Annotated in this window: 99 protein-coding genes (2 of these 99 running past the window's edge); 53 read left to right on the top strand and 46 right to left on the bottom strand. The window is 43.3% G+C overall.

Annotated features, from left to right (window positions below; genetic code table 11):
* Both L4C54_RS09990 and L4C54_RS09995 read right to left on the bottom strand, forming a co-directional pair.
* On the bottom strand, positions 1-183 hold the start of the coding sequence (locus tag L4C54_RS09990; RefSeq protein WP_428808057.1) for a universal stress protein. Its footprint begins 753 nt before the window's first position; 183 of the gene's 936 nt are visible here — the first part of the coding sequence; it begins with the start codon at positions 181-183; its stop codon lies off the left edge, out of view.
* Positions 184-701: 518 nt separating this feature from the next.
* On the bottom strand, positions 702-1,610 hold the full coding sequence (locus L4C54_RS09995) for a LysR substrate-binding domain-containing protein (protein ID WP_428802472.1): 909 nt from the start codon (positions 1,608-1,610) through the stop codon (positions 702-704).
* Positions 1,611-1,998: 388 nt separating this feature from the next.
* On the opposite strand from L4C54_RS09995, the gene L4C54_RS10000 reads away from it, so the two are divergent.
* The 3 genes from L4C54_RS10000 to L4C54_RS10010 all read left to right on the top strand — a co-directional run bounded on the left by L4C54_RS10000 (position 1,999) and on the right by L4C54_RS10010 (position 4,960).
* Positions 1,999-2,538, top strand: a complete 540-nt coding sequence (locus tag L4C54_RS10000; protein WP_428808058.1) for a CBS domain-containing protein — start codon at positions 1,999-2,001, stop codon at positions 2,536-2,538.
* A 108-nt stretch (positions 2,539-2,646) separates the two neighbouring features.
* Entirely contained in the window at positions 2,647-4,176 is a 1,530-nt protein-coding gene (locus tag L4C54_RS10005) for a hypothetical protein (RefSeq protein ID WP_428802470.1), read from the top strand.
* 229 nt (positions 4,177-4,405) lie between these two features.
* Positions 4,406-4,960 carry a putative adhesin gene (locus L4C54_RS10010; RefSeq protein ID WP_428808059.1) on the top strand — a complete coding sequence of 185 codons (555 nt, stop codon included), beginning with the start codon at positions 4,406-4,408 and terminating at the stop codon, positions 4,958-4,960.
* Positions 4,961-5,046: 86 nt separating this feature from the next.
* Here the strand turns inward: L4C54_RS10010 and L4C54_RS10015 are convergent, their stop codons facing one another.
* A complete protein-coding gene (locus L4C54_RS10015) occupies positions 5,047-6,441 on the bottom strand; it encodes an MATE family efflux transporter (protein ID WP_428808060.1) in 1,395 nt (464 codons plus the stop codon).
* Between the two features lie 52 nt (positions 6,442-6,493).
* Here L4C54_RS10015 and L4C54_RS10020 point away from each other — a divergent pair, with 52 nt between their 5' ends.
* Positions 6,494-7,384: an AraC family transcriptional regulator gene (locus tag L4C54_RS10020; RefSeq protein ID WP_428808061.1), complete on the top strand. Its 891-nt coding sequence runs from the start codon at positions 6,494-6,496 to the stop codon at positions 7,382-7,384.
* Between the two features lie 16 nt (positions 7,385-7,400).
* Here the strand turns inward: L4C54_RS10020 and L4C54_RS10025 are convergent, their stop codons facing one another.
* Positions 7,401-8,306 (bottom strand): LysR family transcriptional regulator, encoded by a 906-nt coding sequence (locus L4C54_RS10025; RefSeq protein ID WP_428808062.1) that lies wholly within the window; start codon positions 8,304-8,306, stop codon positions 7,401-7,403.
* A 152-nt stretch (positions 8,307-8,458) separates the two neighbouring features.
* On the opposite strand from L4C54_RS10025, the gene L4C54_RS10030 reads away from it, so the two are divergent.
* Together L4C54_RS10030 and L4C54_RS10035 are read left to right on the top strand one after the other, a co-directional pair.
* Positions 8,459-9,787: a multidrug effflux MFS transporter gene (locus tag L4C54_RS10030; RefSeq protein ID WP_428808063.1), complete on the top strand. Its 1,329-nt coding sequence runs from the start codon at positions 8,459-8,461 to the stop codon at positions 9,785-9,787.
* A gap of 100 nt (positions 9,788-9,887) precedes the next feature.
* On the top strand, positions 9,888-10,286 hold the full coding sequence (locus tag L4C54_RS10035; RefSeq protein WP_428808064.1) for a VOC family protein: 399 nt from the start codon (positions 9,888-9,890) through the stop codon (positions 10,284-10,286).
* 20 nt (positions 10,287-10,306) lie between these two features.
* On the opposite strand, the gene L4C54_RS10040 is transcribed toward L4C54_RS10035, so the two are convergent.
* Genes L4C54_RS10040 through L4C54_RS10065 form a run of 6 tightly spaced genes read right to left on the bottom strand, consistent with a single transcriptional unit; the run spans position 10,307 to position 15,637 of the window.
* Positions 10,307-10,975: an HAD family hydrolase gene (locus tag L4C54_RS10040; RefSeq protein ID WP_428808065.1), complete on the bottom strand. Its 669-nt coding sequence runs from the start codon at positions 10,973-10,975 to the stop codon at positions 10,307-10,309.
* Between the two features lie 52 nt (positions 10,976-11,027).
* Complete coding sequence (locus L4C54_RS10045; protein ID WP_428808066.1) at positions 11,028-12,047, bottom strand: ABC transporter ATP-binding protein; 1,020 nt, start codon at positions 12,045-12,047, stop codon at positions 11,028-11,030.
* Complete coding sequence (locus L4C54_RS10050; RefSeq protein WP_428808067.1) at positions 12,044-12,865, bottom strand: ABC transporter permease; 822 nt, start codon at positions 12,863-12,865, stop codon at positions 12,044-12,046. The genes L4C54_RS10045 and L4C54_RS10050 overlap by 4 nt, the downstream gene beginning before the upstream one ends.
* A complete protein-coding gene (locus L4C54_RS10055; RefSeq protein WP_428808068.1) occupies positions 12,852-13,760 on the bottom strand; it encodes an ABC transporter permease in 909 nt (302 codons plus the stop codon). Before L4C54_RS10055 ends, L4C54_RS10050 begins: the two co-directional genes overlap by 14 nt.
* On the bottom strand, positions 13,757-14,563 hold the full coding sequence (locus L4C54_RS10060; RefSeq protein WP_428808069.1) for an alkaline phosphatase family protein: 807 nt from the start codon (positions 14,561-14,563) through the stop codon (positions 13,757-13,759). Before L4C54_RS10060 ends, L4C54_RS10055 begins: the two co-directional genes overlap by 4 nt.
* Before the next feature lie 9 nt (positions 14,564-14,572).
* Positions 14,573-15,637, bottom strand: a complete 1,065-nt coding sequence (locus L4C54_RS10065) for an ABC transporter substrate-binding protein (RefSeq protein ID WP_428808070.1) — start codon at positions 15,635-15,637, stop codon at positions 14,573-14,575.
* A gap of 200 nt (positions 15,638-15,837) precedes the next feature.
* On the opposite strand from L4C54_RS10065, the gene L4C54_RS10070 reads away from it, so the two are divergent.
* The gene (locus L4C54_RS10070) at positions 15,838-16,581 is read left to right on the top strand and encodes a UTRA domain-containing protein (RefSeq protein ID WP_428808071.1); all 744 of its coding nucleotides are present in this window, start codon (positions 15,838-15,840) and stop codon (positions 16,579-16,581) included.
* Between the two features lie 73 nt (positions 16,582-16,654).
* Here the strand turns inward: L4C54_RS10070 and L4C54_RS10075 are convergent, their stop codons facing one another.
* Genes L4C54_RS10075 through L4C54_RS10095 form a run of 5 tightly spaced genes read right to left on the bottom strand, consistent with a single transcriptional unit; the run spans position 16,655 to position 22,383 of the window.
* Complete coding sequence (locus L4C54_RS10075; RefSeq protein WP_428802459.1) at positions 16,655-17,626, bottom strand: substrate-binding domain-containing protein; 972 nt, start codon at positions 17,624-17,626, stop codon at positions 16,655-16,657.
* 26 nt (positions 17,627-17,652) lie between these two features.
* Positions 17,653-18,663, bottom strand: coding sequence for an ABC transporter permease (locus tag L4C54_RS10080; protein ID WP_428808072.1), 1,011 nt, complete (start codon positions 18,661-18,663; stop codon positions 17,653-17,655).
* Complete coding sequence (locus L4C54_RS10085; protein ID WP_428808073.1) at positions 18,660-20,195, bottom strand: sugar ABC transporter ATP-binding protein; 1,536 nt, start codon at positions 20,193-20,195, stop codon at positions 18,660-18,662. Before L4C54_RS10085 ends, L4C54_RS10080 begins: the two co-directional genes overlap by 4 nt.
* A complete protein-coding gene (locus L4C54_RS10090) occupies positions 20,192-21,328 on the bottom strand; it encodes a Gfo/Idh/MocA family protein (protein ID WP_428808074.1) in 1,137 nt (378 codons plus the stop codon). Before L4C54_RS10090 ends, L4C54_RS10085 begins: the two co-directional genes overlap by 4 nt.
* A complete protein-coding gene (locus tag L4C54_RS10095) occupies positions 21,325-22,383 on the bottom strand; it encodes a sugar phosphate isomerase/epimerase family protein (RefSeq protein WP_428808075.1) in 1,059 nt (352 codons plus the stop codon). The genes L4C54_RS10090 and L4C54_RS10095 overlap by 4 nt, the downstream gene beginning before the upstream one ends.
* 382 nt (positions 22,384-22,765) lie before the next feature.
* Here L4C54_RS10095 and L4C54_RS10100 point away from each other — a divergent pair, with 382 nt between their 5' ends.
* Positions 22,766-23,821: a LacI family DNA-binding transcriptional regulator gene (locus L4C54_RS10100; protein ID WP_428808076.1), complete on the top strand. Its 1,056-nt coding sequence runs from the start codon at positions 22,766-22,768 to the stop codon at positions 23,819-23,821.
* Positions 23,822-24,077: 256 nt separating this feature from the next.
* Positions 24,078-26,288 (top strand): bifunctional 2',3'-cyclic-nucleotide 2'-phosphodiesterase/3'-nucleotidase, encoded by a 2,211-nt coding sequence (locus L4C54_RS10105; RefSeq protein ID WP_428808077.1) that lies wholly within the window; start codon positions 24,078-24,080, stop codon positions 26,286-26,288.
* A gap of 93 nt (positions 26,289-26,381) precedes the next feature.
* Here L4C54_RS10105 and L4C54_RS10110 read toward each other — a convergent pair whose 3' ends face one another.
* Positions 26,382-27,578 carry an Acg family FMN-binding oxidoreductase gene (locus L4C54_RS10110; protein ID WP_428808078.1) on the bottom strand — a complete coding sequence of 399 codons (1,197 nt, stop codon included), beginning with the start codon at positions 27,576-27,578 and terminating at the stop codon, positions 26,382-26,384.
* Between the two features lie 91 nt (positions 27,579-27,669).
* On the opposite strand from L4C54_RS10110, the gene L4C54_RS10115 reads away from it, so the two are divergent.
* The gene (locus L4C54_RS10115) at positions 27,670-28,131 is read left to right on the top strand and encodes a MarR family winged helix-turn-helix transcriptional regulator (RefSeq protein WP_428808079.1); all 462 of its coding nucleotides are present in this window, start codon (positions 27,670-27,672) and stop codon (positions 28,129-28,131) included.
* Positions 28,132-28,303: 172 nt separating this feature from the next.
* Entirely contained in the window at positions 28,304-29,410 is a 1,107-nt protein-coding gene (locus L4C54_RS10120; protein WP_428808080.1) for a hypothetical protein, read from the top strand.
* Between the two features lie 84 nt (positions 29,411-29,494).
* On the opposite strand, the gene L4C54_RS10125 is transcribed toward L4C54_RS10120, so the two are convergent.
* From L4C54_RS10125 to L4C54_RS10135, 3 genes are all read right to left on the bottom strand, one after another.
* Positions 29,495-30,100, bottom strand: coding sequence for an NAD(P)H-dependent oxidoreductase (locus L4C54_RS10125; RefSeq protein ID WP_428808081.1), 606 nt, complete (start codon positions 30,098-30,100; stop codon positions 29,495-29,497).
* Between the two features lie 145 nt (positions 30,101-30,245).
* On the bottom strand, positions 30,246-30,545 hold the full coding sequence (locus L4C54_RS10130) for a hypothetical protein (RefSeq protein ID WP_428808082.1): 300 nt from the start codon (positions 30,543-30,545) through the stop codon (positions 30,246-30,248).
* Positions 30,546-30,650: 105 nt separating this feature from the next.
* The gene (locus tag L4C54_RS10135) at positions 30,651-32,189 is read right to left on the bottom strand and encodes an alanine/glycine:cation symporter family protein (protein ID WP_428808083.1); all 1,539 of its coding nucleotides are present in this window, start codon (positions 32,187-32,189) and stop codon (positions 30,651-30,653) included.
* 493 nt (positions 32,190-32,682) lie between these two features.
* Between L4C54_RS10135 and L4C54_RS10140 the strand changes: the two genes are divergently transcribed.
* From L4C54_RS10140 to L4C54_RS10150, 3 genes are all read left to right on the top strand, one after another.
* Positions 32,683-33,897, top strand: coding sequence for an iron-containing alcohol dehydrogenase (locus tag L4C54_RS10140; protein ID WP_428808084.1), 1,215 nt, complete (start codon positions 32,683-32,685; stop codon positions 33,895-33,897).
* Between the two features lie 201 nt (positions 33,898-34,098).
* On the top strand, positions 34,099-34,605 hold the full coding sequence (locus L4C54_RS10145; RefSeq protein WP_428808286.1) for a DUF3087 domain-containing protein: 507 nt from the start codon (positions 34,099-34,101) through the stop codon (positions 34,603-34,605).
* A gap of 189 nt (positions 34,606-34,794) precedes the next feature.
* Positions 34,795-35,184: a VOC family protein gene (locus L4C54_RS10150; RefSeq protein WP_428808085.1), complete on the top strand. Its 390-nt coding sequence runs from the start codon at positions 34,795-34,797 to the stop codon at positions 35,182-35,184.
* 151 nt (positions 35,185-35,335) lie between these two features.
* On the opposite strand, the gene mpaA is transcribed toward L4C54_RS10150, so the two are convergent.
* Positions 35,336-36,046 (bottom strand): murein tripeptide amidase MpaA, encoded by a 711-nt coding sequence (mpaA, locus tag L4C54_RS10155; RefSeq protein ID WP_428808086.1) that lies wholly within the window; start codon positions 36,044-36,046, stop codon positions 35,336-35,338.
* A 144-nt stretch (positions 36,047-36,190) separates the two neighbouring features.
* Between mpaA and L4C54_RS10160 the strand changes: the two genes are divergently transcribed.
* Entirely contained in the window at positions 36,191-37,813 is a 1,623-nt protein-coding gene (locus tag L4C54_RS10160) for a peptide ABC transporter substrate-binding protein (protein ID WP_428808087.1), read from the top strand.
* Between the two features lie 140 nt (positions 37,814-37,953).
* Here the strand turns inward: L4C54_RS10160 and L4C54_RS10165 are convergent, their stop codons facing one another.
* A complete protein-coding gene (locus tag L4C54_RS10165) occupies positions 37,954-39,078 on the bottom strand; it encodes a M14 family metallopeptidase (RefSeq protein ID WP_428808088.1) in 1,125 nt (374 codons plus the stop codon).
* A gap of 206 nt (positions 39,079-39,284) precedes the next feature.
* Between L4C54_RS10165 and L4C54_RS10170 the strand changes: the two genes are divergently transcribed.
* Positions 39,285-39,704: a VOC family protein gene (locus L4C54_RS10170; RefSeq protein ID WP_428802441.1), complete on the top strand. Its 420-nt coding sequence runs from the start codon at positions 39,285-39,287 to the stop codon at positions 39,702-39,704.
* A gap of 80 nt (positions 39,705-39,784) precedes the next feature.
* On the opposite strand, the gene L4C54_RS10175 is transcribed toward L4C54_RS10170, so the two are convergent.
* The 4 genes from L4C54_RS10175 to L4C54_RS10190 all read right to left on the bottom strand — a co-directional run bounded on the left by L4C54_RS10175 (position 39,785) and on the right by L4C54_RS10190 (position 44,958).
* Positions 39,785-40,534 carry a VP0952 family biofilm-associated protein gene (locus L4C54_RS10175; protein ID WP_428808089.1) on the bottom strand — a complete coding sequence of 250 codons (750 nt, stop codon included), beginning with the start codon at positions 40,532-40,534 and terminating at the stop codon, positions 39,785-39,787.
* A gap of 241 nt (positions 40,535-40,775) precedes the next feature.
* A complete protein-coding gene (locus L4C54_RS10180) occupies positions 40,776-42,305 on the bottom strand; it encodes a hypothetical protein (RefSeq protein ID WP_428808090.1) in 1,530 nt (509 codons plus the stop codon).
* A gap of 260 nt (positions 42,306-42,565) precedes the next feature.
* On the bottom strand, positions 42,566-43,504 hold the full coding sequence (locus L4C54_RS10185) for a patatin-like phospholipase family protein (RefSeq protein ID WP_428802438.1): 939 nt from the start codon (positions 43,502-43,504) through the stop codon (positions 42,566-42,568).
* Positions 43,505-43,680: 176 nt separating this feature from the next.
* The gene (locus L4C54_RS10190; RefSeq protein WP_428808091.1) at positions 43,681-44,958 is read right to left on the bottom strand and encodes a hypothetical protein; all 1,278 of its coding nucleotides are present in this window, start codon (positions 44,956-44,958) and stop codon (positions 43,681-43,683) included.
* A gap of 132 nt (positions 44,959-45,090) precedes the next feature.
* On the opposite strand from L4C54_RS10190, the gene L4C54_RS10195 reads away from it, so the two are divergent.
* On the top strand, positions 45,091-45,267 hold the full coding sequence (locus L4C54_RS10195; protein WP_428802436.1) for a hypothetical protein: 177 nt from the start codon (positions 45,091-45,093) through the stop codon (positions 45,265-45,267).
* A gap of 127 nt (positions 45,268-45,394) precedes the next feature.
* On the opposite strand, the gene L4C54_RS10200 is transcribed toward L4C54_RS10195, so the two are convergent.
* From L4C54_RS10200 to L4C54_RS10215, 4 genes are read right to left on the bottom strand one after another with little or no spacing between them, the layout of a single operon-like run.
* Positions 45,395-46,528, bottom strand: coding sequence for an ABC transporter permease (locus tag L4C54_RS10200; protein WP_428802435.1), 1,134 nt, complete (start codon positions 46,526-46,528; stop codon positions 45,395-45,397).
* The gene (locus L4C54_RS10205; RefSeq protein WP_428802434.1) at positions 46,525-47,667 is read right to left on the bottom strand and encodes an ABC transporter permease; all 1,143 of its coding nucleotides are present in this window, start codon (positions 47,665-47,667) and stop codon (positions 46,525-46,527) included. The genes L4C54_RS10200 and L4C54_RS10205 overlap by 4 nt, the downstream gene beginning before the upstream one ends.
* Before the next feature lie 11 nt (positions 47,668-47,678).
* A complete protein-coding gene (locus L4C54_RS10210; RefSeq protein WP_428802433.1) occupies positions 47,679-48,674 on the bottom strand; it encodes an HlyD family secretion protein in 996 nt (331 codons plus the stop codon).
* Complete coding sequence (locus L4C54_RS10215; protein ID WP_428808092.1) at positions 48,671-50,101, bottom strand: TolC family protein; 1,431 nt, start codon at positions 50,099-50,101, stop codon at positions 48,671-48,673. Before L4C54_RS10215 ends, L4C54_RS10210 begins: the two co-directional genes overlap by 4 nt.
* A 227-nt stretch (positions 50,102-50,328) precedes the next feature.
* On the opposite strand from L4C54_RS10215, the gene L4C54_RS10220 reads away from it, so the two are divergent.
* Positions 50,329-50,655, top strand: a complete 327-nt coding sequence (locus L4C54_RS10220) for a hypothetical protein (protein ID WP_428808093.1) — start codon at positions 50,329-50,331, stop codon at positions 50,653-50,655.
* Positions 50,656-50,891: 236 nt separating this feature from the next.
* Here the strand turns inward: L4C54_RS10220 and L4C54_RS10225 are convergent, their stop codons facing one another.
* A complete protein-coding gene (locus tag L4C54_RS10225) occupies positions 50,892-51,317 on the bottom strand; it encodes a septal ring lytic transglycosylase RlpA family protein (protein ID WP_428808094.1) in 426 nt (141 codons plus the stop codon).
* A gap of 361 nt (positions 51,318-51,678) precedes the next feature.
* On the opposite strand from L4C54_RS10225, the gene L4C54_RS10230 reads away from it, so the two are divergent.
* The gene (locus L4C54_RS10230) at positions 51,679-52,023 is read left to right on the top strand and encodes a hypothetical protein (RefSeq protein WP_428808095.1); all 345 of its coding nucleotides are present in this window, start codon (positions 51,679-51,681) and stop codon (positions 52,021-52,023) included.
* Between the two features lie 258 nt (positions 52,024-52,281).
* On the opposite strand, the gene L4C54_RS10235 is transcribed toward L4C54_RS10230, so the two are convergent.
* Positions 52,282-54,093, bottom strand: a complete 1,812-nt coding sequence (locus tag L4C54_RS10235) for a GGDEF domain-containing protein (protein ID WP_428808096.1) — start codon at positions 54,091-54,093, stop codon at positions 52,282-52,284.
* A gap of 371 nt (positions 54,094-54,464) precedes the next feature.
* Positions 54,465-56,030 carry an arylsulfatase gene (locus tag L4C54_RS10240; RefSeq protein WP_428808097.1) on the bottom strand — a complete coding sequence of 522 codons (1,566 nt, stop codon included), beginning with the start codon at positions 56,028-56,030 and terminating at the stop codon, positions 54,465-54,467.
* A gap of 322 nt (positions 56,031-56,352) precedes the next feature.
* Between L4C54_RS10240 and L4C54_RS10245 the strand changes: the two genes are divergently transcribed.
* The 7 genes from L4C54_RS10245 (at position 56,353) to L4C54_RS10275 (ending at position 64,087) form a co-directional block, all read left to right on the top strand.
* Positions 56,353-57,357 carry an AAA family ATPase gene (locus L4C54_RS10245; protein WP_428808098.1) on the top strand — a complete coding sequence of 335 codons (1,005 nt, stop codon included), beginning with the start codon at positions 56,353-56,355 and terminating at the stop codon, positions 57,355-57,357.
* Positions 57,358-57,387: 30 nt separating this feature from the next.
* Positions 57,388-58,353: a DUF58 domain-containing protein gene (locus L4C54_RS10250; protein ID WP_428808099.1), complete on the top strand. Its 966-nt coding sequence runs from the start codon at positions 57,388-57,390 to the stop codon at positions 58,351-58,353.
* Complete coding sequence (locus L4C54_RS10255; protein ID WP_428808100.1) at positions 58,353-58,871, top strand: DUF4381 domain-containing protein; 519 nt, start codon at positions 58,353-58,355, stop codon at positions 58,869-58,871. Before L4C54_RS10250 ends, L4C54_RS10255 begins: the two co-directional genes overlap by 1 nt.
* Positions 58,868-59,911: a vWA domain-containing protein gene (locus L4C54_RS10260; protein WP_428808101.1), complete on the top strand. Its 1,044-nt coding sequence runs from the start codon at positions 58,868-58,870 to the stop codon at positions 59,909-59,911. The genes L4C54_RS10255 and L4C54_RS10260 overlap by 4 nt, the downstream gene beginning before the upstream one ends.
* Complete coding sequence (locus tag L4C54_RS10265; protein WP_428808102.1) at positions 59,904-61,619, top strand: vWA domain-containing protein; 1,716 nt, start codon at positions 59,904-59,906, stop codon at positions 61,617-61,619. The genes L4C54_RS10260 and L4C54_RS10265 overlap by 8 nt, the downstream gene beginning before the upstream one ends.
* Before the next feature lie 19 nt (positions 61,620-61,638).
* Positions 61,639-63,024 carry a BatD family protein gene (locus L4C54_RS10270; protein ID WP_428808103.1) on the top strand — a complete coding sequence of 462 codons (1,386 nt, stop codon included), beginning with the start codon at positions 61,639-61,641 and terminating at the stop codon, positions 63,022-63,024.
* 151 nt (positions 63,025-63,175) lie between these two features.
* Positions 63,176-64,087 (top strand): LysR family transcriptional regulator, encoded by a 912-nt coding sequence (locus L4C54_RS10275; RefSeq protein ID WP_428808104.1) that lies wholly within the window; start codon positions 63,176-63,178, stop codon positions 64,085-64,087.
* Between the two features lie 83 nt (positions 64,088-64,170).
* Here L4C54_RS10275 and L4C54_RS10280 read toward each other — a convergent pair whose 3' ends face one another.
* A complete protein-coding gene (locus L4C54_RS10280) occupies positions 64,171-64,953 on the bottom strand; it encodes a formylglycine-generating enzyme family protein (RefSeq protein ID WP_428808105.1) in 783 nt (260 codons plus the stop codon).
* Between the two features lie 142 nt (positions 64,954-65,095).
* Here L4C54_RS10280 and L4C54_RS10285 point away from each other — a divergent pair, with 142 nt between their 5' ends.
* The 7 genes from L4C54_RS10285 to oppF all read left to right on the top strand — a co-directional run bounded on the left by L4C54_RS10285 (position 65,096) and on the right by oppF (position 73,644).
* Positions 65,096-66,433, top strand: coding sequence for an anaerobic sulfatase maturase (locus L4C54_RS10285; RefSeq protein ID WP_428808106.1), 1,338 nt, complete (start codon positions 65,096-65,098; stop codon positions 66,431-66,433).
* A 23-nt stretch (positions 66,434-66,456) separates the two neighbouring features.
* Positions 66,457-67,497 (top strand): tetratricopeptide repeat protein, encoded by a 1,041-nt coding sequence (locus L4C54_RS10290; RefSeq protein WP_428808107.1) that lies wholly within the window; start codon positions 66,457-66,459, stop codon positions 67,495-67,497.
* Between the two features lie 592 nt (positions 67,498-68,089).
* On the top strand, positions 68,090-69,721 hold the full coding sequence (locus L4C54_RS10295) for an ABC transporter substrate-binding protein (protein ID WP_428808108.1): 1,632 nt from the start codon (positions 68,090-68,092) through the stop codon (positions 69,719-69,721).
* A 100-nt stretch (positions 69,722-69,821) separates the two neighbouring features.
* On the top strand, positions 69,822-70,742 hold the full coding sequence (oppB, locus tag L4C54_RS10300) for an oligopeptide ABC transporter permease OppB (RefSeq protein ID WP_428808109.1): 921 nt from the start codon (positions 69,822-69,824) through the stop codon (positions 70,740-70,742).
* A 15-nt stretch (positions 70,743-70,757) separates the two neighbouring features.
* Entirely contained in the window at positions 70,758-71,660 is a 903-nt protein-coding gene (gene oppC / locus L4C54_RS10305) for an oligopeptide ABC transporter permease OppC (RefSeq protein ID WP_428808110.1), read from the top strand.
* A gap of 23 nt (positions 71,661-71,683) precedes the next feature.
* On the top strand, positions 71,684-72,655 hold the full coding sequence (locus L4C54_RS10310) for an ABC transporter ATP-binding protein (RefSeq protein ID WP_428808111.1): 972 nt from the start codon (positions 71,684-71,686) through the stop codon (positions 72,653-72,655).
* On the top strand, positions 72,652-73,644 hold the full coding sequence (gene oppF / locus L4C54_RS10315; RefSeq protein WP_428802412.1) for a murein tripeptide/oligopeptide ABC transporter ATP binding protein OppF: 993 nt from the start codon (positions 72,652-72,654) through the stop codon (positions 73,642-73,644). Before L4C54_RS10310 ends, oppF begins: the two co-directional genes overlap by 4 nt.
* 94 nt (positions 73,645-73,738) lie before the next feature.
* Here oppF and fkpA read toward each other — a convergent pair whose 3' ends face one another.
* From fkpA to L4C54_RS10330, 3 genes are all read right to left on the bottom strand, one after another.
* Positions 73,739-74,515 carry an FKBP-type peptidyl-prolyl cis-trans isomerase gene (fkpA, locus tag L4C54_RS10320; RefSeq protein ID WP_428808112.1) on the bottom strand — a complete coding sequence of 259 codons (777 nt, stop codon included), beginning with the start codon at positions 74,513-74,515 and terminating at the stop codon, positions 73,739-73,741.
* 15 nt (positions 74,516-74,530) lie between these two features.
* Entirely contained in the window at positions 74,531-75,736 is a 1,206-nt protein-coding gene (locus L4C54_RS10325) for an anaerobic sulfatase maturase (protein ID WP_428808113.1), read from the bottom strand.
* 130 nt (positions 75,737-75,866) lie between these two features.
* Positions 75,867-76,796: a LysR family transcriptional regulator gene (locus L4C54_RS10330; RefSeq protein ID WP_428802409.1), complete on the bottom strand. Its 930-nt coding sequence runs from the start codon at positions 76,794-76,796 to the stop codon at positions 75,867-75,869.
* A gap of 189 nt (positions 76,797-76,985) precedes the next feature.
* Between L4C54_RS10330 and L4C54_RS10335 the strand changes: the two genes are divergently transcribed.
* From L4C54_RS10335 to L4C54_RS10370, 8 genes are all read left to right on the top strand, one after another.
* Entirely contained in the window at positions 76,986-78,506 is a 1,521-nt protein-coding gene (locus L4C54_RS10335; RefSeq protein ID WP_428808114.1) for an arylsulfatase, read from the top strand.
* A gap of 129 nt (positions 78,507-78,635) precedes the next feature.
* On the top strand, positions 78,636-79,601 hold the full coding sequence (locus tag L4C54_RS10340; protein WP_428808115.1) for an AAA family ATPase: 966 nt from the start codon (positions 78,636-78,638) through the stop codon (positions 79,599-79,601).
* 9 nt (positions 79,602-79,610) lie between these two features.
* On the top strand, positions 79,611-80,555 hold the full coding sequence (locus L4C54_RS10345; RefSeq protein ID WP_428808116.1) for a DUF58 domain-containing protein: 945 nt from the start codon (positions 79,611-79,613) through the stop codon (positions 80,553-80,555).
* A gap of 8 nt (positions 80,556-80,563) precedes the next feature.
* A complete protein-coding gene (locus L4C54_RS10350) occupies positions 80,564-81,046 on the top strand; it encodes a DUF4381 domain-containing protein (protein WP_428808117.1) in 483 nt (160 codons plus the stop codon).
* Positions 81,039-82,028, top strand: coding sequence for a vWA domain-containing protein (locus L4C54_RS10355; protein WP_428808118.1), 990 nt, complete (start codon positions 81,039-81,041; stop codon positions 82,026-82,028). Before L4C54_RS10350 ends, L4C54_RS10355 begins: the two co-directional genes overlap by 8 nt.
* A 2-nt stretch (positions 82,029-82,030) precedes the next feature.
* The gene (locus L4C54_RS10360; protein WP_428808119.1) at positions 82,031-83,641 is read left to right on the top strand and encodes a VWA domain-containing protein; all 1,611 of its coding nucleotides are present in this window, start codon (positions 82,031-82,033) and stop codon (positions 83,639-83,641) included.
* Positions 83,634-84,914, top strand: coding sequence for a hypothetical protein (locus L4C54_RS10365; RefSeq protein WP_428808120.1), 1,281 nt, complete (start codon positions 83,634-83,636; stop codon positions 84,912-84,914). Before L4C54_RS10360 ends, L4C54_RS10365 begins: the two co-directional genes overlap by 8 nt.
* Before the next feature lie 17 nt (positions 84,915-84,931).
* On the top strand, positions 84,932-85,384 hold the full coding sequence (locus L4C54_RS10370) for a hypothetical protein (RefSeq protein ID WP_428808121.1): 453 nt from the start codon (positions 84,932-84,934) through the stop codon (positions 85,382-85,384).
* Between the two features lie 145 nt (positions 85,385-85,529).
* On the opposite strand, the gene pta is transcribed toward L4C54_RS10370, so the two are convergent.
* Together pta and L4C54_RS10380 are read right to left on the bottom strand one after the other, a co-directional pair.
* Entirely contained in the window at positions 85,530-87,668 is a 2,139-nt protein-coding gene (gene pta / locus L4C54_RS10375; RefSeq protein WP_428802400.1) for a phosphate acetyltransferase, read from the bottom strand.
* A 208-nt stretch (positions 87,669-87,876) separates the two neighbouring features.
* A complete protein-coding gene (locus tag L4C54_RS10380) occupies positions 87,877-89,073 on the bottom strand; it encodes an acetate kinase (protein ID WP_428802399.1) in 1,197 nt (398 codons plus the stop codon).
* Positions 89,074-89,430: 357 nt separating this feature from the next.
* Between L4C54_RS10380 and yfbV the strand changes: the two genes are divergently transcribed.
* Both yfbV and L4C54_RS10390 read left to right on the top strand, forming a co-directional pair.
* On the top strand, positions 89,431-89,883 hold the full coding sequence (yfbV, locus tag L4C54_RS10385; protein ID WP_428802398.1) for a terminus macrodomain insulation protein YfbV: 453 nt from the start codon (positions 89,431-89,433) through the stop codon (positions 89,881-89,883).
* Positions 89,884-90,425: 542 nt separating this feature from the next.
* A complete protein-coding gene (locus L4C54_RS10390) occupies positions 90,426-92,021 on the top strand; it encodes a BCCT family transporter (RefSeq protein ID WP_428808122.1) in 1,596 nt (531 codons plus the stop codon).
* A 75-nt stretch (positions 92,022-92,096) separates the two neighbouring features.
* On the opposite strand, the gene ald is transcribed toward L4C54_RS10390, so the two are convergent.
* Entirely contained in the window at positions 92,097-93,221 is a 1,125-nt protein-coding gene (ald, locus tag L4C54_RS10395) for an alanine dehydrogenase (RefSeq protein ID WP_428802396.1), read from the bottom strand.
* Between the two features lie 156 nt (positions 93,222-93,377).
* On the opposite strand from ald, the gene lrp reads away from it, so the two are divergent.
* Positions 93,378-93,872, top strand: a complete 495-nt coding sequence (gene lrp / locus L4C54_RS10400) for a leucine-responsive transcriptional regulator Lrp (RefSeq protein ID WP_017033863.1) — start codon at positions 93,378-93,380, stop codon at positions 93,870-93,872.
* Between the two features lie 246 nt (positions 93,873-94,118).
* Complete coding sequence (locus tag L4C54_RS10405) at positions 94,119-97,073, top strand: DNA translocase FtsK (RefSeq protein WP_428808123.1); 2,955 nt, start codon at positions 94,119-94,121, stop codon at positions 97,071-97,073.
* A gap of 138 nt (positions 97,074-97,211) precedes the next feature.
* Here the strand turns inward: L4C54_RS10405 and dsbB are convergent, their stop codons facing one another.
* Positions 97,212-97,751, bottom strand: coding sequence for a disulfide bond formation protein DsbB (dsbB, locus tag L4C54_RS10410; protein ID WP_428808124.1), 540 nt, complete (start codon positions 97,749-97,751; stop codon positions 97,212-97,214).
* A gap of 83 nt (positions 97,752-97,834) precedes the next feature.
* Entirely contained in the window at positions 97,835-99,427 is a 1,593-nt protein-coding gene (gene nhaB / locus L4C54_RS10415; protein ID WP_428808125.1) for a Na(+)/H(+) antiporter NhaB, read from the bottom strand.
* Between the two features lie 624 nt (positions 99,428-100,051).
* On the opposite strand from nhaB, the gene fadR reads away from it, so the two are divergent.
* On the top strand, positions 100,052-100,891 hold the full coding sequence (gene fadR, locus L4C54_RS10420; protein ID WP_428808126.1) for a fatty acid metabolism transcriptional regulator FadR: 840 nt from the start codon (positions 100,052-100,054) through the stop codon (positions 100,889-100,891).
* A gap of 119 nt (positions 100,892-101,010) precedes the next feature.
* Here fadR and L4C54_RS10425 read toward each other — a convergent pair whose 3' ends face one another.
* On the bottom strand, positions 101,011-102,171 hold the full coding sequence (locus L4C54_RS10425) for a DUF1887 family protein (RefSeq protein ID WP_428802391.1): 1,161 nt from the start codon (positions 102,169-102,171) through the stop codon (positions 101,011-101,013).
* A 181-nt stretch (positions 102,172-102,352) separates the two neighbouring features.
* Complete coding sequence (locus L4C54_RS10430; protein WP_428802390.1) at positions 102,353-104,344, bottom strand: methyl-accepting chemotaxis protein; 1,992 nt, start codon at positions 104,342-104,344, stop codon at positions 102,353-102,355.
* 280 nt (positions 104,345-104,624) lie between these two features.
* On the opposite strand from L4C54_RS10430, the gene L4C54_RS10435 reads away from it, so the two are divergent.
* From L4C54_RS10435 to L4C54_RS10465, 7 genes are all read left to right on the top strand, one after another.
* A complete protein-coding gene (locus L4C54_RS10435) occupies positions 104,625-104,975 on the top strand; it encodes an HIT domain-containing protein (protein ID WP_428802389.1) in 351 nt (116 codons plus the stop codon).
* A 43-nt stretch (positions 104,976-105,018) separates the two neighbouring features.
* Positions 105,019-106,410, top strand: a complete 1,392-nt coding sequence (locus L4C54_RS10440; protein ID WP_428808127.1) for a COG3014 family protein — start codon at positions 105,019-105,021, stop codon at positions 106,408-106,410.
* Complete coding sequence (locus L4C54_RS10445; RefSeq protein ID WP_428808128.1) at positions 106,410-106,799, top strand: YcfL family putative periplasmic lipoprotein; 390 nt, start codon at positions 106,410-106,412, stop codon at positions 106,797-106,799. The genes L4C54_RS10440 and L4C54_RS10445 overlap by 1 nt, the downstream gene beginning before the upstream one ends.
* Before the next feature lie 112 nt (positions 106,800-106,911).
* Positions 106,912-107,502, top strand: a complete 591-nt coding sequence (gene lpoB / locus L4C54_RS10450; protein WP_248007912.1) for a penicillin-binding protein activator LpoB — start codon at positions 106,912-106,914, stop codon at positions 107,500-107,502.
* A gap of 69 nt (positions 107,503-107,571) precedes the next feature.
* Positions 107,572-108,438, top strand: coding sequence for a phosphotransferase (locus L4C54_RS10455; RefSeq protein ID WP_428808129.1), 867 nt, complete (start codon positions 107,572-107,574; stop codon positions 108,436-108,438).
* Between the two features lie 153 nt (positions 108,439-108,591).
* Positions 108,592-109,131, top strand: a complete 540-nt coding sequence (gene ycfP / locus L4C54_RS10460; RefSeq protein WP_428808130.1) for an alpha/beta hydrolase YcfP — start codon at positions 108,592-108,594, stop codon at positions 109,129-109,131.
* A 292-nt stretch (positions 109,132-109,423) separates the two neighbouring features.
* A complete protein-coding gene (locus L4C54_RS10465; protein WP_428808131.1) occupies positions 109,424-110,713 on the top strand; it encodes an NAD(P)/FAD-dependent oxidoreductase in 1,290 nt (429 codons plus the stop codon).
* A gap of 105 nt (positions 110,714-110,818) precedes the next feature.
* On the opposite strand, the gene L4C54_RS10470 is transcribed toward L4C54_RS10465, so the two are convergent.
* From L4C54_RS10470 to mfd, 3 genes are all read right to left on the bottom strand, one after another.
* Positions 110,819-111,367, bottom strand: a complete 549-nt coding sequence (locus L4C54_RS10470) for a GNAT family N-acetyltransferase (protein ID WP_428808132.1) — start codon at positions 111,365-111,367, stop codon at positions 110,819-110,821.
* A gap of 48 nt (positions 111,368-111,415) precedes the next feature.
* On the bottom strand, positions 111,416-112,225 hold the full coding sequence (locus L4C54_RS10475) for a peptidoglycan binding protein CsiV (RefSeq protein WP_428808133.1): 810 nt from the start codon (positions 112,223-112,225) through the stop codon (positions 111,416-111,418).
* 87 nt (positions 112,226-112,312) lie between these two features.
* Positions 112,313-115,343, bottom strand: the 3' portion of a protein-coding gene (gene mfd / locus L4C54_RS10480) for a transcription-repair coupling factor (RefSeq protein WP_428808134.1). Its footprint extends 431 nt past the window's final position; the window shows 3,031 of its 3,462 coding nt (coding positions 432-3,462); its start codon lies off the right edge, out of view; its stop codon occupies positions 112,313-112,315.

The raw sequence follows: 115,343 nt of genomic DNA on the forward strand, positions 1-115,343 counted from the left end.
GTCACGTAACGACTGTTCGTATGTTTCTGTATAGCCAGTCATATTGTCAGGCAGGGAAGGGCATACTATCAATCCCTGTAAATTCGCGTTGTTATGTGTGGCGATCATAATTGCTTGTCCAAGTGAGGCTTGATCGTCTGTTAGCCCTTGGCTTACAAAAAGTACATTAGTAAATTTTTTCATACCCACCCCTATTAATTGCAGCCCAGATGCTAGTGCTATGTCACTCAGTGTCGATTACGAATAAAAGTACGTTAGTAATCTTTTTAACCATGACGGCTATGTATTCTATGGAGGTATAACACCAACTTATGGTTTCATTCTTGTAGTAGTTGTTATTTATATGCTATCGGAGTTGCCGATAATTTGAGCTGATTTCAATCAAAATATCGCTGAGGTTTTCTTGAAATGAGCCTTTGTGATCAAGCTAGAATTGAAAGCCACTGGTTAGATTAGCAAAGAATAGGCGTTTTATACGCTTATCAACATTTCTGATTTATTCAGAATTAATAACAGTGATTATCTACAGTGTACGAACCTTCTATTTTATTGATAATCAGATTTAGTTTTATTTATAGGGGGGAGCTTTGCTATTTTCTCGCTTGTACAAATTAAAAAAGCCAGAGTTATTTGCTAACTCTGGCTCTATGGGTGCATTAACTAGTTTGAGCAGAAAAGATACTGCAAAATGATGGCTCAGCCTAGTTATTGACTATTTTGCTATTTTTAATCATACGGTGTGCTTCGCGTTTTAAGCATTCAAGAAGTGGATGATCACCAACGTCTGCTCGCCAAATAAATGAGATAGCACGATCCATTTTTAATTCTGGCACATTCAGGGCAGCCAACTCACCGCGTTCGATGTTAGGCGCAACATCTAAATACGGTAAACATGATAGATATTGACCATTAGCGACCAGAGTGCGAATAACTGGAACATAAGAGTGTTCACGCCATACATCAAGATCAGGAATTAACGGGACCATTGCACTTTCGAAAATCTCACGAGTGCCTGCGCCACCTTCACGTAGAACCCATTGGGCTTGCTCTAGCTGTGAAAGGCTAACGCGTTTATGCTTAGCGTAAGGGTGGTGGGCAGAACTGACGACAACTAAGTGATCTCGACACCACTCTTCTTGGTGAGTACGGTTATCATCACAGCGACCTTCAATAATGCCAATATCATATTGATAATTTAGAACGCCTTGTATAATACGGTTAGTACTACGAACTTCTAGCCCTGTTCTAATCTCGGGAAAGTCACTATCAATTTTACTGATAAGCTCTGGTACCAAGTGCTCAGCGGGAGTTTGGCTTGCACCAATGTTAATACTGCCACTAAATAGGTGCTGATCGTAAAAGCCTATTTCAATTTGTTCAGCATCTTGCAACAAACGTTTTGCTTTTGGTCGTAACCAATTACCCCAGTGGCTCAAGCGCATGTCTTTGCCTTGGCGAACAAAAAGGTCTCGGCCTAACAGTTTTTCTAGTTGGCTTAGCGACATGCTAGCTGCTGACTGGGTTACAGATAGCCGCTCTGCAGCTTGGCTGACACTTCCTAGTTCAGCTACAGCATCAAATACTGCTAATTGTTTTAACGAATATCGCACTCATACTCCTTTTACCTACAGTAAGTAGGGTACACACGACTGAATGTGTAATGATCAATCAGTTTGTGAATCAAATTTTTAAATCAACACTAACTATAGTATCAATTTTTATTGTCTTTGTACCTTTCTATTAACCTCATATCAAATCCATCTAACTCAGTCATTTAGACCCTCAAATCAGTTTTTCTTATGCTGTTACATCTTAATACATCAATTGCATTTCATTGACTTCTGTATCAATAAAACTGATACTCTTTATGATTAAAATAAATTTTACTAATTCAAATAAGCTGAGTAACATTCTCCTCAGCAGTTCACCAGAGACTGTTAATTCAATGAGTTTTAATGAGTTATCAATGCGGTGTTGGTTTAAATTTAGGAGAATGTTATGAGTGCTTTACTTACTGTAAGAGATATTGTGAATCCACAAGCGGTTAGCTTGAATACAGACATGAAACTGTCATCAGCGATCGATTTGTTGTCTGAAAATTCTATTAATGGTGCGCCTGTTTGTAATGCAAATGGCGATTTAGTCGGTTTCCTTTCTGCTCACGATGTAATGGTCGAGATGTGGTGTCAGAACTACATTCCTGAAAATGACGTAACAGTCGCTGATTTGATGAAAACAGATCTAGTAACAATGGATATCAATGATCAGCTTACTGATGTTTTAGAGTACTTAGCACTAGATAAAGACCAGCTATACCCAACCAGCGCGATGGGTTATGCAACACAATTAACTACGTTGTCAGTTGAAGAGCGTGCGAAAGAAATCAAAGTAAATAAACCACAGATTTTGCCGATTATTGATAACGGTCGATACGTTGGTGTGGTTTCTCGCCAAGAAGTACTTAAAGGTCTTCGCACACTGTTTAACGATGCCGCACGTCCTGTTGTTGAAGAAGTAATTTCTGCAAACGTAGCGTAAGAATTTAATTTGACTCATTAGAGCTATAGCTATTTAAAAAGGAATAAATGCAAGGGAAGCATATTTGGCTCTAGTGAGTTGTTCGTATAGTTTTATTTTGGAGTTCTAATGGAACATATTTCCGTTCTATCTGCTGTTAACCATTACTTTCTTGCACTTGTTGCTTTGACGATAATGGTTTTAGTTTCACGTACCATTGTTGCGGGTACTAAGTATTCGTCGTTATTGGTGATTGTTGTTTTTGGTCTTGGTTTAGGAGCACTACTGGTTAAAAGTGGTATGGCTGCACCAGGTTTAGGCGAGTTCCCAGTTGTTGTTTTGATGAGTCAAACAACAGTAATAGCACTAATTGCATCATTCTTTGTAGGTGGACAAGAGATTAAGCGTCTACTGTCAAAGCAGAACTTTGATGATGAAGGTTACTTTATTGCATCAAGCAAAGAGATGATTGTTGGTACAACCAGCACGCAGCTAACATTTATTGTTCGCGCGTTCTTATTGCTTATCGGTATTCAAACGGCTGACGTTCTGATTTCAGGTCGTGGTGCGAGTTTCCCTCTAGGCGAATCTTTCCTATTACTGTCATACATCTCTTTAGCTGTTGCCTTTATCTTCATTGATAACAAAGCAAAAATCACTAACAAGCAGCAGTACCTTCGTAAAGGTCTCGTTGAGATGGTTGCGCTAATTGTTGTTCTTAATGCCTCTCTATGGATTTCGAACCTAGTCGCTCAGTTCATCGGTCTACCACAGATTTTCTTTGCAATGATTTTGTCTTCAGGCTTAGGCATGATGATGCCAAAGTGGAAACTTGGTCCAACAATGAATGCTCTACTGTTTGCTGGTATCCCACTGGTTCTTGCTGGTAGCTTCTTAGTTGGTGGTTCGCACATGATTGAAGCGTTTGCGATTCCGGGTCTAAGCAATGTCATTATCTATGGTTTCTCTGGTCAGATTTTCTGGATGTTTGGTGGTTTGGCGCTACTTATTTTCTTAGGCAAAGCGAACAATCTACGTAACCTAGCACCAGGCATGGCAGGTGGTTTGTCGCACTCTGGTTTAACTGGAGCGTGTACCGCGGGTGATTTTGGTAAGACAGCATCATCACGTGCACCTATCATGATTAACATTCCATTCGCTGGTCACATCTTTGTATTTACCATTTTGGCTGCAAGTGCGGAGCGTGATGCACTGATGGTTGAATGGACAATTCCATTGATCTTAGTTGGTGCAGCATTTGTCGCGCTTTCTTTGAAGAACCTACGTAACTCAAATGGTTGTGAAGGAACGGAAGTGAAAGGCTTAATGCAGTTCTCTTTAGGCTGGCAGATCATGGCTGTATTCGGAAGCTTTACGATTCTAAGTTTAGCGGGCATGTCACTAGAGCATGCATCAATGGCAGCCGCTTCTGGTCTTTCTCACTTCGGACTATTTGCAGCCGTTCAAGAAGGCATGTTTGGCGCAACAGCCGCGAGCTTAATTACCTTTACGTTCGCAATGACATTTCTAGTACACCCACTTGTATTCGGCATGTTTGGTAAAGCTGCCGAGAATGGTGGAGTGATGGCTAAAAAAGCAGTACTAGTACTGTCGAGCTTAGGCTTCATCGGTGTCGCGTATTCAGCGCTGACTATATAAGAAACAATAAAAAATGGTTATGTTGAAAGAGCGGCTAAGTTAGCCGCTCTTTTTTTGTCGATGCAATCCCTAATACAACTACGCTTGTGTCCTTTGCTTAATTCTAACCTCCGACTTTCTTCTGCGGCAGAAAGAATGTAACCAGAATCAGGGCGTTGACACTAAATTAATATATGCTAACGTTTTCTAACTATTGCTCTAGTTTATTAACATGTTAGGGGTTGTATTAATGGCTTATGATATTTTTATTTCTGCGCACGGTGGGCGTGGAGACGGGACATCAAAAGGAACTTATGTGGTTCCTGCTGGTGTAAGGATCCATGTATTTACCGGTGATGATGTGTTGCTAAAAGGTGCGGCTGGCATGAACATGGAGGATATGTTGACTCTACCCGGTTATGATTTAGGTAAAGTAAAGGCATCTGTCTCGAAAGTATACGAGGAGTATGAGACGGTACCTAACTATACTGCGACGGGTTCTTATTCCGGAGATCCTGCATTTCAGTTTGATACTGGTGTTTATTATGTTGGCTCTCAGAAACACGGTGCACCCGCTCTTCCAATGGGTAATGGCCAGAATATTAGGCTGGGCGATATTATTTCCCTCTTTAGGAAAACGTTCCCCGGTTTAGTCGATGTCTATTGGCTTTGTTGTCGTGCAGCACCGCAAAATTCGAATAATAATACTTATGAATCAGTAGATTCATTTGGAATCGTTCAAAGACCAAAATCAGTTGGGTTAACGCCTAGTGAAGTGGTGAAGCGTGGTGGTAAGTGGCGTTAGAGATTCTGCGTATCTGATTAGTAATTAAAATACCTGATCGAATCTAAATTCGGTCAGGTATTTTTTATAGGTTCAATGAGTCACTGTTATGCACTAATCGTCAAATTATTCACCCAAGTACGCTGCATGTAACGATGGAAGCATAAAGCAAACTTCACGAACTCTTCTACCAGCATTAAGGCAAATACATAGGCAAATGGGAGGTTAAAAACAAACGCACCAATTGCAGTAAGAGGTATGCCAACCATCCACATCGAAATAAAGTCCATTCTTAGGCAAAATTGGTTTTCACCACCGGCACGTAAAATTCCGTTGATGATCACCATGTTGAGCATTCTTAGCCAAATGATCATAGCAAAAAGACTAATCGCAGGGGATGCAAGAGCATGTAATGCCGGGTCATCAAGGTTAAGCCAAATAATCACTTGCTCTTTACCTAAGGTAATGGCCAAGCTAACCGCTATTCCAACGCTGAGTACGAACTTAATAAAAAAGTGTGTCATTGCGATAGCTTGGGCGAAATCATCGCGACCAAGACTTTGCCCTAATAAAACAGAACACGCTGTTGAGATACCAAAGAAAGCAGAGTAACAAAGTAGTTCAAATGGCCCAATCATACTAAATACCGCAAGCTCGGTTGTACCCATGTGACCAAAGATCATTTGGTAGCTTAGTGTTCCCATTGCCCACAATACCGCGTTGTACATAGTTGGGACGGCAAGAGATTTAAAAGAATTCATCAGTCTTGCACTGCATTCCAATGTTGCTGCCGAAAATAGCCAATGACGTCGGCGATACAAAATAATCGCAAATAATCCGACTTGCAGTGCACGAGAAATACTGGTCGCTAATGCTGCCCCTGCAACGCCCATTTCAGGAATTCCCCAATCAGCGGTAATAGCAAAGCCATTGATGAGTACATAGTTAAGTGCAATGTTAATTGCAATGGTGATTGCAGCCAATATCAGTGGCAGAACAGCGTTACCACTTGAGCGTAAGCTTGATTCGATCACAATGATGATATGAGTCAGCAATAGCACAGGCAATGCATACCATAAATACTGCGATCCCAATTCAATCACGCTAGCATCGCTAGTCTGCAATAACATTATATAGCTAGAGAAAATCGTAATAATAGCAGTGGCTGGTATTATCAGTTTTACACCGTATTTCAGAGCCATAACGGTCACGGTTTTGGCAGAGCTCCGATCCGCTCTTCCCCAGTATTGCGCGACTAAAATACCATTCGCTGAGCCGACTCCCGCTGCGATCATAATAGCGACAAACAGCCATTTTGAGGCAATTCCCACAGCAGCAGTTGCTTCCATACCTAGTTCGCTGACCATTAATACGTCAGCTAGAGACAAAACAGCGACCAACGCACTCTGGATTGCTACCGGGAACGCAAGTTTCGCCATCGTAGATAGCATGTTGTTTGGCAACGAAGTAGAGTGGGTTTTTGCTGTTATGGTATGGTTCATAGGTATTCCTCATTCTGAGTGAGAAATATACATATTTAGAGAGGATTTAAACATGTTAGAAAGTAAGCAAAACCTGTTTGAATCCGTCATTGATCTAGATCACATTAAAAGCAGTTGGCAAGATCAGGTCTATCTTTCTGAACAATGTCGCGAGCGATTTTTAGGTCTCTCTGAGATTCCCGAGTTTGAATCTATGGGTTTCTATATGGCAGGGATGGCCGATCTGGTGGACGGCTACATTGTTGAACGTGAATCGGTTGGAGTACACACCGTATTGTTTACGCTAAAAGGTGAAGGGCTACTTACCCTTGCCAGTCAACGACAAACTATTCCGGCGAACTCTTTGGTTATTTTGCCCGCTGACATGCCGTTTCGCTTTGAGTTAGGAAAAAATGACAATAAGTGGAAAATGGCTTGGATGCTTTTGTCACCCAGTGATAAATGGCATCCACTTATTGAACATGGCCAAAGTGTTATTCAGTTTCATCAGTGCGAGCAGGTGTGGTCTCTACTGAGTTTGTTACATCATGAAATCGCGGGAAGAGCGACTTATAGAAAACTACTCAGTAGTGAAATATCGCGCTTACTGAGTAAAGTTGAAGCTTCCCCATCAAACTCTTCAATGAGAGTGCAAAGTGTCTGGAATTTAATTGAATCCCAACTGCACTTGCCTTGGAGTGTCAAACAGATCGCTAAACAGTGCTTTTTAAGTGAAGAGCAGCTCAATAGGTTATCAAAGTCACTGTTTGGGCAAACGCCTCAAGAACGATTGATACACTTGAGAATGGAAAAAGCCGCCGAGTTACTCCATCATCAAGAGTGGAGCGTTACTATGATAGCGCAGCGACTTGGCTATAAAGATCCTTATGCATTTAGCCATCGCTTTAAGCGTTACTTCGAAATGTCGCCACGCGCGTATCGTAAACAGTTAATGGAGCGGTAGCATAAGCTCTTTAGCCTTAGTGGTCTTCCAGTTCTGCAACGACAAAATCGATAAAGCACCTTACTTTGGCAGACATGTGCTTTTTGCTCGCATAGACGAGGTATACGTTAATGGGCTCCTTTTTATAACCCTCGAACAATACAACCAACTCTCCGGTGGCAAGCTTATCGCTCAAGTTAAATTTGGGCATTCGAGTGATTCCTTGACCCGCTAAAGCTAACTCTAGTTCCATTTCAGGGCTGTTAGTAATCACGCGGCTATCAAGTTGAACGGCAATCTCTTCTCCATCCATGCTTTGGTATTGCCATGTATTCGGTGATTTAATGTAGCTGTAGGTGATGGTTTTATGCTGCGCTAACTCGTTTGGGTGGGCTGGTGTGCCATTCACTTTCAAGTAGTCTGGTGAGGCAACCGTAACCCCATACGATTTAATCAGTAATCGGCTAATAAGACTGGAGTCTTCAAGCTGCGCTGCGGTTCTTATTACCACATCAAAACCATCCGCTACCACATCGACGAATCGTCCCGTCATGTTGAGGTCCAAGTTAACTTTTGGATATAACGTCAGAAACTTCGCCAAAATAGGTTTTAAGTGGGGCATACCAAAGCTAATAGGACAACTGACTTTAAGTGATCCTTTAGGTTCCAGTTGCCGCTGGTTTACCGAAGATTCGGCCTGCTCTGCATCATCGGTTATCTGTAGGCATTGTTTGTAATACAAGTCGCCTTCAGGGGTTAAGCTAATCGAGCGTGTTGTTCGATTCATCAAACGAACGCCTAAACGGTCTTCGAGTTTGGTGATCTCTTTTGAGATGTAAGAGGTAGAGTGTCCGGTATTTTCTGCCGCTTTGGTAAAACTACCTGAATTAATGACTTCAACAAAAATGACGATCCCATCTAATAATTTTGAATTTAAGGTCATGAATATTCCAAGTGCGGCTAATAAATCGTTTGATCAAAGTAATACCATTAAGAGTCATATGGAAATAATCATTTTACTTTTGAGTTATTAATCTCTATTTGAGCTTTAGTTAGACTGTTAAATATTGAACTAGACAACGGAATAAAAGGTCAATGATGAAAACTGTTCAAATGTTTAACGCTAAGCAAGCAAGCAATGATTCAAATCCGAATATGGACGTTGATACCAGTATTGAAGGCCAATCGAATTCGACCACGGGTTTTTGGCCATTCGTTATTTTGATGGCGATGATCTTCTCTCTCTCCCCATTCGCAATTGACATGTATTTGCCTGCACTGCCGAGTATGGCGGCATTTTTTGATAGTACGATTGATAACATGGAAGCATCGGTCTCTATTTATCTCATCTTCTTTGCACTTGGTCAGTTAGTGTTGGGAGCGCTCGCAGATTCAATCAATAAGGCCAAACTACTGATCGTTGGATTAAGCGTATTTGCTGTTTCTAGTTTCATGATAGCGCTGACCAATACCGTCGAAGAACTCTACTTCTGGCGTGCTGCTCAGGCATTTTCTAGTGGTAGTTCCGTCGTGGTATTTGCATTAATACATAGCTTTTATGGCAACCAGAAAAGCAATCAAATCATCAGCTATGTGATGGCCTGCGTGGTGATAGCTCCGATGATCGCTCCTATGATTGGTAGCCAAGTGTTGGCGATCGGTGAATGGCAATGGATATTCTTTGTATTGGCCGGATTTGCCATCATTACGTTAATGTCGCAAATGGCGTTGATACCACCTAAGAAAGTATCCTCAGTACCCCAACCACTGAATTTTACTGCCCTTGGAAAAGGCTATAAGAGCGTATTTTCCAATAGTATGACCATGGCTTACATCTTAGCGGGTGGAAGCGCCTTTGCGGGGATGTTTGCTTTTGTTGCTGGATCACCTTTTGTCTATATTGAGTACTTTGGTGTTTCACCTACGCAGTTTAGCTGGTTAGTTGCACTTAATGCCGTGGCGATGATAGCGATGAACCTAATTAACGCCCGTTTGCTGAAAGGGGTCGATCCGACTAAAAAATTGATCGTTGCAGGCGCTTTATTATCGATGGTAGGGGTTTACCTTGCGACCGTTGCCTACCTACAGTTGCCACTGGTATTTGTTGTCGCTGGTGTCGTTACCTATGTGGGTTTATTAGGGCTAACTGCGACCAACGCAATTTCGGCAGCTTTAGCGAGTGCACAAGGAAATGCAGGCGTACTTTCTGGGGTAAATGGCGTATTGCAGTTTGGCTTAGGGGCACTTTCAAGCATGGTGGTGAGCTTGAGTAAAAGCATTGATGCAAGCACGATGAATTACACAATGGCAGTGTGTTCGTTATTCACCTTGCTGTTTGTTTCTATCTTGCACGTCAAAACAAGGAACCTAAAACACGTCCTGAGCTTGGTGCTGGATCATCATCAGAGCTTGTCTAAAAATTAAATACTCTAGGTTGTGCTGCGTGACGTTTTTTGAGAGTAGGCTATAAACTGAGTTGCATCCCTAATATGAAGCTACGTTACACAAACGAAAGGTGGAAATTATGAAACAAATTACTCGTATTAATCATTTAGGTATTCGCGTTAATGACTTGGCTATTTCACGAGAGTTTTATGAAAGGTTAGGGTTTGTATTTATTGTCGGTCCGGTGGGGCCAGAACCTGTTGCGATCATGGAGCACCCATCGGGAATTAATATCAATTTCATTTTAAATGCAGCTGCGCCAAGTGAAGAAAACGTTCTAATGGATGTTCCTGTAAAACGCGCAGGTTATACGCATGCTGCGTTAGAGGTTGATGATATGGATGCCGTCGTTGCTCAGCTCAACGATCTCAATATTGACATATCTGAGGGGCCGGTAAGGTTTCCTACCGGCACTTCAACCTTCATTCGAGATCCTGACATGAATGTCGTGGAGTTCCATCAACCTAACAAAAGCTGATAGGTAAGTGGATACCCGAACTAAGCGTCAATAGACCAGTTCAATACTTGCCAGTTTGGTCTATGAGAAAGCTGAGCCAATTTATCGCAAGGGTTTACTAAATACGCAGCATCTGCACGTTCGCACAAGGGAAGATCGTTGATTGAGTCGGTGTAAAAGTGAATCGAATCGTATTGCTTATCTTGTTGAGATAGCCACTCTTCTAAGCGAGCCACTTTCCCCTCTCGGTAAGTTGGAATACCTTCAATGGTGGCCGTGTATCGATTCTCCTCAATCACTAAGTCGATGCCCATAGCAGCATCAATACCGATGCGTTTTGCTACTGCTGCGACAATAAAGTTCACCGTGGCAGAAATAATAACGGTATCAATATTATCGCGCTTAAGTTGTGCAAGCAGAGTTTGAGCTTGGGGATAAAAATACGGCATGATCTTATCGCTGATACAGCGTTCAACCCATTGTTCGACCTCTTCTTTGGGGATGTGGTTTAAAGGGGACATGGCGAACGTTAGATAGTCTTCCATATCCATCTTTCCGGCGCTATAGAGGCCCATCAGGCGCTTGTCTTCTTCAAGAAAGCCCGCTGATGTTACGATCCCTTCTTCAGCTAAAAACTCATTCCATAGCACCGAACAATCGGCCGAAAACAGCGTTTCATCCATATCGAAGACATAGAGTGGTTGAGACATGGTTAATTCCTTATTAGTGATTCTAAGTTTCAGATTTTTATTTTTAGCCAAATTAAGCGCTAACAGCTTGGATTTCGTTGAGGTTGAAGAGTAGTTCCAATTGGCTGCCATCGGCCAATAATCGCTCAGAAGATCGGTTAAGTAAGTCTACCGTCAATTCACAATTGTTAATGCCGACCTGATAACGAATGACGTTGCCAAGCAATTGATGATTCTTAACCGTTGCGAGTTGGGGCGCAGAAATATGCGACTCGTAATGACGACCTTGTTCTTTGACATAAATCGACTCAGGGCGAATCGCCACTTTTGAAGCAACATCAAGATCAAACAAGCTTTTGGCTGTAGCAGCATCAACGAGGTTGTAATGGCCCATAAAGCCCGCAACAAACTCGTTGGCAGGTTGTGTATAGATGGACTCCGGTGCGCCTTGTTGAACAATCTGACCTTGGTTCATTAAGAAAATTCGGTCTGACATGATCATCGCTTCTTCCTGATCATGGGTGACGAAAACCGTGGTTAAATTGAGCTCTTTTTGAATGTCTCTAATTTGCTGTCTTAAATGTTTTCGAATTTTTGCATCCAACGCTGATAGAGGCTCATCCAGTAGTAATATTCTTGGTTTAACCACAAGAGCTCTTGCGAGGGCAACACGTTGACGTTGACCACCAGACAATTGATGCGGGTACTGTTTCTCTTTGCCCGTTAAAGCGACTAGATTAATCACCTTTGCGACTTCTCTGTTTATGTCGGCTTTGGACAAGTTCTTCATCTTTAAGCCAAAGGCTATATTGGCTTCAACCGTCATATTGGGAAACAACGCATAGGATTGGAATACCATACCAATGCCGCGCTGTTGTGGCGCTGTATGGGTAATGTCTTGTCCATCAACCCAAATCTCACCGCCTTCAGTCGGGTTAAGCCCTGCTAAGCTGCGCAACAGGGTTGATTTCCCGCAACCACTAGGCCCAAGCAGAGTAATGAATTCACCTTTCTCGATATTAAAATCGATGTTTTCAAAAACGGTATTATCACCAAATCGTTTTGTCAGGTGCTTAACGTTAACATAGCTCATGATTTTGCCTCGTTGTTGGATCTGCTCAAACGGCTTGCGAGCCATGTCAGTAAGAAAATGAAAGAGAAGTAAGTCATCACTAACGCTGAGGTGAAGTGACCACTGGTTTGTCGCATGTTGTATAGATAGATTTGCAGTGTTTCAAAGCGTGTACCCACCAACATGTTGGCGAAGACAAACTCACCCAATAAGAATGAGAAAGAGAGAAACAACGATGCAAGTAACCCTTTCTTAAGGTTCGGAATGATGATGTAGAAAAAGGCTTGAGTGGTACTCGCGCCAAGCAGGTGAGCCGCATCCATCAGGTCATTGAGGTTGATGGCTTCAAAGCTATTGGCAATAGAGCGGTACATAAATGGCAGTGCGATAGTGAAGTATGTTCCGATGAGAATCCACGGCGTACCAACAATTGGGATGCTGCTATCAGCGTATAACTGCAATAGCCCAACGGATGAGACGACAGGAGGAACGGCAAACGGCAGTAGGATCAACACGCTCATTAGTTTGTCGAGTTTTGGGAAATAGTAGAACACGACAAAGATAGTCGGCAGAACGAGTACAACACTGAGCGCCAACGCAGCAATGCAGACCAGCAGTGAGCGGCCGAAAGCGGCGAGAAATCGGGGATCGGAGACCAGTTGAATGTACCAATCGAAGGTGAATCCATCAGGTAAAATGGTTGCTCCCCAAGTGGATGACAACGAATAGACTAACGTTGCCAAAATGGGGATGAGCATAATGCCAACAATCGAATAAACGATGCTCTTATGGTAGAGCGCTGATTTATCGTTGAGGGGATGGGTGCTATTTGTTTGCATGATAGCTCCTAGAGAGTAGCCACTGGTTAATAATGGTAATGAACGCCAATATTCCAATTAAGATGACCGAGATAGCTGCTGCTAAATTTGGTTCAAGGAACAGGTCGCCAGAAACCAAGCTCGCTATGCGAATTGTGATGACGTTGTAGTTTCCACCCGTTAGTGCATAAACGCTGGCGTACGCCCCCATGGCATTGGCGATAAGAATAATTAAGGTTCCCAATAGAGCAGGTGAGAGCACAGGTAAGGCGATTTGCGTCCAATACTGCCAAGTCTTAGCGCCGAGCAGGGCAGATGCGGCTTGCCAATCATCACTTAACGCATCAAAGGCTGGGTAAAGTAGCAATACAGCCAGTGGAATTTGGAAGTAGATATAGATGGTTAGCAGCCCCCATTTTCCATAGAGGTTGAAGTCATCGATGATTCCATACTGTTTGAGCAGCAGCGTGACTGCGCCGTTAACCCCTAAAATAATGATGAACGCAAATGCCAATGGTACGCCTGAAAAGTTACTGCTCATGTTGGTAAACGCGATGACACCATCACGAAGCTTGGTGTCTACGCGCCTAAGAGATGAGACGAGAACTGCGGCAATAGCGAGGCCAAAGACACTTGACCAAATAGAGAGCCAAATACTGTTTCTAAACGCCTGCATCATGAAGCTCGAATCGAAGACTTCTAAGTAGTTCTCTAGACTAAATAACCCATCATAAAGAAAGCTGTTGATCAGAACCCAAAGCATCGGCGCTATCTGAAATAGATAGAAAAACAGCATGAAAGGAACAAGCCATAAGGCGGGTTTAAGCTTTTTCCATCGATGTTTTTTTTGGCTTTTGTCGGTATTTGACGGTGAAGCGCCAATTTCTGGCAGGTTCGTTGAAGCTGAATCGCTCATAGTGCTAATACTTCCGAAGAGTAAGGCTTGAAGTGGTCTAAACCCAGCAGCTCACAGCACACACCGCAAAGTTCAGTCTGTTTAATGGCGGTTGGCTGATGAGAAAATTGATTACCAATGACAAACAAAGGAACTTCACGCTCCTCAGGTAAAATGCCACCGTGAGATAAATCGTTATTCATACCGTGATCAGCCGTAATGATGATTTGGTATCCATCATCAATCCAAGACTCGATATAGTTGGAAAGGTATGAATCGGCCGCTCGTGCACAATTTCGATATTCTTTAGAATTAAGACCGAATTTATGTCCCATGTCGTCGATGTTCATCGGGTGAATGAGCAGAAAATCAGGGTGATGATTTAGCCTTAATGATTCAGCATCAAGAAAAAGTGCTTCGTCGGGGTAGTGATCCCAATGATAGAAACGTCCGTGCTGAATGTTGAGTGTTTCATCTTCTGTATAGCGATCGCGAACGGCTTCAAAAGGAGTGCGGTTGTAGAGTTCGCTCACCCAGTGATAGGCTGCTGCTGCAGTGATTCGACCTTGAGATCTCGCTAGGCTAAAGACCGACTCTTGATTCGATAACCGCGAGACACCGTTGTTAACAATCCCGCTGATAACTGGTGGAACGCCCGTCAGAATACACTCATACAATGGCCTTGATAGGGAAGGCAGTTCGCATTGCAATGGGTAAAGCGTTGCTTTTCGTTGTTCTATTAAACCGTTCAAGTAGCCCATGCATTCACGGGCTACTTGATAATTCAGTCCATCTAGAACAACAAGGATAACCTTATTGCTCATAGAGACCTCTTACTGCTGGTGGATTAGGACGTTTTCTTGCCATTGACGAGGAAGTTTACGCGCTGATTTTTCCCATGCTTTAAAGTCAGTCACAGGGTGCACGTTTCCGTATTGGTCATTAGCAATAAGCTTCGCTTGAACAGATTCTGGCAAAGCAACAGAAGTACGAATTGGACGTGCATAACCTTCAGCTAGGTTGATTTGGCCTTTGTCACTAAAGATGTGTTCACGCGCAAGTTTCGCCGCATTAGGGTTTTTCGCGAACTTGTTGATGATGGTGGTGTAGCCAGAAATTACAGAACCATCTTGTGGAATATTGACAGAGAAACGGTCACGGTTGATTTGGTCACGGTAGTTCAGCGCGTTGAAGTCCCACAATATAGCGACTTCCACTTCACCCTTTTCCAAGTTAGCAATACTTGGGTTGGTGAAAGATAAACGACCTTGCTTTGCCAGTTTCGCGAAGAATTCAATCGCTGGGTCTAAATCAGCTTCACTGCCGCCGTTAGCAAATGCTGCCGCCAGTACGGCGTTGTTTGCTTGTGCAGCGACACCTACGTCACCAACCGTGACTTTGTAGTCGCCTTTTAAGATGTCATCCCAAGAGGTTGGAGCATTCTTAACAAGGTTATTGTTCGAGATAAACGAGATGGTGCCCGTGTAAGCTAGTGCCCAGTGACCATCTTCATCTTTAGCCCAATCAGGAATATCGTTCCATGTAGTCGGTTTATAAGGCTGAGTCACTCCTTTTTGAACCGCAACACGAGCAAAAGCGAAACCAACATCACCGATATCAGCGGTTGCGTTCTTACGTTCAGCATCAAACTTAGCAATCTCTTGTGCTGAGCTCATATCTGTATCTTGGTGTTTTAGTCCGTAGTTTGTCTTGATGTCTTTCCAAGTATCTTTCCAGTTTGCCCAACTATCAGGCATACCCACACTATATACCGCACCTTCTTTCTTAGCGGCTTCGATGAGTTGTTTCACATCGGTCTCTTTAGCAAAAACAGGCGTACAAAGTACGGATGTGGTAAGAGCGGCTGCTAATGTAGCAGTGGTCAACTTTGTGTTCATTGTCGCTATCCTTCTGGACTAGGTCAGTAAGTTCATTTTTTATACTAGGCAGCAAGTGTTACAAATCATGTCAGTTAAAAAGACATTTTTATTGAGTTTCTATGACGGTTTGGTTTCAAGTGAGCGAATTGGTCGGTGTCATTAAACTGTTACTTCCTTGTTCTAACGTATCTTTCTAAAACTAATGGACTAGGTCAGTAATGCCATATTCGACGACTCAATCGAAAACCCTGAAAGTAAAAACCCAGCTATCCAAGATCAAAACCAGTATTCGGCAGCAGATAGAGAGCAAAGTCCTTACTTCGGGGCAAAAGTTACCGTCAGAGCGCGAGATGAGTGAACTGTTTTCCACTACGCGCATTACCATTAAAGACGCACTGACGTCTTTGGAAACCGAAGGGCTGATTTATCGAGAAGAGCGCCGAGGGTGGTTTGTTTCTGGTGAACGAATTCGATACAACCCGCTGTCTCGCTGTCACTTTCATCGCATGATTCAAGATCAAAACCGAATTGCTGAAACCCAGCTGTTAAATGTTCGCAGTGAGTTGGCCAGTGGTGAATATTCGCGTGCGCTGTCTATCGACAGAATAACGCCTGTTCATGTGTTTGAACGGCTGCGCTTTATTGATGGAAGGGTGGTGTTGTACGTTGAAAACTGCCTGATTAGTGAGTTGTTTCCTAACATACTTGAAGAGAACCTGACTCAGTCACTGACGGGCCTTTATAAATCAAAGTACGGGTATGAGACGCTTCGCTCGCGATTTGATGTGATTCCTACCTCTGCACCGCAGCACGTGGCTAAAGCGCTCAACCTTTCAGAAGGCCAACCTGTACTGAAAATCTGCCGAGTGAACTATAAGCAAGATGGGAAAGTGATGGATTGCGAGTTGGAATATTGGCGGCCAGATACCGTGATGATCTGTATTGATAGTGATTTGCTGTAAGTGACAAGATGTAAGGAAATTGAAAGTACTGACAATTGAAACAGCCCCATGAAGGGGCTGTATATAGGTTGAATTAATAGGCTGCTTTAGGTTGATAGTAGGTCTCAGCGTTTTGCTCAGTGATCAGCTCTGCAGCAAGTACGACACGTGAAGGGATACCGTGGTACATATTACCAAGCGATTCACCGCGTAGGCCGTGTACCGCAAGTGCCATTCCAGACGCGATCATTGAAGGTGGGTAAGTTACGGTGCCTCTAACGATCGGGTCACCATTTTTAACCAGTTTTATGACCTCTTTTGAGCCTCCGCCGCCGACAACAAGCTTAATGTCGCTACGACCAGACTCTTGAATTGCCTTCATTGCCGCTTTCAGCATATCGTCATCACCCGCCCATACCGCATCGATCTGCTTATGTTTGCGAAGCATGTTTTCCATAACACTCAGCGCTTTTTGTGGGTTCCAATCAGCCGGTTGAGAGTCAAGAATTTCAATATTTTTGTACTTCGCCATTTCTGCTTCGAAAGCGTCAACACGTTGGTCGTTGATTGGGATTGGCATGCCTTCTAGTACGACAATATTGCCCTTACCATTCATCTCTTTCGCCATGTATTTTGCCGCTTCTTCGCCCATTCCTGGGTTGTCACCAGCCAAGAACACATTTTGCGTCGGTACTTCTAATTCACGGTCAACCACAACCGTATAGACACCCTCGTTATACGCTTCAGCGATAGCGCGTTGTAGCGTCGCTGGGTTGTGGGGAAGAATAACCAAAGCGTCGATGCCTTTTACTAATAAGTCTTCGACATCAGCAACTTGCTTGGTTCCGGAGTTTGCAGCGACCACGAAATATTCAGTGTCGTCGTATTTGCTTTCAAGATCTGCGGCTGCTTTGTTGGCCCACCAGAGTAAACCTGCAGTCCAACCATGGTCAGCTGATGGAACGCTGACGCCGATCTTCATCGTTGCCGCTTGTGCAGTGGCAGTTAGGCCGATGGTTACAGCCGCAATGATAGATAATCTTCTCAGTTTCGTTAGTAGTTTCACGTACATGTCCCTCTGTTGTTCAACGTTTATTTGTTGTTTTTGTATTGCAGTAGTACTGCAATCAGAATGACTAGACCTTTCACCAACCCTTGTAGGTAGGCGGAAACGTCAAGCATATTAAGCATGTTATTTATGATGCCGAGGATCAGAGCGCCGATAACGGTGCCGACAATTGTTCCGCGTCCTCCGGCTAAACTGGTACCGCCAATGACCACGGCTGCAATAGCGTCGAGTTCAAAAAATGCGCCCATATCGCCCGGCGAGACTGAATTTAGCCGAGAGCTCAGCAATACGGCTGATACCCCCACGCAAAAGCCTGCAATGACGAAAGTAAAGAAAGTGATTCGGGATACATTAATAGCGGAGTAACGCGCAACATTTTGATTCGACCCAACCGCACAAACGTGTCGGCCAAATGCGGTGTAACGCAATAATATGTGGGCAGCGACAGCCAGAATGAAGAACACCCAAACCGGATAAGGAATCGATAAGAAATAACCACCGCCGATTTCCGGATAGAGATTATTTCGGCTAATGACTTCACCAGCGTCTGATAGATAAAGTGCCATCGAACGAAAAATTGACATGGTGGCGAGAGTGACAATAAAGGCGGTCACTCTGCCTTTGGTTACGATGAACCCATTTAGTGCTCCTAGCAGTGATCCAAATACTATTGCGACCGAGATGCCGGTAAGGACACCGCTTATTTCACCTCCGACCGAGTTCATCGCGTAAATGGCGACTACGCCAACGAGTGCGACCATAGAGCCGACAGACAAATCGATACCGGCTGCGATAATGACAAAGGTCGCACCAATAGCGATGATGCCTGTGTAGCTCACCTGACGCATAATATTAGTGATATTACGTGTACTTAAAAAATACTCGCTGGCAAAACTGGAAACAATGAATAAGACAATCAAAGCAATAAGGGGCGCGTAACTCGCAAAATCAATACGTTCAAATAGGCTGCGCTTATCATTGGTTTTCGTACTGGCTTCAGCACTGTCTTTTCGTAGAGTAATAGGGGTGCTCATACTGCAACTCCTGACTGTGTAGCAATGGATGGGGCGTTGGTTTGAACACCCGCGGCATGAAACATGATGCTTTGTTCATTAATATCATCATTTGAAAGTTCAGCTTTCTGCTGACCATCACGCATGACAATAACTCGATGACTTAGCCCAATGATCTCTTCTAACTCAGAAGAGATGAGGATCACGGCAATGCCTTTTTGAGTGAGAGAATGGACGAAGTGATAAATCTCTTTTTTTGCGTTGACGTCGATACCGCGAGTTGGTTCATCCAAAATCAAGACATCAGGTTCGGTATCCATCAGTTTGGCAAGGTAAACCTTTTGCTGATTCCCGCCACTTAAACGGCCCACTTCCATCTTTATGTCATCTGATTTGATCGAGAATTCTTGTCGGTATTGCTCTGTGACTTGGTAAGTCTGCTTGTGATCAATAATGCCAGACGTGTATTTGGGTAAAGAGACGAGAGTGATGTTCTCTGCGAGGTTAAAGTTCATCACTAGTCCATTACCTTGACGGTCCTCGGACAGCAAAGCGATGTTAAGTTTGAACGCCTCTTTGGGCTCATTGATAGAAATAGGTCTTCCATATTTTTCAAAGCGTGTCATTTGGCAAGATCGAAGCCCAAAAAGACACTCTGCTATTTCGGTGCGTCCTGAACCAATCAACCCAGCCAATCCGAGAACCTCTCCTTTATGGACCTCAAGCGCTATATTGCTAATGACACCATCGTCGTCATAAAGCCCTTCAACTTTTAAGGCCACCTCGCCAATTTGTGAGTTTTTAACTGGGTATATTTGGTTCAACTCACGACCGACCATCTTTACCGCCATGTCGTGCTCACTTAAATTAGATACTTGCTCAAGGTAGACAGGGTCACCATCACGAAGAATCAATAGCCTGTCACATAACTGTTTGATCTCTTTTAGTTTGTGAGAAATAAACAGCAGAGTGACGCCTTTTTTCTTTAGCGTTTCAATCACACGAAATAAGACCGCCACTTCGTTATCAGTTAATACGGTGGTTGGCTCATCCATGATTACAATGCTTGCATCAAAGATGAGTACCTTGGCCACTTCTACCATCTGCTTTTGAGCTACGCTCAGTTTTTCTATGGTTGTATCAGGGTCTAAATCAACTTCGAGCTCTTTCAATACGTCTGCAGTTTTACTGCGCATCTGTTTTTTATCTAATAGACAGCTAATAGGGCGTCGAATCTCTTGGCCCAAAAAGACATTTTCAAACACTGAGAGTGTTGGTATTAAATTGAATTCTTGAGGGATCATCGCGACGCCATTTGCTTTAGCAAGCTCTGGAGTAACTTTTGAAAAGGTTCGCCCTTCGATAACTACGCTACCTTGATTCGCCTTATAGACGCCGCTGATGATTTTCAGTAGCGTGGATTTACCAGCGCCATTTTCACCCAAGATACCCAGCACTTCGCCTCTAGTGAGTTCGAAAGAGATGTTTTTGAGCACGACATTAGAGCCAAATGACTTCTGTATATTCTTTAGAATGAGGGGAGACTGATTCATACTAATGCCTCCACGTCTATTCGTGCACCGTTTCTGTTATTCGACAATATGGCACTTTCAATAAATTGAAGACCTTGTAAGCCTGTTGCTGCATTTGGTAGCCAGTGCGCATATTCATGATTGCCTCGTATAACGGAAGCAAACTGGCAATAAAGGTTTCCGAATGCCTCTATGTAGCCTTCGGGGTGGCCACCTGGGGTGCGCGTATTAATTGCGGCAAATGGATTTAGAAAATCTGCTCGTCGAGTGATGCGTTGACGAGGGGCGTTGTAAGGGGTGAACCATAGTTCGTTGGGGGACTCTTGAGCCCACTCTATACTTGCTTTGGTACCAATAACTCGAATACGTAGCGCGTTTTCGTGCCCGGCCGCTGTTTGGCTTGCCCAGAGTTGCCCTTGGAGGTTTCCTTCAAGAGTTAGGGAAGCTTGTACATTGTCATCGACAAGTCGGCCTTCAATAAAACGGTTTAGACTCGCGCTGATGGATGTCAATGAACGACCTGTTACATAGCTTGCTAATTGGAACGCATGAGTACCTATATCGCCCAGACATCCTGCTGCACCGGCTAGTTCAGGGTTAAGCCGCCATACCGCTTGACGATTATCTGACTCAGGTTTTTCAGTCAACCACTCTTGAAGGTATTCCACAGAAAAAGAGACAATATCGCCGAGTTCGCCTTGCTCTATACGCGCTTTGGCTTCCTGCACTAGAGGGTAGCCACAGTATGTATGGGTGAGTAGGAATGGAACATTTGTGTGGTTCGCAAGATCGTGTAGCTCTTTTGCTTGAGCAAATGATAGTGTCATCGGCTTTTCACAAATGACGGCTAAACCTGCTTCTAACGCCGCCTTCGCTGCGTCAAAATGAAGGTGGTTTGGCGTAACAATGATGACCGCTTCAATCCCATCGTCTCGTAGACGTTCTTGCTCGAACATCAGATGATAATTGGAATAACAACGATCTGATTCAATATGAAGTTGTTTAGCCGTTTCGGTGTTATTCGCTTCATTGTGACTAAACACACCGGAAACGAGCTGATACTGATCGTCTAGTCGAGCAGCGATTCGGTGTATTGGTCCTATGAACGCGCCAAGGCCACCGCCAATCATGCCTACTCTAATTCTCTTGCTCATTGACGTATCCCCAATAAACGAAGGTTCGTTTGGTGATCGGTTTCTACAGCAGCAAAGTCGTCGAATGATTTATCTGTAACTTGAATGATCTGGTCTTGGACAAATAGTGCGCCTTCTTTGGCACCTTGCTCTGGATCTTTGAGTGAGCATTCCCACTCCACGACCGCCCAACCTTCAAAGTCATGTTGGGTAAGCTTTGAGAAGATGGCGTTGAAATTGATCTGCCCATCGCCTAATGAACGGAATCGTCCAGCGCGATCAGCCCAAGACTCAAAGCCTCCGTATACACCTTGCAGTGCACTTGAATTGAATTCGGCATCTTTAACATGGAACATTTTGATTCGGTCATGGAACTTGTCGATGAACCCCAGATAATCGAGTTGCTGCAATAGAAAATGAGACGGGTCGTAAAGAATGTTAGCGCGCGGGTGACCATCGACTGCGTCTAGAAATCGTTGAAAAGTAGCGCCATCATGAAGATCTTCACCGGGGTGAATTTCATAACAAAGATCGACACCTGCGTCGTTAAATGCCTCCAATATGGGTAACCAGCGACTGGCCAGTTCGTTAAATCCACAATCAATTAAGCCTGACGGGCGCTGAGGCCATGGGTATAAATACGGCCATAGGAGTGAACCGGAGAAAGTAGCATGTGCTTTCAAACCAAGGTTTTGGCTTGCCTTTGCGGCGAGAAACAGCTGTTCAACGGCCCAATCTTGGCGCGCTTTAGGATTGCCTTGTACCGATTTTGGAGCGAACGCATCGAATAGTTCGTCATAGGCCGGGTGGACAGCAATAAGTTGTCCTTGTAAGTGCGTCGATAGTTCACTGATCTCAAGATCAAACTCGTTAAGGGTAGCCTGTAGGTTATCGCAATATTCAAGGTCATTGGCTGCACGTTCTAAATCGAAAAATCGAGTATCGTTGGTGGGCATTTGTAGTGCCTTATAACCGAGGCTTTGCGCCCACTGACAAATGCCTCTAAGCGAATTAAACGGGGCTTCATCAGAAATAAACTGAGCCAAAAACAGTGCTGGTCCCTTAATTGTTTTCATAAACTATTTTCCTTTCGCTATCAGATAAACCATCATCGAGGAAAATTGATTTATCAATGTAATGGGTTACATTAAAGATCCATAATCGAGGATCGTCAAGGATCGAACCTTTGTTTATTAACAAAATTGTTACATAGCGCTCGTTTTTAGTTGTAGCGACTCTAAATGTTACTGTTTATCTGTTTTTTGGTGATTTCTTAGCGCCTACTAGTAAGATATTAGTCAGTATTTACCTATTAAATATGCATCCATTGGTACTTAAACTTAAGATTTATTGGTGTGGAAAGTTGCACTATTTTATGTAACGCATTACATTTAATGGGCGAATTGATGCCTTGTTGAACAGGTTGTTCAATATCTAGGGAAGGAATCTTGTGTTAACATGACATACACGAATTTAAAACAATCAATGAAATCAAACGATAAGCCCATGGCAACGATAAAAGATGTAGCTAAAGCAGCTGGTGTATCAACCGCGACCGTTTCAAGAGCGCTTTTTGATTCAGAAAAAGTGACGGAATCTACACGAGAAAAAGTAGCAAAAGCGGTGGCTGACATTGGGTATTCCCCAAATGTTGCGGCGCGTCATTTGAGACGTCGTGAAACCAATAGCATCATGGTGATACTCCCTGATATCTCAAACTCATTTTTCTCCGATGTCATTTCAGGTGTTGAAAAGGTTGCGAGAACAGCTGGGTATAAAGTGTTGCTTGGGGATTTGTCACATGACACAAATCGAGCAAAAGACTTTTTTGACTTAGTGCCCACCAATCAATCCGATGGGCTCATTTTACTGACTTCAGATATTGAGCATGCCTTACTTAAAGATCGCCAGATAGGCTCTGGTTTTCCAGTGGTTATGGCGTGTGAATACGTAGAAGATATGTCGCTGCCAACGGTTCGAATTGATAATCAATCTGCAGCAGGTAAAGCTATTGAGTATTTGATCTCTTTAGGGCATCAAAATATCGCGACAGTTACCGGGCCGATGCAAAACCCCATCTGTCGAGATCGTCAGGAAGGACTTCTTGAACAACTGAACAAAAATGGGTTGTCATTTCAGTATTCTAATATGAGAGAAGGTGATTTTAGTTTTGCTTCGGGGTATGAGCATGGCCGAACTCTACTAGAGCAACTAGACAGGCCCACTGCGATATTCTGCCATAACGATGAGATGGCGATAGGTGTGATCAAAGCGGCTCGAGACCTTGATATTAAAGTGCCTGAGGAGTTATCCGTTATTGGTTTTGATAACATTGCTTTTGGTGAATATTGCGAGCCTGAGCTAACGACGGTCAATCAGCCTAGAGAAGATATCGGCAAGCAAGCGATGAAAACATTGCTTAATATACTGGGTAACAAAGAGGCTTCTCTGTTACATACACCAAGAACCGATCTGATCGTTCGCGGTAGTACCGGTATTTGTCCTAAACGTTAGCCGACTGAAATTTAAATTTTCTATGCCGACGAGGTTGGTTTACAACAGTAGTCGGCGGTTTTCTTTTCACTTACAACCGCTTAATCTTATCTTAATGAATCTTTCATGTAATTGATTACACCCTTTTCCAGTCTACTTCTATATGACACGTGGCACACCACTAAAGTGGTATGTCAAAATTATTGTAACCAAATCGTCATCTATGATTCCTACATTACGAGCCAATTAAGTCACTAACTCTTGGTAAGTAATGAACATGACGAACAATAAAAAGGCCTTATTGGCAGTGTCGATAGTCACAGCGTTGGCGGGCTGCAATATTAAAAGTTCCAAAGATCCAGTAACGATGCAAGTGCGTTTAATGGAAACGACTGATCTGCACAACAACATGCTGCCGTATAACTACTTTGCTTCTGAAGAGGCGAATACGACACCGCAAGAATATGGCTTGTCGCGCACCGCCATCATCATCGAAGAAGCGCGAGCTGAAGTGTTGAACTCACTGCTGTTTGACAATGGTGACCTAATACAAGGCAGCCCAATGGGCGATTACATGGCGAGCAAGGGAGTAGAGCATTTAGAAGAGAACCTTCACCCGGTTTACAAAGCCATGAATTACTTGCAATACGATGCAGCAAACATCGGAAATCACGAGTTTAACTACGGGTTAGACTTCATGAACGCAGCAATTGAAGGGGCTAACTTTCCTTACGTAAACGCGAACGTCTTTGCGTTTGAAGAGAATGCATTGACGGGCTCTTACGCGTTCGATGAAGGGGAGTGTGCGTTTACTCCTGACGAGCATTTTGTCGGTAACACCACTGAGTTCTTTGAAACCTACCAACCCAACTTCACTCCTTATGTTGTGTTAGAGCGTAACTTTATCGCGAGTAATGGTAAGAGTTACCCAATAAACGTGGGCGTGATTGGTTTTACACCGCCGAACATTATGAACTGGGATAAGCGTCATCTTGAGTGTGAAGTGATGATTGCTGATATTAAAGCCGCGGCTGAATATTACGTTCCATTGATGAAATCAGGGAGCGATGAGTACCCCGCAGCAGACATCGTTGTAGCAGTTCCTCACTCGGGGATTACCAACAGTGATAACGGACGTGATTACAATGATAACGCGACATGGGAACTGGCACGTGTTGAGGGTGTAGATGCGATTATGTTCGGCCATGACCACAATAACTTCCCAACCGATGGCAATGCCTATGATGGTATGGAAGGTGTTGACGCCGCCAACGGTAAGATCTTCGGTGTTCCTGCGGTCATGCCCGGCTTCTGGGGCAATCACCTAGGTGTGATTGATTTAGCACTAGAGTTTGACGCAACTAATGAAAGTTGGTCAATTATCGGTAGTTCAGCAACACTCAAAGCGTTGAATGAAGATCCCCTCAAGCAAGATGCGATCATTGCTGACCTTGTTGAAGAAGAACACCGCGCAACGATGGAGTTTATGAACGAAGAGATAGGTACGATTGATGAACCAATCAACAGCTACTTCTCTGCGATTGTTTCTGATATCTCAGTGCAGATTGTGAATGAAGCACAACTCGCGGCCGCTGAGCAGTGGCAGCGAGATGGTTTATTGGAAAACGAAGACCAATTGGTTCTGTCTGTTTCTGCACCGTTTAAAGGTGGCCGTGGTGGTAACACGGACTATACGAGTATCGCAACAGGCCCGTTGACACGCGCAAGTGTTGCTGACCTATACGTGTTTGATAACAACACGCCTTCAGTGTTAGAACTTACCTTCGCAGATATTAAAGAGTGGATTGAGGTTACTGCGTCACAACAGTACAAAACAGTGGCAGAAGATGGCGACGCGTTATTACATCAAAACTTCCGCAGCTATAACTTTGATGTGTTCTTTGGTGGGTTTAATGTAATCGAGGAAGATGGTAAAGATACTGAATATGAATCTCGCTTAACCTACACAATAGATGTATCACAAGAAGCGTATTTTGAAACAGATTCTCGCGGTGAGTTAGTTGAAGATAGCAATGGAAACTTTATTCGCACTGGTTCTTCTCGATTAACGAGCCTGATGTTTGATGGTGAAGAAGTGACGGACGTTTCTGCAATTAATGACGAGACGATGGTTTACGTCGTGACGAATAACTACCGCGCTTCAAATTCATGGATGCCAGGTGTATCCGAGTCTGAAATTGTGTTTGCCGATGAATCAGAAACTAACCGCGATCTAGTGTACGACTATCTAATGGAACGTGCAGAGGATGCAGAAGATAGTAACGAGGGAATTATCGAATTTGTTAACGCGGATAACTTCAAATTAGATGGCCCAACAGGAAAAACGGTTGAATTCCTTTCGTCTATTGATGATGCAGCACAAATCTTTGTCGATGACTATTTAACACCAATGATTGGAAATACTGACCGTTTTGGTAGTGTTGATGATAATGATAACTATCGAGTTTATGAAGTGACGTTCAACTAACGTTCGGATCAACTAACTATAATCATAGCCACTCACTCGAGTGGCTTTTTTAGTGCTGTGAGGGTTTTTTAATGTCTAACAATTGCGTTTTAGTTAGGCTGTAATTAACTGAGAAACGACTCGTCTTGGTCCGTGCGGCGTTTTCTTTGCTTTACCTAAACGAAACAGCATCTGTACCGTGTCATTGTCATCAATGCCAAATGCTTTTTTAAACTCGGCTTGTAGCGGCAACATGTCTGAATACTCTTGTAATACCTGACTCATCGGGTGCTGTGCGAGCCCCATTGCCGTTGTTTTTAGGTTCAGCCTGCAGTAGTCGCGCCCAACGATAACCTGATCTAGGCGGCTATTCCCTGCACTGGTAATCCAACCAAACGTTTCTGTAGAAGCGACTGTTTTCTTCGTCATGTCGACAGCTTGTTGATCGAATTCAGTTGGATCTTTCTCGGTCTTCTCTCGAGAGAGGAAAAAGTTCTCGACCATGATCTTCTTAATGCCTGTTAAGCCAGCCTGTGAAACACCAAATCCATCTCGGTATTTATTCACTTCGTCTTGATCAAAGCGGAACATGGCGATGGTTTCGTGGCTACGATCATTATTACTCACTTCAATTTGCATCGCATCGGTTAGAACTTTTTCCAATTTCAACTTTTCTTCCGTTGAGTCAGTTATGGATAACGGATAGCTGCCACGTTGTTCAGTAAAGCTTTGTAGAGTATCAAGCTCCATCTGAGTCAGTTTGTAATTGCCGTATTCGCGCTTATTAGAGTGGCGAGTTAGCAGGTGCCCAAACAGCGGGTCAGGGGAGATCTGTGACTGTTTAACAAGATTGATAGAGGCAACTGGCTTGTCGAGTAACTCCGTATTGCCATACATGCCTTGAGGGAAATAATCGATTATTGCGTCATAGCCTAACCCCGATGCGGCAATAGAGAGCGTTTCTAAAAATGTTCCTTGGCTTATGTGTATTTGTCTGTAAATCGGATCCGTTTCAGGAAGAAGACGCTGTGGGTCGACATACAGATCGAAACTTTCATCACCTGTCATCTTGATTGTCCAAGGCTGAATGTTGTGCGCATTGGGGCAAAGGATGGCATAGGAGAGCACCTGCATACGAATATCCTTTTGACTTGAGTCTGGACCATTCCAACCATAGTTATCGCTTGGATTTGAGGAGCTACTACAGCTTACAACAGCACTGCTTAGCGCTACTGATCCAACACCTAGACCTACTACCTTAATGAAATTACGTCGATTCATCATGCTCTCCTTAAAATGAGTAGAAACCATTTTTGATTCCTTGGAATGTATATTATATTCCAAGGAATGGTTTATCAAGTGTTTATTTTTCACACTAATCGTTTTGTCGGAGTTATTGGTCATGGATATAAGAAAACAAACAGAAGCCAAGGTGATTGTTCAACTCGGTATAGTCAGGCAATTAATGGCAACCAGAGAAGCGACCCTTTTTGCATCGATGCCGCTTAACCCATCACAATTCGGCGTGTTGAACCACTTTACGCATAATCCTAAGCGTAGTTGGACGGTGACAGAATTAGCCGATGTAATGGAGATGAATCAACCAGGGATCACCAAAATCATCTCGGTATTACTCGAAAAAGGTTTGTTGGAATCTGTGTCGGACATTGAGGATAAAAGACGTCGCCATTTAAAAATAACAGACCAAGGCCTTAAGTTGAGTAGTGAAACAATGAATTCATTAATGCCTGATATTTCGCATCTTTTTTCAGAGTGGGAAGACGATGATCTTACTCAAATGCAGGAGCATATGGAGAAGTTGATGCGTTGGTTAGACGAGCATCGTGATGACTTTGCAAAGTAGATATGAGCCTTGCCCGATACACCTAGCAACTGCTGCGTTCTGATCGGCATTATGCGTACTCTCGTTTTGTTTATCTAATGCTACGTTTATCTAAAGCTTAAAGGCCGTCACGGTATGTAGTTGCTGGGTCTCGATATATTGATGAGGTCAATAATTGAAGTGAACTATATTTGTGAATTTAGAACAGCAGCGTCGGGCTAGTCAGCTAGCATTTGAAAAAACTAATGACAATGTTGTCGTTGGTAATCTAGAGCCAATACCACTAACTCTGGAGCAATTAAAAGCCACAACGTCGGACTCACCTTATGTTGTGACGGCTTATGAATCGGGCTTAACTGCGGTGGTTTATCATATTCGTATTGAGGACCGAGACTGGACGTTAAAATGCCAACGAGCAGAGAGTCTTGTTAAGAATATAGACGGGCAAACTTCGTTTTTAAATGAGGTCCAAAGACGGCGTGATTTATCGACATTGAAGGTTAGCAAGCCGCGAGCCTTTCGCTATATCGTCGATACTCAATTCGCTTCGTACCGAGATGGCATTATCCTCTCTCCATGGATAAATGGAGACTCTATTGAGCGTTTAAATCGTGATTTATTCGAGCAAGTGTTTGAGGCGATTATAAATATAGAGCTTAGTGGCTTGTTTGAATGGGATTTCTGCCCTGGTAACATTTTGTGTAATACCGATGATGAAATTCGTTTATTTGATTTCGGATACATGTATCGATTTGATCCCCTGACGCACTTTAATAGCAACGGAACAGACACGCCTTTATTTCATGGAATTGAGCGGTTTGAAACACGTTTCTTTTTTGACTATCTGCTTAAGAATAAGCAGGGGCTGAGCGATGAGCAGCAGTTCGAATTATATCGGCTGGAAAAAACCTGTGCTCTAGAGGCGTATCAACGGAAACTGTTGAAGCTAACAGAGTTAGGGGCGATGCCCACCGTTATAAAAAGACATACCGATATGATTAATACTTGGGAAGAGGCGCTTAATAATGACGAAGACTTACAAGAGTTGCGGCTAATTGAGTCCTTTCGTTCCAATGTATTAGATTTACTGGATGATGTTCACGGCCAGTCATGTACACCTTATACGCTTAAAAAAGCGGACTTTATTCTTAATATTCTCGTTCAACATTTTGAATTATTGAGCGATACGAATGGGCTTTTCTTTGGTGATGAGCTATTAGGGAAAGAACAACTTCGAGAAAAATATTTGGCGCTAAAGCACAGGGCTATGGAATTTCAACTAGAAAAGGCAGCGTCATAGCTGATCAAATCTGTAGCGACTAGCTATCATCCTTAACAATAATGGCTCTTTGTCATTGAGCCATTATTTTCAATCTCTTATAACCTAAATATTGTCTTGTTTAAGACCAAACTCTTTACACAGATGAGTAAGATACTCAGCTTTATGTTTTTCAAACTGTGGCACTTTCATCACATCATTAGCGGTAAAAGTAGTCGCCGGTTTCATACCTAAAAACTGAAACGTTTTGTGAAACTGCATCATCGCTTGATCAATGTCTGCACCTTCAAATAAGCCATCTTTTTCTGAATCAGAAAATGCACTTTCAGGGGCATTCATGACCATAGTCAACATGTACTTAGTTGATGTTTTAATGCCACCAGAACCGTACAGTTTTCCTTGGTCACTACGAGTTCTGCCGTCGTTTTGGAATAGAATGCCGTGCCCTGCGGTAAAAACATCATCCATGTATTTTTTAAAAGTCCATGGAAGACCCATCCACCAAAGTGGGGTGTGTGAAATGATTAAGTCTGCTTTATCGAGTTTTGTTAGCTCAGCTTCTACATCATACCCTTGTTCAATTGTTGTACTCTCAACGTTCCATCCATTTTGAATAAATAGCTCATGAGCAGCTTCAAATAAACCATTCGTGTATTCTCCTTGAGAGTGGCCAAAAGGTTGTTTTGCATTGATCAGTAGTATGTTGTTCATCTGCTTACTCTTAATATTAGATACGATTCTGATTGTTGGTATATACATTAAACAGCAGGCTGGCAACTAGAATTCGATTTATCAAGCAATCATTAATTCTATTATAAGTATTGGTGATGAGTAGGCGTAAAAATAGAGATGCTGGCTATTGAAATTGAGATAATAATGGTTCAATGAGAGGCCAACCTTGGCTATAGCGCCAATCTTCCTCCCACCAAGAACAGGTTGCTTTGTAATCGTGAGCGAACAGGGTTTGCCACTTTCCTGCCTGTGACTGATAGCGATCATGTTGAGAGATATTACGTAATACGTCCATGGCGTCGGCTTGAGTATTCTCGTTTTCTTCTTCCCACAGAACAAGATTACTCAGATCGGAAAAAAGAGCGCGGACTTCTCGTTCTGGTAAGCCACTGGGCGCTCTGAAATAGTCTTCTTCGTATCCCATTAATGTACCTTAATCAGCTATTCATCTACGTTAAGTGTAGGCTGACAATAAAAAAACAGCAGGTGGTTAGCCTGCTGTTTCCAATAGTGTCTCAATTTTATGTATTTAAGAAGACTGCTTAGCCGTTTCCGTTACATTGTAGACTTTGCCTGCTTTGTGACGAGCAAGGTAGTCCGCTAGGTCACGCTTAACTTCAGGAACCAAGATGTATAGGCCGATAATGTTAACCAGTGCCATAGAGAAGATCATTGCATCAGAGAAATCGATAACTGGGCCTAGGTTCATTGCAGAACCAATTACGACGAAAACACAGAACTTAACTTTGAAGATGATTTCAGCTGTTTTGCTTTCACCAAATAGATAAGTCCAAGCTTTAAGACCGTAGTAAGACCATGAGATCATCGTAGAGAATGCAAACAAAACAACCGCAATAGCTAGGATGTATGGGAACCAGCTGATAGAACTACCAAATGCAGCCGATGTCAGTTCTACACCCGCAAGGCCAGAGCCATTATCTAGGTAACCAGTAATGATGATAACCAGTGCTGTCATCGTACAGATAACAACCGTGTCGATGAACGGTTCTAGTAGTGATACGAAACCTTCAGACATTGGCTCTTTTGTTTTAACGGCTGCGTGAGCAATCGCTGCTGAACCAACACCCGCTTCGTTCGAGAACGCAGCACGTTTGAAACCTTGGATAAGAACACCAATAACACCACCAGCAATACCGTCACCAGTGAACGCACCGTTAAAGATAGCGGCAAATGCATCGTCAATACGGTCAAAGTTCATTAGGATGATGATGAGCGCAGCGCCAACGTAAATAGCAGCCATGAAAGGAACAACTTTCTCTGTAACCTTAGCGATTGATTTAATACCGCCAATGATAACTATTCCAACAATAACCGCGAGAATGATACCAAATAGCCAGCCTTTATCGGCTAGGAATGAAGCATCACCACCCGTTACACCAACAACTTGCTTAAACGCTTGGTTAGCTTGGAACATGTTACCGCCACCAAGTGCGCCGCCAATAGCGAACACAGAGAACAGTACCGCAAGCGTACGGCCAAGAGCTGCATTACCACGTTTAGCAAGGCCCTTGCTTAGGTAGTACATTGGACCGCCTGATACGGTGCCATCTTCATTAGTGTTACGGTATTTAACACCCAGCGCACACTCTACAAACTTGCTCGACATACCAAGTAAGCCTGCAAGAATCATCCAAAAAGTCGCGCCAGCTCCACCAATAGAGACAGCAACCGCTACCCCTGCGATGTTACCAAGACCAACAGTGCCTGAAAGAGCAGTAGTCAGAGCCTGAAAATGAGTGACTTCACCATCTTCTTTGGCCTTTGGATTGCTAAATTTACCTGAAACCAATTCTAGTGCGTGCTTAAAACCACGAACGTTAATGAAACCAAGGTATACGGTAAAGAATATTGCGGCTACGACTAACCACAAAACAATCCAAGGCACCTGTACGTCTGTAAAAGGGAAAGGAATAGTCGAGAAGATCATTCCTACAAATGGGTTGACGATAGGTGCTACGACTTCGTTTATCTTGTCATCTAAACCAGCGGCGGCGGCACTTCCGGTCGCTGTACTGCCAATTAAGGCCAGCATTATATTTTTGTGCATCATTTTTCCTGTCTGAATATCTATTGTTATAACTGTTTTAGTTATAACGGTGGTTATGGTTATTATTTTTATATTGATTTTGGTGTTAACTGTTACAAATTGTTAACAGTTGCTATTATTTCGATCTAAAACTGAGTCGCAACATTTTTGTCTGTTTCTTTGAGCTAGGACTTGTTTTGTTATTTTGAACAAAAAATGAATTGATTTGAGTTGATAATTTGATTAATAGGCTGCTTGTCACTGTGCGATAAGGGATTGAGTGAGTATTTATTCCGATTTAAATGATTTTTTATGCGATATGTTTTACTGGGCATGAAAATGTTTTCGGGATATTATCCTGTTTCGTGTCTGTTTTTTATACAGCCTTTGATTTCAAGTTGATGGAGTAATGTGAATATATTTTGTAAAGGTTGAAAAGTGTGCGCTCTAGACTAGAGATAACTTATTGTATTGCCTAGGCTAGAGGTATCAGGCGACCAAACAGAGACTTACAATGGAACAAAGGCTCTACTACTTACTCCATAAGATCTACATGAGGGTGCTTAAAATAGCAGCCAAGATCCTTCCTATCACTAAACCAACGCTCTTCCTTGGTAAAGACTCTTTGACACAGCTATGCCATAGCGTTTCGATAATGGGTGTCGATAAGGTGTTAGTCGTGACAGACGAGGGGATAAAAAAGTTAGGCTTTGTAAAAAAACTGGCTTTTGAATTCGAACGGGTAGGGGTTCAGTGTGAGGTCTATAGTGACGTGCTTCCAGACCCAACCTACGATCAAGTCGAAGCGGGTTTGTCAAAATACCAAGCGAATAAGTGTAATGGTATTGTCGCGATAGGGGGAGGCTCTCCTATCGATTGTGCAAAAGTGATTGCAGCCTGTGCGACGAACAAAAAACCGATTTCAAAGCTGGTGGGCTTACTTAGAGTCTGGAAAGCACCTGCTCCCTTATTTGTATTGCCGACCACATCTGGCACGGGATCTGAAGTTACGGTTGCTGCGGTTGTCTCTGATCCGAAAACACATAAAAAAACACCGTTGATGGATCCTAAACTCGTGCCCATTGCAGCCGCATTGGATCCGAACCTAATGCTAGCTCTACCGTCCCATATCACCGCTCAAACCGGTATGGATGCTCTAACTCATGCCGTTGAAGCGTACATCTCTTGCAATGCGACTATTGAAACCGACCGATACGCCATTGCGGCCGTTAAACTCATTGATGAAAACTTAGATAAAGCAGTGAAGTTTGGTCAAAACTCTATCGCCAGACAGAAGATGGCGCTTGCGTCTTACTACGGAGGTCTCGCTTTCACCAAAGCCAGTTTGGGTTACGCTCATGCTATTGCTCATGCCGTTGGTGCGAAATATGGCATCCCTCATGGTTTAGCCAATGCGGTCGCGTTACCACACGTTTTAGAGTATTCAAAAATAGAAGCAAGAGAACGGTTGGCTCAGCTAGCAGATGCGATAGGGATCTCTGATCGACGCGCCAGTGATACGGTGAGGGCTGACGCTTTTATTGAGTACATTAAATCGTTACAAACGAAGTTGGGTTTGCCTGCTCACTTTGATGCGTTACTTGATGAACATATTGAAGAGCTAGCTAAAGAGTCGCTGCATGAAGCGCAATGGAATTACCCTGTCCCTCGTTATATGCAGCAAGAAGAGTGTGAAAAGCTGCTGTTTGGTATGACGGCTTCTAAGTAGTCGGATAATCAAACAAACAATCGAACAACCAACCAGAAGAGATAACGCTGGTTGGTTGTGACTAGAAAGTCTCGTATTAAAATCATCACTAGGTATAATCTTCGCTTGAATCGATGACGAGAGATTCCTTGAAAAGGGAGTGCCAAGTCTTTAAAAAACCAATCAAAAATATGATTGGTTAGCTGTTAGATTGGAGCAATGATGCAGTTACAAAATATCGACAAACAATTATATCGTTCACGTTTAAACATTGTCATTGTTGGCTGTATCGCGAGTTTAGCGATCTCAAGTCTGGCGATCTCTCAGACACTCATACTGCTTTTTCCTTCCGGCACTGGTTCGCATTTCCACTGGAACTTATTGGGCGTGGTAATGAGTGCGATAGCCTTAGTTACGATACTGATTAAACTTAAGACTCATCCAAAGATGCGAGAAGTTGCATATGTATGGGATCTGAAACAAGCTCTGAACCTTGTCTCTCGTAAGAATAGAAAGCTCCTTGCTGCAGCGAAGGAGGGCAATGCCGACGCAATGTTAGCCCTTCAGTTTAGTTACGCTGGTTCGCGCCAGCTATGGCAGTTAGACGATAACACCATCACACTCGACACGCTTAATGAGTCGCAGCTTCGACTTGATAACTGGGCTGAAGAGTTCGATGTAACGTTGGACATTGCAAACTATCACTCCGATCTTCTGCAAGGTTTTTAGCTGCCGTTCAAGTTAATTGTGAGCCTGACTACTGTTAGGCTCTGACCCTTTCCAAGTATTTACGAATTCTTCTTCTAGCTCCCTCCAAAGCTGTAAAAATCCATTGTTCTATTCATTCTAAATGACTAATTCAGAATGACGTATTCAGTCCTATACTTTCGTTGTTATTCACCTAAAGGAAATTGGAATATGAATGAATCTTTCAAAAAGCATGGCGCATTTAGTTGGTCGGAATTACTGGTTGATGACGTTGAGTCTGCACTGAAGTTTTATACCGAAGTGATTGGTTGGGATGTCGACGAAATGGAGATGCCCGAAGGTAAGTACTATGTTTTGAACTGTCAAGGAGACCCTGTTGGTGGCGTGATGAAAAAGCCAAAAGAGATTGGAAACGTGCCAAATCATTGGGGAACATATATTACTGTTAAAGATGTTGATGAGGTCTTGGCTAAAGCAGAGGCTGCGGGTGGAAAAGCGGTTTATCCACCCATGAACGTTCCTGGTGTGGGTCGAATGTGTGCGATATTAGATAACAATAATGCGGTAGTTTCTGTTATCACTTATGACGACAACGCGTAGGCTTTATCGGTTGTTCAAGCGTTGCCAAATTATATAACCCTATGAAAAGTATTTGTCCTTATTTGAGTCAGCGAAATATCAGCTGACTCTTTTTCTTTGTTGAGTTCCAAGCTGTATTTAAACACATCGGAATGACAGAACCTTTCGTTAATTAAACCTTTGGTTCATGCTCTAGCATCGAGATAAAAGCAGACAGATATTGATCAATCGTGTGGTCTGCAGAGACGGCGGGCAACTCAACAGTAATACATGGCAGCTCTTTTTCTATGCACCAAGTTCCAAACGATCCCGGCGTCTCGTAATCGACATCTTCAACAATGGGAAGACTAAACTGCTTTCCAAGCCATTTGGCGAGCTTGGATTTAGTTGGATCATCAATCAAGGCGAGTGGTTCGTGAAATGAGACTACAAATTTCGGCTCACGCAGTTCAATTAAGTCGATCAACGCATTAACTTCGGGTTCGAGTTGTTCTGCCTGCCCAGTCCCCACTTTGACATCCCTAACGGTTGTGCTTGAGCTCCACCGATAAACCGTACCATGCGGAGTCCAGTTCTTGGCTGGGAACGCTCGATTTAGATCGATTTGATTAGCGTTGGCGCGAGTTCCTAGCTGGTTGCCGTCAGGGTTGATGGACAGTATGACATCATGCCGTAGCCTTTGTGCCGGTAGGCTTCGTAGCGCACAGGACAAACCTGCAATAGAGGCTGTTTCATCCCCATGTGTCCCTGCTAATATCAATCCACGAGACTCACCCTCTATCTGAGCAGGAAAGTAAAGTAATGGCGCACCAAGGGCCGAACTTCCATAGCATAGCGGCTTTATTGAAAATGCAGCTCTTTCTGTTCTTGGAATTAAACTCACCCTATTCTCCTAATGAATCAAGTACTATCAATGCTCAACTGATTACATAATTTAATCACATAAACCCATCAGTTAAAATTCGTCAACAGTTGTATCGCTAATTGTGGTGCGATGTTCAGAGATTGGCTAGGAGAACGACAAAATATGGACTTTAAAAAACATTCGACGGCTTTACTTATTTCCTCTTTATTAACCCCGTTAATATCGGCATCTGCCGCTGCTGAATCACCAGAAGGTATGTCACTCGCACCTGAACAACACTTAGTTCGAGCAAACGATGCTGAAGCGGCGACATTAGATCCGGCAAAAGCGGAAGGTTTACCAGAGATGCACATCTTGCGTGACCTGTTTGAAGGGTTAGTGATCCAAGATCTTGATGGCAATATCATTCCAGGCGTTGCTAAGTCGTGGGAAACTGAAGACAACCAAACGTTTGTCTTTCACTTGCGCAAAGATGCGAAATGGTCAAATGGAGATCCTGTGACTGCTGACGATTTCGTGTATGCGATAAGACGTGCGGTTGACCCTCAATTGGCGTCGCCGAATGTTTGGTATTTCAAAATGACCAAAATCAAAAATATTGCCGATGTTGCCGAAGGTAAAAAGCCAGTCCAAGATTTGGGTATTTCAGCCGTCGATAAGTACACGTTACGTTTCGAACTCGATAGTAAAATCCCTTACTTTGTTGCAATGACGGGTCATACTTCGATGATGCCAGTGCATAAGGCGACAGTAGAGAAAAGTGATAAGCCGTGGAGTGACCCGAAACAGTTTGTTGGTAACGGTGCGTTTGTTTTGGATAAGTGGGTCGTCAACGAGCGAATAGAGCTAAAGAAAAACCCAAATTATTGGAATAGCGAAGATACTCACCTATCCCAAGTAACTTATATTCCATTTGAAAATCAAAATGCCTCAATCAACCGCTATGTGGCGGGTGAAGTGGATATCACTTCTGATGTGCCCACGCATATGGCTAAAAAGCTCAAAAAAGATTATGAGTCAGCCTACACGGCAGTGCCTCTATTGTGTACTTACTACTACGCATTTAATACCACACGTCCACCGTTCGATGATGCGCGAGTTCGTCAGGCCGTCTCTTACTCCATCATGCGTGACGTGATTACTAATGGTGTCACTCAAGTCGGGAACTTACCGGCTTATACATTCGCTCACCAGTACACTGCAGGTTTTGATGCCACACAACCAGAGTACAGCCACTGGACACAGAAACAGCGTGACGAAAAAGCAGAGCAACTGCTGAAAGAGGCAGGCTACAGCAAAGACAACCCATTAGATTTCACGCTGCTCTACAACACCAGTGAATCAAACAAGTCTATAGCGGTGGCGATTGCCTCTATGCTGAAGGCAAACCTCGGAGCAAAAGTTGAGCTGGAAAATCAGGAGTGGAAATCCTACTTAGTATCGCGTAGACAAGGTGATTTTGATGTGATGCGCGCTTCGTGGTGTGGAGACTACAACGAAGCATCGACTTTCTTAAGCCTTGTACGTTCTGATTCGTCAGGGAATTTCGCACGCTATAACAATGACCAATACGACCAAGCGATGGACAACGCGCTGGCTGCCGTCAATGAGAAAGTGCGTCAGACCTTTTACGATCAAGCGGAGCAACTATTGGCTGTGGACATGCCGATAGCGCCAATTTACTACTATATGCAGGCTCGCTTGGTTCGACCGAGCGTTGGTGGCTTTGCTAAAAACAATGTTGAAGGGCGTATTTATTCTAAAGATCTCTACATCAAAGAATAACATCAGCATGATTAGGGGATTTCAGCCCTAAATGAGAAAAGCCCGGTGCAGAGTGAATTCATCACATAAAGTGCACCGGGCTTTGTTATTTTAATGGAAGATTAGATTGTTAGTCTTTCATTGATAGTAAACCAAATCGCTTACAGTTCACCAACGGTAGACCAAACGGCCGCAAGCATATCGTGGCCGAAGGCAGAGCTGCGTTCCGGAGACCAGCCATAAAGCTCATCAGCGTGGCTAATGTGATCTTTAAATGGCATCTCAACGGTGTACGCCAAACACTTGAACTGCTCGCCGATCCAGTTTGTACCAACCGTCATGTTCGCTTTGCCTGGCTCGTCTTTATCGTAACCAAATTCATCTTGGAACTCTGGCGTGATCGTCAGCAATGCTTGCTTGAAGTGGTTTTCTAGTTTCGCGATGCGCTCGTTGTATGAAGGTGTGCCTTCGCTACCTGCAACAAAGTTATATGGAATCGCTTCGTCGCCGTGTATGTCTAGACACAGATCAACGCCAGTTTCTAGCATACGTTCACGTACAAGGAATACTTCTGGGCTGCGTTCCATAGACGGTGACTGCCATTCACGGTTAAGGTTTACGCCAATTGCGTTGGTGCGTAGGTGACCACGGATGCTTCCGTCTGGGTTCATATTAGGTACAACGTGAATCACAACTTTGTCGAGTAGTGAACGACCTACCGTATCGGTTTCGTCTAACAAGCGTAGTAACAAACCTTCGATAAACCACTCAGCCATCGTTTCACCTGGGTGTTGACGACCGATGACCCAAATATTTTTTTTCTCTGGGCTTGGCTCACCAATCGTTAATAGGCTGATGTCGTTGTTGTCTAGCGTGTGTCCGAGAGTTTCTAATTTACACGCAGGGTGTGTTTGCGCACTGTGTAAAAGATCTTGATGGCGATCGTATGAGTACGGTGCGAAGTAAGCAAAGTACATTGAATCATGCTCAGGAATGATGTTAAACGTCAGTGTATTGCCATCAAACTTAGCAGGAATGCGGAACCACTCTTCACGATCATAAGAAGCAACGACATCGTAATCCTCCCAACCTTTAGGGTAAGCCGACGTTGCTAGTTCATTGATGGTAAACTGGTGCGGTTGGTTCGCTTCACTTTCAAGGCGAAAGTGGAACCATTGTGAAATTTCTGTTTGGTTATCCGCAGGGATAGTTAGTTGAATGTTTTGTGGTGACTCTGCTGAAACGACGTGAATGTTGCCGCTTTCAAAATTGCTGAAAATTCTCATTGTATTGTTTTCTTGTAGTTGAGTTGCCGTAAGGTTAGCACACTTTATTTTCGATAAAAGGACTTACTTTTCTAGCTATTTTAATACGTCAAAAAAGACATCTCCTCACGTTTTACTACTTTATGAAAATAAATGCTTTACCTAAACTTAAGTTAAGGTATTAGCATGATTAACATTGCTTATAAATACACGTTAAGGAGAGACAAATGATTCAATTAGAGCATGTAAATTTAGTGGTAAATGATATCCCGAAAATGTTGGAATTTTACCAAGCGGCGTTTCCTCATTGGTCTGTTCGTGATGAAGGGAAAGGAGAGTGGTCCGGAAAACCACGTAATTGGCTGCATTTTGGAGATGAGTATCAGTACATCGCTTTGAGTGATCACGGCGAAGGAAAAAATAGAGACTTGGCCGGACACCAAGTTGGGCTAGCCCATTTTGCTTATGTGACTCATAACATCGATGTAGTGATAGAAAGGCTTGTCCAAGCCGGATTTGAGATTGCCAAACCGGGAGCAGAGGAACCGTATCGTAAAAATGTCTACTTCGTTGACCCAGCTGGGTTTGAAGTTGAGTTTGTTGAGTATCTGAGTGACGACCCAAAACAGCGTAACAGCACGAGTTAATCAAGAGTGTCGTTTAACTCTCTGTGCTGGCAGAGCTAAGTTTATATACTGCGCTGCCTGCAATAGAGGTTAACCGCTGTCTATTTAGAACCAATGGCGTCTTGTTCTTTTTCGATACTACGAAGAATATAATCGGTCATCCAAGCCGTACCTAACAGGCACATCCAAACCACAATAACTGAGTGTGGAACGTCGATACTTGGAGAGACGACGATGGCAGCAAAGCCAACCGTTGGAACCGTCCAGCAGATAAGCTTACTCCAATTGAATTTTTTCAGGCGAGATAAGCTTTCTATCGATGAAATAATACCAGTAATAGATATGGCGACTAATATTGCGTGAAAAAAGCCAGCAAACCAAAGTGGGACGAGTAACCCAAGTGCCCACCAGCTTTGTTTGTTCGATGTGCTTTTGTGCTTCGCCGCCCACCAAATGACCAATACCGACAGCATTTGAACCAGCGTGATCATAGGCATGCCTTCTAATGATCCCATTGCCTGACTGATCATGACACCTGCTTGTAGGGTTAAAACTATCGATGCAGTGATATATCGAACTTTTTTGCTGCTTCGTCTAGAAAAGACCACCATGAGCAAGGGAAAAAGAATCCATTGAGTGACGGATAGTGCAATAGATTGATGTGGCAAGGTCAAGCCATAGGCCAACATGCCTGCAACTAAAAATAGGCCTTTTATACCTTTCTGTGGTAACACCCAAAGAGCGGGTATCAATAGCGCTAGCGCCGAAAATTCATTTTGATTGAGGCCCATTGATTGAGCGCAGACAATGGCCAATAGTGTGGCAACTACAAAGTGTAACGTTATAAACATCTAACCCCTTACTCAATTTCAAAGCCATAGGAAATGACGTATTAGATAAACACATAACTCAAACTAATAGATTTAGAACTTGCTTAAATGTAGGTAGATCAATAATGGGCGGATAAATGAAAGGTACTTGTCAAAAATGAGGTACCGCGAATGAACTAGGTTTGATATACCCAAATAGCCTCAACATGAACTTAGTGGATCAGAGCATTTCGAGGTTATTTGGGCATAAAGCTATATATGATTAGATTGTTAACGCAGAGTAGAGTACGCCTAATGTACCAAGAGCGAAGATGAACATTACCGCTTTGGTCGACATCTCGCCGCCATTTTCTGTTGCCTTACCAAATAGCCCAAATACAAGCGGGTGAACTAAGAATGGTGTGGCGAAAATGAAGGTGATCATACTCGCTGCCGATTCACCGAACATGCCGCCCTGAGTCGCTGCAAACAGGCCAAAGTGAGACAAGCCAGACGCTGCTGCCATCGAAGCGTGTTCAATTGGCATACCCGCAAAGTGCAAAATAGTGAAGCTGCCGAATACGGCTACGATCTGCCAGCCAAACGAGAACTGCATTAAGCCTTTTACTTCTTTTGCGTCGTCACCGTGAGCTTTGCGCAGGTTGTTACTCGCAAGATAAACAAAACCAAGACCTAATAGAACCAATGGCAATGTCCATTCAACCAATAACACGCCACGCTCAGCACTTGCAGCAAGGATAGTGAATACGAAAATATGTCCGATAAACGGAATGTTAATCATGATTGGAGCACGCGCTGAAGCCGTTGAACCAAAATCACCTGCCGTACATGCACCAGTTAGACCTGAGTGAGATAGACCGCCTGCCATACCCGGTGCTAAGTTACGAACGTGGTTCGATTTTGCTAGGAAGATGAGGATAGTCAAACCACCAAACATCCAGAACATTTGCCCTGCAAAACCATAGACAATCACGCTTTGTAGGCCCGGAATTGTAAAGGCTTCAAGCATATGAGAGCCGCCAACCAAGAAAGTACCGGTTAGAAGGACAGGTATACCCGCGAACAGTAGCGCGTTCAGTGTTGGCCCGGCTTTCCATTTCGGCATTGCCATACCTAGTCCAGACGAGACCACCATCGCGAAGAAGATTTGCGGTAGACCAATCACGCTAGCAACAAGGTGCGACAGCCTTAGCGAGATCATCAAAATACCAATGATCACTAAGATCTCGACTAAGCCCTTAAATAGGTAAGCACGCTTGTCAGAAATTTTGGCTTTGCTATCAATGAAAATCAGCGCGATACCCAAGCTTAGGTACGACAGTGCTAGGTATGACTCACCAAGAGGGTGACCCGCACTGCGACCTGTTAGCAGAGCAGACGCCATTTCGATACCCATCAATAGTACAAAGGCACGAATGACAAAAACAAGCTGAGTACTTGTCGTTCCGACAAACGCTTCATGCTTTGCGGCGACCACTAAGCTTTCTGCTTTATCAAATTGCTTGGAGAGCAATTTACGGATCTCTTGTCCACCAACGAAGAAGGTCGCGATTAAGGCGATAACAGTCGTTTGGCTTAATAAGACGATCGCTGGAAATTCTTGAAGCCCCGGCTGCGCCAAACCTGTTTTCACAAATAGCGTACCCATTAGCAAGCCAAGAACAACGATCACGAGAACGGCTGAGTATTTGGTATTCGCGACGATGGCACGAGAAAGTAATACCATGATGACCACTGCCACCATAGAGAATGAAAGATGGTTGAAAGCAACCAAATAAGAGAGGTTTTCCATTAAAACACCAGCTAAAACGGTATAAGCAACAACGTTTATAAACCAACGTTGACGTGCTAGAAAATTTAGGGCGCGATATTATAAAAATTCAATGGAGTGAGGTAGTTTAAAAGTGTAACCGTTGAAATGTTTTATGATGCGAATTAACGGTTTTTACGAATTAAATTTTTCACTGTGATTATATAAACTCAGTTAAAACAATAACTAGGTGGTATTGGCTGCATTTGCTTTCTGTTCCCGTTTCGGGTTTCACGAATAGATCACTCGATATAATGGTCGTTTGTTGAACTGATAAGCGCCAAGATTTGTGGAAGATTTTCTATCGTCGCTTGATAACCCGCTTCTATTGCTTCGTTTTTATCACCGAAGCTGATCTCGCTTTCAGGCTCGTAATCTGGGCGAATGAGCACATCGGCACTTTGCATTTCAGGCTCTGACAATTTGCAGGTCAGCATGCGAAGAGTGTTAATGGCAACGTGTCGTCTTGAGTTCTTAACGTCAGGCTCGGCATCACAGTGGATGTCTACACCAATGACAACATCAGCCCCCATGGATCGAGCGTAATTCACCGGTACAACGGTGAGTAATGCACCATCAACTAATAAATTCCCTTTGTTCTCTACTGGGACAAAAGCGGCCGGAACGGAGGACGATGTTTGTACCGCTTCGCCCGGGTTACCATCGAGAATAAGCACCGACTCTTTATGGGTGAGGTCGGTGGCGGTAATGCCGATTGGAATTGGCATTTGGTTTAAGTTCTCTTGCGGCACCGATTCATTAATCCACTTTGCGAGCTTTTGTCCATTGACTAATCCCTTACGAGAAATCACGATATCGGCCAGTTGGAACTCACTGACTTCATGGACGATTTCCTCAATCTCACTGTAAGGCAACCCTGAAGCGTACAAGCTAGCGGCGATAGAACCTGCTGACGATCCCGTCACTATATCGGCTTTAATACCATTCTCTTCCAGCGCTTTAATTACCCCTAAATGAACAAAACCACGTACGCCACCACCACCAAAGGCGATACCTAGAGTCTGTGAGCCCTCAGCCTGTTTGTAGTCATCGACCTGAATTGGAATCTCATACTCTGACAGTGTGTTGAGGTTCGGATAATCATTACTTGTCGCGCAACCGGCTAAGGTGAAAGTAAGGATGAGTAATAGAGCTTTATTTATAATTAGAGCGTTGTTCATGAATCCAGTCTCTTTGTTCAACGGGGAAGGGTGGGCTGGGCGAAAGTGTTCACTTTAATTGTCACAGTGTGCCATAAATACACATTACACACCTTAATGTTCAAATAAAAAATCCCTTGATCTGATCAAGGGATTTGATGATTAAAACCTGTATTTATGTTTCATTTGTAGCGAGACTAGTTAGCAATGAACTCAGGGTAAGTCACTTGCCCTTTCTTCACCAGAACAGAGTCTAGAGAGCTGTAAATTTCAAAACTGGCACCTTCTTCTGTGTCATTTTGAGCGCTACAGCTGTAACCAAGGGTATAGGTGCCGGCTTTTACATTGTTAAAGCCAAAGTAGGCGATCTGTTCGTCAATGCCTTCGGCAAACGTTGTAGAAACCATGGAGTGGTTAAGCGGGCGCTTTTCTCCTTCGACACCAGCTCCAATACTATGGTAACCAAGCATTTGATCTTGACGCGTGTTGTATGGGTAGAGGTATACCGCTTCAAGCGCCAAATCGTCTTGCATCATACATTCTTGTTGGATTGACTCTATATCCACTGAGCCGATGATTTGTCCATAGTTGCTATCTATTTGAACGATCTCAAAGTCTTTCTGGCCTAAAAAGCGCCAGCCTTGGTTTCGGTTATAGCGCAGTGTCTCTTCTAAATTGAACTTAAACGCTAGGTTGTTTTCACCGCGTTGAACTTGGAAAGTTTGGCTGACTAGGCGGCCAGAAGGGCGAGCATCTTTAGGTGGCTTTGCTCCTGCACATGAGCCTTGTGATGGGGTAGATAGGTAGTCCACATTACCATTGTGTTCGATAACATGGGAATCATAGTAGGTGTCAACCTGCCCACCATTTTCATGCTTACCATTGATGTATAAACACATCTGGTAGTAGCCCGGCTTAACCATCATACCGTCAAACAGGGGGCCAGCATCGCTTCCGTTTGCTGCTTTTACTTCGATCATGCGCAGTTCGTCTTCCTGATCCTCAAAGTAATTATGGTATTGCTCGCACTGACCAGTTTGGTCACAAGTCTCTTCTTCACCTGGGAGTGAAGCGACTTTCTTTAGGAATACATAATTAAAAGCGATGTTTACCTTATCTAGATCGGATAGGTCTTTATCGTGATTAGAGTTGCTATCAAGCTCGTAAGAATTGACGTCAGAAGAGTTGAGCTCGCTATCAAGTTGATTAATGACTGAGAAATTCAACGTTGCGGTTTCAGGCGATGTCGAGTTTTCGTCGCTACTGTCTGAACCACAGCCCACTAAAAGCGCCGCTAATACCAATGGCGTAAGTTTCATGTTCATGTTGTTTACCTGCTTAATGTATCGCTTACTCAATACGGCAAACGATGTGTAATTTGCGCGCAGGTTACCGAGGTTGTTCTGACGTAATGCTATTCTCAGGTGATTACCAAGTAAGGGGTAGGTCAATTCTTCTGATGGAGTGATGCTCATTTATGAAGCGTAACGTTTGCGAAGAGAGTAAATATTCAGTCGATGAAAGGGAAATGATCTATGAACTTGTGAATCTTCACTATACTTAGTTTGAATAGCATGATGACGTCGTCGTTGTCTCTGGGGGACAAAATGGAACTGCACAATAGAATGGGTGAAGTGGCGAGAATGGCCGATAATCTCACATTAAAAGAAGTCGCAGAGATGGGCTTTACTATCGATCTTTGTGATGAAGGGTTTGATCCAGCTGAGCACTGGACTGTTAATGCAACACCTAAAGGGGATAAGAAAGACTACCCACAAGAGTGATCCATTCGTTTATTTGACAATCAATATATTCGTTGAAACAAGTTTTAACTAGTTATTAAGCCGAACCTAATCATATTTCATCGTAGGGTTCGGCTTTTTATTGCGAACTTTAAGTCGCTCTCTTTTATTAATGGCGACGAGCACGGTGGAATAATGTAACTCCAAGAGCCCCCGCCCAGAATAAGACTAATAGCCATAAGTGAGTGAAATAAATAGAGACTTGTTGCCAGTTGGCACCCATTTGATTGAGGGATAGGAAGCCTTTAATCGACGCGGTACTTGGAATAAGGTTTGCAATCCAAAGTAATGCTGAAGGGATCATCTCTGGTGGCCATATAAAACCCGCCAAGAAAATCAGAGGCATGGAGCTGATAAGAACAATCACCGGTACGAGTTCTCGACGCGGTACCCATAACCCCAATACATAGCCAATTAGGCAGGATGAAAGCAAGAACGGAATGAGAAGCGCAAATAACTCTTGTGGCTGGGCTAGGGTATTAATTCCATGCCAACTAAAACTTGCCCCAAAGTAATAAGCGCTCATCACAATGTAGATACCAACCAGTAATAGAGTTCTTACAGCAAGAACAGATATCTGCGCGTAAAGTCTCCAACCTCTAGACTCTGACTTATGCGTGGCGACGAGTAATCCCGCAGCCATGATCAATGTTTGCTGAAGAATAAGTACAAAAACCGCCGGAACAACATAATCGACATAACCCATGCGAGGATTAAACGTAGGTTTTAGGTTTGCCTTGATACTTGCGTATTGGTTCGTTGCCGATACTAGTGGCTCACCTTGTGCCATTAATTGAGCGACTTTAACTTCTGCGCCAAGAGTCGCACCTGCCTGTGCTAATCCTTCAACAACGGTTCCATAAACTAAGAAATAGGAAGCATCGCCTGCATAAGCCAGTGTGGGGCTTTTTCCTACCATTAGGTCTTTATAAAAATCTTTCGGAATCACCAATATGCCACTTACTTTGCCATCAATAAGAGCGTTCTTAGCCGCTTCTATACTATGATCCCGCTGGATGATTTTTACTTGGGATGTTGCATCAACCATTCGTTCTAGTTTCAGGCTGACCGCACTGTTGTCAAGGTTAACGATGGAGATATGTTGCTCTAAAGGGGACTGCTGAGCATACGGCAATGGGTATAGAAATGAGTAGAATATAATCCCGCCAAATACCGTCAGTACGACGGCCTTATTCGAGAAGAAGTCTCGAATTTCCTGCTTCATCAGAGAAATAAAACTCATACTTTTCCCTCTATTTGATAGCGTTTTTTGATCAGAGCGAAACAAGCCAATAGCGCAATGAGGTAACCAAACATTGGCAGTAAATGCCCAAGTGAATCCAGCGTAGATGCTGCGTAACTAACTTGCGAAACTTGAACTTCAATATAGTGGCTAACGGGCAGTAAAGCGCGCCACCATTGGGCTAATAGGTTCATATCCGTTACAGGGAATGTTATGCCCATAAACGCGAAACTCGGTGCAGTAAATGCGCCTGCAAAACTCATCGCTCGAGTGGCATCAAGGGTTATAAAAAAGAATAAGCAGCCCATGATGATACAAGCCACAATCATTGCCCATTGAGCAAAAATGACAGGTAGTAATGACCCTTGTAATGGCCAGTTTAACCAATGATAGAACCAAGTTAGAAACATGACGCCTTGCACTGCGAAAATGAGCATATAACCTTTCAGCGTGTGAATAAGCGTAAGTAAGGGCTTCGAGCCTAGCCACTCCTGTAGTGTATTGTAACGGCGGAAATTGGCAGCCAAAATCAAAATAGTACAGACGACGATCACCACTTGCCAAAGTGCAGGAATAACAGCTGAAACTAAAAACTGAGCGTAGTTGGTATTTTGATTAAATAATGCGGTAATTTGAGTCGAGATAGGGACGGCTTTCCCAAGCGCTGAACCTGTGGTTGTATTCCCCGATGCAAGGTGCTGGGCTGTTTCAATGGTTGCATTAAAATAGCCGATAGATTGCATCACAGCGGAGTTGATTAGTCGCCCAACCAGAATGTACTGACTGTTGTAGAACGTAGAAACCTGAGGAAGCGTTTGTCGGTAAATACTCTTGTCAAAATCGTTAGGGATAATCACATACGCATAGATATTGCTCTCAACCAAAGCCTGTTTAGCTTGATAGACATCTGAGAACTGTTCGTCAACACGGATTGTTGGTGAGGCATTGAGCTGATGAATTAATTTCTGTGATATTTGACTGTGAGAGAGGTCGACAACCCCGATAGGCAGATCTCGAGCAATACCTGCAGAAAAAATCCCCCAGATACACAACGCTAAAGCGATTGGCACCCAAGTTAGACAAGAGAGTAACCACTTGTCTTGCTTGAGGGTTTGAAGTTGCTGTTGTACGTGACTCATAGCTGGCTCACCTAATTGCCGACAGGTAGCTCAACCACAAGGCTCATACCCATACGAAGTTGATCTTTTGAATAGGTAGGACGAGCTTCCACTTCAAATGTACGAAGATCAAAGCCTTGTGATGCATCTGTCGAGCGCCATGTCGCAAAGTCACCCATCACAGCGACATGAGTTACTGTGAACGTGACGGTTTTATCTAAAGCGGGTAGGTAAGCGTCAAATCGTGTCCCTTTAGTGAAATTCTTTAAGTAATCTTCGCGAACATTAAGCACTGCCCATGCGTCTTGGGTGTCAATGACCGTGACGACAGGAAAGCCTTGTGGAGCGAGTTCACCACTTTGTAGCAGTACTTGTGAAACTTCTCCATCAAACCAGCTCTCAATTTGAGTATCTGCGGCAAATGCTTCTACTTCAGCGACTGCACCTGCGGCCATTACCGCTTTTTCTGCCGCCGCAAGTTTGGTTTCGTCACGTACGCCTTCTTTGGTCATTTGATACATTTGGTACGCGGCACTTTGCGTGTATTTGGCCGCTTGCCATTGAGTTTTCACTTCATCACGCTGCTGCTCTGCAACAACACCATCACCGAAAAGGTTATTGATACGTTGGTAGGTTTTCTCAAGTAGGTCTGCAGCGGCTTTCGCTTTTAACCACTGATCTTTAGCCGCTTGAATTTGCTGAGTTCTTGCACCTTTATTGGCTTCAGATGCCAGAGCTCCGGCTGCTTTTTCTCCTGCTTTGGCTTGTGCTAGCTTCGCTTCAATTTCAGGGCTATGCAGAGTGAAAATAAGATCGCCTTGTTTAATTTGATCACCCTTGCGAACCAGTACCTCATCGACTCGCCCCGGAACTTTAGATGAAATGCTGTATTGCTGTGCTTCAATCATCCCTTGTAGGCGAATCGGTTGTGGTTGGTAGGCTTTATAGAAGCTCATCCCCACCCATGCGATAAATCCGACAGCGATGAGTGATGCAATTATAGGTTTGATGGCTTTATTAGGTTTCATAGTGATTCCTGCGTCTGAGCCGTATGAGCGATGACATACGAATTAGATTGATATTGGTGATAGCTGTTCATCTCGCTTGTCAGTGCGAGTAACTTTGTTAAAGAGACAAGGTAATGGAAACGAGCGGCTGATTGCTGAGTTTGAATGCTGGCTAAGTAGAGCTGTGCATCCACCACTTCAAGCGAAGTGGATAGCCCTTGTTTAAAGGCTTTCTCACGCAGATTTAGATTTTCGGTTGCAAGCTTGATGCTTGATTCAAGCCCAAGTACTTCATCAATGGATTGATGTGCTTCTAGGTAGGTTTTTTGTACCAATACCGATAGATCTTCACGAGCTTGCGCTTTGAGTGAACGAACTTGCTGAACCTTGCTATTAGCGGCTTTAACCGTGTCACTACGACCAGACGACTCAATCAGCGGAATACTGACTCCCACACCAACCATCCAGTCTGGCTTCATTTGGCTTGCTAGTGAGTCATCTTCATGCAGGCTGTAGTCACCGTATAGGTACACCTCAGGGTAGTATTTTCCTTTTTCAGCCTTTATTAAGCTGCTGGCCTGTTTCTCTTTGGCATCAAGAAGTGAAAGACCGGGGTAGGTAGCAAGAGTTTGATCGATGAACACCTGCATTGGTGGCAGATTTTGATTGATAAATAACGTTTCTGATGGTGTCACTAAGCTATTTTGAGCCAGAATTTTGCTCAGTGCAGATTGCGCGATATCTAAGTTACTTTGCGCCTTACGAGTATCCACCTTGGCCTTATCAAATGAAGCTTCCGCTTGTAGGCGTTCAACTCTGGCTATTTGACCTTGTTCTTCGAGCTTTATCGCAAAATCTAAATGCTGAGCTAACCCTTGCTCAACGGCTGTTCGAGTATTAAGAACCTCGGTTGCAAGCACCACGGAGAAGTAATATTTACTTAGATCTTCATAGCGTGCTTGAGTCTCCATTTCATACTGACTTCTCGCTTGTTCAGTTTGACCCTGAGCAGCTTGCTGCGCTGCACTGATTCGGCCGCCAGTAAAAATAGGCCAAATCGCACGTATGGAAGAGGTGAAAATATCTTTTTCGGCCATGGTCGTTTCAACGCCACCAAGAATGGGCAGTAGACCTGACATCATCGCACTTGATGCCCCACCAATCGCAGGAAAGGTTGTGGCCTCCGCTAATTGTGAACCTGTCACGCTGACATCGCTGTCCAACCTTGTGTAGTTTGCCCCAAGTGTTACTGAGGGAAGGTTTAAATTTCCCTTTGCATTTTCCATGTGCTGATAACTTTCGACATTGGATCGCTGCGCTGCAAGAGAGTGGTTGTTCTCTTGCAGTAGTTGCCACGCCTGATCAAAGGTGATTGCCGCCCCATGTGAGGCAGAAGAGGCCAAACTAAGGCAGAGCACAAAGAGTGGTCGAAGAGGGTATCGTTTCATCCTGATTGCCAATATTTAGAGTAATGACTCTAATATACAGGCGTTAGACAAAAGTGCACACCATTAAATGTGTATTGATGTGAAACGAGCGGTTCGATTTCTGTAAAAAGAGTATCGGAATGGGATATTTCGGTAGTTTCTAAAGGGAATTTAAGCGATACATCAAGGTGGATAGATAGTATCGTTGATGGCTAGCGTGTCTTTGAGGTTAAGAGGGGGATTAAAGGATGAATACAATGCTCAAGATGGATGAAAAAGAGATACAAGGCACAATCGAATTGGGTGAGAAAATAAAGGGCCGAGGCAAAGTAGGGATCCAGAGTTGGTATCTGTCATCCACATCCAGCGCATTAGTTTTAGAAATAGCAGAAGACCCAGAAATCGAACCCGAAGATTTACCGCTGGTTGGTTATGGTTGTGGCGGTTGGATCGCAGAGCTTGAATACAGCTCAATTGATAATGAAGTTATTGCTGTCATCAAACAGGGTATATCTCAGTTTAAACAGAATAAGTTGGCATATGTACCGGCGGTCACGTGTGCTTGTGCTGAGTAAGACCTAACGGATTTCTGTTTCTACGGTCAGTCGATAATCAAGTTGGTGTCTATTTACTCTGGCATCCTAATGGAACTCTAATCTATGCAGAACACTTGGTATTAGGTAAAAGTACGAAGCCGGGTTACGGGTCTTAAGGCTCAACAATACACCGCTCAACATGTTTTCGTTATTACTTGAGTAGTGTTTATCGAGCCATTTGTTAAGTGGCGAGTTCAGCGTCGTTCGAATGGATATTAGTGTTTATACCTAAAGGTATTACTATCATCAATAATCTCAATTTTAATCGGTGCTAAGCCTTTTTTAATGTTACCTATTTGCCCAAATGATTTTTGTGAAAGGTCAATGACTCGACCTTTCACAAAAGGACCGCGGTCATTGATTTTTACATCGACCGACTTGCCATTGGCTGTATTTGTAACCTTTACGATAGTCCCAAATGGTAAGGTTTTATGAGCCGCAGTATAGGCCCTCATGTTATATCGCTCACCACTTGCAGTCAGCTTTCCATGGTATTTATTACCATACCAAGAAGCTTGGCCAACAAGTTCATGTGACTTGGCATAAGATCTTGTTTTTCCAGTATCGATTGCTGCAGTTGAGGAGCAGCCGGCTAGCATCGTAAAGACAAGAGCGGCAAAGATAAGATTTAATTTTTTCATGCTATTTAGATACTCGATTTATTCATGTCATGTTTATCTGTTTTGTTTTCATTATTTAATAGAATGAGAACAAAATAATCATCCGAGATGATTCGCTAATTTTTTCATAGACTCTGCTTTAATTGGTCATGGTTAAGAAAGATTTTAAGAGTGAAAAAATCAATTTTCATAACGCTATCGGTCTGTACCAGATAATTAATGTCTCAAACAGCCAATGCAGATCCACACTATCGTTACAGGACACTAAGTAACTTAGTCATACTCGTGATAATTGATGCTGACTGATATTTGAAACGCGACAATTTTAACTGAATTAGATACAATTCCGGGCTCATTAGGATGTATATAATTGGCATAAAATATGAAAATTTCTGTTGATGGCGGTTCGTTTAAAGTAGCGATTGAAACTGAGTTTGAAGGTTTAATTAAAGAAGCTACAGATATCTTCCACGCAACTCGCAAGCAAGCGGGTTCTAATGAGAAAGCGATTCTACGCTTTTTACAGATTATTATTGAACATCGAGAAGATGATGACGCGATTGGCTATGCGGTGCTTGGTTTAGTGGGTTGGTATAACGAGAAGATTAATCCAGTGACCAATAATAATATTGATCTTAACCTGACTAAAATCTTACCACACCTAATTAACCCCGCAGGTGACTTAACGGCTAGCAGCCCAAGTGACATGGCTACTTTTAAGTACTAAGAATAGATATGGATAGGGCTGAGATAGCTGAGCAAACCTCGGCTTGCTCGTTATTAGATATCAGTAACCTATTTCTGTCTGGAATTGTTTGGTAGTTACACGTTACAGTAAAAAGTTTGCTTGGCTTTCAGGTAAAAGCTTACTCAAAGAGTATGCAGCACTAAATGGCACAAGTCGAAGCACAGATCTACGCAGGTTTTAAGGTGAACTGGTGTGAACTACAGTCAGAATTACCCGCTTATTTGGAAGGGCGTAAAGTTAGCTATGGTCTGACTGCTCCACTATCAGGCAATTACGCCCCGAGCTTTTGGCTTGGTACAGTGCCCGGTCGGCATACTTAAACATATCATCTGGATGATTGTATAAACTGGAATGAGTGAGCCCTAAACTGATAGTGACTTGAATATTCTCACCTTGAAACGGGTAATTATGCTTGGCAATGGTTTCTCGAATACGCTCGGCGCATGGCTTGGCAGCCTCTAAGTCCACATCAGGTAAAATGATCGAAAACTCCTCCCCACCAACTCGAGCAACAATATCTTGAGCCTTCACCGAAGCGACAATCTGTTTAGCCACTTGGATCAACACTTGATCCCCGAAAGCATGCCCGTAATTATCATTGAGCGATTTAAAATGGTCGATATCAACAGAAATAATGGAAAAAGGCTGTGTACTATTATTTAGCCAAAGCTTGTTAATACTGTCGTCATAAAAACGTCTGTTATTTACATTAGTGAGGGGGTCACGGTTAGCTTGTATCCGTAATAATGCTCGATTTTTTAGTGTGCTGTTGAGAAAAAACAGCGTCATCACCAGTAGAAGGGCAGAGCCAGTAAAGGCTAAGTAATAGATTTGCGTATGCTCTTCTGCCGCTCTTAATTCTAATTCCTGCACTCGGTTCTTTTCAGAGAGTAACGCTGCTTCCAAATCTTTTCGTTCAACTTCATAGACAACTTCCATCTCAGCACGCATCTTGTTTTGTTGTTTATCATCGGCTTGTTGATGCAAGTGTGAATATTGATCCAAGCTCTCATACGCTTGTTTATACAAACCTAAAAGCTGATAGATATGGGCCGCCCGTCTGTGGTAGATCAGCATCAAATCATCGCCGTCTTCCTTCTGAACAAATTCTTTTCCTAGCTGTAAAGCAAGTAATGCTGGCTCCTGCTGGTTGAGCTCTGCGTAAGTAAGGGCTCTTAAAAATAAGTAATTGGAAACAGATTCAAAAGAATATTGATTTTTTACCAGTTTTTCGGCTTCCAAGACATTGCCTAGTGCTTGCTCAAACTTTTGCTGTTTTATTGAAAAATCTATTTTTGCTAGGTATGAATAAATGAGCTGTATAGGCAGTTTGGTTAACTCGCTTTGCTTAAACATATCATTAATTGCTTGCTCTGCTTGTTCAGGCTTATCAACGTTTGAATATAAGAGGTACAAGTTATGGTATAGCTGATGCAGCTGGATCATATTTTGTGCTGATTTTGCCTGTTGAATGGCAGAGAGATAGTGTCGCTCAGCTAAGTCAACTTGCTTGGTGTAAAAGTAATAGAGGCCAAAAGCGTTATTTATATCGGCAAGTAACGGCAATTGCTGCGTTTGTATAACCTTATTGGTTTTCTGCAGGATCGCTAAGCTTTCAATATACTTGCCAAGATTAAGGTAACTGTGGGCTAAATCAATTGAAGAAAGGGCGTGGTGGTAAGGCAGTTGTGCGCTTTCTGCGACGGAAATGGCCTTTAGTTGCAACGGTAAACGCTCACTATGTGATGACGTAAACGCGGCTTGAAGAGCAAGGCTGTAAACGCGCTGTAGTGGCGTTTCAAACGTTATGTTTTGTATTGTTCGATATACAGACTTCGCATCATTATCTCTACCCACTCTTTGATAAAGGTATGCCAGAAAGAGTTGCTTACCCACAATGTCTTGAGCGTCTATTCTCTTTGTCTCTTGCTCAAGCTCGATTATTGTGGCGTTTGGTGTTTGCCACCAATAGCTATCAATATTCACTTTTTTGGCAAAGCTTTGGGCGCTAAATAACATGAGTAAAAGTAGCGTAATAAGTAAATTCAAATGATGTCTCTTCGTAATTCTTCTTCGATTGCTATCAACATTTTTTAGCTCGTTTAATTTTTTAAAAGAGCATAGGAAGTATAGGTGTTTAAAAATTATTTAACGTCTTGATAGCAGACCTTTCTGGGGTTGTTTGGTTTAGGGCTATTTAGGCCGAGTCATCACTTGTGCCTAGTATTCGTGGAAGGCCGCTGCCTTATATAGTATGTCATTCTAAGTGTGCAATTATTCCACACTTTAAAGGCTCGTTCAATAATTAGGCACATAATCAAACTTACGGTTTCTGATGCCTTTCTAACCAATTGCAAAAAGCCGAGAGCATCACTGCTCTCGGCTTTTCTGTGTCACTTATTGAATTAAATCAATAGTGCTTACTGCATCACTTTATTGTGAACTTGCTCAAGCTGTTGCATCTTACCTTGAAGCATTAGTACGTCTTGGTTGAAGTTACCAGGGTTCAATACTTGGCTACGTTGAATTGGGTAGTCAGGTAGTGTTGATAGGAAAGATTGAACTTCACCAGCGACTGGTACGAATAGCCACATGTTGTCTGCCATCCAACGAATGTACATACCAGATTCGTGTGGTGCTTTTTCAAATGGGTCTGCACGTAGGTGTACGATTGACGGCCAGTTAGTTTGGAAACGAACACCATCAGAGATGTTACCTTCCATGTGTGCGAACTGAACTTTGAAGTCACCAGTACGTACAGCATCTAGCTCAGCATTTGCAGAGAAGTACAGTAGGCCTTTACGAGGACCTTCTTCAACTTTACCTTCAAAGAACGGTAGGAAGTTGTAGCCATCTAGGTGAACACGCCAGTTCTTACCGTTGTAGCGAGCGCCTTTTTCTGACTTAAGTTTCTCGACCACTTTGTCATCGCCGGCTGCTGCAAGAAGCGTTGGGATCCAGTCTTTGTGGCTCATCATGTCGTTGATTTTAGTGCCTGGGTCGATAGTACCTGGCCAGCGAACAAGTTGAGGTACGCGGAAACCGCCTTCCCATGTTGTGCCTTTCTCACCGTGGAAGAACGTTGCACCGCCATCAGGCCATGTTGCTGTTTCAGCGCCGTTATCCGTTGAGTAGATAACGATGGTGTTGTCTGCGATACCAAGGTCGTCAAGTTTATCAAGTAGGATACCTACGTGATCATCGTGCTCCATCATGCCGTCAGCGTAGATAGAAACGCCAGATACGCCTTGGTATTTCTCTTGTAGACGAGTCCAAACGTGCATACGAGTAGTGTTGTGCCAGATGAAGAATGGTTTGTCTGCTTTAACAGCACGCTCCATGAAGTCTAAAGAGCTTTCTAGGAACTCTTCATCAGCGGTTTCCATACGCTTACGCGTCATTGGGCCAGTATCTTCAATCTTGCCATCAGCCGTTGACTTAATTACGCCACGAGGGCCGAAGTTCTTACGGAACTCTGGGTCTTTAGGGTAGTAGTACGTCTCTGGCTCTTCTTCTGCGTTCAAGTGGTAAAGGTTACCAAAGAACTCATCAAAACCGTGCGCCGTTGGAAGGTGCTTATCTTGGTCGCCCATGTGGTTTTTACCAAACTGAGCCGTCATGTAGCCTTGGTCTTTTAGTAAATCAGCGATCGTTGGAGCCCAGTCTGGGATACCGTGGTCAGAACCCGGCATACCGATGGTTAAAAGACCGGTACGGAAAGGTTCTTGACCTGTTAAGAATGCAGCGCGACCCGCAGTACAAGATTGTTGACCATAGTGGTCAGTAAAGATTGCACCTTCGTTTGCAATACGATCGATGTTAGGCGTTTCGTAGCCCATCATGCCGTGGTTGTATGCGCCAATATTGAAAATACCAATATCGTCACCCCAGATAGCAAGGATATTCGGTTTGTCAGCTGCAACAGCTGCGCCAGCGGTAGCGATTGCGCCAACACCAACAGCTACTTTACTTAAAAGGTTAGCCATAAAGACTCCAATAGTAATCGGTTAAAAGAGTGGTTCAGCAAATGTAAGAGTGGATCGTGCTTACTTGCTGATGGCGCTTAACTTAATTGTGAACGGAGGGGTTGTCGCTTTATAGTGACTATAACTAATGGTTATAAAATCCGTTGGGCGTGCTTTGTAGCCGAGTCTACGTTTTAATCGCTGAGTTTCTTGATCTAAGTCATATAAGGTAAAGGTCGAATATAAATGAAGTTGAAATCCTGTTCCGGATAGACGCTATAACTAATAGTTATGTTGCTTATGGTTAGAATGCAGAGAAATACCTCAGAGGAAGATCAACAGTATGAGTCATGCATTCGAATCCATTACAAAACTAATTGATAACGTTGAGTCTAATGTTATTGGTCAGAGCCACGTTGTACGATCGCTGGTGGTTGGGTTATTGACCAATGGTCACGTATTACTTGAAGGCTTACCGGGAACCGCTAAAACTCGCTCCGTGAAATCACTCGCTGACACATTGGCGACCAGTTTTGGCCGAATTCAATTTACTCCCGATCTTCTTCCCTCAGACGTGACAGGCACAGAAGTGTACCAAGAGTTAAATGGCAAGCCTCAACTCAATTTCCAGCCGGGTCCAATTTTTAATAGCATCGTGTTAGCGGATGAGATAAATCGAGCGCCCGCTAAAGTGCAGGCTGCACTACTTGAAGCCATGGCGGAAGGTACGATTACTGTCGGCGATAAAACCCATCAACTGCCTGAACTGTTTATGGTACTGGCGACCCAAAATCCAATAGAGCAAGAGGGGACATACCCACTACCAGAAGCTCAGATGGATCGTTTTATCATGAAGGTAAGCGTCGATTACCCAGAAGATGAAGCCGAAAGGGACATTATTCGCTTAGTTCGTAACGAAGAGCAGGGATGTACTCATACGAAATCAGAGAACGATCGCGGTATGGAAAGTAAAGCTCCCGTCACGATTGAACCTGATGCTGTGTTAGCGGCAAGGCGTGAACTCACCAACATTAATGTTTCAGAGTTAAGCGAAAACTACATCGTGGCGCTTGTTATGGCAACTCGAAAGCCAATCCGCTATCAAGAATCAAGCCTAGCTAAGTGGATTGAAGTGGGCGCAAGTCCCCGTGCTTCTATCGCGCTAGATAAATGTGCTAGAGCGCAGGCTTGGTTAGAAGGGCGAGACCATGTACTGCCGGATGATATTAGAGCCGTCGCACCTATGGTATTAGGCCATCGTTTTAGCCTCTCGTATGACGCATTGGCTGATGGCGTGACACATTTAGATGTGGTGAATGAGCTATTAGACCACGTTGCTATTGGGTAGTTATTCGCTAGGTACTAGCTAGGAGAGTATATGGTGAAGCCAACTTCAATTCCGCGTGTCTCTGATCATGACCCCCGAATTTATTGTGATTATGCGCAGCTCGTTCGTCTGCAAAAGCATGTCGATTCATTTCAATTTTTGCCAAGACTGAAAGCAAATAGCGCGCTTTCTGGTCGTCACCACTCTCATTTTCGAGGGCGTGGCTTGAACTTTGAAGAGCTTAAACATTATCAGCACGGTGACGACATACGTAACCTTGATTGGAAGGTAACGATGAGAACCGGTAAACCTCATGTAAGAAGCTATACCGAAGAAAAAGATCGCAACGTCGTTATTTGTGTTGATCAGCGCAGTAGGATGTTCTTCTCTTCAGTCGAGATAATGAAATCGGTTGTTGCTGCGGAAGTTGCTGCATTAACTGCTTGGCGAGCATTGAAAGAGGGTGACAGAGTCGGCTTTTTATTGGCGGACTCTCAGTCTATATCGGTGACAAAACCAAAGCGTTCTCAAAATGATCTGCTGGCTTTTCTAAAGCGCATTTCTAGTAAAAATCAATCACTGTCGGTTGATTCTACGGACGCTGAGAACGTCTCTTTCACTCATGTGATCGACCAACTAACACGTCAGAAAATGACCAACTCAACCATTGTTATGATCAGTGATTTTTCAGATGCGACCAGTGCTGACATCGAGCGTTTAAAATACCTTCAACGGCATAATGATGTATTGGCGATTATGGTGACAGACCCTTTGGAAGAAAACGTGCCAGAGTGGATAGCCAAAAATCACTGGGTTGTGGGCGATGGGGCTTTGCAGTTTAATCTTAATGACAAACACAAATTAGCCGCCGTAAATCAATCGCTTGCTGAACATTCAATAGCTAAACAGCAGCAACTAAAAAAAATGATGGCAGTAAACCACTTACCGTTTATCGAGCTAACCACCCGTGGTGAGCATCTACGTATGTATAAGGCTGCTGTTGGGGGGATTAAATAATGCAACATAGCCCTCCGAGTACTTACATCTTACGTAATCTATTTGATGTGGAAGTTCCTAGTCGCATCAGTTGGTATCCGCAAACCATTGGCTGGAAAGTTCTCGCATTAATGATGTTCATCTTCCTGTGCTTCTGGTTGTATCGAAAAGTCCGTTTTTGGTGGGACAATCGATATAGAGCTGAAGCTATAACGGCGATTTCTAAGCTCGATTTTTTAGACCCTCAATACCCAAGTCAGCTATTTAAGATTATGAAAACGGTGGCAATTCATATCTATCCCAAGTCTTCAAGTCAGTTTGGCGAGGACTTTCTCGCTACGTTAGATGCGCATGCTGAAAATAAAGTATTTGTTCACTCTTATGTTGCTCAGCAGTGGCTTGAAAGTGCTGTGAACCCTAATTCTGAACTGAGTCAGGAAGATCGATTGGAGCTGAAAAAGTTATGCGAAGACTGGCTTAATCACCATAAAGCGAAATCACTGGTAGAGATGGTCCACGCAAAAAAGGGGACCCTATGAGTCAGTTTGCTTTTGAGTTAAGCCATCCGTGGTGGTTAATTATATTGCCACTTCCTCTCATTATCTATCGATTGGTCCCAGCCTATCGTACTCGTCAACAGGCAACGAAAGTGCCGTTTTTTGATGTACTGATTAAAGCGTTAGATGAAGCGCCGACGCAAGGTGCGAGCCAATTAAAACCTGCATGGTGGCAAAAGGTCATTCTTGTTTTTGGCTGGGTTTTAATGGTTTTAGCGTTAACAAAGCCAATGGTTTTAGGTGAACCTCAAGTGCGTGAAAACCTAGGGCGAGATGTCATGGTCGTGGTTGATCTTTCTGGTTCCATGTCAGAGCGCGACTTTATCTCTCTATCAGGTGAAAACATATCTCGCCTTGATGCGGCGAAACAAGTTCTCGGTGATTTTATTACTACACGTAAGGGGGACCGTGTGGGGCTGATACTGTTTGGTGACGCTGCTTTTGTACAAACTCCTTTTACAACTGATCATCAAGTTTGGTTAACCTTACTTGATCAAACAGAAGTGGCTATGGCGGGGCAAAGTACGCACTTAGGTGATGCTATTGGGCTTGCGATTAAAGTGTTTGATGAGACGGTCACAAATACCAATGCAGAGTTACTTCATGAACGTGAAAAAGTAGCGATAGTATTAACTGATGGTAACGACACAGGTAGCTTCGTAGAACCGATTGATGCTGCAAAAGTTGCGGCAGCTAAAGGCGTTCGAATTCATATGATAGCCATGGGAGACCCTCGAACCGTTGGTGAACAGGCACTTGATCTAGAGACCATCAACCATGTTGCAAGTGAGTCAGGTGGTAAAGCATTTGAAGCGTTGAACCGAGATGCCTTAGAAGAAGCCTATCAAAGCATTAGCGAATTAGAACCCCAGTTGTATGAGAGTACAACCTATTGGCCAAAGCAGAGTGTTCATCACTACTTGGTGGCGATGTTGGTATCCATCTATTTATTGGCGTTCAGTGTCGCGACGGTTAGAACAAGAGTTAGTGCTCAACGTGAAGGAGAGAAGAGAGATGTTTGATCTTTTATTTGGCTCTACGCTAGTTCAAAACTTATCGCTTATGATTCAACAATTTCACTTTATCCGCCCGCTTTGGTTATTACTCTTCATTCCAATGTTGCTGCTTATCTATTTGCGTTGGCAACAAGACTCGCAACAAGTGTGGCAGTCCATTCTTCCTGCACACCTTAGAGCGGTATTAACAATTGGTGAAAGAGGCTGGAAAAAGCAGCTACCACTTAAGTTACTGACATTATGTATCGCTTTATCAATTGTTGTTTGCGCTGGACCTAGTTGGCAAAAAGAGCCATCACCCTTTGGAGAAGACAAAGCTTCATTACTTGTAGTCTTAGACAATAGCCAATCCATGCTAGAGACGGATCTCGCCCCAAGCCGTATTGAGCGATCAAAGCAGAAAATCCAAGATTTGATGACATTGCGCGCTGGTGGTGGAACGGGTTTGATTGCCTATGCTGGCAGTGCACACTTGGCGATGCCCATTACCCAAGATAACCAAGTGTTTGCTCCATTTTTGGCGGCGATCGATCCGGACATTATGCCTATCTCCGGTAAACACGCAGAAAAAGCATTACCACTGATTGAGCAGCAATTAAAAGGCGATGTTGGAAGCAGCGTGCTTTTGATCAGTGATGGTGTTACGCCTCAATCAATCGATGCCTATGCTCAGTTTTTTAGTGAAAATCCTTATCAGCTGATTATTTTGGCTGCAGGTAACCCTAACGTCGAGAGCCGTAGCCCCGCTGATTTCACTTCACTTCGTTCGTTAGCTAGAGCGACTCAAGGTCAACTTATTGAAGTGTCGGTTGATACCCGAGATATTCAAGCGATAGAGCGGGCTATTGAACGTAACATGCAGCTCAATGGCGACTCATCGATGCCATGGCAGGACATGGGATATTGGCTCTTGATCCCGATAGCGACACTGATGCTGCTTTGGTTTAGAAAGGGCTGGCTCGTTCAGTGGTGTTTGATCGCCATGATTAGTTGGCCGGCAATGATGCCCAATGTCGCTCATGCTAGTCCCGATAAAACGGACCAGCCCGTCACCGTGGTTGAGAAAACATCGCTAGATAAACTGAATCAATGGTGGATGGATTTATGGTTCACCCCAGATCAACAAGGGCAGCGGTTATTTGATCAGCAGCGTTATTTAGAAGCGGCAAAAGCATTTGACGACCTAGAACGGAAAGGCGTTGCTTACTACTATGCACGTGAATATCGCCTTGCACACAGTGTCTTTATTCAGATGGACAGTGATCTCGGCACTTATTACGCCGCGACCTCTTTAGCACGCCAGCGGGAATATCTAGCAGCGAGAAACCTACTAAAGAACATGTTTGAAAGCAGAGTGTTATCGACCACGCTGACTAAAAAAGTCATCAATAATCTGGATGTACTAAATGGATTAATTGATGAAATAAACCGGTTAAGTGAAAGCCAAATGAACACGACGGAAGGTCCTGAAGAGTCATTTGAGCTTGGTGATAACCCTCAAACCGGAGATGGCGCTGAAGAGCAAGTGACGGAAGAGTACTTAATGCGAGAGTCACTTAACGCCAACGAAATTCTTGGCAGTGAAGAGTTGGCGAATATGTGGCTTCAAAGAGTAGAAGCTGATCCCAAGTTCTTTTTGCAGGCTAAGTTCCACATTCAATTACAAGCACCTACTTCAAGCATGCAGCACAACGTGGGGCAAAATGATGATTAGAGTGACTGATAGAGTGAAAATGAGAACCCACATTGTTTTTTTCTTTTTAATGGTTACGTTTGGGGCTTTAGCGGCTACAAAAAGCTATGCGCAAAGTAATAACCATCAGGGTCTGCATCAGCTGCTTGAGTCTGGCGATGTAACCCTTTCAGCGTGGATAGGAAAGCAGGGCGAATCAAAAACCTTCAGTGTTAGTGAGCAGGTAATTTTAACCGTTGAGCTTGGCACACCTCGCTGGTTTACCGCAGGCACTCGAATTGGAAGAATAGAGATTCCCAATGTGATCGCCATGCAGCGAAATTCATTTGCGATGAACTTTACTGAACGTAAAAATGGGCAGACTTGGTCTAAGCAGCGCTGGGAAATTACCCTCTATCCCTTAGCGAGTGGGCATATTGTGGTCCCTCCAACTTCTGTAAAGGTTCAAGTTAGTGGGCCGAATGGCGACAATGTCTCCGGTGTTTTATATACACCAGTACTTGAATTCAATACACATCTACCAAGTGGGCAGTTAACTCAAGAATCACAATGGGTCGCAGCCAGTGAACTGAGCATTGAGCAAAGTTGGGACCTCTCTTCAGATACCCTGAAAGTGGGCGATAGTATTACGCGTAGTGTGGCGGTTAAGGGCAAAGATACGTTATCGATTCTGTTACCTGAAATACTCAATGGTTATGGAACAGCGCCTCATCAACGATATACCCAACCCAATAGTTTGGATGATACCCAAACAAGAGGACAGTACTGGTCTCATCGAGCAGAGCAAGAGACCTTAGTGCTGCAACAAGGTGGGGAGCTTTCCCTGCCAAGCTTTCAGGTTGTATGGTGGAATACACAAACAGAGCAACTTGAAGAGATCACGATTGAAGGGCAAACTTTCAAAGTGAGTCATACATTCAGCTCGTTTATTCAACATTATTGGTGGAAAGCCATGCTGTTGATAGGAAGTAGCGCGATAGTGATCGTAATGCTATTGACTGTTAAACGCTATTACCAATCGAAACCGTTGCCATTATGGTATCGTTTTATTCTAGCTCTTAGGAGAGAAGACCGAGGAGAGTTGAGAAGGTTGATTTATTTAAAACTGCGCTTGAAATCAACCCTCAAACTGCTGAGCCAATATCGTTTTAGTAGAGAATACGATAACGGTGAAAACTGTGCTGAACAAACGAAATGGAACGCAAACATCCACGACGTTCAGCGGGAAGAAGCTCCACTATCTCTGTTTCGATGGGTTTGGAATGAACTCAGTACTTTAAATGTTCGTAGCTTATTAACCACAATTAAGAGTCGAATTCAAACTGGCATCGTCCCAGCAGCTCTACCCCAATTAAATAGAGGGTTAAGTGAAAAATTGAGTGTTAGTGAAAGTAGTGAGGCTAGAAAGAGGAGAACTGGAAAGTAGTGTAGTGAACCTAAGCTCAGGTTACTTATGCATGAGAGTCGAGCTAATCGATGCTAGGCTCTCATAGGTAGCACAAAACGCTCGTATTGTTTTTGTGACTTGATTATTATGCAATTATCTTGAGTTACCCGTGATGACTAAGCCGCTGTCCATGAAAAATACTGAGCTCAACCTTATTCCTATCTTTGTTGCTATATATGAAGAAAAGAGCCTTTCTAAAGCAGCTTCTCGTCTAGAGATAAGCCAACCTGCGGTGAGTAAAGCGCTTGCTCGCCTTAGAGATGTCTACGATGATTCACTGTTTCATCGAGCCTCCAATGGCGTACAGCCGACAAGTTTTGCTTCTGATATTTACCCAGCAATGGCCGTCGCACTTAAAAACTTTCAGTCGACCTTAACCTCATCAAGAGATTTTGACCCTAAGGTAGCCAACCGTGTTTACTCTATTGCGTGTATCTCAATGGCTGCGTACTCGCTGATCCCTAGGACGTTTAAAAATATACGTGAAATTGCACCAAACGTAACATTTGAAGTGCATCCGTTATTTACGGAAGATTATGAAGCCGATCTTCGATTGGAGCGCTATGACCTAATCCTTGATATGGAACCATCGGGGCGAACGGTGCTAAAACATGAAACGATTCTTGCTGATGAATTGATGGTGTGCTGCAGAGAAGATCACCCAAGAGTGGGGGATAGTATTACTTTGGAGCAGTATTTAGAAGAAGAGCATGTGGTGATGTCACGTTGGCATAATCGACGCTATTTACTGAGTGATCATGAGCATCCAGTAATGGAAAAGCGCAAGGTCGTCTATAGTGCTCCAGGGGTCATGGAAGTGTTCCCAGTGATCTTGAGCAGTGATTGTATAGCGCTAGCACCGGCGAGCACAGTTCGACAGTTTAAAGATAAATATCCAATTAAGGCACTCTCGATGCCTTTGGATCTACTTAAGAGTTCAATTTGTTCATTCTGGCACCCTAGTAAAACCAATGATGCGAGCCATAAATGGCTAAGAGATCAGTTTAAACGTGCTGGTAAGCAGATAATGGAGTCGAAATAAGACGATTAGCTATTTGAAATTAAAAATAGAAAGCCAGCATTTAACCGTGCTGGCTTTTTACGTTACTTCTGACTGTTTTCTAATTACTTAGCATCTTTGGCTAGCCTTAGCCCCATATCAGACATAATGATTGATTGAGATGCAAAGTCTCGACGGTAGTTTTCAGATTGATCCGCAGAATAAGAAAAACTTCCACCACGAACTGACTTATGCGCTAAATGAACAGGGGTGTCTTTAGCGTTGTTTGGATTATCTGTTGGCCCGTAGCGATAAAATGTATCGTCAAAGGCGTCGATAACAAACTCACCGACATTCCCCGTCATATCATAAAGCCCAAGCTCATTGGGAAGCTTTTGTCCTACAGGGTGCGCTTGGTTATTTGCATTACCCGCATACCAAGCGACATCATCGATATTGTCTGAACCTGCATAGATAAAGTCCTGACTGTAGTTACCGCCTTTCGCAGCAAACTCCCATTCCGCTTCGGTTGGTAAGCGGTAATTCTCGCCTGTCATCTCATTAAGCTGATCAATAAAGTAGTTGGCCTGTTGCCAGCTTAAATTGTTAACGGGAATTTGAGGGTTTTGAAAGAAGCTATAAGAAGATCCCATGACGCTTTCAAATAACTCTTGAGTGACTTCAAATTTAGAAATTTGGAAGCTTCTAACAGTCACTTCGCGAGCAGGCTGTTCTGATTTATGTGCTTCTTCAGCGTCAGATCCGCGAACATATTGGCCGCCTTCGACTAGTACCATGTCTTGATCAATCAGTTGAGCGATAGGGTGAGGTGGTTGCACCGCACATCCACTCATAAGCAGCGTCAATGAAACAGCGCCAGCCAAATACGTACCTTTAAATATGCTCATTTTGAATCCCATAAGCCGATTGTATTGAACCGATAAGCTATCATTTTTTAACTTTCCAAATGGTTATAATGGGTATAACAAGCCATATCCATCATTGAGAATTATGATTGCCTCGTCAAATTGAAATAACGGGTATCGAACAATGCATATTACTCAAGGTCCACAGTACAACGGTAAAGCTTCTAAACGAATGCACATCATGGCTAAACCCATTGGTGCAGTATGTAACATTGATTGCACTTACTGCTATTACCTAAGTAAACAGGATTTATTGGAGTACAAAAAAGGTTGTTCGCCACAAATGGATGACGTGATGTTAGAGAACTACATCCGCCAATACATTGAAGCACAAAATACCCCTGAGATTATCTTCTCTTGGCAAGGTGGTGAACCAACCATGCTTGGCCTTGAGTACTTTAAAAAAATTGTCGAGTTCCAAAAAAAGTATCAGCCAGAAGGCGTGATCATCTCTAACGACTTACAGACCAACGGCACGTTACTTAATGATAAGTGGTGTGAGTTTCTGGGTAATAACAATTTCTTGATTGGTTTGAGCATTGATGGGCCAGAGATGCTGCACAACGCTTATCGAACTAATCGAGCAGGCAAGGGCACGTTCAAGCAAGTAATGGCCGCTGTCGAATTGCTGCATAAGCATAAAGTGACGTTTGCAACGTTAACCTGTGTGAATAACTTAACCAGCCAAAACGCCCTAGAGGTGTATCGCTTCCTAAGAGACGAAGTGAAATCTCCTCAAATGCAGTTCATTCCCATTGTGGAACAAAAAACCTTTCGTGATACCGCTCCTCAAACTTGGCACGCCGATGATCAGCCTAAACAGGGCGATAAGCGTTTAATTCCGGGCGGTAAAAATTCCGTCGTTGAGCCTTGGTGTGTTTCTGATCAAGCGTGGGGTAATTTCTTAATCTCTATTTTTGATGAGTGGGCAAGCAAAGACATTGGAAAGGTGTTTGTTCAATACTTTGAAGCAAGCTTAGAGACATGGATGGGGCGTCGGAATCCGCTTTGCACGTTAAGTGATTTATGCGGAAAAGGTTTAGCCATGGAGCCAAATGGTGATGTCTATACCTGCGATCATTACGTTTATCCTGAATACAAAATTGGCAATATTCACCACCAAAAGCTCGATGATATGGCTTATGGTCCAAAACAGCAGCAATTTGGTTACGCTAAGACACGTTCATTAACGACTCAGTGCCAAACGTGTGACTACCAATTTGCCTGTCATGGTGAGTGCCCTAAGAATCGATTTATTCGCACTAAGTCTGGAGAAGCAGGGCTGAACTACCTATGTGCGGGTTGGCATAAGTTCTTCTCTCATGTCGATAAATCACTTGCCTATATCCTTCGTGCTACCAAACACCCTGTCGCGCACGGCAAGTTTAGTGATGCGATACTGCGAGAAAAAATGAAGCAAGGCATTCACTATCAATCTAATCAGCCTCAGAACTATCGCTAAAACCAATCTCTAAGGAAAATCAGATGAATAAAACGATGATATTGGCATTGTCGACACTGCTTGCCGTACCTACAGCAATCGCCAGTTCTGTTGATATGAATATTCAAGGCTCGAGTGATAATCAATCTGCACAATCAGTAAGCTCAGATCCTATTGCTCAGTTAGCTTATCAGGCACAAGATGTCCGCTTAAGTGATGAACAGCGTGCAGCCGCATTACGAGCACTTGGCTCACAAGCAACTCAAAATGGGCTGGTGGCTGTTGCAAGAGGGTTGAAAGATGCAAGCCCAATAATTCGAGAGGCTGCTATTATTGGGGCTGATCCTTACCCATTGGAGTATCGCTGGCGTTTGGTTTCTCCACTACTTGTTGATGATGTGGCTCAGGTTAGAATTACTGCAGCAGCAGGTTTACTAAAAGAGTTGGATAATCTAGACAGCTTAGGTCAGGTAGAAAGTCAGGATAAACAACACCTGCTAGATGCAGCTAATGAGTTGATTACGCATTTGAAGAGCCAGCCGGATGACGCTTCAAACTTACTACTCGCGGATGTCTATCGTTGGACTCAGCAATATGATTTAGCCAAAGAGAAATATCTACAGTCTAAAAAGACGATGCCAGATAACCCTCAAATTTGGTTAAGTTTAGCGGATAACTATCGCGCACAAGGATTCGATCAGCTAGCGGTCGAAACCTTGAGCCAAGCCATCAATGTGTTACCGACTAATGCGAATTTGCACTTTGCTAAATCACTTGCACTTGTGAGGCTGGAACAAAAATCACAAGCGGCGAAAGAGAGTCATTTGGCTGCGACGATTGCAGAAAGCAATAGCTACTATTGGTACATAAACGGTGTTTTACAAGAAGAGTTAGATTTAGCATATTCAACTAAATCTTTTGAGCAAGCATATATGCTATCAGGAGCACCTGAGCATCTTTATGCAGTGTGCGATATCTATGCACGCCATGGTAATGACAAAGCAGATGAATGTATCAGCGAACTAGCTCAGGTAGCGCCAGATGAAGTCATACAGCAGCTGAAAGATAAACGGATTACATATTAAATAATTATCAAACTTAGAATAATATATCGAACCAGAGCCCGCCAGCTCTGGTTTTTTTTGGCTTAAACTTAGTCATGTCGGATATAAATCTACTAAAAATTTATCTATTACGCATGCTTAGTCAAACTCGACTGATAGCTCGCCAAATTATGTAAAAATCTCGTTTATGAAGTAGGGTGACTATGTTCACAAATTGACATCATCATGGAGAAGAATGTGAGTTTAGGTTAGATTAATTGCGGCTGGAATGTTAAATTCTTGGGTGATTTCTAGCATAAGATGCTGAATAAATGTATCTGGTTAGAGTTTTTGGCACCATAGTCTATCAATAGAGATCTTTTTATTTGAATGCACCGTTATTTCTTATTTGAATGGTGTTTTTAACTGGTCTTTATCGGAATGTGAAGAATTATACGTTTTTCTAATGCCAATTTATGGTAAATCACTTCGATGATTGATACTGTGTGCCTAATCTTTGTGTGGTTTTAGGTTTTTGTGCTTAATATTCGCGCTAAATAAATCTAAATCACTGGCTGTTCGGTGAGCCCACAAAGAAGTCATGGATGCTATATAAAAACTTGGAGTTTAATACATGTATAAAAATAAAATCACGCAAGCCCTTCTTCTAGGTGCGAGCATGGCAGTGGCTGCCACCTCTTTCTCTACTCTAGCCGCAGACGTTCCTGCAGGCACTAAATTAGCAGATAAGCAAGAGCTTGTACGTGGTAACGGTACTGAAGTGGCAACACTTGATCCGCATAAATCTCAAGGTGTTCCAGAGTCTCACGTTATTCGTGACCTACTTGAAGGCCTAGTAAACCAAGACGCTGACGGTCAGACAATTCCTGGCGTTGCAAAATCTTGGGAAACGACAGACAACAAAACATTCGTTTTTCACCTACGTGATGACGCAAAATGGTCAAACGGCGACTCTGTAACAGCAAATGACTTTGTGTTCAGTTTCCAACGTGCTGTTGATCCTAAAACAGCTTCACCATACGCTTGGTACATGGAATACACCAAGATGGCGAACGCTAAAGACATCGTTGCTGGCAAGAAAGATAAAAGCGAGCTAGGTGTTAAAGCAATTGACGAGCTTACATTGGAAGTAACTCTTGATACTGCTGTACCATATTTCGTTATGATGATGGGTCACACAACAGTGAAGCCTGTTCACCAAGCAACAGTAGAAAAGTTCGGCGATCAGTGGACAAAACCTGATAACTTCGTTGGTAACGGCGCGTTTGTTCCAAACAAATGGGTTGTTAACGAGCGTCTAGAGCTTGTGAAAAGTGATACATACTGGGACAACAACAAAACTGTTCTAACGAAAGTAACGTTCCTGCCAATTGAAAACCAAGTAGCGGAAATGAACCGTTTCTTGTCTGGCGAACTAGATTTCACATACGAAGTACCAAACGAGCACTTCCGTCGCCTACAAAAAGAATACCCACAAGATGTCGCTATCAAGGGTAACTTGTGTACATACTACTACCAGTTCAATGCACAAAAAGCACCGTTTAACGACGTTCGCGTTCGTAAAGCAATGTCTTACGCAATGGACCGTGATATCGTCGCTAACGCTATCCTAGGCCAAGGTCAAAAACCTGCTTACTTCCTTACTCCTGAAATTACAGCTGGTTTTGACCCTGTTACTCCAGAGTACGGTCAACTAAGCCAGAAAGAGCGTGTTGCTGAAGCAAAACGTCTTCTTGAAGAGGCTGGTTACACTAAGAGCAACCCTCTAGAATTTGACCTTCTATACAACACTTCTGAAAACCACAAGAAAATTGCTGTTGCGATTGCTTCAATGTGGAAAAAAGAGCTGGGTATTAACGCGAAGCTTGAAAACCAAGAGTGGAAATCGTACCTAGACAGCAAAGATACAGGTAACTTCGACGTGGCTCGTGCTGGCTGGTGTGGTGACTACAACGAAGCATCTTCTTTCCTAACTCTAATGGTGAGCGCAAATACAACTGCGGGTCAGCACTATAAGAGCAAAGATTACGATGCAGTAATTGAAAAAGCACTAAGCTCTACTTCAGAAGAAGAGCGTACAGCGCTTTACATTCAAGCTGAACAGCTACTTGCTAAAGACATGCCTATCGCACCAATTTATCAGTACGTGACAACTCGTCTCGTTTCACCTGAGCTTGGTGGTTACCCTGAAGGCAATGCTGAAGATAAGATCTACTCAAAAGATCTATACATCAAAGCTAAATAACACCCCATAAAAAATATAACTATATAAGACACTGTGCGCGCGAAATCGTGCGCAGTGTCTCTTTCTATTTTTCATTGTCACAGACTGGATGAGTGAGTTTATGATTAAATTCATGATGAAACGGATATTCGAAGCAATACCAACCTTGTTGGTACTTATTACGGTATCTTTCTTCCTGATGCGCTTTGCGCCAGGTAACCCTTTTTCGAGTGAGCGTCCACTTCCCCCTGAAGTAATGGCAAACATCGAAGCGAAATACGGCCTTGATAAGCCAGTATTCGAACAGTACACCACGTATTTGACGAATATCTTACAAGGTGATTTCGGACCTTCATTTAAATACCAAGATTATACGGTTAATGAACTAATTGCAGTGGCTCTGCCTGTTTCTGCAAAGGTCGGTTTGATAGCTTTTATCTTCACCGTGATTATGGGGGTAAGCGTCGGCACAATAGCCGCCTTGAAGCATAATACCTGGGTTGACTACACCATAATGTCGACCGCTATGCTCGGGGTCGTGATGCCCTCCTTTGTGTTGGCTCCCGCACTGATCTATCTATTTTCTCTGCATTGGAACCTCTTTCCGGCCGGTGGTTGGCATAACGGGGGAGCGCAGTACATCGTTCTGCCTGTCATTGCGATGTCACTGCTCTATGTGGCAACCTTTGCTCGTATTACGCGTGGTTCAATGATTGAGACACTGAACAGTAACTTCATTCGTACAGCCCGTGCAAAAGGTTTGAGCTACCCATACATCGTTGTAAAGCACGCTTTAAAACCAGCTTTACTTCCTGTTGTTTCGTACATGGGACCAGCGTTTGTCGGCATAATTACCGGTTCGGTTGTTGTTGAAACGATATTTGGTTTGCCAGGCATTGGTAAGTTATTCGTTAACGCCGCGTTTAACCGTGATTACTCGTTAGTAATGGGGGTAACCATTTTAATCGGTTTCCTATTTATCTTATTCAATGCCATCGTCGATATTTTATTGGCAATGATTGATCCGAAGATTCGCTACTAGCAGGGAAGGATGGTTATGTTAACAAAAAAGAAGAATCTAGAAGCGATCGAGAATTTCTCAGAGAACCTTGAAATTGAAGGTCGTAGTTTATGGCAAGACGCTCGTATCCGTTTTATGCGAAACAAAGCGGCAATGGTGAGCTTGTTTATTCTTGTTCTAATGACATTGGCTGTAACGTTTTTGCCAATGCTCGCAACTCACGCGTTTGATGATACCGACTGGTATGCAATGCATGCAGGCCCAAGTGCTGAGCACTTGTTTGGTACCGATAGCCTTGGACGTGACTTGTATGTCCGAACTTTGATCGGTGGCCGAATCTCACTAATGGTGGGTGTTTTAGGTGCCTTTGTAGCGGTATTGATTGGTACGCTTTACGGCGCGACATCAGGTTTCATCGGTGGCCGTACAGACCGAATCATGATGCGTATCTTAGAAATTCTGTACGCTGTACCATTCATGTTCCTTGTTATCGTGTTGGTTACTTTCTTTGGCCGTAATATCGTTTTGATATTTGTTGCTATTGGTGCGATTGCTTGGCTTGATATGGCGCGTATTGTACGTGGCCAAACATTGAGTCTACGTAGTAAAGAGTTTATCGAAGCGGCGCATGTCTGTGGTGTGAGCAACTGGAAAATCATTACTCGTCATATTGTTCCGAACGTATTAGGCATCGTTGCTGTTTATTCAACGCTGCTGATCCCAAGTATGATTCTGACTGAGTCATTCCTTTCATTCCTTGGTCTGGGTGTTCAAGAGCCAATGACAAGTTGGGGCGCACTTCTTCAAGAAGGTTCGCAGACAATGGAAGTTGCTATCTGGCAGCTGATATTCCCTGCAATATTCATGGTAGTGACGCTATTTTGCTTCAACTATGTTGGTGATGGTCTGCGCGATGCGTTAGATCCAAAAGACAGATAAGAATAAGATTAAGGAAGCAAAAAATGAGCTTATTAGATGTCAAAGATCTGCGCGTAGAATTCACTACTCAAGATGGTATTGTCACCGCAGTTAATGATCTGAATTTCTCCCTTGAGCAAGGGCAAACTCTCGGTATCGTAGGGGAGTCTGGTTCAGGTAAATCTCAAACCGTATTCGCATTGATGGGCCTATTGGCCAAGAATGGCATTATCACTGGTAGTGCTAAATTTGAAGGTAATGAAATCCTAAACCTGCCAGAAAAAGCACTGAACAAAGTTCGCGCTGAGCAGATTGCGATGATTTTCCAAGACCCAATGACGTCACTGAACCCGTACATGAAAGTATGCGACCAGTTGATGGAAGTACTTATGCTTCACAAAGGCATGGGCAAAGCCGAAGCGTTTGAAGAGTCAGTACGTATGCTTGAGGCGGTTAAAATTCCTGAGGCGCGTAAACGTATCACTATGTACCCGCATGAGTTCTCAGGCGGTATGCGTCAGCGTGTGATGATTGCAATGGCTCTATTGTGTCGTCCGAAACTGTTGATTGCTGATGAACCGACAACTGCATTGGATGTAACGGTTCAAGCGCAAATCATGGATCTGCTAAATGAGCTTAAAGATGAGTTCAATACTGCAATCATCATGATTACTCACGATTTAGGTGTCGTTGCGGGTTCTTGTGACAAAGTACTGGTTATGTACGCAGGACGTACCATGGAGTACGGTACGGTTGATGATATTTTCTACAAACCAAGTCACCCTTATGCGGAAGGGCTGCTTAAAGCAATTCCGCGCCTAGATACCGAAGGTGAAATACTGCCAACAATTCCGGGTAATCCACCAAACTTACTTCGACTGCCGCCGGGCTGCCCTTACCAAGAGCGTTGCCACCGGGTTTCAGATAGATGTATGAGTGAAGCGCCGATCCTTCAGCCATTTGGCGATGGACGTCAACGAGCGTGTTTTTCTGATTGGGAGACTTGGACACGATGAGTACAGATAAATCATTATTATTAGATGTAAAGAACCTGAAAGTTCACTTCAGCATCGCGTCTAAATCAGCGTGGCCTTGGTCTAAACCAGCTAACCTGAAAGCGGTTGATGGCATTGATGTTCGATTATATGAAGGTGAAACATTAGGCGTTGTAGGCGAGTCTGGTTGTGGTAAATCTACTTTTGCACGCGCAATTATCGGTCTTGTGGAAGCAACCGAGGGTGAAGTGGTTTGGCTAGGTCAAGACCTGACTAAAATGCAGGGCGTTCAACGACGTGAAACTCGTAAAGAGATTCAGATGATCTTCCAAGATCCATTGGCTTCTTTGAATCCACGTATGACGGTTGGCGATATTATTGCTGAGCCTCTAGAGACTTTCTATCCTGGGTTGGATAAGGAAGAAGTGAAATCTCGTGTTAAAGAGATGATGGCAAAGGTTGGCTTGTTGCCAAACGTAATAAACCGCTATCCTCACGAATTTTCTGGCGGTCAGTGTCAGCGTATTGGTATCGCGCGAGCGCTTATTCTTAATCCTAAGATGATCATTTGTGATGAGCCTGTGTCTGCACTGGATGTTTCTATCCAAGCTCAGGTTGTTAACCTGCTTAAAGAGCTACAAAAAGAGCTTGGCTTGAGCTTAGTGTTTATTGCCCACGATCTGTCGGTCATTAAACACATCTCTGATCGCGTCTTGGTGATGTACTTGGGTAATACCGTGGAATTAGGGGAAGCACACTCTGTTTTTGCTAACCCAACGCACCCGTATACTCGAGCATTGATGTCAGCGGTTCCTATCCCTGATCCTAAATTAGAGCGAGCGAAGAAAATCGAGATGTTGGAAGGGGATCTTCCTTCTCCAATTAATCCGCCATCAGGTTGTGTGTTCCGTACACGCTGCCCGAAGGCAACCGATATTTGTGCTCAAACTAAACCAATGATTCAAGGTAACGACGTACATGCTGTCTCTTGTTTGAATGTAGCGGTTTAAACGTCATTATCTAGAGACTACTATTCAGCCTGTGACAGGCTTAAGCGCGATTGCTTTTCGGATCGCGCTTTTTTTGTGCCTAAAGCCGCAGACTTTATTGCACGATTTCTAAAAGCTCAATATCGAAAACAAGTGTTGAACCGCCTGGGATCGTTGGTGTTGACTGTTCACCATAAGCCAGCTCCGGTGGAATAACTAATGTGACTTTTGAACCGGCGTTTACTTGTTGCAAACCTTCAGTCCACCCTTCGATGACTTGCGCCAATGGGAAGGTTGCAGGCTCGCCCCTGTCGTAAGAGCTGTCGAAGCTGGTGCCGTCAGTCAGCATTCCGCGGTAATGCACGGTGATTGTGTCTGTTCCTATAGGTTTCTTTCCTCGGCCATCTTCATGGATTTGGATCATTAGGCCTGAATCAAGCTCGGTTACGTTCTTTTGCTGTTTGAAGTTTTCACGGTACTCGTTACCTTGTTCAATCACTTCTACTTGCTTGGTCTCAGAGTATTCAGTCAATTTATCAGCAACCAACTTATCGAGATCTTGTAGCACTTCTTCAATCTCTTCTTGTGTCAGTTGAACATTGTTACTAAAGCTGTCATTAATGCCGCGGAAGACATCGCTATTTTCTAGGTTGATTCCCAACTCTTTAGGCTGGTTTAGGCTAGTGACAAGGTATTGTGAAAAAGACGCCCCGATAGCGTAAGCCGCTTTTTGCTCTAATGTCGTTAACTCAGCTGCGGGTTCATCGGCAGTTGTTGGCGCAACTTCAGTGTGTGTTTTGGGCTCTGCTTGACTTGGTTGCTCATTTTGGTTGCAACCAAATGTTAGGAACAGAGCAGCGCCTAGGGTAGAAAGTTTAAACAATTTGTTCATGACATCGTTTCCGGGTTATTTAAGGAAAATAGGGTACATAGCTGCAGAGTGACCTTGCTGAATCGCTTCTAGCATGGCGCCAAAGTATGGCATTGAGTAAAGAAAAAACTGCTTATAACCGACGCACAGGTGGTTCAAGCCCGACTCTAAATCAGCGGTAATCGCAGTTCTGTCTTTCGGGCAACCACCGTTACAGAACGGTCTGAAATGACATTTTCGACACTGCTGAGGAAGGCTAGTCCATTTGTTGGTCCCAAACTCTTTTTGTCGGTCACTGCAAGCAATAGCGCCTAAATCGATAGAATCGATAAGGTTCGATTCGATATTTGCCGGATTCATGTGACCCACTTGATATTCGTCGTAGCTGTAGTGATCACAAGAGTAGAGGCTGCCATCGTGTTCGAGCATCATCTGTTGCCCACAGAGTTCGCTGTGGAAGCACATTTGGCTAGGTTGGCCTGCTAATACGCCGAGTGTGTTTTCAAAGAACTGAATGTGAATCTTGCCAACATCTTCTTTTTTCCATTCATCGAAGACATCACACAGGAAGTGGCCCCACTGTTGTGGCGTTAAAGACCAATCTTTTGCGCTACGTTGATCGGACGGGTGCTCAACACAAGGCTGAAACTGGATAACCGTTGAACCAAGTGCTTTTAGCTCTTGGTAGGTATCTTTGGCTAAGTGAGCATTCTCATTATGAACCACGGAAAGCGTATTGAACGCCACACCATATTTTTTCAGCGCTTCAAGGCCGCGTATCGTGAGATGGAGGCTATCGTTCCCTTTAATATCTGGGCGAGTGCTATTGTGATTCTTCTCAGAGCCATCAATGCTAATACCAATAAGAAAATTGTTCTCTTTGAAAAAGGCAGCCCAACGGTCGTTGATCAAGGTACCATTGGTTTGAAAATTGTTTGAAATGGTCATGCCCGGGCGAGCATATTTTTTCTGTAACTCGATCGCTTTTTTGAAGAAGTCGAGGCCTCGCAGTGTTGGCTCTCCACCTTGCCAGCTAAACTCAATGTGCTTCGCTTGCTGTGGCTGAGACTCAATATATTGCTTGGTATACGTTTCTAGCAATGCCTCAGACATCTGCATTGTCGCATTGGGCTCGTATCGTTCCTCTTTGCGGAGGTAGTAACAGTAGTTACAATCGAGGTTACATTTGGCGCCGACAGGTTTTACGATCAGGTGATAAGGATGAGTAGACTGAGTGGTCATGGGTGACTCCAGAGCTTAATTAAACGGTCATCATCCCTACTAACTAATATCGAACGCTGTAGCTCCTTGTTCGTAGGCTGCAAATTTATCACTGCTACTCGAAGCGATAAACAGAACCCATCAATACTCTTTATTTATGTTGTAAATGTTTAAGGTCTTTATCGAAGATATCTTTCAATAGATCTCTTAACCATTTGTGCGCTGCGTTATGAGTGAACTTACGATTCCATACCAGATAAATATCGATATCTTTGGTGTCAATCGGGACTTCAAACGTTTGCAAATTAAACAGAGGAGAAAACTGCTTGGCGTAAGTTTTCAGGGTCACACCCAATGACTCGGTGTTACTGATCGTCGCGAGCATACTCATCATTGAGGACTGTTCGGTGAGTACTCGGCGCTTTGGCAAAACCTCATCGGTAAAGAGATCAAAGGCGGTTAGGTTCAGTCGTTTTAGGTTAAATAGAACGTGCTTTTCTTCAAAAAACTGCTCACGAGAGAGACTGCCAATAATGCGTGGGTGGTTAGATTTCGCTAAGCAGACTAAATCATCGGTAGCAATCTTCATAAAGTCCAATGACGCTGATTCAGGCAGTTTGACGTCAACAATGATATCTGCGGTGTCATTGTGTAATGCATTGATTATAAACTCTTCTTCTCCTGGCATTTCACGCATGATGACATCAATACTGGTTCCTGCTGTTCTTTTCTCAAGGTGTGGGACAAGCAATTGAATTAAGGCATCAAATGCGTAGATGTTAAAAGAACGGTGATCGTTAACCTCATCAAATGAGTCAATACCTTCGATAGATTGATCGAGTAATCGAAGGGGCTCTTCCATCTGTTCAAACAAGCTTTTTCCAATCGCTGTTGGTTGCACGCCACGACCTGAACGGATGAACAGATTGGCGTCAATAGAGGTCTTTAATCGATTAATGGCATTACTGACCGACGATTGAGTCAGGTCTAACTCTTCTGCTGCCTTAGTGAATGATCCAGTTCGGCATACTGCGACAAACACACGAAGTAGATTGAGATCAAAATGCTTATTTTGTGGCATTCCAAATCACCTAATATTCATAATATAAATGTTATCTATTATCTTAGGCTCATACTAGATGCGCTGTAAACCTTTTAATCTATACGCAATCCAATTTCGGATGTTTCTCCTCAATTAATTACATGGAAGAGTTGGCACGTAGGAAGTTGTTGCGTTGTGGAGTCGTTGAAACTAATAAAGGTTATGCAAATGAAAACATTTTCTAAAAACCTGATCAGCACAGCGGTTGTTGCAACTGCTGCGGTAGGCGCGGTTGCTCCTGCAATGGCAAACGCTGCTGAGAAGCCAAACATCGTTGTCATCATGGCGGATGATATCGGTTGGTTTAACACGTCTGCTTATAACAATGGCATGATGGGTTACAAAACACCAAACATCGACCGTGTTGCTAACGAAGGTATGATGTTTACTGACCACTATGGTCAACCAAGCTCAACAGCGGGCCGTGCTGCATTTCTAACGGGTCAATTACCTGTTCGTACTGGTCTACTAAACGTTGGCCTACCAGGCTCACCTGTTGGTCTTTCTCCATCTGACCCTACGCTTGCTGAAGTTTTAAAAGAACACGGCTACATGACTAACCAGCTAGGTAAAAACCACCTTGGTGACCAAGAGCACATGCTTCCTCACCGTCGCGGCTTTGACAACTTCTACGGTAACCTTTACCACCTAAACGCTGAAGAAGAGCCAGAGAACGAAGATTACCCACAAGACCCTGCATTTGCAGAGCGTTTTGGCCCTCGTGGAATGGTAACTGGCACAGCTGATGGTCCAACAGGTAACGATGGCCCTCTAACTCGTAAGCGCATGGAAACGATTGACCGTGAACTTACAGACATGGCTGTAGATTACATTGAAGCTCAAGCGAAAACGGATGACCCGTTCTTCTTATGGTACAACCCATCACGTATGCACGTTTGGACTCACTTAAGTGAAGAGTGGGCGGGTAAGACTGGCTTTGGTCTATACGCTGACGGCATGAACGAGTTAGACCACTATGTTGGTGAGCTTCTTGATACGTTAGAAAAAACAGGTCAGAAAGACAACACTATCGTTATCTTCACAACCGATAACGGTGCAGAGAAGATGTCTTGGCCAGATGGCGGTAACACACCGTTTAAAGGCGAAAAAGGTCTGACAACTGAAGGTGGCACACGTGTTCCATTTATGGTTATGTGGCCAAACAAAATCCCAGCGGGTTCTGTAAACAACGGTATTCAATCTCACGAAGACATCTTCACGACTCTAGGTACTATTGCTGGAGAGAAAGACATTCAAGAGAACTTCAAGAAGAAGCACGATGTTTACATCGATGGTTATGACCACAGAGATGCTTGGTTCAAGAATGAAGACACTACTCGTAACGAGATCTTCTACTTTGCTGAGACTGGTAACCTAGAAGCGGTACGTGTTGGTAAGATCAAAGCAACGTTCATTCAGCCTACAGAAGACAGCTGGTTCGCTCCACGTCTTGCAACTACTTGGCCTCAGCTAGTCGACTTACGTGCTGACCCATTTGAAGAAGCGCCAGAGCACTCAATGATGTACCTGAAATGGTTTGGTGACCGTATGTTCTTCTTCGTACCAGTACAGGTTGAAGTAGCTAAGTTACTTCAGACGTTCCAAGAGTTCCCTCTACGTCAAGCGCCAACCTCATTTAACCTTGAGCGTGTAATGCAGCAAATGCCTTACCGTCCAGACGCCAAATAATTTAACGTTCTAATATTTCTGGGTGTACTTAGGTGCACCCACTTTTCCCGTTAGTTTGCTTATTAAAATCTTTACTCTTTCTAAAAGGATTTCAATAAGTAACTTACCGTATCAACGTGAGGCTATGTTATGCCAACTTCTTCATTACTTCCTAAATTTAAACGTCTTCAAGAGTGCGTTAACCAGACCGTAATTGGTCAAGAGCGTGTTGTTGAGCAGCTTGTCATTGCATTACTTGCTAAGGGGCATGTTCTGATTCAAGGCCTTCCGGGGCTGGCAAAAACGCGCGCAGTTAATGGCCTAGCAAATAATATGAATGCTGACCTGCACCGAATTCAGTTTACGCCAGATATGCTTCCGGGCGATGTTACCGGTGGTGAAGTATATGATGCTCATAGCCAGTCGCTATCGTTTAAACGTGGCCCAGTATTTTCTAACTTACTGCTCGCGGATGAGATTAACCGTGCGCCAGCGAAAGTGCAGTCTGCGCTGCTTGAAGCGATGGCTGAGAACCAAGTTTCGGTTGGTGGTGTCACTTACCCACTGCCTGAACTATTTATGGTATTAGCCACTCAAAACCCTGTTGAGCAAGAGGGCACGTACCCACTGCCAGAAGCCCAAATGGATCGCTTCTTAATGCAGGTGCTGGTGGAGTACCCAGAGAAAAACGCCGAAAAAGAGATGCTTAAAATGCTACGTAGTGAGCGTTTGGGCACAAGCTTAGACGTGGCAGGCTTGAGTGTTGAAGAAGTACAGGCTGCGCAGAACTTAGTTGAGAAGGTGAGTGTGTCTGATGCGATTGATCAGTACATTGTCGATATTATTGATGCAACGCGTTACCCAGAAAAATACAGCCAAGAGCTAGCAAGCTTTATTCAATTAGGGGCAAGCCCACGAGCGGCGATAGCGCTTGATAAATGTGCTCGTTCATACGCTTGGTTGAATGGGCGAGATTACGTTACACCTGATGATATCCGAGCGATAGTTCATACCGTTCTTCGTCACCGTATTGCTCTTAGCTTTACCGCTCTAAGCGATAAAGTGACCACCGAGAAGGTGATTGATCGACTGCTTGAACAGGTTGCATGGGTATAAGAGGCGCGTATGGCAAATCAATCGTCGGCTTCAACTGATCTGCGTATCCATACCAGCATGGCACGTCTTACTGGTTTGGCCGCGCAAGGGCGTCAACTCACTTGGCGTCCACCTCTGGGGCGCTGTTCTTTATTAAGTGGTCTTAACGTCGCTTCACAACGTGGGCGAGGTTTAGATTTCATTGAGCTGCGTCACTATCACCCTGGTGATGATGTTCGATGCATAGACTGGAAAGCGACACAGCGTACTGGCCAGCCTTATTTGCGTGTTTATTCTGAAGAGAAAGACAAAACTATTCAACTGATTGTCGATCAAACAAGTTCCCTGTTTTTTGCATCAAATGGCTCGATGAAGTCAGTGATTGTTGCTGAGCTTGCGGCCATTATCGCAGGTCGTGTTAATTATGATGGCGATCGCTTCTGTGGCAATGTCATTCACGACAGTGGCTTAACGGCTCTGTGTTCTGGTCGAGGTGAACCTGCGATGCTGACGGTTCTCCAACAAGTTGCCACTCATAATCGCCAGTTACCTCAACCCTCAACCCAAGCGAATGGGTTAAAGCAAGTGCTCAACGATCTTTGTCAGCGTGGTATTAAGGATCAGCAGTTGTTTATCTTAAGTGACTTCTCTGATTTTGATGCTCAATGCGTTCCACTGGTTACCCAATTAGCGGCGCATAATGATCTGTTTGCCTTTCGCGTATCAGACCCATTAGAAATGACACTTCCAAACCGAAATTTCTTAATGGGTAATGAAGAGTATCAACTCAATATTGGTCAAAATGATGAGCAGCTAAGAGCGAAGTATCATGATTATATTGAGCAACACCGCTCGGTATTAGATGCCTGTTTTAAATCAACAGGTCAGCCTGTTTTTGAGATCACTACTCACGTTGACACATGGCAGCAAATTAATCAGTTAGCTAATGCGTCATTAGCGACAATTAAAAGGTAAACACCGTTATGAGTAATACGAACCTTGAACAAGGAAGTGTCACTGAATTTGGTGCCCATTTAATTAAAAACTTAGAGTGGGCGGCACTACCTGAGCCCGTGTCTTGGATGCCAGCGACAATAGGATGGTATGTTTTATTGATGCTACTAATGTTGAGCCTATTGGGCTATGGGATTTTTCGACGTATTAAATGGCTACAAGAAGCTTACCTGCGACAGGCGGCTGAGTTGTTAGGCTATTATGCTAAAAAGCAGCCCCAAAACATTGGCCATCTTGTTAAGCGAGTTGCGGTTCAACATTGGCCAAAGCATAACGTAGGCTTGATGGATGCAGAAACCTTTGCACTTTTTTTGGAGGAGCAACAGTGGGAGGCTGCTCTGTCTAAATCATGTTGTGTAGCGTTATTTAATGCAACCTATCAGACATCTGAAACTTTGTCTGAACAACACATTGCAGAAGTAGAGCAGTGGATAGGAGCACTAAATGTTTGAATTTGGTTATCCTTGGTTTGCTCTGGCGTTGCTTCTTCCAATACTGGTCGCACTTGCACCCGCGCATTTAACTCGTTTTAGAGCCGTAAAACACAGCCACTTTGAGCAGTTTCAAGCGTTGTCACAACAAAAGCTCTCTAAGGGCGCGGTTAAGTTAACCCCTCTTTTTTGGCAGCGTAGCTTGGTGGTAATGCTTTATCTCTCTTTGGTACTTGCAGCAATGCGACCTGTCTATTGGGGAGAGGTGAATACCATTGAAACCCAAGGTAGAGAAATGCTTGTCGCCGTTGATCTTTCAGGTTCAATGGAAGCGCGTGATTTTGCTGATGAAGAGGGGATTGATCAAAGACGTGTTGACGTCGTTAAAAGCTTACTAGAAGAGTTTCTTTCTCAACGAGAGTCAGACCGTGTTGGTCTTATCGCTTTTGGTGATGCGGCTTATTTGCAGTCTCCTTTTACTTCCGATTTTTCCACGCTAAGGCAGCTATTAGCAGAGATGGATGTTCGTATGGCGGGCCCCGGTACGGCGATTGGTGATGCGATAGGTGTAGCGGTGAACCACTTTGAACATGCACAAACTACGCACCAGACTCTAATTTTGATGACAGATGGTCGAGATACCAATAGTAAATTTCCTCCTATTGAAGCGGCCCACTTTGCTGCCGAGCACGGTATTACCATCCACTCAATAGCAATTGGCGATCCTGCGTCAGTAGGAGAAGAGGCGATTGATATGGAAATGCTTAATCGTATTGCTGAGCTTACTGGCGGTGCCGTATTTGAAGCGCAAGATGCATCTGACTTACAACAAGTCTACACCCAGATAGATCAGCTAGAGCCTGCGGTTTTTGATAGCTATAGTGTCAGACCAAAACTAGAGCTCTATTACTACCCAATTGGCGTAGTGCTTGCTCTGATCCTGATGGCTTTGCTCGTCGTGTTACTCACGATATCTCGCAAGATAAATAAAGGGGATGAGTAGATATGTCTGAATTTCACTTCATTCGTCCGGCGTGGCTTTTAGCACTTATTATTGTAGCGTTAATTGCATGGCTTATTAGACAGCTAAACAGCAAAAATGATGTTCGCGATTCGATTGCGCCGCACTTACAAGCATCGGTCTTAACTAAGGACACCACACAGTCTCGCTTATCTCCTAAATCACTGTTGCCTTGGGCGCTGTCGGCACTTGTGATTATCTGTGCTGGGCCAACATGGAAACCAGAGCCGGGTACGCAGGCCCAGAATCAGTCGCCTCTTATTCTAGTGGTCGATCTCTCACGTTCTATGGCTGAGTCAGATGTCACGCCAACTCGCTTGGAAGCAGCAAAGCTCAAAATAGCCGAGCTAATTCACAGCCGTGAAGAGGGTGAAATTGGCGTATGGGTTTATGCAGGTAGTGCGCACTTACTTCTGCCACCGACCCAAGACAGAAATGTCATCGATTATTACCTAGACAGTCTCTCTACAAACCTTGTTCCGCGAGCGGGTAAAAACGTATCAGCGGTATTAAATGGTATCAATGGCGCGAACCAACAGGCCGAAGGTTTTGTGTTTCCGGGTAGCGTTATTTTAATTACTGATCAAATTGATCGAACCGCCCAACAAGCGATGACTCAGTACTTACAAGATAGTGTTGATCAGCTACTGGTTTGGAAATTTGGTTACTCAGCATCATTGGATGCCCCGTCTGGCGTGCAAACGATCTCAATGAGCCCTGATGATATCGATATAAAACGTATTAACCGCTGGGTTGATGATTACCAATACTTTGATCCGCAAGATAGCGATATTGAGTGGCAAGAGGTTGGGTATTATCTGGTGTTTGTTTTACTACTGATTACCTTGACGTGGTTTCGTCGTGGCTGGACGATTCGTTGGTTTGCTCTACCTTGGTTGTTTGTCATGGCATCAACGTCGCCAAACCTTGCGTATGCCGATGAAGTTGATTCCCAACTTAGCTGTCAGAGTTTCTGGATGGATATTGTCTATACCTCTGAGCAGCAAGCCCGTCGATACTTTGAGCGCGAGAACTACTCCTGTGCCGCTCAACTTTTTACTCAGCCAGAGTGGAAGATTGAAGCATTAATGAGAGATAACCAGTGGGAGTGGTCATTAATGTTACTGAACAATCTTGAGGCGACAGAGCTAAACGATCAGGTAAGGCGCGGTTTAAACATTGGCATCGCCTATACTCATCTGCAGCGTTTTCGTAGCGCAGAGCGTTGGTTTAACAGCGTTTTAGAGATGGACGAGACGAACAAAACGGCACTGCATAACCTCGAAATCTTAGAGCAGATCTTTAATTTGATGGAAGAGCGAGCACTTGGGCAGGGGACGGCCGGAGAAGACATGACTGCTGACTTTGTCGATTCACTGGCAGAAGACATGGGTATTGAAGAGCCAGAAGATAAGATTGAGGTGATTAATAGCGCCGACCTTATTGCAGAAGAGCATCTAAACAAAATCTGGTTAGAGCAGGTTCAAACTAGCCCTAAAGTCTTTCTACGTAACAAGTTTTCGAATCAATTGAATAGCGCTTTGTCTTTTAATGAAGAGAAATCAATGACTGATGCGGAGCGTAAGCATGACTAAGAGACTTTCTATCTTACGCACTGCCACTACCCTAATACTCTGCCTTCTGAGCAGTGTTTGTGTTGCCGCAAGTAACGAACGCAGTTATCAACCTCAGTCTCGGGTGACTTGGGATGCGTCTTGGGATCTTAGAACAGAAAATGTGAGCGAGCGAGAACGTGCAACACTCTGGCTAACAATTGCAAGCAATCACCCTATTTCTGGTCAATTCTCTATTGAGCCTTTGAAAGTACTGGGGCTATTTATTGAACCGAGTGATAGACCAAGCTATTCACACCAAAATCGCGACGGTCAACGCTTCTACTTGGCTAACTATCGCTATGATATTTATCCCTCTAGAGCGGGAGCTTATAGCTTGCCTGAGCTAAAGGTTCAGGTGACTAAAAAAGAGAACGAGTACCAATTTACCAGTGATTCTTATCGAATAGAGGTATCTGCTCAGCCTCGCGAGGCGATGGGAGCAATCTCAACATCAGAGTACTCGTTAAGCCAGAAAGTGACGCAAACAGACATTATGTCAGGTGGGGTAGTCACTCGTACTATTACTCAATCAGCCGCTGCGTTGCCGGGTTACCTCATTGGGCAGTTACCTCCGCTAGTCTCATGGGATCCACGCATCGAGTTAACACATGGTAGGGAGTCCCACTCAAGCAGCGATTACCGTGGCGAGATGACAGGTACAAAGAGCAGTAATCTTCATTACCGATTTGTTGAAGCAGGGGAGTATCAACTTCCTGCAATAGAGGTAACTTGGTGGAATAATGCCAAAGGTAGCTTGGAGATAGTGACCTTACCGACAATCGACATCGTTGCCACTGCGCCACCACCGCCGCCTTTAAAAGAGCGTGTTGAAATCGCACTGTTTGAGCTAAAAGAGTATGCACCGATCTGGTGGTATCAAAATCAACTGTGGGTGTATGTGATTGGCTTAATAGTAGTGGGTGTTTTTGGGTTTAGGCATCATATTGCGCGCCAAATAGAGCGAAGTTCTCGGCTATTGATGGGAATGAAAAACTCATCAATTTATTGGTTTGTAGAATTAACGGTTGCTGCAATAAATCCTAAAGAAGATTGGCAAAAAGCGTTCTACTCTTGGATGAGGAAAAATAATCTAGACTCAATCAATAGGCTGCCTAGTGTCTTTAGGGTAGAGGTTGATGGTTACTATCAAACAGGGAAGTTAAGTAAAGCTAAAGTATTACACTGCGTGGTTAAGTGGGAGTTTGACCAATACACAAGTAGATGGAATTTATCTGACATTAATCCGAAATAGATAGGGTAATAATGACCATGATTAAGACACTTAAAGCGCTGTCACTAAGTAAGCCTGTAGCATTAATAGTGAGTACAGCAATCGCATTTTCAATCTCAACAGCGAATGCGGATGAAGTAACGAATATCGCTCCTACTACCTACAGTGGCGCGGCGGTGGTTAAAATGGATGACAATCACTATCGTGTGCGCATTACTTCACTGTTAGCTGCGAAAATGCGTTGCGTGGCTTATAACAACGAAGAGCCAATCGCGATAAACTCTGTTGCTATTTATCCTCCAGAGGGTGTGGCTGATTTCTATATCTCACCAGAAGAAGGCCCGGTAACTCATTCGACTTGTTGGGTGACGAGTACCCGTGATGGCGATAGAGAAAAAATAGAACAACTAGAAAATGAATCACAGCAAAGACAAATGAAGATTGAAGAGAGTAATGTGCCTTTCTATCAAATTATGCCAAACACTCAATAGACAAAATTAGAACTGAATTTTCTAACAACCAATAAAAAACCCTCGATTCTTATGCACTTTCAATTAGAAAGAGAGTATCGAGGGTTTTCTTTCATTCAAACAGCTGTAACTCAGAATGAATTGAGTTACAGCTGAATAGACTGAATTACTGCTGTGTTGATTGAATCGCAGTTAGAGCAATTGTGTACACGATATCGTCTACAAGTGCGCCACGAGACAAGTCATTTACAGGTTTGCGCATGCCTTGAAGCATTGGACCGATAGAAACTAGGTCTGCTGAACGCTGTACCGCTTTGTATGTTGTGTTACCAGTGTTTAGGTCTGGGAATACAAATACCGTTGCTTTACCTGCAACAGGAGAGTTAGGCGCTTTAGACGCTGCTACGTTCTCCATGATTGCTGCATCGTACTGTAGAGGTCCGTCGATGATTAGATCAGGACGTTTCTCTTGAGCAATCTTAGTTGCTTCACGTACTTTATCTACGTCAGCACCTTTGCCAGATTCTCCAGTAGAGTATGAGATCATCGCTACGCGTGGGTCGATACCGAATGCCGTTGCAGAATCAGCCGATTGAATAGCGATTTCAGCCAGTTGCTCAGCGTTTGGATCTGGGTTGATAGCACAGTCACCGTAAACCAATACTTGATCAGGCAGAAGCATGAAGAAGATTGAAGATACGATAGAGGCATCGGGTGCAGTCTTGATGATTTGGAACGGAGGAACGATAGTGTTTGCCGTGGTGTGAACCGCGCCAGATACAAGACCGTCAACTTCGTTGTTCTCAAGCATCATTGTGCCTAGGAATACAGAGTCTTCTAGTTTTTCACGAGCAACAACTTCCGTCATGCCTTTTTTGCCACGTAGCTCAACAAGACGAGCAACATAGTTTTCGCGAACAACTTCAGGGTCGATGATTTCAACACCTGCGCCTAGTTCTACGCCTTGAGCAGCAGCAACGCGGCGGATTTCATCAGGGTTACCAATAAGAACACAGCTTGCGATTCCGCGCTCAGCACAGATAGCCGCAGCTTTAACTGTACGTGGCTCATCACCTTCAGGAAGAACGATACGCTTGCCAGCTTTACGAGCATATTCTGTTAACTGGTAACGGAATGCTGGTGGGCTTAGACGACGAATACCTTGAACACCTTCAGATAGAGAATCAATCCAAGGACCATCAATGTGGCTAGCAACGTGATCGTTAACGAATTCGATACGCTCTTTATCATCTGCAGGTACTTCTAGATTGAAGCTTTGTAGGTTCAACGAAGTCTGCCAAGTGTTACCTTGTGCTTTGATAATTGGAAGACCAGTTTCAAATGCAGGCTTACAAAGTTCAACGATCTGCTCTGGAAGGTCATAACCACCAGTTAGCAAGATAGCACCAATTTCAACGCCGTTTTTCGCAGCAAGAGCCGCAGCAACGATAACGTCTGGGCGGTCTGCTGAAGTTACAAGCAGAGAGCCTGGTTTGAAGTGCTCAACCATGTGAGGAAGAGAGCGTGCACAGAACGTGATGCTCTTAATACGACGACTTTCAATCTCACCTTCATTGATGATTTCAGCTTTCAAGTGCTTCGCCATATCAATCGCACGAGTCGCGATTAGGTCGATGCTCCAAGGCACACAGCCAAGTACACGGATAGGGCTAGAGTTGAAGATTTGCATCACTTCTAGGTTCGCTTTCTGAGCGCTGTCTGCATCGTCAAAGATATCAGATAGGTCAGGGCGAGTACGGCCAGCTTCATCAACAGGAGCGTTCAGCTTGTTGATGATAACGCCTTTAATGTTTTTGTTCTTAGCACCACCAAAGTTAGAACATGCAACCTCAATACGCTCTTTTAGCTGAGATGGGTTGTCTGTACCTGGTGTAGCAACAAGAACGATCTCTGCACCTAACGTTTTAGCAATCTCAGCATTTACCTGGTTGGCAAATGGGTGCTTACGTGTCGGTACTAGGCCTTCAATAAGTGTCACTTCAGATTCGCCGTTTACCTTGTTGTATTCAGCAACAATCGACTCTAGAAGTACGTCCATTTTCTCACTACCGATTAGGTTTTCGGCGGTTGAGATTGGCGTTGGTTGACCAACCGTGATTGAGCTGTTTGCTTCGATAATCGTTGAGGTTAGATCTGGCTGATCTTTGCCTGAGCGAGGTTGTGCAATTGGCTTATAGAAAGAAACATTAACGCCTTTACGCTCCATAGCGCGAAGAACACCCATGCTAACACTAGTAAGGCCAACGCCAGCACTAGTTGGAATAAGCATAATAGTACGAGACATATGCAAAACACCTTTATTTATTTGAAATAAAAGCCCAACGATTATTCCCTAAATCTCGACCCATTGTAATGAACAATGATTGACAAAATTCCAGTGGAATAGCGGTTGAGCCCCTATGTATGTACTTAGTAAATGTTTGTATATAGAAAAACGTTTGAACAGAGTACGTTATTGAAAAAGCGGCTAGCGATTGGCTAGCCGAAATTTATTATAGTGCTGCTAGGCGAGCTGTATCTTCTGCAATTACTAACTCTTCGTTAGTAGAGATAACCATTGCAGGGATGCGGCTATCAGCAGTAGTGATAGTACCTTCGCCGCCAAAGCGTGCTTTAAGGTTAGCTTCACCATCTACTTCGATGCCGAAGATGCCAAGACGGTTAAGTACCGCTTCACGGATTGGAGCGCCGTTCTCACCGATACCACCAGTGAACACGATAGCGTCAACGCGTCCGTCAAGCGTAGCTGTGTAACCTGCAACGTATTTAGCTAAACGACGAGTCATTACGTCCATTGCGCGAGTTGCAGCTTCGTCTTTACCGAAGTTGTCTTCGATGAAACGACAGTCAGGAGATACTTGAGTTAGACCCATTAGGCCAGACTCTTTAGTCAGCATCGTGTTGATCTCTTCGATTGAGTAACCTAGAGAGTCGTGTAGGTGGAAGATGATCGCAGGATCAATATCACCACAACGTGTACCCATTACTAGGCCTTCAAGAGGAGTAAGACCCATTGAAGTATCTACTGATTTACCATTTTTGATAGCACAGATAGAAGCACCGTTACCTAGGTGACAGTTGATGATGTTCACTTCATCAGCTGGCTTACCTAATTGCTCAGCAACTTCGCGAGCGATGAACAGGTGAGAAGTACCGTGCATGCCGTAGCGACGGATGCCGTGCTCTTTGTAAAGGTTGTACGGTAGAGCGTATAGGTACGCTTCTTCTGGCATAGTTTGGTGGAACGCAGTGTCGAATACTGCAGAGTTTGGTAGGCCAGGGAATGCTTTTTGAGCTGCTTTAATACCAACGATTGCAGCTGGGTTGTGAAGAGGCGCTAGTGCTGCACAGTCTTCGATACCTTTAAGAACTGAATCATCGATAAGAACTGACTGTGTGAATTCTTCGCCGCCGTGTACAACACGGTGACCGATAGCTTTAAGTTGCTCAGCTAATTCTGGCTTAGAAGCAAGAATAGTTTCAACGATGAAAGAAAGAGCTTCATTGTGAGCTGCGCCTTCACCTAATTGTGCTTCGTGCTTACCATCAAGTTTCCACTTGATACGAGCTTCTGGAAGCTCAAGACATTCAGCAAGACCTGTTAAGTGTTCGTCGCCATTTGTTGCATCAACAATTGCGAATTTAAGTGAAGAACTTCCGCAGTTTAAAACTAAAACCAGCTTAGACATGAGTGTGACTACCTGTTATTCGTCTGACATAATCAGAAAAGATGAAATTCAATCTCAAGAATAGCTGACCTAGTTAAGGTTACGCACTATTCTTGGTAAAAAGTTAACCTTATTTCCTTATAATAAGACATCACTTTACTATGAAAGTAATGCTCGCAATCCTTGCTGGTTTCATCGCATGGTTGCCTAAATCACAAATAACGGCAACAATGAGTATGAAAGGGTGCAAAGAATAGCGATATTCGACAAATATAACAAAAAAAATTGAAAGAATATTATTTTTAGTCAATTTTTTACGCTAAAAATTGAAAGATTAAAATTTTTTAGTAAGGCGCTGTTCAAAAGTGAGAGATTTCTATGAATGATAAAGTCGGGTTGGTACACAGCCTAAGAGACGGTCAGAAGTACATGGATACGTGGCCAATGAGAAAAGAGTTGGCTGTTATATTTCCTGAGCAGCGAATCATTAAAGCCACGCGTTTTGCGATTCGTGTTATGCCAGCAATTGCTGCAATCAGCGTGATCACTCAAGTTGCATTTCAAAATCAGCAAGCGTTACCTCAAGCGGTTGTTGTTGCACTGTTTGCGATGAGCCTACCACTGCAAGGAATGTGGTGGCTTGGAAACCGAGCTAATAAACAGCTACCTCCATCTCTAGCTAGTTGGTACCGAGAGTTATATCAAAAAATTATAGAATCGGGTGCAGCCTTAGAACCAATGAAATCTAAGCCGCGCTATAAAGAGTTGGCTAAGATTTTAAATCGAGCATTTACACAGTTAGATAAGACTGTTTTAGAAAGATGGTTTTAGTCAGCAGATTCGCTCAATAATTGAAAAATAGGAAAGCCCTACGGTTTTTTTACATAACGTTACATATAGAAAGCTCCCATTTACGGGGGCTTTTTATTTTTTAGCCACTTAGTATGTAAAAAATAACCGCCCAGAATTTAAGATGTTAAATTGATTCAAAATTGTTAGAAAACAACGGTATTTGAGCATTGATAGGTGGGCATCCTTTAGACAGTGATTACCGCTTTAAATCTTCATATGATGATATTGTCATATAGGCCAGAGAAGCTTGATGAGTAAGGGATAACGTCATTTCAGATAGAGTTGAATGGCTCAGGATACGGTTTGAAAACGAAGTTGCTTACGGAAGGAGAAATAGCTACTTGTTCTGTTATGTTAAATACACTCACTTAATTGATGAATAACTATATTTTGGAAGGGGGAAGCATTAACAAACATATACGGTATCTGTATGTAAGGTGGTATATCAGATTTTATATGCATTAGACCCCGTTAAATGCAATCCGTTAGAGTGTTCCGGTATTTTTACCAAAAGGAACCCCATGAATCAATATCATACAGATGTTGAAGCGAAAATTGATAAATCAGTTTTTATCCCTTCGTTTTGTACAGTCCTCGTTATTATGACTTTTCTTATTAGCTTTGAAGAGCAGTCAGCAACCATCATTCAAACCGTGTTTAACTTTGTTGTCGAAAAATTTGGCGTCCTCTATATTTGGGCAGCGGTTAGCTTCTTTGGCGCAATTTTATGGCTATGCTTTGGCCGCTATGGGCAAGTTAAACTCGGTGGTGAAGAGGCAAAGCCCGAATTCTCTCGCATAAGCTGGATTGGAATGTTTTTCTGCTCTGGTATCGGTACCTCCCTCATTTACTGGTCCTCCATTGAATGGACTTACTATTACGCCGCCCCTCCGTTTGGCATTGAAGCTAATAGCCAAGCTGCTGCAGAATACGCAGCCATGTATGGTATGTACCATTGGGGACCTATTGCTTGGGCTTTCTACTGCCTATGCGCATTTCCAATTGGGTATGCTTACTACAACCGTAAGAAAAAGGCATTGCGACTCAGTGAAGCTTGTTCTGGTGTTATTGGTGACAAGAATGCGAAAGGGTGGATGGGTAAGGTAATTGATATTCTAGTGATTTTTGGTCTTGTTGGTGGCACGGGAACTTCACTCGCTTCTGGTACACCTATGCTGTCAGAAGCAATTAGCAACTTTCTTGGTATTGAGCGAAGCGGTAGTGTTGATATTGCAGTCGTTGTGATTTGGACGCTAATTTTTTCTACTTCCGTCTTTTTAGGCCTCAAAAAAGGCATTAAAGTCCTCAGTGACTTAAACCTCATCGCCTTAGCCATTATCTGTAGCATCATCTTTATCGGCGGCCCAACCATTTACATGATAAGCCTGTTTACCGATAGCGTTGGTTTAATGATGAGTAACTTTACGCGGATGTCTTTATACACAGATACTGTAGGTGGAAGTAACTTCCCTCAGTGGTGGACTATCTTCTATTGGGCATGGTGGGTGGCATATGGCCCTTATATGGGAATCTTTATTGCTCGTATTTCTAAAGGCCGTACATTTAAAGACATTGGTCTGACAGTGATTACTGCCGGTAGCTTAGGTTGTATGTTGTTCTTTATGATCTTTGGAAATACCTCAATGTATGCCGAGTTCAACGGCGTGTTCCCTGTATTAGATACCATTAAGGAACAAGGTACACCCGCAGCAATTTTAGGGGTGCTTCAGTCATTACCATGGTCAGCGTTACTGTTACCACTGTTTATCTGCGTTGGATTCATTTATTCAGGAACTACGGTGGACTCTTCGTCTTATGTATTGGCATCTATTGCTTCTAAAGATATTGAGTATGACCAAGAACCAAGTCGTGCAAACCGATTATTCTGGGCGTTACTGTTAGGTTTTACAGGTTTAGTTGTGATGAATATTGGTGGGTTAGAAGCGATTAAAACAGTGAGCTTGATTGTGGGTTTACCATTGGTGTTATTAATGGCGCTCTCTTTTGCTTCATTGGTTAAGTGGTTAAGAGAGGACTTTGACGCAATGCCTATAAAAGAACAGATTCAGATACAAGATCCCTCACGTAAACAAGTAGATGTCGCAGTTAAAATTTAATTAAGTCTAAGTTGCGTATTTTTAGACAAAAAAGGTCTAGTTTATAACTAGACCTTTTATCTATAAGCATCGAGATTAATTGAACATTTCAATCGCTTTAGTTGGTTCTACGTATTCAAGATCGAAGCTTTCTGCCACTTCTTTACACGTTACTTTACCGTGAATAACGTTTAGTCCTTCAAGGAAGCCTTTATCTTCAAGCAATGCTTCACGGTAGCCTTTATTCGCTAATTTAACGATGTATGGCAGTGTTGCATTGTTTAAAGCGAAGGTCGATGTACGAGCAACAGCGCCTGGCATATTTGCTACACAGTAGTGAACCACATCATCAACGATGTAAGTTGGATCTGCGTGAGTCGTCGCGTGAGAGGTCTCAAAACAGCCACCTTGGTCGATAGCTACGTCAACAACTGCCGCGCCTGGCTTCATTCTAGCGATATGTTCTTTCGTCACCAATTTTGGAGCCGCAGCGCCAGGGATAAGAACTGCACCAATTACCAAGTCAGCTTCTAGAACATGCTTCTCAATCGCGTCTTCTGTAGAATAAACGACTTTTGCACGTCCTTGGAATTCTTCATCCAAACGACGAAGTGTATCTAAACTTCTATCGATAATTGTTACGTCAGCACGAAGGCCAACAGCCATACGAGCAGCATTAGCACCAACCACGCCACCGCCAACAACAACGACTTTAGCTGGCTCTACTCCTGGAACTCCGCCAAGCAGAAGTCCACGTCCACCGTGAGATTTTTCCAAAGTTTGTGCGCCAGCTTGGATTGACATGCGGCCCGCTACCTCAGACATAGGTGCAAGTAGTGGCAAGCGACCCATATAATCTGTTACAGTCTCATAGGCAATGCAGACAGCTTTGCTCTTAATTAGCTCATCAGTTTGTGGAAAATCTGGTGCGAGGTGTAAATAAGTAAATAATATTTGCCCCTCTTTTAGCATAGCTCGCTCGACAGTTTGAGGTTCTTTGACCTTTACAATCATCTCTGCTTTCGCGAAAACGTCAGCAGCAGTAGGAAGAATGGATGCGCCTACAGCGATGTAATCATCGTCTGAAAAACCGATGCCTGAACCGGCTTTGGTTTCTACAAAAACTTGGTGACCGTGAGAGATTAGTTCTCTCACACTAGCTGGGATCATGCCCACTCGGTACTCGTGGTTCTTGATTTCTTTAGGTACGCCAATGATCATCCTGACTCCTTATGTTATTTTGGTTGTATTATCTATGTGTAGGGTAATTCTGTCGAATTAATATCTAGTATAGTAAGTAATTTGAAGAATTTGATACTGAATATTAAGAAGTTGTAGTATATTTTTTTGCAAGGAAGTAATAAGGTGGAATAAAAAATGGCAGACAATTACAAAAAGCCGTCCAAGGATCTAGACCGTATCGATCGCAATATTCTTAATGAGTTGCAAAAAGATGGTCGTATTTCTAACGTAGAACTCTCAAAACGTGTAGGGCTTTCGCCTACTCCATGTCTTGAACGTGTTCGTCGATTAGAACGTCAAGGTTACATTACGGGATACACAGCGTTGTTAAATCCGCAGTATCTTGACGCATCACTGTTAGTATTTGTTGAAATTACGTTGAATCGCGGAGCGCCAGACGTTTTTGAACAATTTAATACTGCAGTACAAAAGCTAGATGATATCCAAGAGTGTCATTTAGTTTCTGGTGACTTCGATTATCTATTGAAGACTCGTGTATCTGATATGAGTGCTTACCGAAAACTGCTTGGTGATACGTTGCTACGTTTGCCGGGTGTTAACGACACACGCACCTATGTAGTCATGGAAGAAGTCAAACAGACTAATCAACTGGTGATCAAAACTCGTTAATAGCTAATGGTCCATTTTATGGCTATGAGCTTGTGAATTGCTAGAAACTCGTAAAGAGTTACTGGTGTCAGAAATGTTGGAACTCTTTTCCATATTCTGACGTTAGGCAATTGGGTTTTCTTCATCAGTATGGTTAAATCAATATGAGCGGCGTTTGCCGCTCATATTGTTTTAATTTCACTAACTTGGCTTTAGATAGTCATCATTCAGGTTTTAGTTAGTCATCATCAAGATTAAAGTAGGTCTATGTTCAACGAGAACAAAAAGAAAGTCGCGACGATTGTAAAAACGGGTGAGGCCTCTAGCTCATCACGCTTAAACGGTACACAGCGTTTGAAAGAGTGTGTGCTCATTATTGCTGTGCTTATTTCTATCTTCTTCACCGTCGCGCTATTCACTTTTAACCCAGCCGATCCATCGTGGTCTCAAACAGCATGGGGCATGGATATTCAGAATTCAGGCGGGATAGTCGGAGCTTGGATCGCCGATACGTTATTTTTCATCTTTGGTTCTCTTGCTTATCCTATTCCCTTGATTGTCACAGCCGTTGCCTGGATCTTCCTACGGAATCGTGATTCAGACGAACCCATCGACTTCATGATATGGGGTACGCGTTTACTTGGCCTTACCATTATCATTCTAACGAGTTGTGCTTTAGCTGATATTAACTTTGATGACATTTGGTACTTCTCTTCAGGCGGTGTCATTGGTGATGTATTGACGAGCCTTGCATTGCCGACATTAAACGTTCTAGGTACAACGCTCGTTTTACTTTTTTTATGGGGTGCCGGTTTTACGTTGTTAACGGGCATCTCTTGGTTAGCGATGGTCGAATGGATTGGGGATTACTCTATTCGTGCAGTGACGTCTGCCGTTAATCGTATCCGTGGTGAAAAAGAAGAAAACATCTCAGCTATTCTTAATCAACCAGATGTTGATCAAGAAAACCTTGGTCTACCAAGTGGTGTTCATCGAAATGTTCATCAGTCTGATATAGAGGACGCTCTTGAGATTAATTCTAGCCAACCTGATGAGATTGGGCTCGAATCATCGAAAGAGAGACGCTTTAATATCCATATGCCAGAAGCGCAGCAGCAAGCTGAAACACCTTCAAATATTGATATACCCGACATCCGAATTGATGACACCAATACCGAAGATGAGACGAATGATAGAACGTTGCCACTCAATGCGACGATCGAGCAATTAGAACAAGCTGCACTCAATGATGATGATTTACCGCTTCAAGAAGGAAGTTATGAACGTCAATTATCTTCACAATATGAAGAGGCCAATGTAGAAGCGCCTGCCATGCCTTGGGTTCAAGAACCAAACTTTGAACAAGATGAGCTATTTGAACAACAGCCTAAAGCTGAATTTCAAGAAGATGATATCCCAGATCTTGAGCCTGTATTGTCAGAAAGTAGCTTTGAGCATGTTGTCGAGGAGATTGAACCCAATATTGATCAACGTGAGCCGACAATATCGACCTTTGAAGTGGCAGATGAGCCAGAATTAGCGAGTACTGACATTACAGAGGCTGAACTTGTTGAAGCGTCTGTTGATGAATTGCCCGTTACTGATGAAAGTGAAGACGAAGACGTTGATGCATTCCAATCTCTTGTTGCTGATGCGCAAGCTAACGCAGCCGGTAAGTTAAACCCATTTTTAGTTCAAAAGGACGCTCTTCTTCCAAAACCTACAGAGCCAATGCCAACTCTTGAACTGCTATATCACCCTGAAAAGCGCGAAAACTTTATTGATAGAGAAGGCCTAGAAAATATTGCTCGATTAGTTGAGGCCAAACTTGCTGACTATAAAATTAAAGCGCAAGTGGTTGATATTTTCCCTGGCCCAGTGATTACTCGTTTTGAGTTAGATCTCGCTCCAGGTGTGAAAGTGAGTCGTATATCTGGTCTTTCAATGGACTTAGCTCGCTCTCTATCCGCAATAGCTGTTCGTGTTGTCGAGGTTATTCCAGGCAAGCCTTATGTTGGTCTTGAATTACCAAATATAAGCCGACAAACAGTGTTCTTCTCTGATGTTGTTGGCACACCAACGTTTGTTGAGGCGAAGTCTCCAACGACAATGGTGTTAGGCCAAGATATTGCCGGTGATCCAGTAATCGCTGATCTCGCTAAGATGCCGCATGTTCTTGTTGCAGGTACGACAGGCTCGGGTAAGTCGGTTGGCGTCAATGTAATGATCCTTAGTATGCTTTATAAAGCGACACCTGAAGAAGTGCGCTTTATTATGATCGATCCTAAGATGCTTGAGCTATCAGTGTATGAGGGCATTCCTCACCTGTTATCTGAAGTTGTTACTGATATGAAGGACGCATCAAATGCACTTCGTTGGTGTGTTGGAGAGATGGAGCGTCGCTATAAGCTCATGTCTGCGCTCGGTGTTCGTAACGTTAAAGGCTTTAATGATAAGCTGAAAATGGCTGCAGAAGCTGGACACCCAATTCATGATCCATTGTGGCGTGATGGGGACAGTATGGACCCTGAGCCGCCATTACTTGAAAACCTGCCTTACATCGTCGTTGTTATCGATGAATTTGCCGATCTTATGATGGTTGTGGGTAAGAAAGTTGAAGAACTGATTGCTCGTCTTGCTCAAAAAGCACGTGCAGCAGGTATTCACTTAATACTAGCGACTCAACGACCTTCAGTAGATGTCATCACTGGCTTGATTAAAGCGAATATACCAACACGTGTCGCATTTACTGTTTCAACCAAAACGGACTCACGGACTATCTTGGATCAAGGCGGAGCTGAGTCGTTGCTTGGTATGGGTGATATGCTTTACTTGCCGTCCGGCTCAAGCCATACCATTCGTGTACATGGTGCATTTGCGTCAGATGACGATGTTCACTCTGTCGTGAATAACTGGAAAGCTCGTGGTAGACCAAACTATATTGATGAAATTACTAATGGCGATCAATCTCCGGAAACACTGCTACCAGGTGAGAAGATGGAAGGGGATGAAGAGAGAGACCCTCTCTTTGATCAAGTTGTAGAACATGTGGTTGAGTCACGACGTGGCTCAGTATCTGGTGTTCAGCGTAAGTTCAAAATTGGTTATAACCGTGCTGCGCGAATTATCGAGCAGCTCGAAGCTCAAGGTATTGTGAGTGCACCGGGTCATAACGGAAATAGAGAAGTATTAGCACCAGCACCAACAAGAGACATGAACTAGACAGATTGGTTCTAATGAAAGGTTAATAGACCCACTCAGACAACAAAAAGCCCCTTTTAGTCTTATATAGTTTTAACTATAAAGAGTCCAAAAGGGGCTTTCTATTTTGTTTGGATCTTGTGCATGTAAGCTGCTGGATTAGCTAAACATTCTTCTGCTATCACGATCTTTAGCAAACTGTGCAATTACAATCACAGATAAAGCAATTAGATTTGCTGCAAAAATAACGACCAACCATTGTGGCATTGATAAATCCAAGAACTGCCAAACGACCTTGCTACAATCGCCATACGCTTCAAACATCCATGGAACCCACTGGTTTAGCGGTGCCCAGCTAGGGAAGGTTACAAATAAATCGCAAGTGGCAAAAGGTGATGGGTTGAATTGATAATCCACGTGTTGAAGTGATAGAGCCAATCCTTTATAACTGCTAGCGCCCCAGGCTGCGAGACCTAACCAGCGTAAGACAGGGCTTTTAGGATTGATCAGTCCAATTAATGCAGCTCCACCCACACCAAGCATCGCAACACGTTCGTAAATACACATTACGCATGGTGACAACATCATAACGTGCTGAAAGAATAGCGCACATGCTTCAAAAAATATGACAAAGAGAAGCAACAGTAGCCATGAAATACGGGTTTGGGAAAACGTTTTAATTGTATTTAGAAGCTTCACAACTGGTTCCTTGTAGAAATAAAAAAAGCTCTGATATATCAGAGCTTTTTATCGTGTATTAGTTTCATTATCAACTGATTTTTTTAATGCCCGCTGGATAAAACCGCTTCGGTCACACTTGCGGTTTTATGTACTATCCAACCCATATCATAGAAATAGGCGGTCATCGGTTCGACAAAAAAGATGATTCCGATTAATCCCACTATTGCTAAAACGATCGTGTATGGCAGAGCCATGATAACCATTTGGCCGTAAGACAATCTAATTAGTGGGGCTATCGCCGATGTAAGAAGGAATAGGAAAGCGGCTTGACCATTTGGTGTTGCTACAGATGGTAGGTTGGTTCCTGTGTTAATCGCGACAGCAAGTAAATCAAACTGGTCACGCGTGATCATACCATTCACTAGCGCATCTTTTACTTCGTTGATATATACGGTACCAACGAAAACGTTATCAGAAACCATAGATAGTAAGCCATTTGCTACGTAGAACAGAGCAAGCTGAGTGTTCTTGTCTTCAACATGTAATACTGCGTCGATAACAGGTTTAAACAACTCTTGGTCGATGATAACAGCAACAATAGAGAAAAAGACGGTTAGTAGTGCAGTGAAGGGTAAAGCTTCTTCAAACGCTTTGCCTAACGAGTGCTCTTCTATTACGCCATTAAAGGCTGTAGCAAGGATGATGACGGAAAGGCCAATAAGACCAACCGCGGCAAGGTGAAGCGCTAAGCCAACGATTAACCATACGGCGATAGCGCCTTGAACCCATAGCTTTGCTACGTCTTGTTTTGTTCGAGTTTTACGCTCAGCTGTATCGAAATCTACTAAGATCTTACGAACATTGTCAGGAAGCTCAGTGCCGTAACCAAAGACCTTAAGCTTCTCGACTAATACACAAGTAATTAAACCGCACACAAAAACGGGGAAAGTAACAGGGGCCATGCGGATAATAAACTCACCAAATAACCAACCTGCTTGATCAGCAATGATAAGGTTTTGCGGCTCACCTACCATCGTCATAACGCCACCTAATGCCGTACCTACACCAGCATGCATTAATAGTGAACGTAAGAATGAACGATAGTTTTCAAGATCGTCTCTTGTTAGCTCAGAGAGTTGATCATCTTTCGTATGGTCGTGCGATGTTGTCGATCCTTTACCTGACGCAACCTTATGATAAATTGAGTAAAACCCAACGGCAACACTGATAATAACGGCTATGACGGTCAAAGCATCTAGGAAGGCAGAAAGAAAAGCCGCTGCAAAACAAAATGCCATCGAGAGCATCGCTTTAGAGCGAATACCCAGTAGTATCTTGGTGAACATAAATAGCAGTAGATTCTTCATGAAGTAAATGCCAGCAACCATAAAGATCAACAGCAGTAATACTTCTATATTGGCGACCAATTCATGTTTAACTTGTTCTGGGCTAGTCATTCCGATAGCAATCGCTTGAATCGCCAGCAGTCCTCCAGGTTGAAGAGGGTAGCACTTTAGTGCCATTGCTAGTGTGAATATAAACTCAACAACTAACAGCCAACCAGCCACAAATGGGTTAATAAAGAAAAATACAAATGGGTTAATAACTAGAAATGAAATAATGGCAACTTTGTACCAGTCTGGCGCTTTACCAAGAAAGTTCTTGATAATGGCTTTTCCGAGCGACATCGACATGGAAAATACTCTTTAATGTTGTTTATGAATAAATACGGTAGTGGGCTTGTATTCATATTAACCAAATTTATATAAAAACATTTGGTGCAACAGTGACTTAGTAAAACAACAATCTCGTAACAAATTTGTGGCCTTGCCAAGTCACTCCCTGAGAACGACAAGCACTATTAACTACGACCGCAACTTTACTCTCACGAACTTTATAGTCAATAAGAAAAACTCACTGAAAGTAACATTTGGATACATTTGGCTAAAAACGCGATCTAAGTAGGGTCATTTAGTGCTTTTTGTTAATATAGTGTTAATTGGGACTCTAGTGCCTTACTTGTACTTATAAAGTGGTATTTATTCATGCTGATATTGAATTGATAAATTAATGATTGAGCGTGCTTATTTCTTTTTATCGCTATATCGGTCAACGAGCGTGTTAACTAAATATGCAAAAATGGAGCGATTTAATACAAATTTAATCCAAAGTCAGAAAGTTATAAATCTACCTAGAGTGGAGCTTTTGCTCTAAATGTAACCCTGTTCCAGTTTTCTATCTCTTTGTTTCCGAACCCATTAAACTAGTGGTATGATGAGTAATATTAGACACAATAAAATAATACGAGAAAGTACTTAATGGTCATTAAGGCTAAGAGCCCAGCAGGGTTTGCAGAGAAATATATTATCGAGAGTATTTGGAATGGTCGCTTTCCGCCGGGCTCAATTTTACCGGCTGAACGTGAGCTTTCGGAACTTATTGGCGTTACACGAACGACTTTGAGAGAAGTTTTACAGCGCCTAGCTCGAGACGGTTGGTTAACTATCCAACATGGCAAGCCAACTAAAGTAAATCAATTTATGGAAACCTCTGGGTTGCATATTCTTGATACTTTGATGACGCTAGATGCCGATAATGCCACGTCAATTGTTGAAGATCTTTTATCTGCTCGTACTAATATTAGCCCTATTTTTATGCGTCATGCATTTAAAGGGAATAAAGAAAATTCCGAGAAGACAATCGCGTCTGTTATGGAGTCTTGTGAAGCATTGATTCAAGCAAGCGATTGGGACGACTTTATGGCTTCATCCCCTTACGCCGATAAGATTCGCCAACATGTAAAAGATGATGGTGAGAAAGATGAAGAGAAACGCCAAGAAATTTTGCTAGCGCGTACGTTTAACTTTTACGACTATATGTTGTTCCAACGTTTGGCTTTCCACTCTGGAAACAAAATTTATGGTCTGATATTTAATGGTGTGAAAAAGCTGTACGACCGCGTTGGTAGCTACTACTTTTCAAATCCACAAGCACGTAATTTGGCGATGGAGTTTTACCGAGAGCTTTTAGATGTTTGTGAAAATGGTGATCGTGAAAAATTACCATTAGTGATCCGTCACTATGGTATTGAAAGCTCACTTATTTGGAATCAAATGAAAACAACGCTGCCGACAAATTTTACTGAAGATGACAGCTAACTAAAGCACGGTTGTATTGAGTTAACGTAAAGCGGTATATAAAGAAGCCCTACATATCTAAATAAGTATGTAGGGCTTTTTGTTTTGCAATTGAAGATAACGCTTGAATTAGTTTCTAACTAAAGCTCTTCACTACCACCTGCGCCTTGGAACCAAATACGTAGGTGATGTTTGAGGTTTTTTAGTTCATCAGGGCCAATGAGCGCAAGCCCAAGATCTTCTGCACGAGTAATGTCGTTATGACGAAGCGGGCGGAAACTGACGAGCATAGCTCGTGCTTGTAAGCCTCCTAGTAAGTCTCTAAGCGATTCAAGCTTGTATAAGGTGTCGTCGCCATCGTCACGCATACCTTTAGTCTTACACTCGATTATATGGAGCTTGTTATTAACTACCGAGGCAACATCAAGCTCATTTCTGACCTCTCGCTCACCAAGTTGACGATAAACTTGCACATTTAGCGACCGATCTTGAATAGTCGGCATATCATCTTGGATCTGCTTAACCGTGCTGTGAACAAGAGTCTCAAGCCACTCACCATTTGAGAAACGTCTTGCATCTTCACTGATGAATGTGAGTGTACCGTCTTTATAGCTCGCGATTTCAGCGTCGACAAGATCGGTAAGAAGCATGTTGAGTTCTTTATAACCTTGCTGCTTTTCGGATAGCTCTACATCGAGTCTCTGTTCTTTGCGGCAAGTTGTCGCTAAGTAGTTTAGTGTCGCCAGACCGGGGCCAAGTACTAAAGCGTTGCTCGCCCAGCGTTCACCCAGTTTGTATAAGGTTTTATCTAACGTAGGTGGAAGCTCATGGTCATTAAACTCGCCTCTTGCACCGAATATAGTCAGGTAATCAGCAATGGTGATGTGGTCTTGAACTTGAGTGTCTTCTTTTGTTTCGGGGTACAGCCAGCATAATTTGTCGCTATTGGGCTCGACGACAAAGATTGGCCATTGATAAGTACGAAACACTTCGTATACAGAAAGTAAGCGGTGTCTTAATCCACAGCTAGCATTGAGTTTAACCTCTTCACCTCTAGCTTTTAAATCTTCAGCAAGAACTTGTATTGACTCTTTAATTATTGAGGTATTTACAATTGTTGGGATTTCAAAAAACTCTGAGGTAATTGAGCGCTTGTCGAGCACATTATGCAAGCGAAGATAAGCAGCTTCTTGTGTTTTGTCGCCGATAAATATGATGTGCGAACTAATACTACGGTGATCGAGCAGTGGGGTTACAAGACGAATAGGGTCTTGATCGATGATCCCAACATGAACTGCCATAACTTTTCCTCATGTTCGGCTTGCAGTAAAGAGTGGGAAATAAGGCACTGCAAACCATATCAGTAAGATATGATGATGGGCACATAAAAAAACAAGGGCGACTTTAAATTAAAGTCGCCCAATAAGGTAATGAATGTTAAGTTTCAGAGGCTATTGGTCGTAATGGCCTCTGTGTAATTGATTACAGCTTAAATCGATGTACAAGGTCACCTTGTTGACCTGCTAAACGTGTTAAGTTCGCACTAGTCGCAGCAATTTCAGACATAGCTTGATAACTACTGTCAGCAATCAGGTTTATCTCTTCAATATTTCGAGCAATCTCGGATGTTGTTTCATTTTGTTCTCCAGCCGCTTGTGAAATATGAGTACTCATGTGACTAATTTCTAGAATAAGAGCTTGAATCTCTTCCATCGCGCTATTGGCATTTGAAGCTTGTTCAACCGAAAGCTCCATATCATTTTTACAACTCTCGATAACTTTACTTGCAGATGAAGAGCTGCTTTGTAAGTTACCAATCATATTCTCAATTTCACTAGTCGATTCGGTTGTTCGTTGCGCCAGTACACGAACTTCATCAGCAACAACAGCAAAACCTCGGCCTTGTTCACCCGCTCGTGCCGCTTCTATTGCTGCGTTTAATGCCAGTAAATTGGTCTGCTCTGCAATGTTACGAATGACATCCAAAATAGAACCAATTTGGCTGCTCATTTTTTGCAAATCGCCAACGGCTTCAACAGATTGATTAAGTCTGGTTTCTAATTGATTAATGGTGGATATATTAGTGCTCATGATCTGTCGACCGGATTCAGACGCCGATTCGACTTGCTGAACCATTTTTTGTGAGCTTTGAGCACTTTGAGCTACTTCTTGAACAGAATGTGCCATCTCTGTCATGGCAGTAGCGACGTTGGATGTTTGCTCGCGTTGAGAGCTAAGCTGGCCTTGTGCTTGAGTTGATGTGGATTGGTTTGTATTCGCTGTACTGGTCAGATTATCGGATGCGTCGTTTAACTCCACCAAAACGTTATGAAGGTTATCGGCAAGTGAATTGATGTGGCCACTGACGCGACTGAACTCATTGTTGTATCGAATATCAATGCGTTGTGTCATATCGCCTTCAGTGAGGCTCTCTAATGTTTTTAAGATACGAGTAAGAGGTTCTCTAACGCTTTGGGCAATGTGATAACCGATGGCGGCAGCGAAGATTACAACAATCGCGCAAATAACCACTGCTCGAATAAATCCTTGGTCATAAACGTCGCCAGCTTCAGTCAGTGAAGCGCTCAGCTTTTGAGAGGCAGTTGCGTTAAACGAATCAAGAATGGCCATCGCATTATCGACTTCAACAGCAAGGTTAGCGATGTTTTCATAAAGTGCAGCTCTAGCCATCAAGTAGCTATTATGTTGATCTAATACGCCACCTTTTTGGCCAACGTCACGGCTGAAATTATCAACAGATTCCTGAAAGGCTTTCTTAAGTTCAGGCATCTGTGTCACTAGACCACGATAGGCGTAGTTTAAGTGAGAGACTGCTTTTCTGTTTTTCGCAACGGCTTTGTTTACAAAATCGACGTCAGAACTTGCAAGGGCGTCAGAGGTGATAACTTCAGCATCTCTTAACTTAATGAAGTAGCTTTTTGCCATCACCTTTACAGAGATACTGCTTTGGTCATCTACGTACTCTTTCATTCCTGCACTGAGTTCAGAGTGCAAGCGTTGGAACTGACGTGTTGATTGTTGCACTTGTGCTTGTGCTGCAAACATCGCCTCGTAATTATCCATGGCTTCATTGGCTTCGGCGAAGTAACGCTCTTCCATAGCTTGAAGCTGAGTTATGTTCTCATTAAGGGACTCTTCACCAGCACTTGCAGTTTGTAGCTGGTTAAATGTGTCTGAAAACCTCGCTTTAGCTTGAGCGAATTCTTCGCGCATCGCACTCATACGGTCTGTGTTTTGAGTGGTTAAGAAGTCTTTAAACGATTTGTCGGCTGACAGCAATTGAACCGCAGTTTGATTTGATGTTGAGACCAAAGGTAGTGATACCTTCGATACTGATTCAAAGTTGGTGTGTATTTGGCTCATGCCGTTCAACATTAAAACAGTTATGACGGCAAACATTATGATGATGAGGGTAAACCCCGTATACATCCTTCTGATGACGGATCCTTTCATGCTTCTCTCCCAAAAAATATCGTGCAAACGGCCAATGGCCAAAACTAACAAAATTGTCATTATTCTATGGAGGATGGGGCTCGCGTTTGTTGACGGACAATACATAAATCAATTTGGAGTCAATTTCTTTTTCATATTTGTTAACTCAATTTCATTTTTGGGAATTTTGGTTTTAATTGAGCTTTGAACGCTGTTAGCGCATACTGAGAACGATTTGATTCAGTACAGAATAACAATCAGTTCATATTTATCAGTTACATACCAATCGTCGGAGCGCCTCATGGCTGAAGAAACAATATTTAGAAAGATCATTGATAAAGAAATCCCAGCAGACGTTGTCTATCAAGATGAATTAGTGACCGCATTTCGTGATATCAACCCACGAGCGCCTATTCACGTACTAATTGTGCCTAATAAACTTATTCCTACGGTTAACGATATTGAAGCTGAAGATGAGCTGGTGATGGGACGACTATTTACCGTCGCTAAAAAACTTGCTAAAGAAGAGGGAATTGATCAGGACGGTTATCGCTTGATCATGAATTGCAACTCCTTTGGTGGACAAGAGGTTTACCATATTCACATGCACCTTGTTGGTGGCAGAGCGTTAGGCCCTATACTGATTAACTAATTGGTTGAGTGATAATGATCAATCGACGCTTTGGGAGTAAGCTTTGAAACGAGTGATTAAACTGACCCTCGTCTCAGTCACAGTAGCTTTGTTGTCCGCGTGCAGCAACATGTCAGCGGGCAATCTATTTAGCCACTATAGTGCACAAAATAATGGTGTGTATCAGGCCGTCAAAACTGGGCAATATGAAAAAGCAGAGCAGAGGCTTCCTGAGTTTGTTGCTGGTGATGTGCTTGATAACTTAGAAAAAGGGCGTGTTCAATTTTTATCTGAGAATTACCAAGCAAGTCATAGCAGCTTGAGTGATAGTGACCGAGCTGTACGTACTCAACAAGATAGAGCGACAATATCGGTTTCTGACTCTGCGACAAGTTTGGCTTCGTTGGCTGTTAATGACAACTTAAATAACTATTACCCTGCAGATTATGAGCTTGGTTTTTTACATCTCTATCTGGGGCTTAATTATTTACAAGATAATGATTTAGAAGGCGCGACAATTGAGATGCGTCGAGCTAATCAGGTTCAAGAGAGAGCTCGTCAAGAACGTCAATCTGAACTTGAATCAGCGCAAAACTCAATGAAGGCTCAAGGGCTTTCGCCGAATTTAGGTAGCGTATTGTCTAATTACCCGGATGCGGGTAAAACCTTGCAAGCAGTGCAAAATGGTTACTTACTTTATCTATCAGGGCTGATGTATGAGACGTCTCGTGAATTGAATAGTGCTTATGTTGATTACAGGCGTGCTTTGGCAGTGATGCCTGACAATCCACAGGTGATAGAGGCAACAATTCGTTTGGCCAAACGTTTAGGTATGAATCAAGATCTTAAACAATTGGAAGAAACTTATGGCCAGATCGCGACTCTAAATGACAGTCAAGCACGTGTTATTGTTTTACAAGAGCAAGGGGTAGTTCAAGCCCTTCAAAGCTGGAAACAAACTTTACCAATTTATGACAGCCGAGGCGACGGTGCTTTGTATTCTTTAGCGCTGCCATATTATGCCAATGGCGTGTCTGAGCGCTTTAGCTCGATGAAGTTAAATGGTGAACGAATGACCGATCATCAGCTGGCCGACGTCAATTTAATGGCCGAGCGTGATTTATCAGAACGTATGCCATCAATGATCATTCGCCAAGCACTAAGAGTGTATGCGAAAGATCAGCTTCGAAAAGAAGCAGCTCAAGGTGATGACGTAGTTAATCTAGTCTTTAACTTATGGAATACGCTGACCGAGCAGCCAGATACACGCAGCTGGCAAACTCTACCCGGGGAAATATACAGCAGTGGTGAAGTTGTCAACGCTGGAAAACAACAGGTTGACGTTGATGGTCAGCAGTATGAATTTAATGTAGAAGCGGGTCGTACCGCTTTAGTCTGGGTTTCACGACAAGGTGGAACGGCGACGATATGGCACAAGCAATTAGGGAGATTGTAATGAAACAGTGGCTTTTAGTTTTATGTGCAGCATTGGCACTAAGTGGTTGTGCCGATAACACAGCGGGTTTAAGGGTTGATGGGTCTACTCAAAATGTTATTTTTGGCGATAATGTCTTAGGCTCTCGCTTAGTTATTGATGATATTGCAACGACAGAAGTGGACGGTCATACACGCGGCGTGGTTCGTATTACCAGTCATTATACGGGTGACCAACACATTCAGTATCGATTCTACTGGTACGATAACGAAGGTTTAGAAGTCAATACTAAACTCTCGCCATGGCGCAAAGCAATCGTGAGAGGCTATGAGTCTATCGCTCTGTCGGAAGTGTCAGTGAACCCTAACGGGAAGCAATATCGAGTACAAATTCGAGAGCTTGCTCAATAGAGCGGTTATCTCGAGTTTGATGAGTTTTTGTAAGGTGAACGAGAACAGCGTTAATTGACGCTCGTTTGAAGTATAAGCTTTCTCTTAAGCAGAGAAAAAAGGGTATATGAAGATGAAAAAAAGTGTAATAGCACTACTAGGCTTAGCGGTTATTTTAGGTGGTTGTTCAAACAAAGTAAGCTACGGTGACTCGCAAGCCGTAGAAACAACAACGATCGATTTTGGCTCAACAGATCTTCAAACGATCGCTGGTGAAATGATAGACAGCATGATGATGTCTGGCTCGGTTTCTTACATCACTCAAAATGATCGTCCGATCGTTTTTGTTGAGCGTATTAAAAACAAAACGACTGAACATATCGATACAGAATCCATTACCGATTCAATCAGCACTAAAATGCTTAACTCTGGTAAGTTCCGTTTTGTTGACATGGACCGTGTAGAGTCTGTTCGTGAACAATTAAACTTCCAAAATAATGATGAACTTGTTAATCAAAGCACGGCGATTCAGTTTGGTAAAATGGTTGGAGCGCAGTACATGCTTTATGGCAACCTATCAAGTATCGTGAAAAATGCCGGTAGCGATAAAGACGTTTACTACAAGATGACCATGAGACTGATGGATCTTGAAACAGGTCTTATCGAGTGGGCAGATGAAACAGAGATTCGTAAACAAGAATCAAAGAGTTTCCTTGGACTGTAGTTTCTAAGTATTGAGTTGATCCACATATAGCTAATCTGTATGTGGTATCAACGACTAAAGAGGTGGTGTATGGCTAGAATGTCTTGGCAAGAAGCTTGCGTATTAGATCGTTCATTACAATCGCTTGATCACTTCTTTAGTCTTTCCCCCAGTTATGCTCAAACGTTAACCGGAGGATTGACCAATCGTTGCTGGAAGGTCGTGTTACCCAACCACGAGTGTTATGTTTGGCGACCAACCACACCTATCACCACTGCATTTGCTATCTCTCGTTTTCAAGAATATCAGCTTCTCTCGTCCATCGAATCTTCCCATATCGGCCCTAAAGCCATTTTCGTTAATGAACACGGATTGCTCGTAGAGTGGATTGAAGGAGACTCTCTTACATCTGGTTTAAGCTTTGACTCATTGTTAAAAACGATGGTTTTGATTCATAAGCTCGATACCGCTAGAGTCCCTGTCGCCCCTTTTAGTTTTACCGCAAGAGTCGACCACTATTGGTTGCAACTTGATGAAGAGCACAAAAGTGAAGAGCTTAAATCTCTTTACCTAGGTCTTCGAAGTGCACCAAATTTGGCAGATGTAGGATCGGTATTGTGTCATTTCGATTTGGCAGGCTACAACATGGTGAAAACAGAGGTGACTAATCGAGTCATTGATTGGGAGTACGCATCAATAGCCGATCCGAGGTTAGATTTAACCTTGAGTATTCATGTCACGCAGCAAAAGCCGTTGGAATCTGTCTATCGCTACTGCCAGCTTCGAGAGATTGATGGTGTGGATGACTGGGTTGAAGGTGTGCTTGCTTGGCTTCCTCGGGTTAAGATGATGTCAATGTTGTGGTTTCAATTGGCTTATCAACTTTGGGGTGATGAGAAGTTTTCAACTGAATCACAATCGCTGATAAATGAGTTGTGTCGTGAGTTTTCAGAATAAAGACACTCTTTAATAAAGAACGAGATGTTGGTGAATTATTATGCACAGTGATGGTAAGATCACTGTTTTAAGGATTCAAAGTGCCAATTCAAAGCGTAAGCCTTTAAATACCAACAGTTCGTGTTAGATTGAGAAAAAACGGGGAACGTTATTATGATTATATATTTACATGGATTTGACTCAACAAGCCCTGGAAATCACGAGAAAATATTGCAGTTGCAGTTTATTGATGACGATGTTCGTTTCATTAACTACAGTACACTACATCCAAAGCATGATATGCAGCACTTGCTCAAAGAAGTACATAAGGTTGTCGATCAAGCTTCTGACGATAAAATCTTGATTTGTGGTGTTGGGTTAGGCGCCTTCTGGGCGGAACGAATTGGATTCTTATGCGGGATTAAACAAGTTATGTTTAACCCTAATCTTCAACCGCAAGAGAATATGGCTGGTCGTATAGATCGCCCTGAAGAGTATGAAGATATCGCGACCAAGTGCGTCGAAAAATTTCGTGCAAAGAATGAAGGAAGCTGCTTAGTCATTCTCTCAACTAACGACGAGGTACGAGATAGTGCTAAAACTGCGAAAGAGCTTGAAGCGTATTATCAAATTATTTGGGATGAAAACCAAAAGCACAAGTTTGAGAAGATTTCTCAACATTTACAGGCAATGAAAGCCTTTAAAGATAGCTGATCGCATTAGACTTATTCTGATAAACGTTATGTATTCACATAGCGTTTTTTTTTGCTTTTCATAAGGTGCAAATTCATAGTTGCCTTCCATTCAATCCTCTATATAATAGAATTTATAAAAATTATTTGATAAATATCAATAAAAGTTTAACTAGAACATGTGTCATTTAGCGCCTTGCGCTGTTAATCCAAAAACGTTTCTTTCTAAATACTCGAACCCTACATGAATAGATTTTTCATCTTGATGCTATCGAGATGAGTACAGTATTTTTTATAATTAAGGATTTATTGTTATGACGAAAATTATTGTCGTAGGTGGTGGTGCTGGTGGCTTAGAGTTAGCGACTAAACTTGGCCGAAAATTAGGGAAAAAACAGACAGCAAAGATCACACTTGTTGATAGAAAAGCGAGTCATTTATGGAAACCACTATTACATGAAGTTGCTACCGGTTCTCTTGATGCCGGCGTTGACGCTTTAAGCTACCGTGCTCATGCTAAAAACCATGGTTTTGATTTTCAAATGGGTAGCTTAGAGAGTATTGACCGAGAATCAAAAAGCATCACGTTAAGTGAGCTAAAAGATGAGCATGGTGAACTACTTATGCCGACTCGTGATCTTAGCTATGATATTTTGGTGATGGCAATCGGTTCGACGTCTAACGACTTTAATACTCCAGGTGTACGTGAAAATTGTATCTTTTTGGATAGCCCAGAGCAGGCGCACCGTTTCCGCACTGAAATGAATAATGCGTTTCTAAAACTACACGCTAATAACGGCAATGGCAGCGTTGATATTGCTATCGTCGGTGCTGGGGCAACAGGCGTTGAGCTTTCTGCTGAGCTTCACAATGCAGTAAAAGAGCTACGTACTTACGGTTTCGGTGACTTAGACTCAAGTAAGCTGAATGTTAACCTTGTTGAAGCTGGAGAGAGAATTTTGCCGGCTTTACCTCCGCGCATATCAAGTGCTGCCCATTTAGAACTTACCAAACTTGGTGTTAATGTTCGTACCACAACGATGGTGACACAAGCAGACAAAGATGGTTTGTTGACGAAAGATGGTGACAAAATCAAAGCAAAAATCATGGTATGGGCTGCGGGTATAAAAGCACCAGACTTCATCAAAGATATTGCGGGTCTTGAAACCAACCGAATCAATCAATTAGTCGTGACTGAGACTCTACAAACGACACGTGATGATTCTATATTTGCGATTGGTGATTTGGCACAGTGTACTCAGACAGATGGCGCATTCGTACCTCCAAGAGCTCAGGCTGCACATCAGATGTCGAGCCATGTTTATAAGAACATCGTTGCCAAGCTAGCAAATAAACCACTGACGCCGTATGTGTACAAAGATCATGGGTCACTGGTCTCGTTAAGCCGTTTCTCTACTGTTGGTAGCTTAATGGGGAACTTAACAAAAGGCTCAATGATGGTAGAAGGTAGAATCGCTCGCGTAGTCTATATTTCACTTTATAGAATGCATCAAATGGCGCTGCATGGTGCTATTAAAACAGGCTTAATGATGCTTGTTGGGCGAATAAACCGAGTACTAAGGCCAAACTTAAAGCTGCATTAAAATTTCAGCTTTCCTCAGCACTAAAGTGGGGAATAGAACCCTAAAACTAAAAAGAAGAGCATAGGCTCTTCTTTTTGATTATGGGCTAGACGAAGTGCGATGAGTTCAAATATCTTTAGGTGGTATTAGTGAAAACACCAGTCCATCTCTCGGTTGACCATCGTAAATAAATCGATTGCGAGCAAGAGACTCTTGTTGGGCATCACAGCTGTTGGCGAGAGCATGACTAGCTAAGTTTAATGGGTCGCAAACCAATTCTAGTCGTGTGACTCTCAATAGATTAAAACAGAAGTCTATAACGGCCAATGTCGCTTCTTTAGCATAACCTTGATGCTGATATTCATCAGCAACCCAATAGCCAAGACTCGCCATATTAAAGGTATGATACAGCTCGTTAATTGCTACCATTCCAATCAATTGGTTATCACTGTGCCTGAACAGGCCAAAGCCGTACGCTTCGCCTCTCACCCAATTTAGACGAGTAGCAAGAATAAAACGTTCTGCATCTTTCTTTGAAAATGAAGAGTGACACCAGTCTACCCACTGATGCAGTGAGGGGGATGAAGTGATACTCGAACAAAACAGTTCCGCTTCGTCAGGTTCTATCAAGCGAAGTTGTAATCGAGGTGTGGAAAGCGTGAACTGTGGAGTCATAGCGGAAAGCAGCCCAAATTAATGCCCTCGAAAAGAGGGCATTTTAATTTAGCTCTGTTCAACACGGCGTACTTGAATGACGATCCCCAACAATGGGTGGTCTAAGTAGTGTGTCTCTGTACTACGCATACGTCGTTTTTGATCCATACGGTAGCTTTTTAAGTACTCTTCAATTTCGACAGTCGGAGTGACATTTTCCATATTTCCAACGAGAACGGTAGAATCTACTTCTAAAGGCTCGGCTTTCGGTTGCTCGGTGTCTAACTGTGCGACATCAAAATCGTTCTCAAGCGGTTTCTCTTCAAAAGTTACTTTTCGAACGCTAGGGCTTTTTAGATCTAACTGAGTTTCAGCGTACAAATAGTGTTGTACATAGATTTGCAGTTTTCCATCGAGCTCGTATAGAGGTTGGTCAAAGCTCTGTTCAACAACACCTTCAACTGGTGACTCTTCGGTTAAGGCCAACTTTTCCGAGCCATCAGGATTAAATATCTCTGAATAATCACTGCCTGCTTGAATATGAAAAACAGGTGAAGAGGCTTTACCTTCATCACCTTGACGCCATGCTTTATGTACTAGAACTTCAAATCCAGCATGCTTTTTAAGTGATGTCGCTTGATCGGTTAGGTGGTACTCGTCATAAGGAAGCATACTGACTCCCTTTAAATGACGATAATCTGAATCAGCGAAGCTGCCAGCTTTAGTCAAATCGATTTCAGTTTGAGTTGCAGGCCATGACTCACTGGTCTTTTCCGCATCAACTGCACGTTTAAAAATGATCACTTCTATATCAAATTGTCTCTGTGCCAACGTTGGCATTGAGACCAAAAAGAGCAGTAGTGGGATCAGTTTTTTCATTTCAACTCCATCAATTGGTACTTAAGACCAATTATCAATTATTCAGATGTTATTTAAGCTTTACTACGTATTAATAGCTCGCGCTATCTATGCTTTGGGAAGAACATTCTGTTGGAACTCGTTAAGCATATTAACCACAAAGCGAATGCGTTCACGTCTATCTACCAATGGTAACGTAAACTTGAGCTTGGTAGGTCCTTCCATAGCAAATTTTTGTGGCTGAGATTGCAATAGTTTAACCAGATACATTGGGTTAATGTCAGCATCGGGATAGAACTCAATATATCCACCTTTCTCATGCGCTTCAATTTTCTTCACTTTTATCGATGCAGCATCAAGTTTAAGTTCCGAAACAGACAACAGGTTTTTAGCCGCATCCGGTAATGTGCCGAAGCGGTCAATAAGTTCGACCTTTAATTCCGCTAGCTCACCTAAACTACCCACGCTCGCAATCTGTTTGTACATAGAGAGGCGAGTATTCACATCTGGGATGTAGTCGTCAGGTAATAGCGCAGGAAGGCGCATTTCAACTTCTGTTTGCTCACGAAGCAGCTCATCTAAAGAGGGCTCTTTGCCTTCTTTTAATGCTTCAACTGCTTGCTCTAGCATTTCCATATACAAATTGAAGCCGACGGATTGAATTTGGCCACTTTGCTCATCACCCAGTAGTTCACCTGCGCCACGGATTTCTAAATCGTGCGTTGCCAGTGTAAAGCCAGCGCCTAAGTCTTCTAAAGAGGCAATCGCATCAAGTCGTTTGATTGCGTCTTTGGTTATCGCTTTCGGGTGAGGAGTGAGCAAGTATGCGTACGCTTGGTGGTGCGAACGACCCACACGGCCTCTTAATTGGTGTAGTTGTGCAAGACCAAGATTATCAGCACGATCCATTATGATGGTGTTCGCAGTCGGAACATCGATACCGGTTTCAATAATGGTGGTACAAACAAGAAGGTTAAAGCGTTGATGATAAAAGTCATTCATCACCCTTTCTAGTTCACGCTCTCTCATTTGACCATGAGCGGTTGTTATGCGTGCCTCTGGAATGAGTTTGGCTAGGCTCTCGGCTACTTTATCAATGGTGTCGACTTGATTGTGTAGGAAGTAGACTTGCCCACCACGCATGATTTCACGCAGTACCGCTTCACGAATTACGCCGTCATCACTTTCTCTAACAAAGGTTTTAATCGCGAGTCGTCGTGCGGGAGGGGTAGCGATAATCGAAAGGTCACGCATGCCACTCATCGCCATATTCAATGTTCTTGGAATTGGTGTTGCGGTGAGCGTGAGGATATCGACATCCGCTCGCATCGCTTTGACTTTCTCTTTTTGTCTGACTCCAAAGCGGTGTTCTTCGTCGACGATCAATAGACCTAAATCTTTAAATTGAAGATCGCTTGAGAGCAGTTTATGAGTACCCACTAATATATCAACTTTGCCGTCAGCGACATCTTGCATGATGGCTTTCTGCTCTTTCGCCGACTTAAAGCGTGATAGTACTTCAACTCGAATCGGCAAGTTAGCGAAACGGTCTCTGAAGTTCTCAAAGTGTTGCTGCGCCAGCAATGTTGTTGGGACAAGTACTGCAACCTGCTTGTCGTTGTCTGTACTGACAAATGCAGCGCGCATGGCAACTTCTGTTTTGCCAAAGCCAACATCGCCACAAACCAATCTATCCATCGCTTTTGCTTGGCACATATCAGACATGACAGCGTTAATTGCAGTTGCCTGATCTTCTGTTTCTTCGAAAGGGAAGCCAGATTTGAATGTTGCGTATTGGCCTCTATCGAGAACAAATTTATAACCGGGCTTTAGTTCACGCTTAGCATAAACATCAAGAAGCTCTGCAGCCACGTCGCGAACTTTCTCTGCGGCACGTCGACGGGCTTTTACCCAAGCTTCGCCACCCAGTTTATGAAGTGGTGCACTCTCTTCGGCGCCGCCAGAGTATCGACCAATCAAATTGAGTGAAGCGACAGGAACATAAAGCTTGGCATCATTTTGGTATTCGAGAGTTACATATTCGGTCACCATGCCGCCAGCTTCTAACGTTTGAAGCCCAATATAACGACCAATACCATGATCGATATGAACAACGGGTTGCCCTGTTTTAAGTTCAGCAAGGTTACGAATGACCGAATCACTGTTGGTTGTTTTACGGTCTTTCTTGCGTCTTTGAACAACACGGTCACCGAGTAAATCACTTTCACAAATAAAGGCGATATTAGACTTGGAATCAATAAACCCATATTCAGCTGACCCGAGGACAAGACTGAATTTGTCTTTGCTAGCGGTAGCATCGCTAAAGCTGTCAGCTTCAATCGGTCGTAGTTTGATTGCTTGAAGCAGTTCTAGCAAGGCTTCGCGTCGTCCTTCAGACTCAACTGAGAAGATGATCTTCCCTTGATACGCTTCGGAAAATTGACGTAATAATGCTAGAGGTTCTTTATTTTTGTGCTCTACGGCAAGATCTGGTAACGCTTCGATAGAAAGGTTGCTTCGGCCTGCTTTTTTATCGATTTCTTCAATTGAAAGCAGTGTTTGTGGAAGTTGTTTAAAGTAACTAAACAGCTCATCTTTTTTTAACCATAGCTCTGTTGGAGGAAGTAAAGGTCTCAACGGATCAACATTACGCTGGTCATATCGATGCTCGACATCGGTTAGGAACGTATCGATAGCGGGTTCGATATCGCCAACCACAATGAGCTGACTGTCAGCCGTCATGTAGTCAAAAAGGCTTTCGCTGTGATCGAAAAATAGAGGTTGCCAGTATTCAATACCTGCAGGCCAAATACCTTTAGAAACCTGCATATACACAGATTCAGGTTCTCTGCGAGCATCAAAGCGTTGACGCCAACGAATTCGAAAATCTTCAATCGCTGATTCCGATGTTGGGAATTCATGAGCGGGTAGAAGACGTATCTCTTTGATATCTTCGATTGAACGCTGATTCTCAGGGTCAAAAGTTCGGATGCTGTCTATTTCATCATCGAAGAAATCGATACGGTATGGGTCTTGGCTCCCCATAGGGAACAGATCAAGAATCGAACCGCGGCTGGCATATTCACCCGGGCCAAACACTTGGTCAACATGGCGATAGCCTGATTGTTCAAGCTGTATA

The sequence above is a fragment of the Vibrio lamellibrachiae genome, from assembly GCF_050337265.1.
In the GTDB taxonomy this organism is placed as follows: Bacteria; Pseudomonadota; Gammaproteobacteria; order Enterobacterales; family Vibrionaceae; genus Vibrio; species Vibrio kyushuensis.

Bases quoted from the DNA above. Each gene is read 5' to 3' on its own strand.
- L4C54_RS10000 (WP_428808058.1), top strand. From the start codon at position 1,999: ATGAGTGCTTTACTTACTGTAAGAGATATTGTGAATCCACAAGCGGTT.
- L4C54_RS10005 (WP_428802470.1), top strand. From the start codon at position 2,647: ATGGAACATATTTCCGTTCTATCTGCTGTTAACCATTACTTTCTTGCA.
- L4C54_RS10010 (WP_428808059.1), top strand. From the start codon at position 4,406: ATGGCTTATGATATTTTTATTTCTGCGCACGGTGGGCGTGGAGACGGG.
- L4C54_RS10015 (WP_428808060.1), bottom strand. From the start codon at position 6,441: ATGAACCATACCATAACAGCAAAAACCCACTCTACTTCGTTGCCAAAC.
- L4C54_RS10020 (WP_428808061.1), top strand. From the start codon at position 6,494: ATGTTAGAAAGTAAGCAAAACCTGTTTGAATCCGTCATTGATCTAGAT.
- L4C54_RS10025 (WP_428808062.1), bottom strand. From the start codon at position 8,306: ATGACCTTAAATTCAAAATTATTAGATGGGATCGTCATTTTTGTTGAA.
- L4C54_RS10030 (WP_428808063.1), top strand. From the start codon at position 8,459: ATGATGAAAACTGTTCAAATGTTTAACGCTAAGCAAGCAAGCAATGAT.
- L4C54_RS10035 (WP_428808064.1), top strand. From the start codon at position 9,888: ATGAAACAAATTACTCGTATTAATCATTTAGGTATTCGCGTTAATGAC.
- L4C54_RS10040 (WP_428808065.1), bottom strand. From the start codon at position 10,975: ATGTCTCAACCACTCTATGTCTTCGATATGGATGAAACGCTGTTTTCG.
- L4C54_RS10045 (WP_428808066.1), bottom strand. From the start codon at position 12,047: ATGAGCTATGTTAACGTTAAGCACCTGACAAAACGATTTGGTGATAAT.
- L4C54_RS10050 (WP_428808067.1), bottom strand. From the start codon at position 12,865: ATGCAAACAAATAGCACCCATCCCCTCAACGATAAATCAGCGCTCTAC.
- L4C54_RS10055 (WP_428808068.1), bottom strand. From the start codon at position 13,760: ATGAGCGATTCAGCTTCAACGAACCTGCCAGAAATTGGCGCTTCACCG.
- L4C54_RS10060 (WP_428808069.1), bottom strand. From the start codon at position 14,563: ATGAGCAATAAGGTTATCCTTGTTGTTCTAGATGGACTGAATTATCAA.
- L4C54_RS10065 (WP_428808070.1), bottom strand. From the start codon at position 15,637: ATGAACACAAAGTTGACCACTGCTACATTAGCAGCCGCTCTTACCACA.
- L4C54_RS10070 (WP_428808071.1), top strand. From the start codon at position 15,838: ATGCCATATTCGACGACTCAATCGAAAACCCTGAAAGTAAAAACCCAG.
- L4C54_RS10080 (WP_428808072.1), bottom strand. From the start codon at position 18,663: ATGAGCACCCCTATTACTCTACGAAAAGACAGTGCTGAAGCCAGTACG.
- L4C54_RS10085 (WP_428808073.1), bottom strand. From the start codon at position 20,195: ATGAATCAGTCTCCCCTCATTCTAAAGAATATACAGAAGTCATTTGGC.
- L4C54_RS10090 (WP_428808074.1), bottom strand. From the start codon at position 21,328: ATGAGCAAGAGAATTAGAGTAGGCATGATTGGCGGTGGCCTTGGCGCG.
- L4C54_RS10095 (WP_428808075.1), bottom strand. From the start codon at position 22,383: ATGAAAACAATTAAGGGACCAGCACTGTTTTTGGCTCAGTTTATTTCT.
- L4C54_RS10100 (WP_428808076.1), top strand. From the start codon at position 22,766: ATGACATACACGAATTTAAAACAATCAATGAAATCAAACGATAAGCCC.
- L4C54_RS10105 (WP_428808077.1), top strand. From the start codon at position 24,078: ATGACGAACAATAAAAAGGCCTTATTGGCAGTGTCGATAGTCACAGCG.
- L4C54_RS10110 (WP_428808078.1), bottom strand. From the start codon at position 27,578: ATGGTTTCTACTCATTTTAAGGAGAGCATGATGAATCGACGTAATTTC.
- L4C54_RS10115 (WP_428808079.1), top strand. From the start codon at position 27,670: ATGGATATAAGAAAACAAACAGAAGCCAAGGTGATTGTTCAACTCGGT.
- L4C54_RS10125 (WP_428808081.1), bottom strand. From the start codon at position 30,100: ATGAACAACATACTACTGATCAATGCAAAACAACCTTTTGGCCACTCT.
- L4C54_RS10130 (WP_428808082.1), bottom strand. From the start codon at position 30,545: ATGGGATACGAAGAAGACTATTTCAGAGCGCCCAGTGGCTTACCAGAA.
- L4C54_RS10135 (WP_428808083.1), bottom strand. From the start codon at position 32,189: ATGCACAAAAATATAATGCTGGCCTTAATTGGCAGTACAGCGACCGGA.
- L4C54_RS10140 (WP_428808084.1), top strand. From the start codon at position 32,683: ATGGAACAAAGGCTCTACTACTTACTCCATAAGATCTACATGAGGGTG.
- L4C54_RS10145 (WP_428808286.1), top strand. From the start codon at position 34,099: ATGCAGTTACAAAATATCGACAAACAATTATATCGTTCACGTTTAAAC.
- L4C54_RS10150 (WP_428808085.1), top strand. From the start codon at position 34,795: ATGAATGAATCTTTCAAAAAGCATGGCGCATTTAGTTGGTCGGAATTA.
- L4C54_RS10160 (WP_428808087.1), top strand. From the start codon at position 36,191: ATGGACTTTAAAAAACATTCGACGGCTTTACTTATTTCCTCTTTATTA.
- L4C54_RS10165 (WP_428808088.1), bottom strand. From the start codon at position 39,078: ATGAGAATTTTCAGCAATTTTGAAAGCGGCAACATTCACGTCGTTTCA.
- L4C54_RS10170 (WP_428802441.1), top strand. From the start codon at position 39,285: ATGATTCAATTAGAGCATGTAAATTTAGTGGTAAATGATATCCCGAAA.
- L4C54_RS10175 (WP_428808089.1), bottom strand. From the start codon at position 40,534: ATGTTTATAACGTTACACTTTGTAGTTGCCACACTATTGGCCATTGTC.
- L4C54_RS10180 (WP_428808090.1), bottom strand. From the start codon at position 42,305: ATGGAAAACCTCTCTTATTTGGTTGCTTTCAACCATCTTTCATTCTCT.
- L4C54_RS10185 (WP_428802438.1), bottom strand. From the start codon at position 43,504: ATGAACAACGCTCTAATTATAAATAAAGCTCTATTACTCATCCTTACT.
- L4C54_RS10190 (WP_428808091.1), bottom strand. From the start codon at position 44,958: ATGAGCATCACTCCATCAGAAGAATTGACCTACCCCTTACTTGGTAAT.
- L4C54_RS10195 (WP_428802436.1), top strand. From the start codon at position 45,091: ATGGAACTGCACAATAGAATGGGTGAAGTGGCGAGAATGGCCGATAAT.
- L4C54_RS10200 (WP_428802435.1), bottom strand. From the start codon at position 46,528: ATGAGTTTTATTTCTCTGATGAAGCAGGAAATTCGAGACTTCTTCTCG.
- L4C54_RS10205 (WP_428802434.1), bottom strand. From the start codon at position 47,667: ATGAGTCACGTACAACAGCAACTTCAAACCCTCAAGCAAGACAAGTGG.
- L4C54_RS10210 (WP_428802433.1), bottom strand. From the start codon at position 48,674: ATGAAACCTAATAAAGCCATCAAACCTATAATTGCATCACTCATCGCT.
- L4C54_RS10215 (WP_428808092.1), bottom strand. From the start codon at position 50,101: ATGAAACGATACCCTCTTCGACCACTCTTTGTGCTCTGCCTTAGTTTG.
- L4C54_RS10220 (WP_428808093.1), top strand. From the start codon at position 50,329: ATGAATACAATGCTCAAGATGGATGAAAAAGAGATACAAGGCACAATC.
- L4C54_RS10225 (WP_428808094.1), bottom strand. From the start codon at position 51,317: ATGAAAAAATTAAATCTTATCTTTGCCGCTCTTGTCTTTACGATGCTA.
- L4C54_RS10230 (WP_428808095.1), top strand. From the start codon at position 51,679: ATGAAAATTTCTGTTGATGGCGGTTCGTTTAAAGTAGCGATTGAAACT.
- L4C54_RS10240 (WP_428808097.1), bottom strand. From the start codon at position 56,030: ATGGCTAACCTTTTAAGTAAAGTAGCTGTTGGTGTTGGCGCAATCGCT.
- L4C54_RS10245 (WP_428808098.1), top strand. From the start codon at position 56,353: ATGAGTCATGCATTCGAATCCATTACAAAACTAATTGATAACGTTGAG.
- L4C54_RS10250 (WP_428808099.1), top strand. From the start codon at position 57,388: ATGGTGAAGCCAACTTCAATTCCGCGTGTCTCTGATCATGACCCCCGA.
- L4C54_RS10255 (WP_428808100.1), top strand. From the start codon at position 58,353: ATGCAACATAGCCCTCCGAGTACTTACATCTTACGTAATCTATTTGAT.
- L4C54_RS10260 (WP_428808101.1), top strand. From the start codon at position 58,868: ATGAGTCAGTTTGCTTTTGAGTTAAGCCATCCGTGGTGGTTAATTATA.
- L4C54_RS10265 (WP_428808102.1), top strand. From the start codon at position 59,904: ATGTTTGATCTTTTATTTGGCTCTACGCTAGTTCAAAACTTATCGCTT.
- L4C54_RS10270 (WP_428808103.1), top strand. From the start codon at position 61,639: ATGAGAACCCACATTGTTTTTTTCTTTTTAATGGTTACGTTTGGGGCT.
- L4C54_RS10275 (WP_428808104.1), top strand. From the start codon at position 63,176: ATGAAAAATACTGAGCTCAACCTTATTCCTATCTTTGTTGCTATATAT.
- L4C54_RS10280 (WP_428808105.1), bottom strand. From the start codon at position 64,953: ATGAGCATATTTAAAGGTACGTATTTGGCTGGCGCTGTTTCATTGACG.
- L4C54_RS10285 (WP_428808106.1), top strand. From the start codon at position 65,096: ATGCATATTACTCAAGGTCCACAGTACAACGGTAAAGCTTCTAAACGA.
- L4C54_RS10290 (WP_428808107.1), top strand. From the start codon at position 66,457: ATGAATAAAACGATGATATTGGCATTGTCGACACTGCTTGCCGTACCT.
- L4C54_RS10295 (WP_428808108.1), top strand. From the start codon at position 68,090: ATGTATAAAAATAAAATCACGCAAGCCCTTCTTCTAGGTGCGAGCATG.
- oppB (WP_428808109.1), top strand. From the start codon at position 69,822: ATGATTAAATTCATGATGAAACGGATATTCGAAGCAATACCAACCTTG.
- oppC (WP_428808110.1), top strand. From the start codon at position 70,758: ATGTTAACAAAAAAGAAGAATCTAGAAGCGATCGAGAATTTCTCAGAG.
- L4C54_RS10310 (WP_428808111.1), top strand. From the start codon at position 71,684: ATGAGCTTATTAGATGTCAAAGATCTGCGCGTAGAATTCACTACTCAA.
- oppF (WP_428802412.1), top strand. From the start codon at position 72,652: ATGAGTACAGATAAATCATTATTATTAGATGTAAAGAACCTGAAAGTT.
- fkpA (WP_428808112.1), bottom strand. From the start codon at position 74,515: ATGAACAAATTGTTTAAACTTTCTACCCTAGGCGCTGCTCTGTTCCTA.
- L4C54_RS10325 (WP_428808113.1), bottom strand. From the start codon at position 75,736: ATGACCACTCAGTCTACTCATCCTTATCACCTGATCGTAAAACCTGTC.
- L4C54_RS10330 (WP_428802409.1), bottom strand. From the start codon at position 76,796: ATGCCACAAAATAAGCATTTTGATCTCAATCTACTTCGTGTGTTTGTC.
- L4C54_RS10335 (WP_428808114.1), top strand. From the start codon at position 76,986: ATGAAAACATTTTCTAAAAACCTGATCAGCACAGCGGTTGTTGCAACT.
- L4C54_RS10340 (WP_428808115.1), top strand. From the start codon at position 78,636: ATGCCAACTTCTTCATTACTTCCTAAATTTAAACGTCTTCAAGAGTGC.
- L4C54_RS10345 (WP_428808116.1), top strand. From the start codon at position 79,611: ATGGCAAATCAATCGTCGGCTTCAACTGATCTGCGTATCCATACCAGC.
- L4C54_RS10350 (WP_428808117.1), top strand. From the start codon at position 80,564: ATGAGTAATACGAACCTTGAACAAGGAAGTGTCACTGAATTTGGTGCC.
- L4C54_RS10355 (WP_428808118.1), top strand. From the start codon at position 81,039: ATGTTTGAATTTGGTTATCCTTGGTTTGCTCTGGCGTTGCTTCTTCCA.
- L4C54_RS10360 (WP_428808119.1), top strand. From the start codon at position 82,031: ATGTCTGAATTTCACTTCATTCGTCCGGCGTGGCTTTTAGCACTTATT.
- L4C54_RS10365 (WP_428808120.1), top strand. From the start codon at position 83,634: ATGACTAAGAGACTTTCTATCTTACGCACTGCCACTACCCTAATACTC.
- L4C54_RS10370 (WP_428808121.1), top strand. From the start codon at position 84,932: ATGATTAAGACACTTAAAGCGCTGTCACTAAGTAAGCCTGTAGCATTA.
- pta (WP_428802400.1), bottom strand. From the start codon at position 87,668: ATGTCTCGTACTATTATGCTTATTCCAACTAGTGCTGGCGTTGGCCTT.
- L4C54_RS10380 (WP_428802399.1), bottom strand. From the start codon at position 89,073: ATGTCTAAGCTGGTTTTAGTTTTAAACTGCGGAAGTTCTTCACTTAAA.
- yfbV (WP_428802398.1), top strand. From the start codon at position 89,431: ATGAATGATAAAGTCGGGTTGGTACACAGCCTAAGAGACGGTCAGAAG.
- L4C54_RS10390 (WP_428808122.1), top strand. From the start codon at position 90,426: ATGAATCAATATCATACAGATGTTGAAGCGAAAATTGATAAATCAGTT.
- ald (WP_428802396.1), bottom strand. From the start codon at position 93,221: ATGATCATTGGCGTACCTAAAGAAATCAAGAACCACGAGTACCGAGTG.
- lrp (WP_017033863.1), top strand. From the start codon at position 93,378: ATGGCAGACAATTACAAAAAGCCGTCCAAGGATCTAGACCGTATCGAT.
- L4C54_RS10405 (WP_428808123.1), top strand. From the start codon at position 94,119: ATGTTCAACGAGAACAAAAAGAAAGTCGCGACGATTGTAAAAACGGGT.
- nhaB (WP_428808125.1), bottom strand. From the start codon at position 99,427: ATGTCGATGTCGCTCGGAAAAGCCATTATCAAGAACTTTCTTGGTAAA.
- fadR (WP_428808126.1), top strand. From the start codon at position 100,052: ATGGTCATTAAGGCTAAGAGCCCAGCAGGGTTTGCAGAGAAATATATT.
- L4C54_RS10425 (WP_428802391.1), bottom strand. From the start codon at position 102,171: ATGGCAGTTCATGTTGGGATCATCGATCAAGACCCTATTCGTCTTGTA.
- L4C54_RS10430 (WP_428802390.1), bottom strand. From the start codon at position 104,344: ATGAAAGGATCCGTCATCAGAAGGATGTATACGGGGTTTACCCTCATC.
- L4C54_RS10435 (WP_428802389.1), top strand. From the start codon at position 104,625: ATGGCTGAAGAAACAATATTTAGAAAGATCATTGATAAAGAAATCCCA.
- L4C54_RS10445 (WP_428808128.1), top strand. From the start codon at position 106,410: ATGAAACAGTGGCTTTTAGTTTTATGTGCAGCATTGGCACTAAGTGGT.
- lpoB (WP_248007912.1), top strand. From the start codon at position 106,912: ATGAAAAAAAGTGTAATAGCACTACTAGGCTTAGCGGTTATTTTAGGT.
- L4C54_RS10455 (WP_428808129.1), top strand. From the start codon at position 107,572: ATGGCTAGAATGTCTTGGCAAGAAGCTTGCGTATTAGATCGTTCATTA.
- ycfP (WP_428808130.1), top strand. From the start codon at position 108,592: ATGATTATATATTTACATGGATTTGACTCAACAAGCCCTGGAAATCAC.
- L4C54_RS10465 (WP_428808131.1), top strand. From the start codon at position 109,424: ATGACGAAAATTATTGTCGTAGGTGGTGGTGCTGGTGGCTTAGAGTTA.
- L4C54_RS10470 (WP_428808132.1), bottom strand. From the start codon at position 111,367: ATGACTCCACAGTTCACGCTTTCCACACCTCGATTACAACTTCGCTTG.
- L4C54_RS10475 (WP_428808133.1), bottom strand. From the start codon at position 112,225: ATGAAAAAACTGATCCCACTACTGCTCTTTTTGGTCTCAATGCCAACG.